Source organism: Psychrobacter sp. TB15, from assembly GCF_000511655.1.
Lineage (GTDB): Bacteria > Pseudomonadota > Gammaproteobacteria > Pseudomonadales > Moraxellaceae > Psychrobacter > Psychrobacter submarinus.
In genome coordinates this window covers 30,158-117,010 of record NZ_AYXN01000023.1, presented here as the reverse complement: position 1 = coordinate 117,010, position 86,853 = coordinate 30,158, and the positions used below count along the sequence as shown (strand labels likewise).

Genomic DNA, 86,853 nt, shown 5'->3' with positions numbered 1-86,853 from the left:
CCCCGCCGATCTTAATATTTTGTTTGATGCGCCTTTTGATGCGCGTTGGCAGCTGGCGGCTGATAAGCTTGGGGTAAACTTTGATTATCTAAGTAGTGATATCGGTCATGCGTGATCAGTTAAAAACGCTCTTATTAGGGTAGATAGTATGACAATTAATGAACATAAACCTCTGGCTGTAGAGGCTGCAAACGCTGACAGCAGCAACTCGCTGGCAGCCTTAGACGTGCAACCAAAAGAGCATCTTATTTTAAGCTTAGATTACGGCGTAAAAAAGATGGGCATGGCACTGGGTAATAGTATCACCCAAACCGCGCGCGCCTTTGATATCTTGGCCATGAATAACGGTCAGCCGGACTGGGATAATTTGATAGGCATCATTAAGACTTGGGGTGTCACTCAAGTCATCGTCGGTCTACCGCTGAATATGGATGGCAGTCGCTCGATGCTCTCTCGCCGCGCGCATAAGTTCGCTCGCCGCTTGGCACATAGACTGATGGAGCAGCACATGTCGGTCGTGGTGAGTCTGTGCGATGAGCGCTTAACGTCAGTAGAAGCACGCGCTATAGCGTGGGATAATGGCTGGATCGACCACGAGCGCGACGCTATCGATGACATCTCAGCTTGTATTTTGCTCTCGACTTATTTTGCCGATCCTAGCAGCGCAATAGCTATCGATAGTATCAAGCCCGATTAATACACGCCTTTTTACCTTAATAGATAAGCAATTGATCTTATGAGCATTGAGCCCAAGCAAGCCAACACTTATGGCATACCGCCGCTAGCTATCGCCCGTATCAAAGGCGCACAGCAAGCCAATAAAATCGCCATTTATATGATTTACGCGGCGCTGGTCGCTTTTGTGGTCTTTGGCACTATTGCTAGTATTAAAGTCTTTCATGACAATCAGTTGCTGTATCGCTTGTTTTACAATTTACCGTTTATATTGATAGCTTTGACCATTCCTATCACTTTGTATGATGCGTTTATTATCTACCGCTATCGCCTCAGTCAATCGTCAATGGTAATTATGACTATTGGGGTTTCGACGGTTATATTACTCGGTGGTTTATTATTCGCCGATACCGCTTGGTTAGGATTGGCTTCTTGGCTTGGAGTGGCGTTTTTATTCAAAGTCAGCTTTAAGCGCTTCTTTGACTTTTTACAAGCTGAAGAAGAAACCGAAACGCTTGAACAAAGCTAATTTTGACTTCAAAAATGTCGCAATACTTTTTATAAATTAGATAGCTTAAATTATCTTTAACCTTTTTATGACTAAAAAACCACTATGACGACTCCTATTACGCCTACGCCAATCAATCATCATCTCGACACTCAAGGGCTGATATGCCCTGAGCCGGTCATGATGCTGCACCGCACCATACGCAAAGCCGATAGCGGTGATGTCATCGAAATACTCGCAACCGACCCGGCAACAACGCGCGATATTCCTAACTTTTGTCGGCACTTGGGTCATGAGTTTTTGAGTCAAGAAACCTTAGCCGAAGACATAAACTTAGAAGTGGATCCTGATGAAATTACTATCGATAGCGATAAGGATGCGCCAACCAGCGCCACTCTATATCGCTACTTGGTCAAGAAAAAAAGCGCTTAGTTAAGATAAGCGGGAGTCATAAGCACTATTAAAAGCCCCATCATAAGTATTATCAAACGCGCAAAACTGAGGTCGTTTAACTAAAGCCGCCTAAAAACATCATTCATTAGTAAAAGGTACATCATGTGTTACTAACCGAAAAAAAATATGTAGAGTGGCACGAGAACGACACCTCACACCTGGCTCGTTGGCTGTCGGCTAGCGATCATCCTACACCTAGGCGAATAGTCATCGTCGATGACAGAACCACTGCCGATGAGGCTTATCGATTAGCCTGCGCTGGTACGTCTATGCTCTATCGCGGCGACTTTCATAATGCGCGGCAACTATTGCAGGCCATCACTCGGCGCATTGAGCGTACTGAAAATAATTCTGCCAAACGCAAGTCAAGAAAAGCTGCTAATAAAGCCAAAAACTCAACTGAATCAGACTCCCAAACCCTACCAAATCTCTTTCACCAGCAGCGTCAAATGACCGCCCAGCGCTCGCGTATCTTAAGTCGCTTACTATTAGAGCTAAATGCTGATTATGTCAGCTCGTTACGCCGTGCGCCTGATATGAGCCATGCTTGCTTAGCCGCTTTTGGCCCATTGGATAAAGAGAATCAGTCATGTGTGCTGTCATTTCGCGACTTGCAAGGCGCATTAGGAGCAGCTGGCTGGCGCGAAAAAGGCGTAGTGATCAAAGCGCTCGGCTTATCCATTTACCCGCACTACGGGGTCTTTGCGCCAACTCGTCATGAGTACGTGCCGCTATTGCTCGATGCGCCTTTGCCCAAAGCTTTCGATGTCGCTTATGATATAGGTACCGGCACAGGCTTGCTGGCTATTATCTTAGCAAAGCGCGGTATCAAACAGATCATAGCGACGGATGTAAACCCACGCGCGCTAACCTGTGCTCAAGATAACTTCGAGCGCCAAGGGCTAGCTCATATACAGTTGCAGCAAGCTGATCTATTCCCAACCGACGCGCCACTCGCCAATCTAATTGTCTGCAATCCGCCTTGGCTACCAGCTAAACCGACCTCACCACTAGAGTATTCGGTCTACGATGCTAACAGCGCAATGTTAAAAGGGTTTTTGCAGGGCGCAAAATCGCACTTAGCTCAGCATGGCGAGATTTGGCTCATTCTGTCTGATTTAGCGGAGCACTTACAGCTACGTAGTCGTGATGAATTATTGGGGTGGATTGCAGATGCTGGCTTAGCAGTGAAATATCGTCTCGATACTCAGCCCAAGCACGGTCGTAGTCAGGATAAGTCTGACCCTTTATACACAGCGCGTAGTAGTGAAATTACTTCGCTATGGTGTTTGCAAAGTGTTTAGTATTTTATTATCGAGTACCCTTCTATGAGCCGTGATCGCGCTGTACAACAACGTCAGCCCAAAGCCCTTGCCGTCGATGACGAGCCAGCTTACCTGACGGAGTTTCGTCAAGCGATGCTCGCACGCGGCTTAGCGACTCGTACGCGTAACGCTTATGTCCGCGACTTGCGAAGCTGTGAGCTGACGCATCACAAAGCACTGACCCAGTGGCAAAGCGATGAGGTGCTGCACTGCTTATCACAGCTCGCAGCCGAGGGTAAAACGCCGCGCACGCAAGCGCGAATGCTCTCAAGTCTGCGCCAATTCTACTTGTGGATGATCGCCAGTAACCTACGCGAAGACAACCCTTGCGAGCGAATCAAAAGTCCTAAGCTGGGACGACCGCTGCCTAAAGATTTAGCGGAAGCGGACGTCGATAACCTGCTTGCCGCGCCTGATACTAGCACCGCACTCGGTCTACGCGACAAAGCCATGCTAGAGGTGCTCTATGCGTGTGGTCTACGCGTTAGTGAACTGATTAATCTCGCGCTTGAACAAGTCAATCTCAACGCCGGCTGGCTACAAATCACCGGTAAAGGCAATAAGACCCGTCTCGTACCGCTAGGCGAATATGCAGCGGACGCGCTGGAAGATTATTTGAGTCATGGTCGCGGCGAGCTGGTCGCTCATCTAAAATCAGGTAACTGCCAAGCGGTGTTTTTGACGGCGCAAGGCGGCTATATGACTAGGCAGAATTTTTGGTACTTGCTCAAGAAGTACGCCAAAGTCGCTAGCATTGATAAAGAGCTCTCCCCGCATACGCTACGCCACGCCTTCGCTACTCATTTGCTCAATCATGGCGCGGATCTGCGTAGCGTACAATTGTTATTAGGCCATAGTGATTTATCGACGACGCAGATTTATACTCATGTGGCGACAGCAAGATTGCAGAAGTTGCATGCGGAGCACCATCCGCGCGGCTAGGGTATTGAAGAGAGGGTAAAAGCTTGGTGTAGGGTGGGTTAGACTTAACAAATTCTCGAAGAGAATGCGGTTAAGACGTAACCCACCTTTCTTATAACTGTATTCTAAACTTGGTGGGTTACGCTGTTGCCTACCCTACTCGCTAGTTTACTTTTATATAGAAAAATAATTTTAGTGTATTAGCTTAACTCACGTATTCGCTGGGCTAAAAGCCCAGCCTACAAAGACTTATCCATTATTCGAATACAACCTGCCTGAGATAAAACAAACCCATTCTTCATTATCCTAACTGGAACAAATAATGTCATACGCGCAATCCTCTACCCTGCCTGTGCTAACAAAGTCGCAAAACTCTCTACTTAAGAACCTAACTATTTTAGGTTATTTAGAAGGCACGTCTTTTTTGTTATTACTAGGCATCGCCATGCCGCTAAAATATATGCTTGGCATTCCTGAGGCAGTGAAATATATTGGCATGGCGCATGGCGTATTATTTATCGCTTATATCTTGATGCTGCTGTTTGCGGCGAGCAAAATTAAAATGCCGCTTTGGGCACTACCTGCTGGGGTGCTCGGCTCGTTTTTACCTTTTGGGCCTTTTGTGTTTGATCATGTTTTAAAGAAAAGGTTGGGATGGTCTCGAGGTAACAGGAACAGCGCTAGACACGATAGTCCGCACGCCAGTGGCAAGGCAGATACAAGCGGATAGCAGGATAAGCTCCTCATACTTATGCCATACATACCTCTCTCGTTTAACGCTTCCTAACTGAAAACAGACACCGTTATCGCTACACTCTTTATAATGAATTTAGAGATTATAATAAATTTAGAGAATGTGGTATTTAAGGACAGGGAGTGAGTTATGTTTGGCTTCGATATTGATATGGATTTGATGAAGTATCATTTCTTTCAATTAGGGATTGATTTTATCTTATCCTTACCGATTGCGCTGAATCGGGAGATGAAAGACAGCGGCGCGGGCCTGCGCACCTTTCCCTTAGTCACTGTCGCCTCTTGTGCCTTTATGCTTGTCGGCCGCGACATCTATTCAGAAGGCGATGCCGAGGCGCGTATCATGTATGGCATTATTACAGGTATGGGTTTTATCGGTGGTGGCGCTATTTTTAAGAGTAGCGGCAGTGTCAAAGGAACAGCGACGGCAGCAGGACTATGGAACACAGGCGCTATCGGTATCTCAGTTGCGTATAGTCGTTATGAGATTGCGATTATTTTGTCGGTGGTGAGCTTTTTGATATTGCAGTTCTCTGAGCCGTTCAAGTCCAGTGATCATCAAAAATAATGCACGCGCTGCGCAATCGGCGCTGAAATTTATCGCGGTTGCCGTTACAATACTCGTCATACCGTGCGTACTTTATCGTGAGTAAGATGCTGATATCGCACTACCCTTTTTATAATCCTATACGAGAATGTTATGAGTCATCAGCCCCCTGCAGAGTTATTAGAAAAAGCCAAACACTGGCGCGAAGATATACATTTTACGGATGACGTACTAGGTAAGCCTTTTGATTTTGTGACGACTTGGGGTATATTTTCGCCGCAAAAGCTCGATGATGGTAGCTTGATGCTACTCGATCACGTCGATTTTCAGGCTGATGATGACTCGATAGATCTAGGCTGTGGCTACGGCGTGCTTGGCATGACTGCGGCGCGCGAGTGCCCGAATGGTCAGCATACGCTGATTGACAAGGATTTTATGGCGGTGGAGTATGCGCGGCGTAACTGCGAAAAAAACGCTCTTAGCAATGTCGATGTGCATTTATCAAACGGCTTTAACCAAGTGGCGGCGGACAAAGACTTTAGCCTCGTCATGTCAAACTTACCGGCCAAGGTCGGTAAAGAGCAGCATTATCTGTACTTCCTCGATGCTTATGCACGGATGCGTCAGGGCGGGCGTTTTTATGTGGTGACGATCAATGGCCTACGTCAGTTTATGAAGCGCTCATTTACCGAGGTGTTCGGTAATAGCGATAAGGTCAAGCAAGGCAAGACTTATACCATTACTATGGCGGTGAAAGAATAGTTTTTACGCTTAATAGAAATAAACCGCACTCAGCAAAATCCCGCTAATACTGATTCGTTTTAGCGGGATTTTTGCTTTGAGTGGTTCATTTCGCCGGCTACATGGGCCAGCTACATTTGCCGCTTTAGTAAATAGCCTCCAAGCGCCGCACTAGCAATAACTGGCAGTAGCACCATTAAAAATGGCGAAAAGCCCGTGGCTAACGACACAAATCCAACTAAGTCTTGAATATAGCTAAACAGTAGCCCGAATAGTAAAGCAACAACAATACGTAGGCCTAAGCTATGAGTGCGCAGTGAGCCAAAGACAAAGGAGCACGCGACGATCACCAGCGATAATATCGACAGCGGAGATAGCAGTTTTTGCCAAAACGCCAGCTCGTGAGTCAATGACCGCTTACCCTGCTGCTGCATAAACTGACGATGTGCGTATAGCTGGGTCAAGGACAAATCTTCGGCATCGCGGGTCAGCAGATACACCGACTCAGGCGCAAAAGGTAGACTCAAGGTATCTGTAGTAGCGAGCTGTTGACTGCTTTGAAAGCCTTGATTGATGGTCAGCCTCGTGATGTTATTGAGCTGCCAGTCATAGCGGTACTGCTCGTCTTTGTTATCGCTTGTGCGCCCGACTAGTTGACGCCCTGTATACTGGCCGCCCTCAGCACGGATAGCAGTTTGTAGGTTGCCATTCTTATCCAAATGCCAACGCTTGACCTCACCGATATTGCCTTCGACATCAGCATAATCGATGTAGAGAATGTCACTGCCATTCGCTTGCAGTGTTGTCTCATCGTCTGCACTGTTTAAACTACTAAAACTTGGCTGCATGGTCCAGTAGCCGCGCACTGAGGTAATCAGCGCGCTGCTATCGTCATCATTAATCTCATCGGCCAGCTGATTGCTCGTAGGTAATACAAACTGGTTAATAGACAACGCTAAGATGACGAATAATAAAGCCGGCTGGAGTACCCAGCCCACGATACGATAGACGCTGACGCCTGAGGCGCGCATGACCACAAGCTCGCTCTTATTAGCCAATAGTCCAAGACCCACCACAGCGCCAAGCAGCGCGCCCGTCGGAATGAACTGCTCTAAAAAGTAAGGCGAGCGATAAAAGATATATTTGAGCGCCTCGCCCATCGTATAGCTATCGCTGAGCGAATCAAGCTCAGACAAGTAAGAAAATAACACCTGTAAGCCCCATAGCCCAAGTACCGCGGCGATAATCGCTAGCAAAGCGTTAAGCTTGACGTAACGGCCGAGCACTTTTAGTCGACTGGGTGGCTTTGACAATGACAAGCCTTTATTTTTTGCGGCAAACAGTGAGGAGCGCATTATGAGGCTCCTGTATTTGAGTCATTTATAGAACCTAAATCGTCGTGCTTATCTTCGCTCAACCGAAAGCGCAGTCGATGCTGGATACGGCTGCCCCAATTCATATAAAGTGCTAACACCATAAACCCTACTATCAACCAAGCATAAGACCAAACGCTCACATTGCCTTTAGCGACAGCGTTTTTTAAAGAGATGATACCGAGCGCACAACTCACAAAGAGTAAGATGGCCGGAAATAATCGTAGCCAGCGTCCTTGACGCGGACGTACTTGCGCGAGCGGTACCGCAAGCATAGGCGCGATAATCATCAGCCAAGGCAGTGCTAAGCGGTAGCCAAGCTCGCCTTGGGCGGCGAGCCTAGCCTCGCTAGTACTGACCGCCATACTGCCTGTTGCCGCTTGCCATAAGGGAACGATCGCCTGTGTTTCGATATTGTCTTCGCTGACGACCTCTTCTTCGGACTCTGTCAAAGTAATACGGTAGCGATCAAAGCCGATCTGATTGTATTTTAGGCTACCAGCGCCGACTTCATAACGCCGTCCCTGAAACAGATCCAATTGAGTAACGCCGCCGGCACTGCTCTCTACTTGTTCTGCGCGGCGAGCCAAGGTAATCGTGTCTTTACTCGTAGCCCGATTGGCGCTATCAATCAGCTCTTTTGGTAAATCCTCAACAGGCAAGCGCTCAACCAATTCGGACTCTTGGGCTGTCTGAGCTGACACACTTTGAGCGCCATTACTGGCAGGTTTTGCCGATTGTGTTTTGGGCTGTGTTTGAATCAGCACCACATCTTGCAGCTGGGTTTTATCGTCGCTCAGACTGCCCACATACAGATGATAATTACCGCTACTGATAAACTCTTTCGGGCGGATTAAATCAAAAGCACTAGTCAAAGCTTGCTGCTGCCAAATCGTCTCTGAGGAGCGTACTCCCCAAGGCTTACCGACTATAGACAAAGCCGCCTCACCCACAAACAACGCCAAAATCAGTGGTGTTATCAGCCGAGCTAACTTCCCGCGTGAGACGCCGCTGGCATTAATCACCGCCATTTCTTGATCCACATAAAGCCTACCAAAAACGAGCATCAAACCGATAAAAAACGCCAAAGGTAAAATAAGCTCTAAAAAGTAAGGCAGATTATAGCCAATAATGGTGAATAATAAGCTGATATCTAAGTTGCCTTCAGCGGCAATCCCAAAATAACGTATCAGACGGCCACCGAGCATCATCACCACCAAAAACCCCAATACCAAAGCGGTCGTTGAGGCAACTTGACGGGTCATGTAGCGGCGTAATATCACAATTAGGACTCTTAAATAAGGGTTGGCATTTGCAAGGATAAGTGGTTATACATCCGTATCGTGCAAGCTCATAAGCGATCTTTTGGCTTTTTTATAGTTTTTGGTAAATATGGCAAAGCGAGTATAAGCGTCAAACGTAACTGCTAATGCTAGCATGTTTTTATAAAAAATGACGGTGAAAAGTGTGTAAAAGTACGATACGCTTTCTATCTAAACAGTCACAAATAACATTATCTAACCCTTACGGAACAGTCGCGCTGTCATCAATATGTTAGACTGTCATATAAGCTGTAGTAGGTTCACGACCTTCTTTGCTCAGCATTCTTGTTTTTCATAACTCTAATAAGGACAAAACTATATGAATATTAAGCTAACCGCACAACTGCCAAAAACGCATACCCAAAAAATACTAAAAAAAGAAGCCAAAGACAAAGACTCGAGCTGTTTAGTGGTCTTAGTCGATAATAACAAAAACATCTTGGCAAGCGACTCATTGACAGAGTATCAAGAGCGTATTGAGCAGTTGATGGCAGTCTCACATTTCAGTGGCAAAGCCTGCGAAACGGTCGCTGACTATGCCTTAGCTGGTGATAAAAAAACCACTAAAGCCAATCCGCTACAATTATTAATCGTTGGCGTAGGCGCCATAGATAAGCTCAACCACAGCGCACTACAAAAAATCGCTAAGACCATTTATCAATCAACGCAAAAACGCGTCGCCTCCTTAACTATCGCGCTCGGCGATGCTCTACAAGAAAACGAGTTTAGCCAATTTGCTCTGAACCTGCTAGCAGCGACTTATCGCTTTGATAAATACAAATCAGAGCAAACCGCTCCGGTATTAACTGATATCTACTTGCTCGCTGATAATAGCTTGCAGTCCGCTTTAGACTTCGCGCAGTCAGTGTTTGTCGGTCAAAGCTTGACTCGCGATGTCGCTAATGAGCCAGGTAACATCTGCTTCCCAGCTTATATGGCAGAGCAAGCGCAGGAGCTGGGCAAAAAATACTCTGATATCCTAAAAGTCACTGTATTAGGTGAAGAAGAGATGTCAGCGCTCGGTATGGAGTGCTTCTTAGCGGTCTCTAGAGGCTCAGTCCGCGAGGGCAAGTTGGTGATTATGGAATATCAAGGTAAGTCGAAATTTACCGCTAACCATTCAGCCAGTTATCGCGATAACGCTAGCAGCGCTGCCAAAGCTGGTCTAAAAGCGATTGCAGATAAGCTGCCTTTAAAAGCCAATACGAAAAAAGGCAGCAACAGTGATGCCCCTATTGTATTAGTCGGTAAGGGCGTCACCTTTGACTCCGGCGGTATCTCTATCAAGCCAGGCGCGGCGATGGATGAGATGAAATTTGATATGGGCGGCTCAGCGTCAGTCTTGGGTACTATCCAAGCGCTATGTGAAGCGCGTCTGCCTATTAACGTCGTCGGCGCGCTCGCTTGTGCTGAAAATATGCCGTCAGGGGAAGCCACGCGTCCTGGTGATATCGTCAAAGCCATGAATGGCAAGTCAGTTGAGATCTTAAATACTGATGCTGAAGGCCGCTTGGTGCTAGCTGATACTCTATGCTATATCCAGCGCTATAATCCAAAAGCGATCATCGATGTGGCCACTTTGACTGGCGCTTGCGTCGTCGCTTTAGGTCACGTGCGCTCAGCGGTGTTTAGTAATGATGAAGACGTACTGTTCGAGCTTGAGAATGCTAGCGCTCAATCAGGCGATCTTATCTGGCACATGCCGTTAGATGATGAGTATCAGTCATTGCTTGACTCACCTATCGCCGACATGCAAAATATCGGTGGTAAAGGTGCTGGCGCCGTCACTGCTGCTTGTTTCTTATCGCGCTTCGTAGAAGAAGGCCAAGCCTGGGCACATTTGGACATTGCTGGTACCGCATGGAACTCTGGTAAAGAAAAAGCCGCTACCGGTCGCCCAGTCCCTCTATTTATGCAATATCTCAAAAACAGCGTCGATATGGCATAAACAGTGCTGTATGATCAGACACTTCATAAGGCTTAAGTACCAAACATGTCAAAACTAACCGTTAGTTTTTATGTCTTAAGCGCGAGTAAAGCCCAAGATTTCTTGGGCTTTATTTGTCAGCTCACTCAAACTGCCTTAAATAAGAGCACACAGTCGCTGGTTATTCTGTCGGATAATGAACAACTGCTGAGCGAGCTTGATGAAGCGTTATGGGCCAATGATGCGGCAAGCTTTATTCCGCATCAGCGCTTAAGCGCTAGCAATAGTGAGGCGACGGCGAGTACTGATAACAATTCTGCAGCGCCTGTGCTCTTAGCATCACAGCTGCCGTCAGACTTTAGCGGTATCGTCATCAATACCACTCCCCGCCCCATCAATGATTATATCTCGTCAACGAGCAACGCGCTGCCTAGCCGTCTGCTAGAGATTATCCTACCCGATGATGCTAGCGTCGCCCAAGGCCGTTATAAATATAAACACTACCAACAGCTTGATTATGAGCTCACTCATTTTAAAGTATAAAAGCTTTAACAGCCGCTAATCTTCACAAATAAAACCCTCTCTGTCATTAGTCGCTCTACTTCGAGCGCATCTAAAACATCTATATAGTTGATTATCATCTTAGCTATTGCGCTCTCGAGGTCGCAGAGCATTAGGTGAATATCACAAAAAATGCTACTATCTTTCGATTATTATAGGCTTTGTATTTTTTGATTATCGTTTATTAGAGGGATAAAGATGCGTTCATTGATAGCAATGTATCAACGGATAGGGTTAGTGCCGCTTATTATCGTCGGTCTGGTGCTGGGTGTGCTGATTGGCTGGCTGGCCCCTAGCGCTGGTATAGCTTTAGGAATATTAGGAACTTTATTTGTCGGCGCGCTCAAAGCCGTAGCACCTATACTCGTGTTTGTATTAGTATTAGCCGCTATCAGTAAGCAGCGCAGTGGTGATGAGGTCTACGTCAAACCTGTCCTTATTATGTATATGTTTGGCACTTTTTTGGCCGCATTGACTGCCGTTGGTGCCAGCTTCTTGTTCCCGATTGAGATGGTCCTAGTCAATGCCAATATCGAGCAAGTACCGCCTGCCAATCTAAAAGAGGTGCTAACCAACTTGCTCATGAGCCTAGTGGCCAATCCTGTCAACGCTGTAGCGAATGCCAACTATATCGGTATCTTAGCATGGGCGATTATTATCGGTTTTGCGCTGCGTCAAGCTGGTGATACTACGCGCGGTGTCGTGAGCGACTTTGCTGATGCGATATCACAAGTGGTCAAATGGGTCATTGCCCTCGCACCTTTTGGTATCTTAGGGTTGGTCGCCAATACTGTCGCTGAAACAGGCTTTGAGGCGCTAAAAGGCTATGCCAATATTTTGATGGTATTGGTTGGCTGTATGCTGTTTATCGCTCTAGTTGCTAACCCTTTAATTGTATTAGTCAAAACCGGCAAAAACCCTTATCCGCTAGTACTGACTTGCCTGCGTGAGTCTGGTATTACCGCCTTTTTTACCCGCTCATCAGCGGCTAATATTCCTGTGAATATGAACCTTGCTCACAAGCTTGGTCTGCACGAAGATACTTATTCAGTCACCATTCCGCTCGGTGCTACTATTAACATGGCCGGTGCGGCGATTACCATTAATGTGCTCACCTTAGCTGCTGCGCACACTTTGGGTATTGAGGTCAGCTTTGCCTCCGCTTTATTGCTAAGCTTAGTGGCGACAGTCAGTGCTGGCGGCGCGTCGGGCGTACCTGGCGGCTCATTACTGCTCATTCCATTGGCCGCAAGTCTATTTAGCATTCCTAACGATATTGCGATGCAAGTGGTGGCCGTTGGCTTTATTATTGGCGTCATTCAAGACTCTGCGGAGACAGCGCTTAACTCGTCAACCGATATACTATTCACCGCTGCTGCTGATCCCAAATACGCCCGTTAGCGTATTAAGCTTTAACGACGTTTTAATCAAAACTCAAGGACAAAAAAAAGGGCACTCAGGTGCCCTTTTTATACTTTGAAACTTGTATGCAAGTCAGGTTTAAGCTTTCAATAGCTTACTTTAAGTGATCTACTTCGACCTCAATCACAGGCGTCTGCATCTCCAGCTGGCGTTTAAACTGACGCAGCTGCTCCACTTCATCTAACAGCTCAAGTATCAAACCAATAGCCGGTACGCTCGCTTCAAAATCACGACTAAGACGTGAGGCACGGCGCACGGTGGTCAGCTGATAGCCAGTGAACTGCTGACTCTCAGGCACATCATACTCAATGATATTTTCTTCTATTAAGGCGATAACCCACTGCGGCTCTTGACCACAAGCAGACACTAATTCATCAAAACTCATAACTATGTCGGTTAATTCAGGCGAGTGTTTCATCATTATTATCCTCGTTTATGCTATATCTCTCATCATCTGTCTAACTTTAGCTCTCTTATGACCATTTTGCTCACTAGCGACTGATGCTAGTATGAGCAAAGGCTTGTTTTAGCTGCTCATAAGCTTGCTTAGCTTCGTCCGTGGTGACTTCTGGATTGACGATATTTAGGGTCAAGTATAAGTCTCCCGCTTGTTTTGCAGGGATACCCTTGCCCTTCAAACGCAGATTACTTCCTGATTTGCTATTACTCGGAATAGTGACGCCGAGCTTACCTGCAGGAGTCGTGACATTGATTTTTTCGCCCAACGCCGCCTCCCACGGAGTGATATTCACCGTTTGGTAAACATTAGCGCCTTCCAAGCGAATATTATCGGCAGCAGTGATGGTGACTTTAAGGAATAGATCTCCGTTTTTTCCACCTCCGATACCGGCAGCGCCTTGCCCTGCTAGGCGGATTTGCTTGCCATCAGTGATGCCTTTAGGAATTTTAATCTTCAGGGTTTTATTCTCATAACCCACACTACCATTAGGCTGACGGACAGGGACATTTAACTTAATACTATAGTCGTCGCCGCTATAGACCGAAGCGAGATCGACACTGATCTCAGCATGCTGATCTTGGCCTTTGCTATCTTGGCCAAAACCACCACCGAACTGATCAAAACCACTTGGTCCACCAGCCGACTGGCCCGCAGAGCCGCGAGCACCGCGCCCAAAAGCTGAGAAAATATCATCGAAACGAAAACCGCCACCGCCAAAGGCTTCACCGTCACCGAACTGATCTTTGATATCTTCCCAGCGAAAGCCGCCTTGCGCGCCTGCCGACTGACCGCCAAATCCGCCAAAGCCACCAGCACCAGCTTGGCCCGCAAAAGGATTGTCTAGCATAGCGTCATATTCGCTACGCTTATCTTTATCCCTAAGTGTCTCGTAAGCGTTATTAATCTCAGCGATTTTATTATCTGCATCTGGATCGTCACTGACATCAGGGTGATATTGACGGACTAGTTTGCGATACTTTTTCTTAATATCGGCGTCTGAGGCGTCTTTTTTTACCCCTAAAATGTCATAGTAGTTTTTTTCTGCCATTATTTTTCCTTATCATTTTATTGAGAAAATTTTATTAAACGCTATAAAGTTAGAATCATCTGTTTCTATAATAAGACTTTTTTCTACAATATCAATTTTACTCAATGGCTACGACCTTTTTGGGGCTTTGTAATCAACAGCCTCGACACAGATTTTCAGGGTAGATTTAAGTTTGCCAGTTACATTGTATAGAAATCTTTAAGATATTAACTTTGGTTATGAATCAATAGCTTATAAGCTAACTGCAATTTGACTTGTCTTATTTTTTACACATCTGTAAGGATATAGCAAGCTTTATCCTGTAAAATACTGCAATGTTTACACTCATAGGGAGTGAAAATAATATAGGCAAGAGAATCTGTCTATTTTATAAATTACGTATAGGTGTTAAATGTCTTATTTAATCAAGTCTTTAGTTATCATGTTGTCATTAGCGCTGAGTACCACCGTTTTTGCTGGTAATACTAGCTATTATGGTAGTAAATTCCACGGTAAGCGTACCGCTAGTGGTAGTATTTTCAATATGAATGCCATGACCGCCGCACATAAAACCTTACCGTTCGGCACTAAAGTTAAGGTAACTAACCAAAAGACGAAGCAGAGTGTGATAGTTAAAATCACGGATAGAGGTCCTTTTACACCCGGCCGTATCTTAGATTTATCTAAAGGCGCTGCTGGTAAGATAAACTGCCAACTTTGTACGACGACTATGAAAGTACTCTCTTACGGTGATGGTAAATATCGTAGACAGTAACCTGTCGCGCGAATGTTTTAAGTCTTAAGACCCAATCATATAAAAACCCCAATCGTATAAAAAAAGGAGAGCATTAGCTCTCCTTTTTTGTGTTCGCTCAAAGTTTTGAGCAGGTATTTTAATTAAACTTAGCCTCCATCTCTTCTAAACTTGTCATCGCTACTAATAAGCTCTCCTCTTTATCGTTATGTTGCTGCTGTAGCGAAGCTTGCTTGTTAAGCAGCGCTATCAAGTCGGCTTTGCGGTGCGCTTCATAAAGCTCAGTATCGGCAAGCTCAGTCTCCAAGCTTGCTAGCTGCTCATCTAGCTTCGCCAATGCCTTTTCGGTATTTTCGATTTCTCGGCGTATAGGCGCGGTCAGTTTGCGCTGCTCAGCCGCCAACTTACGCTGCTCTTCTTTACTCAAAGTACTAGCAGGGTTTTTGGACGTCTGACTCTCAGCTTTAGTTGTCGCTGTAGCCTGTACTGACTCACTATGCTTAACCTCTTTATTTTTAGCAGCATTGTGCGTTTCACGTGAAACCAAAGTCATTTGCGCCTTTTTGTCTTTAGCTTGTTTATTGCTATTTTTATCCTGCGCGTTCTCTTGTTTGCGCTTCTCCGCTAGCCACTTTCCGTAATCACTAATATCGCCTGCGAACTCGTCGATCCGGCCGTCATGGACGAGATAGAGCTCATCACAGACGTTAGCAATCAGTTCGCGATCATGCGAGACGAGCACGACCGCGCCTTGAAACCCTTGTAGCGCTAAAGTCAAAGCTTGACGCATTTGTAAGTCTAAGTGGTTAGTCGGCTCATCGAGCACGAGCACGTTAGGACGCTGCCAAACGATTAATGCCAAGGTCAGGCGTGCGCGCTCGCCCCCTGAGAACAGCTCGCTTGGGGTATCGATACGCTCGCCACGAAAATCAAAACTGCCCAAAAACGAGCGCAATGTTGCATCAGAGGTCTTGCCCGCGAGGCGACGTAGCATCTGCATCGGTGTGGCGGCGGCGTCTAAAGCGTCCATTTGATGCTGATTAAAGTAGCCAAGCTTGAGAGTATCAGAGACTTGGTATGTGCCTGAGAGTACCTTTAACTCACCAACCAACGCTTTAATCAAAGTCGACTTACCTGCGCCATTCATACCGAGTAAGCCGAGGCGCGTATCTGGGGTGACTTGTACGTTAGCATTATGTAGCAGCGGGATATCACTATAACCGATGTCAGCTTTGGTCATCTCAATCAGCGGCGTGCTCATGTGCGCCGGCTCATAGAACTTAAATGAAAAGGGGTTATCCGCCATCATCGGTGACAGCTCCGCCATGCGCTCAAGCTGCTTGATACGGCTTTGGGCTTGCTTAGCCTTGCTGGCTTTAGCACGGAAACGGCGGATAAAGTCATCTAAGTGCGCACGGGTTGCTTGCTGCTTCTCATAAGCTTGCTGCTGCTGCGCCATACGCTCGTGACGGGTGCGCACAAACTGCTGATAATTACCGGTGTAGAGAGTGATTTTTTGCTGTTCGACATGCAGAATATGATCGACAGTGGCATCCAAAAAAGTCTGATCATGCGAGATGACGATGACTAAACCTGTGAACTGATTGATCCAAGTCTCAAGCCATAAAATAGCATCTAAGTCTAAGTGGTTGGTCGGCTCATCGAGCAGCATCAGATCGGCACGGCTCATCAAGGTTTTGGCGAGGTTTAGACGCATGCGCCAGCCCCCTGAAAAGCCCTCTACCGGCTGCTCATGTTGGCTGGCTTTAAAACCAAGACCCGCCATAATTTGCGCCGCTTTGGTGGGCGTACGATAGCCATCTATCTCGTCGAACTGCTGATGCAAGATACCAATCTGCTCATCGCTAACATTGCTCAAATCACTCAACGCCTCATTGAGCTGATACCACTGCTCATCACCGCTTAGGACATAATCAATGGCCGTTTGACTACTTGCCCCCACTTCCTGCGCCATGTGTGCGACCTGCCAGCTCTCAGGAATGCTCACCTCGCCTTTATCGAGCGTCACTTCAGTATCGCCTACGCCCATTTGTGTCAACAGTAAGGCAAATAGCGTTGATTTACCGGTGCCGTTGTTACCCGTCAGCCCTATTTTGTGATTGGGGTGCAACTGGAAACTGGCGTCCGAGAAAAGCACTCGACCATCACGGCGAACACTAACGTCTTTAAATTCGATCATAAGGGGTTTTATCTCACAGGAGTTATAGCGACCACGGCACTTATTCGCTCAATTATTCGATCAATAGCTGATTAAGTCGGTCGCTAGCAGGTCAATAGTTATAAGAGGCAATGATGAAAATTTACAGAAAAACAGGCCAAAGCCAGCCATAATTGGTGGCTATTATTTCAAACGACTGGCGGATAGGCAAACGATTAAACCATTATTTATAAATAACTGTTTCATTTTTAAGTCATTTATTGAGGGGTGTCAGACTTATTTCAATATCGTCTATCTGTTTTATCAAACACGCTTATCACTCTTGATAAGTTAAGCCTAGCCCCAATTATGGTATACTGCCAAAACACTACTGACATCAAGCAGTTAAGCATTCGCTAATGAGGTGATTATGACCCAAACTACTACTCAATATGATCCAAGCGCTAGTCAGCCGGTCGATCCTACTATGCTAAGTCTAACCGATAGCGCGGCCCAAAAAGTGCGCCGTCTACGCGAAGAAGAAGGCGATAAGGAGCTTATGCTGCGCGTTTATGTGACAGGCGGCGGCTGTTCTGGTTTTTCTTACGGCTTTAGATTCGACAGTGATATGAATGAAGACGATGCCAATTTTGATAATGGTGATGTCACTTTGGTGATCGATTCGCTCAGTTATCAGTACTTACAAGGCTCTACCGTTGACTATACTGAAGGGCTAGAGGGCGCGCGCTTTATCGTAGATAACCCCAATGCAACCACGTCTTGTGGCTGCGGCTCTTCGTTTTCTATCTAACAATGCTTTTTTCACTGCCCGCTTATCAAACGTTTTTATTAAAGCATCTATTTTTTATAGGTGCTTTTTTGGCTAAGCCAACTGATTTTTTCACCGCTGAAGGTTACTGAAATTGTAATTGTGCGTGGTTTTTGCATTATCTTTGGGCTAAACTGACTTTGAACTAAACGGAGCGCTCTTTTGAACTAAACGGAGCGCTCTTTTGATATAATTGATAGCGACGACGGTTTATAGCAACGACAGTGCCAAATTGGCTGCAGTTTTGCGCCGGTTTTATTTGAGCAAACCCTATTTGAACCAATCTTAGTAAAGGGTTGCTCTACCATAATGAATAACAATAGATGACTATTATGAGTAATTTTGCAAGTAGCTTTGTGGATTTTGAAATACCAAGTTGGTTTGATAGCCAATTATTGATGGGCATGCTGCGCGGTATCGAAAAAGAAGGTCTGCGCGTTAGATCAGATGGGTTTTTGGCACAAACGCCGCACCCTTCAAAGCTTGGTTCAAAATTGACCCACCCGTTCATCACTACGGACTACTCTGAGAGTCTACTTGAGCTTATCACTGACCCAAGAGCGACGCCAAAAGATACTTTGGCTATGCTGCGTCAGCTGCATGTCTTAGTCTATCAGGCGTTGCCAGAGGGTGAGCTGATGTGGCCGTTGTCTATGCCTTGTATGCTCTCAGCAGATGATGCCGATATTCCACTGGCTGATTATGGTAGCTCCAATACCGGTAAGCTCAAAACGCTTTATCGTAGTGGACTTGGTATTCGTTATGGTCGCCGTATGCAGACGATTGCGGGGCTGCATTATAACCTATCTTTTGGCGATGGTTTATTTATACAGTGGCAAAAGCAGCTTGCAGACGCGCAGACGCAGACGCTGACCGAGTTCAAAAACGAGAAGTATTTAGGCCTCATCCGTAACTTTAAGCGCTTAACAAGCTTAGTTCTATATCTGCTAGGCGCTAGCCCTAGCGTCTGTCCTTGCTTCATCTCAGGCCGCGAGCATGACTTGGAGCTGATGAACGAGTCAACCTATTATAGACCAGCTGCCACGAGCCTACGTATGGGGAAGCTTGGCTATACCAATAGCGTTCAAGAACATTTGGATATCCGCTATAACGATCTCACTGAGTATGTCGCAGGCCTACGCCGCGCGATTCAAACGCCGCATGAGAGCTTTAAGGCACTTGGGCTAAATGATGAAGCGGGTAACCCTATCCAGATCAATGATCATATATTGCAAATAGAGAACGAATACTACAGTCCTATTCGCCCCAAACAAATTGCCGCGCGTGGTGAGACGCCGACAGAAGCGCTAGAGCGTCGCGGTATCGCTTATGTGGAATTTCGTGCCATCGACTTAGATCCTTATAGCGATGTAGGTATTCGCCTCTCAAGCGCTTGCTTCTTAGAGGTTATGGCGCTGTACTGCTTACTCAATGAGTCGCCAGATTTGTTGCCGGCAGAAGAAGAGGAGCTGGCGATTAATCTAGAGCGCGTAGTTAACGAAGGCCGCTCGGATAATCTACATATTCTAAATAATGGCGAAGAGCAGTCGCTACAAAGCTGGATGCTGGCACATTTATCAAGTATGCAACCGCTAGCCGCATTACTTGACGCCCATCATGGCGGTAATGATTACCGCGTAGCAGTAGCTTTGATGCAAGGTAAAGCGAGTAATTCAGAGTCGACCATCTCAGCACAAGTTAATGCCGATAGTATGCGCTTAGGCAGTATGTGGAAGTTAGGCTTTACCTTAGCGCAGCAGCATCGCGATGCTATCCTTCAGCATACTTTAAGCCCTAATATGCAGGCAAAATATGAAGTATTGGCTGAAAAGTCGCTGTTGCAACAAAGCGAGATCGAAGCCAATGACACCGAAGACTTTATGGACTTCATTGAGCAGTACCGTTAAGCCTAGATGGCCTTAGCGGATGAGTCATTTAACTGAAATCAGCCATAATTAGCTACTAATCATAGCTCCAGCCCCTATTTTAAGAGTACTTATTTGATGCAAAGCCTACCCTCTTATCGCAGTATGCAAGTGTTTTTGGTAATTATGAGCGCTATCGGCATGGGCTATGCCTTGTTTTTTTTGCAGCAGTCTATGGGGCTTTCTCCCTGTCCTTTATGTATCTTTCAGCGTATCGGTTTGATGGTGATGGGCGGCTTTGCGCTCGTAGCGGCTATTTTTAATCCAAAATCGAAACTTATCAGGTTTGGTCTGTGGTTAGGTAGCTTAGTCGGTATTGGCTGGGCGACGGGCGTTGCTGCTCGTCATGTCTGGCTCCAGCATCTGCCAGCTGATCAAGTGCCTGCTTGTGGCCCTGGCCTAGACTATTGGCTTGATACGCTACCGATGCAGCAAGTACTAAAACAAGTGTTCGCAGGTTCTGGAGAGTGCGCTACTATTGACTGGACATTTTTGGGTTTAAGTATCCCAGAGCAATCTTTGATATTTTTTAGCTTTCTTATTATCGTTCACTTGCTCATACTGATGAATATATTGCGTTCAAAAACTTAAAGGCTGTCAGTGCTATCAGTGCTGATAGTGCCCACTCGGGCTAATCGGCACTAACTTATGCCTAAACTAACTTATTCCTAAATAGCAACCTCGCTTAGTGTCTTCTACTTCTGCAGTTAGCAGTTAGTACTCCCGCAGTCTCGCTGCAGCATCACCGCTTAACTCTATCTTTTACGTATTAATGTCCTCTGTATCAGTAACTTTTTTATCAAAAGTCTGTCACTGAGAGGCAAATCCTAAAATACAAATCTCCTCCTTTTATAACAAAAACCACACATTTTGGTCATTCCAGTTTGTTATCTTACGATAATATTTTTCCGTTGATGGTGAATAAATAATCGTTTATCTTCAAAAGATATACAAAATGTGGCAATAAGGCTCTGCACACCAGTCCTGTGAGTACATCAGAAGCAGGTATGGTTACTTTGCCACTCTTGTCATCTTAAATGACATTAATACTAGCTTTTGTAAGTAGAGCTAACCTTAGTTGTCAGCTTGCACTTAATCCTCATCTGTTTGCTGTTGGTAAGATCATGATATATTCTTTTTCTAAATTTGCCACAACGACTGCTCATTGTGGCTCTCGCTCGACTTTGAAACTCTTATTACCTTTGTCTATTTGTGCTTTACTTGCGGGCTGTGATAGCCACTCCTCGACTCCTAGCACTGATAAAAGAATGATGATTGCAAGTAAGCAGAGCGATGCTATTGCTGCAGAGCAGGAGACCATAGACCCCAACTCAAATAGCGATGGGACTAGTAGCGAAGAGGATGAGTCGCTGATTAGTACGGCTAAATCGGATAGAAAATCCTCCGTAGATCGCTCATCTTCGGATGCTACTACAACAAACGACAGTCAAATGCAGGCTACTTTAATCGGTGATTATAAGGGAGTAATGCCCTGCTCTTTTTGTAGCAGCACAGAGGTGTTGCTAAACTTATTTGCTGATGGCTCTGTGGTAAAAACCAGTATTTATGATAATCCAAAAGAGCCGACCGACTCGTTAATTGAAAACGGTATTTATCGTCAAGATGATGACAAGATCACGATTGTTTACGATGATCAACGTATAGAGAGCTATATTATTCAAAATAACCATTTAGTATTACTAGATGATAACAACATCGCTGACGATGACTACACGTTATCGCGCCAGTAATATAAGTCTTTGTATATATTTTTTGGTTCATAATAGGGCGTGTTGAACATTCACAAATGCGCACTGCTGATAGCTAAAATAGTTCTAGTCTAAGTGAAAATTGCAGATAATGCTTATTGCATTGGCTAGATTTTCGCAACGACTAGGGCGATTTTAGCATCAGCCCTAACTACAACAACAGGGACAGGACTATTTTTTGCCGCTTTATTGATAAAAATAGACGCTTAGAACGACTAAACTTACCATTTTTATCTGCAAATCGCCTAAAAAATAGTCTCTGTCAGTGCCATGGTCGAATGTTCAACACGCCCTAATAATCGGTAAACTTTAGATAATGTTAACGCCTATAGACTAGGCGTTTTTTTAGGCGTTTTTTTACGCATTTTATTGGTTATACCGTAGGCTTTACTTTACAATAATGTCCTAAATATCACGACTTACTCTTCTCTTTTTATCATTCGGTGCGAAACGTCTATGCATATTCATATTCTTGGTATTTGTGGCACTTTTATGGGCTCACTAGCCTTATTGGCCCGCGAGCTTGGGCATGAAGTGACGGGCTCAGATGCCAATGTCTATCCGCCGATGTCCACTCAGTTACAAGAGGCTGGCGTGACGATTATGGAAGGCTATCATATCGAGCATCTACAGCCTGCGCCTGAGTTGGTCGTTGTCGGTAATGCGATGAAGCGCGGGATGGATGTGGTCGAGTATATGCTCAATCAAGGACTGCGCTATACCTCAGGGCCGCAGTTCTTATCGGAGCAAGTACTACAATCGCGCCATGTGATAGCAGTGGCGGGCACGCATGGTAAGACCACAACGACGACGATGCTCGCTTGGATATTACAATATGCTGGGATTGATAGCGGGTTTTTGATTGGCGGCGTGCCGTTAGTCGATACTGATGATAAGCGTCTACAACAAGTCTTCGCTCATAGTAGCTACTTAGGCGCTGATTTTACAAATACCTCGGATTTAGGTTACTTTGTTATTGAAGCCGACGAATATGATTCAGCGTTTTTTGATAAGCGCTCAAAGTTCGTACATTATCGCCCGCGTACCGCTATTTTGAATAATTTGGAGTTTGATCACGCTGATATTTTTGCTGATCTAGGAGCGATTCAGACGCAGTTTCATCATATGCTGCGTATGATCCCGAGCAGCGGACAAATTATTATGCCAGTCAATACGCCAAGCCTCGAAGATACCTTAGCTAAAGGCGTTTGGACGCCCGTTTGGCGCACCTCTATTGTCGATAATACTGATAAGAATCCGGCGCAAGCTCAAACCGCGGCAGCTAAGAGCGAATGGCAAGCCCGACTTATCAGTGCTGATGGTAGCCAGTTTGAAGTGAGCTTTCATGGCGATAAACGCGCTAAAAATATAGCTGGTAATGAAGCGGCTAGTATTAATACGGCCGTAGTCGATTGGGCGATGAACGGCTTGCATAATGTCAATAATGCGCTAGTCGCTATCGCAGCGGCTTATGATATTGGCGTCGATATCGCAACTGCCTGCGCCGCACTATCTGAGTTTGCCGGTATCAAACGGCGTATGGAGCTGATCGGTGAGGTGGGGGATATCTTAGTCTTTGATGATTTCGCTCATCATCCGACCGCGATTACCACCACGTTGGATGGTGCCAAAAAGAAAATGGCTAATCAAAAGGTTTGGGCCGTTATCGAACCGCGCAGCAACACGATGAAGATGGGTATTCATCAAGACAGCCTAGCGTCTTCGGCCGCGCTTGCCGATCAGACACTTTGGTACGAGCCTACAGGCCTTGAGTGGGGCCTCAAAGACGTCATAGCGCAAGCGCAGCAGCATAATAGCAACTTAAGCAATCAGCAAGTGCTTGGTAGTACCGACGCTATAATCGAGCATCTCACTACTCATGCTAGAGCGGGTGATGCTATTATCATCATGTCCAACGGCGGTTTTGAAGGTATTCACCAACGCCTATTAGCAGCATTGGCAACGACTCAGCGCTAATAACCTTACTCTTAGCTCATGCCATAGTCTATGTAGCGTCCTCAAATTGTGAGTGGCGCTTTTTTTATCGTTTTTACAAGCCCTTTACGCATTCAATTCAAATGATAGCAAATCAGGACCTTTTATCACACAGCCCCTACACTACTAACATTTCGTGCTTACTCTTCTGGCGAAGGAGTGATTACAATGTATTCATTCAATCAATTAGGAGAATAATAATGGGTTTTATATGGATGATCATTGTTGGTTTAGTCGCAGGTCTATTAGCGCGCGCTATTAAGCCAGGTAACGATGCGATGGGCTGGATTATGACTATTGTACTCGGTATTGTAGGTGCAATGCTTGGTGGCTTTATTGCCGGTCTAATCGGTATCGATGCTGATGGCGGCTTTATCGGTCTGATATTCTCAGTGATTGGCGCTATTATCTTACTCTTCTTGTATGAGATGATTGTCAATAAACGCCGCGTATAATATAAGCACTTTTATAACAAGTGTTTAGCTACACTCTCGATTTGAAAAGACCTTATTATTATAAGGTCTTTTTTTATGAAGGCTTTAGTTACTGCCCATAAATCTACTAATACGAAATCGACCTCAAGTTGTTGATAATCGTTACTTTTGCCCCCATTTACCTTATAATAACGCCAATTCTATTTGCATGACTGAGGTAAGCCACTATGGCAGTACTCCCTATTTTAAGTTACCCTGATCCGCGCTTGCGCACTATCGCCGCCCCTGTAAAAGAGGTCGATGCTGAGATAAAAACATTAATCAGTGACATGATTGAAACTATGTATGCCGCTGATGGTATCGGTCTTGCCGCCTCGCAAGTGGATCGCCATATTCAACTGATCGTGATGGACTTATCTGAAAACAGAGATACTCCCATGGTCTTTATCAATCCTAAAGTGACGCCACTAGTCGAAGAAAAGCAGCCTTATGAAGAAGGCTGTCTGTCGGTTCCTGATGTCTATGATAAAGTTGAGCGCCCAAGTAAAGTGCGTATCGAAGCTTTAGACGCTGATGGTGAGGCTATTGACGAGATAGCAGAAGGCTTACTCGCTGTTTGTATTCAGCACGAAATGGATCATCTCAATGGGGTTATCTTTGTCGATTATCTATCACGCCTAAAACAAACTCGCGCCCGCGATAAAGTCAAAAAAGTGCTTAAGATACGCGAAAAGCAAAGCCAACAAGCCGCAAAACAGCCTGAAGCTACAAATGTCTAAATAGCGAACCTTTGAGTGCATGTCAAAACCTTCATGTTGACATGCATTTTTATGCCTCCTTTCTAAAAACCCCTTTCCTCTTTTTTATCTTTACTAAAGGCTTATTGCTATGACTATGATCAAAATTGACCAATATTTTGACCCTGCTGCTTGGGGCAAATTTACCAAAGCCGCTGAGGGTCGCGACACGCCTTTTTTGATCGTTGATCTGAATCGTATCAAACTGAAATTCAATGAAATGATTGGCCTGTTTCCCGAAGCAAAAGTCCATTATGCAATGAAAGCTAGCCCTGCGGTGCAAGTGATTGAGCTATTAGCAGAGCTAGGTTCAAACTTTGACTGCGCGTCCATCTATGAGCTGGATCGGGTGCTCGACTGCGGTGTGGCGCCCTCGCGTATCTCTTATGGCAATACCATCAAAAAAGCAAAGCATGTAAAATACGCTTTTGATAAAGGTATCGATCTGTATGCAACCGACTCAGAAGCAGATCTCAAAAATATCGCTGAGCAGGCTCCTGGCTCAAAGGTGTTTGTACGTATTTTGGTAGAAGGCTCAGACACTGCTGAATGGCCATTATCGCGCAAGTTTGGTTGCCATCCTGATATGGCCGTTGATCTGCTCATCCAAGCTAAAGAGCTTGGCTTAGTGCCTTATGGAGTTTCGTTCCACGTGGGCAGTCAGCAAAAATCAGTGACCGTCTGGCACGATGCCCTAGTCATGGTCAAAGATATCTTTGATAAGCTTATGAGTGAGCAAGGCATTAAGCTACAAATGATTAACCTCGGCGGCGGCTTCCCTGCTCGGTATCTCAACCAAATCAATACCATACAAGACTACGCCGGATCGGTAAAACAATACTTAGTCGATAGCTACGGTATAGACGACATGCCAGAGATTATCCTGGAGCCCGGCCGCTCGCTGGTGGCAAGCTCTGGGGTCTTAGTCAGTGAAGTGGTGCTGATTTCTCGCAAATCGCATGAGGAGGAGACGCGCTGGGTTTATACTGATGTGGGGCTGTTCCAAGGGTTAATTGAAACGTTAGGTGAAGCGATTAAATATCCCGTTTATACTCCAAAAATGGCAACATCGACCACGTCAGGTACAGTGGTTTTAGCAGGGCCGACTTGTGACTCTGCTGATATCATGTATGAAGAGACCGACTATCAGCTACCCCAAGAGCTGGAGATTGGCGATAAAATTTATTGGCTCGCGACGGGGGCTTATACCAACTCTTATTCGTCTGTCGAGTTCAATGGCTTTCCGCCATTAGAAGTGGTTTATCTTGATTAATACTTGGTTAGTTACATAAAAAAAGCGTAATACTGAAATTTAAAGTATTGCGCTTTTTTTATGACTTATATTTGGCGTAGGGTGCGCCCCGCGTACCTGAAAGTCGTTAAAACAAGGCAATTACTCGTTAACTTACTAAGATAACTTTTGATTAGAATGTTTAATCATCATATTTAAGTTAATGGTGTGCATGGCGCATCCTACAACATCTTAGTTCTGGAGAACTCAACTACTGAACCAATAGCTGAATCGGGGCACTGGTGCTAGTCATACTACGACGATTGCCAGCAAAGCCTGAGCTTTGATTTTGAGCGCTTTGTATAACTTGTCCGATAGTGACCCATTGCCCGCGCGGTACGATAACTGTGCTATTTAGCCTTTGTGTTTCAATAGCGTTTTTTTGGTAATATCGAGAATGGCTAGTGAGTAGCTTCTCTTCTGCTTGCGACAACTGCACTTCCACTTGTCCATTGGGCAGTAGTCTTGGGGTGACGGCAATGCCTCTCGTTTTCGGCAATAACACTTGCTGCTGAATAATAATCTGAGCTGACTGACTATGATAAGACGGATAGCGATTATTTCGATAAGCCGTCGCCTGATAGTTTTGCGTTAAGGAATATAGCGTATTGGTGCTAATGCTGGCAGCGCTACCTGAGAGCGTTTGCACTTGATATAAGCTATTGCTCTGCTGCTGACTATCGCTTTGGTTCACTATACCTGTCCCTTGAATACCACGCTTGCTGATAATCACTTGGCCTTGGCGGATATTACTTTGTATATTACCACTACTGCCTACTCGTACTGCGACTAGCAGCGGCTGCGGCTGAGTGTCTATTTGCGCAAGGAGCTGTTGCACCGCCTTGTAATTCGCCGCGCTGGTTTGTAGCACAAGCTTATCTTGATAACTACTTACTGTGCCGCCGTCACGGCTACTGTTTAGCTGTTGGCGTACGGCTGGCAGTAGAGCATCACCGCCGTAAGTATCGATGACATAGGTTTGGGCGCTTTTGTGAGCAGAGGCGGCTTGCGCAGGTACAACAAAGCTAGTACCTACACTTAAAAACAAAAGCGTCATCAGTGAGCGGTTCATCTTATAGCTATCCTAATTATTTAAAACTCGCTTATCCAACTCTACTCATTCAGCCTTACTCATTTAACCCAAGTACATCTTGCATATTATACTGCCCTGCTTTTTGCTGAATGACCCAAGTGGTAGCGCGTACCGCCCCTGCTGCAAAGGTCATGCGCGCACGTGCTCTGTGAGTAATCTCGACCACTTCGCCATCAGCGATAAACATGACAGTGTGATCGCCAATGATTTCGCCGCCGCGTATCGCATGAATGCCTATGCTACCTGCTTCGCGCGCGCCTGTTTGTCCTTCACGGCCATAGACTGCAACCTCTTTTAGGTTTTGCCCTCGAGCTTCAGCGACGGCTTGGGCCATCATGTAAGCAGTGCCTGATGGCGCGTCAATCTTGTGTTTATGATGCGCTTCGATGACCTCAACGTCAGCCTCATTGCCAAAGGCTTTAGCAGCCATACCTAGTAGCTTGAGCGATAGGTTGACCCCAGTTGAATAGTTGCCCGCATAGACGATAGGAATGTGTTTGCTGGCCTCGGTGAGCACTTGCTCCTGCTGTTCATTGAAGCCTGTTGTACCGATGACCATCGCGACTTTATGCTCAGCGCAAGTCTGCATGTTTTGCTCAGTGGCATCCGGCAAGCTAAAGTCAATGAGCACATCGATATCATCGATCACTGAGACTAAATCATCGACGATTTTGATATTTAAGCGCTCGATAGCGGCGACCTCACCAGCGTCAGTGCCAATCAGACTTGAGCCTTCACGCTCGATAGCAGCGCTGAGAGACGTTTGCGGATTGTCCTGTACCGCCTCAATCAGCATACGGCCCATACGGCCGCCGGCTCCGATAACGCCAATATTTATCATCTCTTTTGCTTGTGTCTTACTCATACTTTTGTCCTAAAGCTCATGGTCTATATTTATAGGTTAGCAGTGCCTTGTTAGCACGCGTTATGTTAATTATCATAGCATGAATTGTTTTTGCTGCGACTAACAGGCAAACATAAAAAAGCCTAATAGTTTCACATGAAACTATTAGGCCTGTTGATAACGTCAAAAAGCTCAAAAGTTAACGCTTAGTCGAATAGTTCGCCAATCTTTTTAAAGAAAGATTTTTTGTGCGGCGATTGTTGATGCTTGCTATCACCGTCCAAGGTATCTTGAAACTCGCGTAACAGATCTTTTTGTTCGCGAGTGAGATTGACTGGCGTTTCGATAATGACGCGGCAAATCAGATCGCCTTTCATCGTCGTACGCACTGGCGTCACACCTTTACCGCGTACTCGCAGCAGCTTACCGCTTTGCGTGCCTTCGGCGACTTTGATTTTGACTTTGCCATCTAAAGTTGGGATCTCGACCTCTTTACCTAAAGCGGCATCGGTGATGCTCACTGGCACATCCATATACAGATCTGCGCCTTGACGAGTAAAGACCTCATGCGGTTTCACGCGTACTTCAACATATAAATCGCCGTTCTGTACACCTGCGCCGCCCGCTTCGCCTTCACCTGCTAGACGCACGCGGTCGCCATCATCGACGCCGGCTGGGATAGAAACCTCAAGCGTGCGAGATTTTTCTTGGACGCCATTACCATGACAGTCTGGGCATGGGTTCTTGATTTGCTTACCGCTACCGCCGCACTGCGGACACGCTTGCTGCACAGCAAAGAAGCCTTGCTGCATACGCACTTGGCCTTGCCCATGACAAGTCTGGCACGTGACGATATCAGAGGCGTCTTTCGCCCCTTTACCATCGCAAGTATCACAAGGCGCAGGCGCGGTGAAGCTGATCTCTTTTTGGCAACCGCGCACCGCTTCCTCAAGCGTTAGCTCGATGACATAACGAAGATCAGAGCCGCGGCGCGTACGACTACCACCGCCGCGAGCTTGACCGAAGATATCACCGAAGTTGCCAAAGATATCACCAAAGATGTCTTGGAAGTTACCGCCGCCGCCGAAGCCGCCACCGCCTCCCATGCCGCTCTCAAAGGCAGCGTGACCCATACGGTCGTAGGCTGAGCGCTTATCTTCGTCACTAAGCACCTCATAAGCCATCGACGCTTCTTTGAATTTTTCTTCGGCATCAGGGTCATCAGAGTTGCGATCGGGATGGTATTTCATTGCCAGCTTGCGGTAGGCTCTTTTTATCTCTTTGCTATCAGCCGTTTTGCTGACCCCTAACACTTCATAAAAATCGCGCTTACTCATGAGCTCTCCTATCGTCATCACAGTGATGCTTGCTAATAATCTTACGTCTACTACGCCTCAATCATCAAAAGTGTTTCATGTGAAACACAAAATCAATATCATAGCGTATCGGTAAAATCAGCAACGTACTGCGCTAACCAAATCAATTAATAAATAAAGGTATAAAGATATAAAAGTTTGGCCTGTTAATGGAGGTGCCTCAGCGATTTATCAAGCTTAATAATTGTGAAATTATTATCTGCGTAGTTTTATTCTGCAGATAATCGTACCTATAGTCAGTTTAAAGTAAAATTGTTATGAGATTAAGTGCGCTACTGGTATAAATTTTACTTGCGTGCTGCGTTCCTTCGATGCTGCATAAAATTCATCCCAGCAGCGCTATGTCATTTTTAGAGTGAAACGACTATATATCCTCTTAGCTTGATTATTATTTAGTTTTTCATAACATCAAGCGCTAAAGTCGTGCTAATATTTAGCGCCCTATAAGCAGGCGTTCATACTTGAAATTCGGTGTAAGAGAGCATTGATTATGAAAAAACTAACGGCCTTTATCTTATTGATCATCGTTATGGCAGTCGTGGTCTATGCCGGCTCGCCCTATTACAGCGCTTATCAACTAAAGAACGCTTATGATGCTAAAGATGGCGCGACTATCGCAGCAGCCATCGATTACGAGCAAGTCCGTCCTAGCGTCTATAGACAGCTGACGGATAAATTTGCGCTGACCATGAGCAAGTATCCACTAGTCGCTGAGCTTGGCGGCGCGCCCTTAGAGCAAGCGGCTGATAGTTTTATCAGTCAAGCAGTGGCAGGCGCGGTTACCCCTGACAATGTCAAAACCCTAATTAATACCCAAGGTCAAGCCAATACCGCGACCAAAGAGCTGGCTGCGGCTTGGGCCATCGCTAGTAATCAAGTCGATCTCAAAAACCTCATTCAAGATCTCATCATTCAGCGCGGTGATATCAATGCAGTAGTCAAAAACCAAATACAGCTGGTCATGCAAAAACAAGCCAGCGAGCTTGAGGAGCAAGCGGCGCAAGGAGAAGATAGCGAACCTAGTCTGAGCTATTGCGGTATCAATTGCTTTACCATTAGCGGGCAAGTCAAAGGCTATCCCATCACTGTTGAGATGCAACGTCAGGGCTTTATTGACTGGCAAATCATCGATGTGGTATTGCCTTAAATCAAGATTCTCTATGAACTTTAAAGGCATAAGTGCTATTTAAGTTCTAAAACCAATTCGCACAAAAAGCGCGCTATAAACTATCAAGTTATAGCGCGCTTTTGCTATGGGGTTTTAGATTTTAAAATAGCTGTGAATGAGCTAACTACTGAACGCCCAAAAACTCTAAGAATTCAGGACTCTCAAAGCTCGCTTGATATAAAACGCCATCCTCACGATATATCGCTGGCGTCGCTATCACTGCAAGTCCTGCCGCCCTTTCACGATTAGGTGTCACGTAATCCGTGTTACAACTGGCAGGCGCTGGCGTCATCTGGCCTTGTAGCATTGCCTTGTCTAGAGCGTTACGGCGACTGCCCTCATCCGCTTGACACCAGATCCCGCGCATCTGCGCAGGTGACGCTTCATATATAGGATAACCGATAGTCTTGACGGTGACGCCTTTGGCATTGAGATCTGCCATTTGCTTATGTAGCATTCGGCAGTACGGGCAATTCACATCAGTTGCAACATAAATAACGGCGCGCTCGGTAGTCGTTGCCGGATAAGTAATCAGCTGCGACTCATCTAGTGAGGCAAAGACAGATTTGTTTTTATTCGCTTCAAAAGTCTCATCAAGTCCTGTGAATTGACCATTCTCTATCACCGATATCTCGCCATCAGTAATGTATTGCGCATCATCTGAGAGTAAAAACGGCACGCCTTCTAATGTTGCGCCCCAAATCACGCCCGGCACTGCGGTATAAAAAAACGGCGTTTTAGCGCTCATGTTTTTCAGCGCACTCATATTCTCTAGTAACGATGATTTCACCGCCGCGCTGACATATTCGCCTGCTTGCGCACTAGTGGCTCGCGTTGGGGTTTGCTTCACTTTACGTGGGCTTGGATTTTTTTGTAGCTCGCCTTGGATGACATATTTGCCATCAGTGGTGATATGGAGTGGCGGCTGTCCTGCTAGATTGACCTGATACATATTAGGCAAATTAGAGGGTTCGATAGATAAGATTTGCGCTTTGATACCAACCTCGGTCAATACTTGGCGCAGATGGCTATCAGTGTCAGCACTGACTTTGTCCGCTGCCGCACTTTGCGTCATCTTAATATTCTCATCGGTTGAAGTCGCAGGCTGGGCGCAAGCCGTCGCCGTTAATAGCAGCGCACTAATAAAACTAATAGGTTTAAGTAGAGGTGGTTTCACAGCAGTCATCCTAGCAAGTAGCGTTTATATACCAATAGCAATCAGCATTTCGTCTTAAAACACTATCTAAAAAAGTAGAGTGAAAAGATATCAGGACTTTAGCACATTAGCTAAATTTTCGGAGGGTTTGCCAGTTACTTTTGCAAATCGCTACTTGAGCTTGAGGGAGGCGCAATAGAGGCCGATAAAACAAGTTATAAAGCTCAACTTAGACGTCAGGTGCGCGAGGCGCACCCTACCGTAAATCTAAAAATATACTTATAAATATCCCTAAAATTTCTCTACTTCCTCGGGCGTTAAAAAGCGACTATCGCCACGCTCTAACCCGTCTAAAGTAATATGGCCAATGCTAGCGCGATGCAGCTCGACGACTTTATTACCGAAGTAGCCCATCATACGTTTGACCTGATGATATTTGCCTTGCTCCAAGGTTAGACGCGCATGGGTCTCATCGATAAACTCAAGGGTAGCCGGTTTGGTCGGCTCATAGTCGCCCTCTAACAAGATACCTTCGCCCACCTTTTTGATTGCGCGGGCTTGCTCCTCCTCATTCATAGGATCAGCAAGCGTTAGCTCATAGACTTTGGCGTGCTCGTGCTTGGGACTTGTGACGCGGTGTAGCCAGCCGCCATCATCACTAAGCAGCAGTGCGCCTGTGGTATCGACATCCAAGCGACCTGCGATACGTAAACTGCCTAGCTCTGGTACGGCAATCAATTCGGTGACGATAGGATACTCTTTGGCCTTTAACGTACACTCAAAACCTTCAGGCTTATGCAGCAAGATATAACGATTACCCGTCGCCACCGAGAGCGGCTCGCCTGCCCACAGCACTTCATCATTGATAATATCGACATGTAGGCCAGGGTCTTTGACCACCTCATCATTGACGGTGACCTCAGAGGCGTGGAGGATTTTTTTGGACTCTTTGCGTGACAGCTCAGTGGCTTTACTGATAAATTTATCGAGACGCATACTTTTTACTACCTTTAGTCATATAGGGTTTTGTTATAGTGGTGTCAGTTTAACATATCCCATCTAACCCTAAGTGTACCATCGATGCAATATGAGCTATCAAACCTTAAAAAACCCCGTGACCGCACGGCTTGAGATTAAAAAATCCGAGTTTATTGCTTATGCCTATCCTGTAAATTCACGTGAGCAAGCGATGTTTCATGTGGAACAACTACGAGAAAAGTACCTTGATGCTCGGCATTGGTGCTGGGCCTATATCATTGGCGACCCTGATAATACTACCAGCGCAGGTTTCGATGATGATGGCGAACCGAGTGGTACCGCAGGGCGACCAATACTAGGCGTGCTGCAGCATAAATCTATCGGCAATATTATCATTATCGTGGTACGCTACTTTGGTGGTATTAAGCTTGGCGCAGGCGGTCTCACTCGTGCCTATGCAAGCTCTGCACAAGCAGCAGTCGATCAGATGATATTGCAACCTTACGTGCCGATGACGCAAGTGCAAATACTAGCGGACTTTGCGACTGAAGCTCAGTGTCGTTATGTGGTTGAGAGCTTAGAGGGCACTATCGAAGATGTCGCCTATAGCAAACAAGTCACCTTAACTGTCACTATTGCTGAGGTTGATATTGAGACCTTAAAAACTGAACTAGCGATGGCAGGTAAAGTGATAGAGCCCACAGATTAGTATGTTCTAAAGAAGTAAACTGAGCTTAATTAAATAATACAGTAATCATCTGTTCACTGAGCCGTTCACCGAAATCTATTGGAAGCTTGCTGCGAGCTTAGTATGATAATAAATTCGTTAAATTAACAATGTATAGACTCAGTCTTATAGAGCTGTTTTGTTTCACGTGGAACCAGCTATTTAAATCACACTCATATTTTCTATTTATACTTTTATTTTACAACTTTAGAAACCCTACTATGACGACCTTTACCTATAACGCATTTAAACCGCCTTTTTGGCTGACTAATCCGCACTTGCAAAGCATCCTGCCAAAGTTTTTTGCGCCAAAAGCACCCGAGTACAGACGAGTGGTGCGTAAAGATTCCTTGGACGAGAGTGATATTGCCTATGATTTCTATGATGCGCATCCTATAGAACATTCAGAAAACTTAGAAAATGGTGAACTTGAACAAACGCCATTAATCGTTTTGTTCCACGGTATGGAAGGCAGTAGCGATAGCCATTATGCCCGCGCTTTGGCTTATCAGATGCACGCGCAAGGGTGGCACTTTGTCGTCGCCCATTTCCGCAGCTGTGGTGGTATTCCAGCTAGTGGACGGGTGTTTTATAACGCGGGTGATACGGGCGAAGTGCACCACATGCTGCAAAACCTAAGCGAAAAATACGCCAATATGTATGCGGTCGGCGTCTCACTGGGTGGTAATGCCTTAGCCAAATACATGGGCGAATACGGCGAGAAAGCGCTCTGCAAAGGCGCGGCTGTTATCTCCGCCCCTGTCGATATGTCATCAGCGGCGCTGAGTATGCACAGCTTTTTGAGTCATCGCATTTATACGCCTTATTTGCTTAATCCAATTATTAAAAAAGCCCTTGCCAACGACATCAGCAAAGAGGAGATCGACTCTATCAAAGCGGTCAATCGTATCAGCGACTTTGACGATATCTTTACCGCGCCGCGTCATGGCTACCGCTCTAACAACGACTACTATCATAGCGCCTCAGCCCTGCCCTACTTGCGCGATGTCAAAAAACCCTTATTGTTGATTAGCGCCAAAGACGATCCGTTTTTGGGCTTTACCGCCACCGCGAACGATGTCTCCGACTGCGTCACTATTATCGATACCAAGCACGGCGGGCACGTCGGCTACATTCGCTATCGCTCGGATAGCAAGCAAGCTCAGGGCCGTGATAAAAAATCCAGATTCGATATCAATTGGCTACCCGAAACCGTCAGCGCCTACTTTCAATCCATCGGTGTGGACGCTACCGTCAAGTCAAAATAACTGCGCAACTGACCTATCCTTAAACTTTTGAGACTCTATTATGTATCCTTACTTGCGTTACACTAAGTCGATCGTTGATGCGTTTATCACTAATAAAAAAGCTCAACCGTTAGCGTTTGATCAGGTCAGCGAAGTCACTGTGCGCTGTAGTATTACCGATATCGATCCAATGTTTGAGATGAATAATGGCCGTGTATTGACCGTCTATGATATTGGCCGTACAGATTTTATCATTCGCACGGGGCTTGCCAAGCAGCTGCTAAAGAACCGTTGGGGTATGGTAGTGGCAGGCAGCACCATTCAATACCGTAAGCGTATCCGCCTGTTTGATAAAGTGACCATCAAGACGAAGCTCGTCGGTATAGATGAGCGCTGGCTCTATCTTGAGCATTCGATGTGGGTTAAAGGCAAACCTTGTTCCTCGGTGCTATTACGCACGGGCGTCACCAAAGGCGGCAAAGTCATTGAAACCGCCAAAGTGTTAAAGGCGTTAGGTGAGCCTAATTTAGTCATGTCACCTGAGCCGTGGGTGCAAGAGTGGATAGCGTCCAATAAGGATCATCGCTGGCCGCCGATGGCTAAGGACTAAAATACTCTACGATAAGTCTCTGACTACCTTATCCTCCTTTACCTTAAGCTTTGAGAGCAGACCATGTACCCCTTTATTCGTCATACCGTCTCACTTATACAAGCTGTTTCGCAAGTCAAAAAGGGTCAGAGGCTAGCCTTAAATGAGGTCAGTGAAATTGAGTTTCGCTGTCAGTTGACGGAATATCTTCTAAATCATATAGTCTAGACAAAAACGCGGTTTCATCTAATCTTCCAGCTCAATCAATACCTTCTACCTGCATAGCATCGAATATATGACGTCGAGTGATTTGAGTTATTTTGTTCATGAGATTCTAAATTCTTTCAAGTTTATAGGTTTAATTATATCGGTTTGGAACACTCAACTACAAAACCGTAGTCAAACATATTGACTACAAACTTGTAGTCAAATTCTGTAAAAGTAGTAGAGGTTGACATGGGAAGCAGTTTAGCCTGAGCACCGTTAAAAAATTGCACTGCAATTTTAGGTGAACTTGGAGAGCGGTTTAGCCCCGATTGCAGCGGATATACTTGGCTGCACACTGTGTTGCGGGGACTTGGCTTTCCAGAAAATCATAGATTTTCTCTTGCGTCAGGGTAAGTGTCTCCCAGACACTTACTGTTTCCTTCCTCATATCGAGGCAACAGGAGCACGACTGCCTATTAGTCACCGCCACAGTGGCAGCTAAGATAGTAGCGTAAAGCGGGAATAGCTACTATTTAATCCCCTCCCGAAACCCTTTATAATCCTCAGCCGTTTGCTCTACTGCCTCTATCATCGGTACGTGACCGATATCTTCCATCATAATGACTTGCGCTTGCGGGATGATGTCTTTGATCACATTGACCGTTTCAGGTTTGATGACTTGATCCTTCTCACCCCAAACCACGAGCGTTGGAATATTATAGTCCGCGATGATTTGAGCGCGCTCCTCGACACTATCGGTGACGATTTGCTCAAGGATTTTGGCGTCCAACTCCTTATTATTGATACGCTCTTGTGCGAATACCGCTTTGACTGACTTGGGCAAATAAGGCGGCTTATACATGACAAAATCGTACATCTTATAGAAGTCTTCTTTGCTATTGATCAGCAATGGGTTGTTCTCAAGGGTTGCGCCCTCAAGCGATTTTGGCACGCCTGCTGACCAAAACCCTGCGCTATCGACAAGCCACAGACTCTTGACGTCTTTTGGGTACTTTGCGGCATAAGCGACACTGATCGCGCCGCCCATCGAGTTACCGCCGATGTGAATATTGCTTGCTAATCCTTTAGCTTGCAACAGCTCATGTAAGCGCGTGGCCTGTGCCTGTGAGCGATAGTCTGCGCTCATAGGTTTGCTCGACTCGCCAAAACCCAGCAGATCAGGAATGATCAGATGATAGTCCTCTAACTCGTCAGCGATACGGGTGAAGTTGTCCTTATTACCGCCAAAACCGTGAATAAGGAGTAAGGGCTCGCCTGTTAGGTTGGCGTTTTCGGCATAAACTAACTTGTCGCCAGAAGTTAGCGTAAATGATTTGACATCCAGATCAGACTTATTGCGCTCATATTGAATGATTTTTTGGGTAGTGTTAACGGCAAGCGTATTGGGCGCTGTGGTACAGCCTACGATAGAGAGACTAAATAGTGCGGCAAGGCCTAAGCGTTTAAATAGCATGGAGGCATCCTTGTTTAGAATTAAGGTGGAAACAAAATCTGACTTTGATTTTAGCGCTAAACTTGTGCCTAGATTTTTTAATTTATAACTTTCTAGTCAAAACCTTATCTTCTATGTTCATATACAAGACTATCGTTAGCTCTTGTTTACCTTTCTAGCCCAGATAGCTTAGGCATTGTTATTTATAATAGGAGCGTTTTATAGCAGTAGTGGTTATAACTACAACCCTAAGCTCACTATCTATTCTTAATTAAACCCAACTGATACTCATCAAAGCCCAATCAAAGTGGCATAAAAGGATGCACCTTGAGCGACACGAGTACGCCCTCCAGTAAATCGCGTGACCTTACCAAAGGATCTATCGCCAAAACCATGCTGCTATTTGCCTTGCCAACGACACCATGGAGACGGTTACCGCTGCGCCGTATCATCAAAGTGCATAAAAAGGTTCATGGTAGCCATTAACCAACTTACGATAAAGGCTAAACGGTCGCAGCAGGCTTTATGCTATCTTTGCAGTATTTAGCCGACTGCCTTATCCACTAAAAACCTTACCGCAGCTCGCGCATGGATAGCGGTGGTATCAAACACAGGGATGGGGCTGTCGGCTTGCTTAATCAGCATGCCAATCTCAGTACAGCCCAAAATCACCCCCTCGCAGCCTGCATCAGCTAACTGCTCAATGACCCTTTGATAATATTCTCTTGAGCTATCCAATAACTGCCCTTGGCACAGCTCCTCATAGATAATTCGGTGCACCTCTACCCTTGCGTCTTCTTCAGGTATCACCACTTGCAAACCGCTATCTGTCAGGCGCTGCTTATAAAAACCCTGCGTCATGGTAAACTGCGTACCGAGCAAACCTATCTCGGTCAAACGGTGCGCTTGAATCGCACTAGCGGTTGTATCGGCAATATGAATAATCGGTAAGCCTGTGGCCTCCTGTACCTCATCAGCTACCTTGTGCATGGTATTAGTCGCAATAAGCAAGCCTTGCGCGCCAGCCGCTTGCAGACGTTTGCCGCTACTCGCTAATATCGCGCCCATCTGTGCCCACTCGCCTTTTGCTTGCAGCTCACCAATCGGCGCAAAGTCTAAGCTATGAATAAGCAGGTCCGCTGAATGCAGGCCACCTAACTCAGCCTTGACCCCTTCATTGATCAGTCGATAATAGCTCTCGGTACTCTCCCAACTCATGCCACCGATGATGCCTAATGTACGTTGTGGTCTAGCCTTATCGTTACTTTTCATAGTCTATTCTTATTGATTGGTCTGGTTTATTTATGCTATCGATATCGTTAACATTTAAAGAACTTGGTGTTTGATAATAACCAATTTACCTAGTTACATATAGGTTATATGATAGCTCTCTATAAAACCTTTAGGACAAAAATGCGTTATGGCACTACCGAAACTAAGAATACGTATGAGCCGCAAACTATATCGCCTAGTATTTACTGGACTAATGGCCATGATGATGTCGCTTATTATCTCAACTGCCCTATTACTGGTAAAGGTCGGCTTGGTCGATGGCTTTTTTGGCGAGCTGCTACACTCTTGGGGGTTGGCCTTTGTTTTTGCATGGCCAAGTGCGTATCTCTGCGCATATTTTATCCAAGAGCATGTACTGAGCCGTATTGAGTTTTACTGAACAATAAATGAGGATACTTGTGCGCTTATATGACGACAACAAAAAACTAAAATTGTGTTTTTTATACCATAGAACTTGACGCCTAAAACACCATAAGTAACTAAATTAATATTGCGTCAAACAGGTGGCGCTTGTTACTGTGGCTCACAACTTAACGATGAATAGTACTTTTATAAATAGTACTTTTATAAATAATACCTCCATAAATCAAGGAATATATTATGCGCAGCGCAACTTATAACGAATTTGGCAAACCAACCGAAGTATTGAGCCTAGGCGATCGCCCTATCCCAGAACCTAAGCCTACCGAGGTGCGCGTAAAAACCGTGCTCGCCTCTATCCACAACCATGATCTGTTAACCATTCGCGGTCAGTATGGCTTTAAGCCAGAGATGCCTGCTATCGCAGGTTCCGAGGCGGTCGGCGTAGTCGATGCTGTGGGTAGCGAGGTTAAAAATCTCAAAGTCGGGCAACGCGTGGCGGCGGCCAGCGTGCAAGCGACATGGGCGGAGTATTTTGTCGCTGATGAGGATATGGTGTTTGCCATCCCTGAGAGCTTGGATGATGAGATGGCCGCGCAGCTGATCGCTATGCCGCTTAGTGCCTTGATGCTGCTGGAGTTCTTAGAAGCCAAGAGCGGACAATGGATTATCCATAACGCGGCGAACGGCGCAGTCGGTAAATCGCTTGCGATGCTAGCAGCGGCGCGCGGCGTCAACACTATCAATGTGGTCCGTAGCAGCGATGCCATAAAAGAGCTAGAAGCAATCGGCGCAGAAAATAACATCAGCACTGATAATGAGGACTGGAAAGAGCAAGTCAAAGCCATCCTTGGCGAGGATAAAATCAGCGCAGCGGTCGATTCAGTCGGCGGCGACGCCAGTGGCGACTTATTATCACTGCTCGGTCATGGTGGCACTTTGGCGTCCTTTGGCATCATGTCAGGCCAGCCCATGACGCTCAATCCGACGCATCTTATCTTTAAACAAGCCATCGTAAAAGGATTTTGGGGCAGTAAAATCAGCCAAGAGATGAGCGTGGATAATAAACAGCGCTTAATCGATGAGCTAATCGAACGCGCGACCAGTGGCAAGCTCCATCTGCCTGTGGAGGCTGTGTTTGATTTGGCAGATATCACAAAGGCCGTCGATGGCAAACTACAATCAGGTAAAAATGGTAAGGTGCTGTTAAAGCCATAAGAATTTGCTACGCGTAAATTACCTGATCTAAAGTCCTTTAACAGTTCACTCAAAACAGTGCTTCTTATGATAGAAGCGCTGTTTTTTTATGCAGAATGTTAATTCTGGTGCAAAAGTAGCACTCGTTAAGAAAGCCTTATGCTTAATCTCGACTCCCTTACAATTCTAAGTCAGCCACAACGTTAAGTAACCAAAATCAAGTTGAGAACGCTTAGTCTGAGTTGTTATCGTTTATAAAAAGCAAATTGTTAAACTTAATTTCTTTGAGTACTCAATAATCTCTTTAAGTGCTAAAACTGATAAATAATAAAAAGGATACTTCTATGCGCACTGCAACTTATAACGAATTTGGCAAACCATCTGACGTGCTTGGCGTGAGTGACAGCCCGACTCCAGAGCCCAAAGACAACGAAGTCCGTATCAAAACCATCTTATCTTCCATTCATAATCACGACCTTGTTACCATCAAAGGCGAGTACGGTAATAAACCTAAACTGCCTGCGACAGGCGGTAGTGAGGCGGTAGGGACTATTGATGCTTTAGGCAGTGAGGTTACAGGCTTTGAAAAAGGTCAGCGCGTCGTAGTCTCAGGCGTACAAGGCACGTGGGCGGAGTATTTTATCGCCCCAGTTTCAAGCCTAATCCCGATACCAGACGCTATCGATGATGAGATGGCCGCTCAATTAATCGCTATGCCGATGAGCGCGCTGTTGCTCATTGAGTTTTTAAACATCAAGCCGGGGCAATGGATCATCCAAAACGCTGCCAATGGCGCGGTCGGTGAATCGATGGCGATGCTCGCTCCTACTCGTAAAATCAATACCATTAATCTAGTACGCAGCAAAAAATCTGAGCAAGAGCTGATCGATTTAGGTATCACTGACAACAACGTCGTGACTGATAATGACGACTGGAAAGAGCAAGTCAAAAAAATCGTTGGCGATGCTCAAATTAGCGGCGCAGTCGATGCCGTTGGTGGTCAGCCAGGCGGCGAGCTAGTATCAATGCTGGGTAAACATGGCGTCATGGCGTCACTCGGCGCAATGTCAGGTAAACCGCTGATGCTGAATCCTAGCAATCTGATTTTTAATTTGGCGCAAGTTAAAGGCTTTTGGGCGAGCGATATGATGCAAACCTTCAGTAAAGAAGATATGCAGCGCTTAACTGGTGAGCTAATCGAAAATGCCGCTAATGGCACTCTAAAACTACCGACTGGCGGTGTTTACGATTTAAACGATATCCAAAAAGCGGTCTCTGATGAGGTGCAATTAGACAAAAAAGGTAAGATACTCATTAAGCCTTAATGTATCGCCGTAAAGTTTATTTACCAAAAGAGGAATAATATTATGTCCAATCAAACAAACTCTGATAATAAAACCTTTAAAGCCTTAGTGGTCGAAGAAACCAGCGAAGGCACGTTCGCAAAAAACATTCAAGAACGCCACGTCAGCGACCTGCCTGACAATGATCTATTGATCGAAGTACATTACTCCTCGCTCAACTATAAAGATGCCATGTCGGCCTCAGGCAACAAGAGCATCACCAAAAACTATCCGCACACCCCTGGTATTGACGCGGCAGGCGTGGTGGTCAGCGACAAGTCAGGCACTTTTAGCGAAGGTCAAGAAGTCGTGGTATTCGGCTATGATTTAGGTATGAACACCGCAGGTGGTCTTGGGCAAATGATTGCCATCCCTGCCGACTGGGCATTGCCTTGCCCTGAAGCGCTTAGCCTAAAAGAAGCGATGATCTATGGTACAGGCGGCCTAACGGCGGCGCTAAGCATCCAAAAGCTGGAAAAAATGGGCGCAAAACCAAGCGATGGCCCCGTTGCCGTATCAGGCGCGACAGGCGGTGTGGGCACTATCAGTATCGCTATCCTCTCGCAGCTGGGCTACGAGTCTATCGCCTTCTCTGGTAAGCCTGAGCAAAGCGAACACTTGAAAGAGTTGGGCGCCACCGAAGTGCGCCATCGTGACACCATCAATGAAGTCGGCAATCGCCCTGTTGGCCGTCCGCTATGGGCCAATGCCATCGATACCGTCGGCGGTGACTATCTTGCCAACCTACTCAAGCAAACCAAACCAGGTGGCGCAGTGACGACCTGTGGCCTTGCAGCATCAGCATCATTTTCGATGACCGTGTTGCCGTTTATCACGCGTGCGGTATCGCTACTGGGTATCGACTCGGTATTTATTCCACTTGAGGACAAAAAAGCGATTTGGCAGCGCGTGGCAACGGACATGAAACTACCCAATCTGGAGCAATACGCGGAAGAAAACACCCTTGAGCAAACCCCAGAATACCTAGACCGCTTTATTGATGGTAAAGCAGTGGGACGTTATGTGGTGAATGTTCGGGGTTAGGGTTTGGTTTAGAAGATGGTTTTTAGATAATGGCAGTGCTCTTTTGGGGTGCTGCTTTTTTTGGAATTCTCAACTGTTTTCCAAAAATTACACAACTAATTACACAACTAATTACACATAGTGTGTATTATATAATAACTTTAAATAGACTTATCAGCTTACTGAGAGTTCAACATGTGTGACTATAAAAAGTTATCAAATCAACCTTTGGTCTTTGTATTAGCAGAATTTAGATTTTCTCCTATACTAGGTATAAAGGAATACATACCTAAGATTCAAGATGCTTTGAGAAATAAGCTACCAATTCTAAGAAACACTGAGACCCAAGAAATTACGGTGTCGCCTAACGGTATAAGCTTAGAGGCTCAAGCCAACTGGGAGTTTATCTCTAAAAATAGTCATACCGCAGCTTCGGTTAACCAGAATCGTTTATTGTTTATGACTAGTGAATATGAACGCTTTAATGGATTTGAAGAGAACTGTGATTTCTTATTACAAACTATTATAGATGTTATTAACCCAAGCCTATGTTTAGGTCTTGGCTTACGTTATAGTGATACCATTTTTAACATTGAAGGCAAAGGCTCAATAGAAGATTTTGTTCAGCCTAGACTATACAACAACGATGATTTAAAACTGTCAGGGAGCTTACTAAGACAGACTAATGAAACTTTATGGAGAACCACAGAAGGGGCTATTTTTATTCGTTCGATATACGGTGAGGATAAAGTTTTAGTTTGGCCTGATGCAGAGAATTTACCCATTGCAATAGAAAAATCTTCTGATAAGCCTGTCAAAAGACTACTATTGGATATCGACCATGTATGGAATGCTCAGGAAGAAGAGTCCGGTCCACTAGATTTTAATAAAGGATTAATACTTAGTAAGCTATCAAACATGCATAAAATCAGTCGAAAAGCATTTTGGAATGTAACAACAGAACAAGCCAAGGAGGCATGGAAATGAGACAAAACAGTTATGGAGCAAATAGCTGGATAAATAAGAACATTACTACCGCTTTTATAGGCGCTTCTATTCTTGCCACTACTCCAGCCTATGCTTTTAAGAAATCAACCAGTTACGATAACAGTCGTTATATAATTGACAAAATGAGCCAAGCAAGCGGATCAAGTATTAATGTTAAGTACAATACTCGCCAGTCTCAGCTTTCGACAATAAAAGAGTATTTTGATTTGAGTGATGAAGAGCTTGCTAACCTTGTTGGTGTCTCAAGAAAAACACTGTACAACTGGGAGAAGCAAGGGATTAGTAAAGAAAAAGATAGACAAAGAGTGTTTGAGTTAAGCGTTATCGCAGAAGACTGGAGTTATAATAAGCTTCCTACTGATAAAGAAAAGCTGTTTACCCCTATCCTAGGTTCTACTAGCGTGATGCAAATGTTGACAGACGAAAAGCTTGATAGAGAAAAAATAATTTTTGCAGGTCGACGTCTTGCTCATCAATCACTGACGCCTGAATTAGGTTTGATTTAGAGGTTTAAATGCAGCGTATACTCGAAGCATTAGGATGGCGACAAGGCAGCTTTGTCAAACCTGAATCAGTTGCAAAGCTAATAGGTGACATAGATAGTACGTTCACTATATCTGCTAACAACTTGTTGGTTGTTGCCTCGCAATCATGCGACGTTGCCTCCTCGCAAGAAGAATACATCGAGCTCTCTATTGTCCGGCCTTTATCAGCTGAAGCGTTTAATAAACAGTATAGCCATAATCGTCATCCTAGAATATTGCATATAGAAGCCAACTCAAACAGCTCTGATGAGAAGGTTATTTTAGAGCTAAAAGCTCACGAAAAAATTCAAATAAAAAAGTCACTTCTTGAAGAATTTAAACCTGATTCTTCAATTAACTTTTTAGAAGGGAACCTAAATCAGTATATTGATTGGCTAGCTGGTCGTTATAAAAGACCAGCATTACCTACTAAATTCGATCAGCTAATCGCGTCTTCTGATAAGAAAGGTAAAAGAAAAAAGATTGCTAAGCGAGCTAATGAATATTTAACTGGTATATATGTTGAGATTTATCCAAATCGAGAGATCAATGATGATGAAACTTATTCAGTGAACTTGTTAGGTATAGCTTCTAATGATCAGTCTATTACTTCTGCTACTGATGCACTTAATGACTATGCTGATATATTGGAAGATGCTGGAATGGACGTCTCTGTTCCTAAAGTAGTTACTGAATTTCAAGTTTCTGTAGGAACCCTACGTCAATATCAACGTATCAATTTTGAATATCTTTCGTACGAAGAAAATAACCCTTTACCACCTGACACAGAAATTTAAAACAAAAAACACTCAACTTAGTTGGGTGTTTTTTTACGTCAGCTAAGTACTGAGTAGAGATTATTCCCACTCAATCGTCGCAGGCGGCTTGCTCGATACATCATACGTCACGCGTGAGACATCAGCGATTTCATTCATGATGCGATTCGATACTGTCTCAATCAAATCATACGGCAGATGGGCAAAGCGCGCGGTCATAAAGTCCACGGTCTCAACCGCACGTAGCGCAATCACCCACGCATAGCGGCGGCCATCACCGACCACGCCAACAGACTTGATCGGTTGGAATACCGCAAAGGCCTGCGCGGTTTTGTCATACCAGCCCGAACGCTCAAGCTCCTGCATAAAGATCGCATCGGCAAGGCGCAGGATATCAGCATATTCTTTTTTCACTTCGCCAAGGATTCGCACGCCTAGACCTGGGCCTGGGAACGGATGACGGTAAATCATCTTCTCTGGTAGGCCAAGCGTGATACCCAGTTTACGCACTTCATCTTTAAATAGATCGCGTAATGGCTCAACGAGTTCAAACGCCAAGTCATCAGGTAGACCACCAACGTTATGGTGGCTCTTAATCACGTGCGCCTTACCTTGGTGCGATTTGGCGGACTCAATCACGTCAGGGTAAATCGTCCCTTGTGCTAGGAACTCAATGGTTTTGCCATCGCTTTGTGCGCTGATTTCGCGGGCACTATTGGCAAACACATCAATAAAGGTTTTACCGATGATTTTACGTTTGGCTTCAGGGTCAGACTCGCCTGCTAGAGCGTCTAGGAACAAGTCTTCAGCATCGACACGGATGACTTTGACGCCCATGTTTTCGGCAAACACTTGCATCACTTGATCACCTTCGTGCAGGCGCAAGAGGCCATTATCGACAAACACACAAGTGAGCTGATCGCCAATGGCTTTATGCAGTAGCGCGGCAACCACTGAGCTATCGACTCCGCCTGAGAGACCGAGCAGTACTTGCTTGTCACCGATTTGCTCTTTGAGCTGCGCCACGCGCATATCGATGATATTGTCCGGCGTCCACTCACCAGCACAGTCGCAGATTTGATGCACAAAGCGGCCTAGCAGCGCCTGACCTTGTAGGGTATGAGTGACTTCGGGATGGAACTGGAGACCATAGTATTGCTTGTCGTCATTGGCCATAATGGCAATCGGGCAGCTTGGTGTGCTGGCGATGATATCAAAGCCTTGTGGCGCTTCGATGACCTTGTCGCCATGGCTCATCCAGACGTTTAGCGTGGTCGATTTGTCTTCACTGACGCTATCTTCGATGCCATCAGTAAGCTTTGAATGACCATTGACGTTAATGGTCGCCGCGCCAAATTCATGGATATCACTGGCATGTACCTTACCGCCAAAACGATCTGCCATCGCCTGCATACCGTAGCAAATGCCAAGTACTGGTACACCAAGCTCAAACACAGCGTCATTGATACGTGGGCTATTGTCCGCATGCACACTCTCAGGGCCGCCCGATAGGATGACACCTTTGGCACCAAAATCTTTGATACGGTCGCTGTCGATATCATAAGGGAACATCTCACAAAACACGCCAGAATCGCGCACACGGCGAGCGATGAGCTGGCTATATTGCGAGCCAAAATCAAGAATAAGAATACGATCTTCTTTGATAGTAGGGATAGCAGCGGCAGTGGTCATAAATCGATATCCATCAATAAGTAAAATTATTAGCCTATTTTAACAAGTTTAAGCCAATCATGGGCGACTAGATAACGTGGATTAGGTAAATAAACAAAAGCGTTTCATCTGCAAATAAATCATAAGCGTACCTACCCAATTAACTACATAAAGTCAAAAAATATTCGCTACTATAGTTAATTCACTTTAAAACCGATACCGTGCTACTGGAATACTTGTTTTGAATAACAGTTGCGTAGCATCAAAAAGTGCGAAGCGCACCGCAAGCAAGGAAAATTTGTACCAGTAGCACGGTATTATTAACGTATCGATTTTATTTCATATTGACTATATAAGCTTAAGTCTGAAAAAATAACGGAGATAAACCATGACTAGCCTACCCAAGCCCAAATTCGACGATCCAAAAGACTATATCCTAACTAAGTCCGATATCGCCGCGATTCCTGAAACCAAGCACGTGCATCAGTTTAACGACAACGCCATTCGTCATACGGTATCTCTAAGCGATATTGTTGGACTAAACGCCTTTGGCTTACATTTAGTACGCGTTGAGCCGGGCGATGAAACCACCCAGCACCACTATCATGAAGAGTCAGATGAGTTTATCTACGTATTATCAGGCGAGCTATCACTGCGCTATGGCGATAAGACTTATCCTTTAAGTGCTGGCGATTTTGTTGGTTTTCCAGCGTACGGTGCAGCGCATTCGATGCGTAATGATAGCGATAGCGACGTCACCTACCTTATGGGCGGAAGCAGACCGCCGATTGATATCACCAACTATCCAGACATCAAACGTAGAATGTACAAGATCCATGGAGAAAAGGAATTTGTCGATTTAGAAGATTTGGGTAAAGTTTAAAGGGTTATCCAAACACAAAAAGGGCATGTCTAGTTATAACTTATAAACAATAGTTTTTTTGTTGCTATCATTCAAAAACATTAGTATGGTGATTAATAAACGCTATTTATGCTGAGCTATTTAACCCAACTAGCCGCTACACTCTAACCACAAGTACAGTGATTACAATCGACAGGTATGTCTCTATGCGCAAACTCAAACTCCCTACCCGTAAACACGCTAAACCCTCCTCTACTCTGCAAATCTCTGATAGCGACAACAACGATAACGCCAACCTAGACATGACTGCAAAAACCAATACCTCTCTTAACACCCCCATCGAGCAAACGCGTTGGAATGGCTGGGGCAATGTCAATATCAATAAAAAAGTCTCACCGCATGGCGCAAAACTGATCAAATCGCATATCGGCAAAACCAAAAAACTTCCTTCGGTTAGTCTACAAAAAGTACTAAAAACCGTACCCAAATCGCGCCTACCTGCCGCTATTACTGACCTTGATATCGTCTCTACTGACCGAGAGATCAGACTCAGACACGCACGTGGGCAAAGCTTCCCCGATTGGATCGCGATGCACAGCGGCGACTTTGAAGTCTTCCCTGACGGCGTGGCGCACCCAAAATCGACCGCTGATGTCGAGCAGTTATTAAAACTTGCCCAAGAGCACGATCTGATTGTTATTCCTTTTGGCGGTGGTACTTCCGTAGTCGGACATATCAATCCGCAACAGGGCGCGCGCCCGGTATTGACTATCGCCATGAGTCAGATGGATCGGCTGATGGATTTGGATACCGAGAGTCAAATTGCTACTTTTGGTGCCGGTACGCAAGGGCCAGCGGTCGAGGCACAATTGGACGAGCACGGTTATCGCTTAGGTCATTATCCGCAGTCGTGGGAGCTATCGACGCTTGGCGGCTGGATTGCGGCGCGCTCAAGTGGTCAGCAGTCCTTGGGCTATGGTCGTATCGAGCAGATGTTTGCTGGCGGCACTTTAGTGACCCCGCAAGGCGTGCTAGAGATTGCTGACATTCCTGCATCCTCAGCAGGGCCTGATTTGCGTGAGATGATGATGGGTACTGAAGGCCGCGTAGGTATCTTTACCGAAGTCAAGATGCGCGTGCAATCACAACCTGAAGAAGAGCTATTTAAAGTGGCGTTTTTGCCGAATTGGGAAGCGGGCAAAGCGGTACTCAAACAAGCGGTGCAAAACAATGTTCGCCTCTCTATGCTACGCCTAAGCAACGCGGTAGAGACTGATGCACATTTGCATCTAGGTACGACGCCAAGCCAGTTTTTAGCGATTAGCACTTATCTAAAAGCGCGCGGACTCAGCTCAGATAAAGTGATGCTCACTTATGGTTTCTCAGGCGATAAAGCACAGAATAAACTAGCAGTGACGCAGTTTAATAAATTGTTAAAGCAAAATGGTAGTGTCACGGGTAAAATCACTAATATCATGGGTAGTGTTTGGGCGCACGGGCGTTTTAAATTCCCATATCTGCGCGGTACGCTTTGGGATAAAGGCATTATGGTTGATACCTTTGAGACCGCTACCAACTGGAGCCGTATTGACGAGCAAATGGCACAGATGCAAGACGCGGTAAAAACCTCGCTCGCTGATGAGGGTGAGGAAGTGATGGCCTTTACTCATATCTCGCATGTCTATAAACAAGGCGCGAGTCTATACACCACTTACTTCTTCCGCGCCGCCAAAGATCACGCGACTACCTTACAGCGCTGGCAGAAAATCAAACATGCGGCCAGTATGAGCCTTACCCATGGTAAAGCCACCATTTCACATCAGCATGGCGTTGGCCGCGATCATGCCCCGTACCTTGCTGCCGAAAAAGGTAAGCTTGGGATTCAAGTGACTCGTGATATGCTAAAAAGTCTAGATCCTGAGCAGCGTATGAATCCAGGGGTATTGCTTGAAGATTAATTTTAATTAAGAGCTTTGTTTATAGACAGTTTAGTGGAAGAGCGCTACAGCGTGACTGATATTTGTTTTGCGCCGCCTCTGTCGGCGTAGGCACAGCACGCAAAAAAATGAATATCAGTCGCGCATCACAATATAACGTATCTACTTTATTTAGTAACGACTATAAGTTAAACCTTCTAGATAAACTACTTAGCTTAAAATTAATTAACAATTAAGATGAGTCTTCTATGACCCAATTCACACAACGCCAGCAAGCACTCGCGCCCCTAGCACGATCTGAACCTTGGGATATGCTCATTATCGGCGGCGGTATCACGGGTGCCGGCATTGCCCGCGAGGCAGCAAGGCGTGGCCTTGCCGTATTGCTTATCGAGCAAAAAGACTTTGCTTGGGGCACCTCCAGCCGCTCAAGCAAAATGGTGCATGGCGGCCTGCGCTACATTGCCTCAGGCGATTATAAAACGACACTGCTTAGCGTGCGTGAGCGTGAACGTATGCTAAGCGAAGCAGAAGGTCTAGTTAACGAGATGCATTACGTCATGCCGCATTATAAAGGCAAGTTTCCGCCGCCGTGGATCTTTAATACCTTGCTGCGCGTCTACGACAAGATAGCGGGCAAACGCTACTTTAAATACTTTAAAAAAGACGCTTTTTTACGGCTAAACCCTAATATCAAGCAAGATAAATTTTTGGGTGCCAGCCAGTTTAGCGATGCGATCACCGATGATTCGCGACTGGTCATGCGCGTACTTGACGAAGCCATTCATGACGGCGCGCACGCTATTAATTATCTCAAAGCCGAGTCGCTCATCACTAATGAGCAAGGCTTAGTCGTCGGTGCAACTTTAAAAGACACGGCGTCTAAAGACAGTGACAAGACTTTGGACGTTCACGCCAAAGTGGTGGTCAGTGCCACCGGCGCTTGGGCCGATACCTTACGTATGCAAGCCCGCGAGCAAACTGAGCAAAGCTTCAACAAGCAAATACGTCCCTCACGCGGTAGTCACTTAGTCGTCAGTCAAGAGCGCTTACCTACCTCGCAAGCCTATACCTTTTTGCATCCTGCTGATAAACGAGCGGTGTTTGTCTTCCCGTGGGAGAACCGTACGGTACTTGGCACCACCGACTTAGATCATCCGCCACTTAATGACGAAGAAGTCGGTATCACTAGCGCAGAGGTCGATTATCTACTAGCAGCAACTAACTCATTGTTTGATGATACCGATCTCAATCGAGAAGATATCATCAGCACGTGGGCAGGCGTACGACCGCTGATCTCTGATAGCGGTGATGGCAAACGCGTCAGCCCCAGTAAAGAGAAGCGCGATCATAGCGTCTGGCTCGATAATAATCTCGTGACCGTCAGCGGCGGCAAGCTCACCACCTTTCGCCTGATTGCGCTTGATGTGCTGGCAAAATGTCAAGAAGTGCTCGACCTTGATGACTCTGCTACTCAAAACTTAAAAACGAATAGCGATCAAGTCTTTAACAATCCTACGCCGACTCATGCCAAGTTTGCCACTTTACCAAAACTCTTACAGCAGCGCTTGCAAGGATTTTATGGTCTGCAGCTCGATAACTTATTAGCGCTAGCACATGACGATGATTTGGCTTATGTCACCGATAGCAACACCATTTGGGCGGAGATTCGCTTTGCAGCGCGCTTTGAACAAGTCATACATTTAGATGATTTACTACTGCGGCGGACGCGCTTGGGGTTGATCCTACCGCATGGCGCAATGACACCTTTGATTAGTGCCAGACTGAAGCAAATTTGCCAGCAGGAGCTGGGCTGGGATGAGCAAAAGTGGCAACAAGAAGTCGCTCGCTATAGCGAGTTATGGCAGCGTTATTATCATTTGCCTGCAGCTTAGTGCTTTTTATACCTACATTTAAGATACTTTAAGAGTTATGCTGTGCGGCTGGTATAAATTTTCCTTGCTTGCTGTGCGACTTCGTCACTTTTCGATGCTGCGCAACTATCTCAAAAGGAGCATCCCAGCAGCACATAGCAAATGTGTATCAGTTTTAACTAGAACTGAGTATAGTTAAGGACGACTATGACCGATAATTCTGCAAACCCGATTTATTTCTTAGCTATCGACAACGGCACTCAAAGCGTCCGCGCGCTGATATTTGATGAGTTTGGCAGCGAGATCGCCAAAGCCCGCGTACCTATCGAGCCGTATTTCTCCGAGCAGCCCAATTATGCCGAGCAGCACGCCGACTACTATTGGCAAAAGCTGACAGAGGCCTGTCAAAAGCTCTGGCAAAGCTGCAAGATTAAACCTGAGCAAATCACAGGCGTCAGTCTCGCTACCCAGCGCTATACTATGATATGTCTCGATAAAGACATGCAGCCGCTACGCCCCGCTATCGTTTGGATGGATTTGCGCCGCGCTGAGACTGGTGATATCGGCTTTCTTGGCCCGCTTACCAAACTCATCGGCATGGGCGAATTAGTCAAAGACGCCCAGCAAAAAGCCCGCTGTAATTGGCTCGCGCAAAACGAGCCTGAGATATGGGCACAGACCGCACACTACGTCAATCTCTCCGCCTACCTCACCTATCAGCTAGTAGGTGAACTTATCGACTCAAATGGTCATTCGGTCGGCTATCTGCCGTATGACTACAAAGCGCAAACATGGCTCAAACCCAACACCCTGAAATGGCGGCTGTTTAGCTGTACCCCCGAGCAAATGCCCAAAATCATCCCACCAGGCCAAACTCTCGGTGAGATAAGCGCCAAAGCTGCCAAAGTCACAGGTATCCCAGAGGGCACACCGATGATTGCCGCCGCCAGTGACAAAGCCTGCGAAGCCCTAGGCGCAGCGGGACTGTCCGCCGATACCGCATGCCTTAGCTTTGGCACCACCGCTACCATCAACACCATCTCCCCCGACTATGTCGAGATTCTCAAACACATGCCCGCCTATACCGCCGCCGCCCCGCATTACTACAATCACGAGTACATGATTTATCGCGGCTTTTGGATGGTCAGCTGGTTTAAAGAACAATTCGCCCATTACGAACAACAACTTGCCAAAACCCAAGGCATCGATACCGAAAAGCTCCTTGACGCCGCCGTCAAAGGCATTCCAGCCGGCAGCATGGGACTCATTATGCAGCCCTATTGGTCACCGGGCGTGCGTCATCCGGGGCTTGAGGGCAAAGGCGCGCTTATTGGCTTTGGCGATGTGCATACCCGCGCCCACGTCTACCGCGCTATCTTAGAAGGGCTGGCTTATGAGCTTAAACTTGGCTTTGATACGATTGAAAAGCGCACCGGCAAACCCATCAAACACCTGCGCGTCTCAGGCGGCGGTTCGCAAAGCGACGCCGCCATGCAGCTCACCGCCGACATCTTTGCCATGCCCGCCTACCGCCCGCACACTTTTGAAGCCACTGGCCTCGGCGCGGCCATCAACTGCGCGGTGGGTCTCGGCGTCTATCCCGACCACGCGACAGCAAGCGACGCCATGACCCATTTAGGCGACGAATTCGTCCCGATTGAAGCCAACGTGCAACTCTACAAGCGTCTGTATAACGAGGTCTATCTGAAGATGTACGAGCGCCTAAAGCCGTTGTATCAGAGCATTCAAGACATCACAGGCTACCCCGCCAAGTAATATGCACAAGTTCAAGGTGTCGGCTATTGGGAGTGGTTAGAAGGTGGGATGATTGTGGCTAAAAGGTTATGGGAGCCGATCGCGCCTTCTGCTTGTATCTGTACCCCTAAGCGTGGCGGGCACTAAAGCTAGAGGCGTTCCAACATTCGAGCGACCCCCCTCTAGCCAAGTGCCCGCAACCCGCTTAGTCGCACAGTATACCGCGTCAGTCACGGCTAAAACGCTCCCCGAGGCGACTATTGTTAGTTTCCTAGAACGTGCAATTGTAATCTTGTAGTAAGCACTTTTTGCCCCATTAGATTGCCTTTCGGCCTTTTAGCTTTCGGAACTTTTACTACTATCTGTGCATTATTTAAAGCGCCTAATAGATTTCGATTTTCTTCAGTGTTTGCAAATTCAACCTCTTCGCCTTTAGCTAACCTTCGATAAGGATCATCCAACAAACTCAACACCTCTACGATTGCCTGCTTATTCAAATAATTAATTTGCTTTAGAAGCAAATTCTTAAGTTCGCTTGAGTCTGCATATTTAATAAGCTGCTCATAAATAGAAGAGGGCATTTTATCACTTTTATATATTTCAATAACTTGTTCACGAACCGTTGTACTATCTTCTATTAAATCAATAGCCTCGGTTTCAGCTAGTGTTTTTTTATCTTTATTACTGACACTATTAGAACCAAGTAATACTTCAACGTCTTCCACACGGAGTTTAATATAACCTAGGTCTTCAATTATCAATTTATGATACTTGACTAAAAAGGCTTCTATGACTTTGTTTGATGTATGCTCTTTAACTTGATTCCAGTTATCAGGTGTTAAACTTAGCTTACCGAGACCAATTAGAGATAGAATTTTTTCTTGATTTAAGTATTCTAAGCTTGCGTTATTCCAGTCTCCATCCGTAATCCTAATTAGATTTTTGTATGCTTCATCACTTAACTCATTACATAAAAAAATATTTTTATCGAACTCAGCCTTAGTATCTTCCCAGTCTTCAATGCCTAAAATATCTGATTCAGTGTAATTAATCATTTGTAAATAACTTTGTCCATTCTCCAAGAATTTGACGAGCGAACCGTCTATCTCCCGATAAGCACCTTGATCATCCTGATCTTCATAAGACTCAGAAAAATACTTAAAAACGTTTGACCATGAGTATTGGACTTTTAAGCTGCCTATGAGATATTGTTGAATTCGATAGTTTTTGACTGCACCTATATCTTTGATCTTAGTAGAATTGAGGTCAATAAATTTTTCTGTTATCGAATTGCGACTATCAAGACCGTTGAGAGCTTTAATATAGATATCTTCATCTTCATGATATGAAGTATTATCATCCGCGTCTAATAAAATAACTCTTATATATTCTGATAGATTTTCAGACCAAATATCTTCAACTAAATAGTTGATTTCAGAATCACATATTGTTGTTAATGGTGCGTTTTTAAGCCTATTATCTAGTTCATCTAGTGATAGTGATAAATTACCCATCAAGGCAGCCTTGATTACATCCAACTCGACAGAAAAAAATCCTTGTTCACCAAGCCAGTTGAATAAATCAAGGTTTGTAGCATCTAGGCGAGAGAACTTAGGTTGTATGGAAAGACTGAGCTGTTTGAATTTTCCTTCATTCTTTGAAAGGGAGTTCATTACAAAATCAATATAATCGTTCCTTTGTGATAAAAATATATTAATTTTTTCAGATAGATAGCTAGACGTATCTAGAATATCAATACCATATCTGATAATTTTTGAGTAATTATTAGTTGTCTGTTCGTCTTCAATATCATCTAGTATCTCATCAAAAACAGTATCATCTTGCTTTATAAGTATAGGAATGAGTAAGCTTAGATAACTGACGTCCTTATTGAACAAAATAGCTAAAAACTCAATTGAGATATCTGATTTATCACATATTTTTTGTATGAAATTTTGCTTATGCTTTATAAAACTAGTAGTTTCCAACAAATATCCCAACATGCTAATATTTAAAACACTAGATGTACTCATCTCATCTTCTGATAAGTAACTTAATAACAGTTCGCCTTGATGAGTTAACTCTAGTTCAAACTTAGGCATTTGACGTCCATTGACAACCATCGCATAGTTCTTATCTGATCTCGATATAGAAGACTCAAAAAACAAAGAAATATAATCAGGATAGTTCTCGTTAATATAGCCATTTATAATAAAAAACATCAACTGTTCAGGAATATCTGGTATTTCTTCATCTTGAAGTAACTGCTTTATATCTATATCTTGAAGCAGTCTTTTTATCGTCTTATTTTTAATAGTGTAAAGCTTATCCTTGAGTCTGCTTAAATTATTAGATATCTGTTTTTTCTCCTCGTTGGTTTTAGCTCTTATAATAGCTAATCGCTCACTATAGATAAGCTGCGAATTAATTGAATCCTCAACATCCGAAAAAGACACACCACTAGAATCAAACCAGTAATGGCTACTATTTTCGGCGCTAAATTCAATTTTTTTATTTTTTAAACTTTCAAGCTTTAAAAATAAATCTTCGTCATATTTGTCAATATCAACCGGCTCACCATCTACCTTTATGTATTTAACCACATCATGTTTCTTGCGAATCAAACTATTTAAATAGTAGCTATAAACAGCATTAAGCTCATCAATAGACAATAGCATCTCATTTGAAAGCTCTAACTTTCTTCGTTCTAGTTCATGGATCTTTTCAGTAATTCCCGCTATCTTTTTATCTATTAAACTGTTTTTTACATTATTAAATATATCGTATATCAGACCTCTGTTTGAATTCAGTTTTGAAAAATCATTTGGATAGTAGTTTTTATATACAATTATAGCAAAAACTTGGTTCTTATCTAGCTGTAAATATTTTAAATGATTATCATAGTCTTGATACTCATTTAAAATATTTTTCACCAGTCTCATATCATCAAAATATAAACAAGTATTCCTTAAAAAACGTTTATCTATATCTTTTACCACTTCTTTATAGTTCTTTTGGATTAAGTCATACGCATTTGTTGGATTAATGATCGGAATAATAGGTATGATATATTCAAAGAATTTACTTCTTTCATTGTCAGTAAACATATCGTCTTTAATAGCATATATAAAAACCACTCTATCCTCACAATACTTGTTTATCATAGAGTTGAGTTCGCGTAGCCTTACAAAAATTTCGTTATTATTGAACCGATCTAAATCTTCGATAATGACAACATTTTTTCCAGTAGCCTCAAAAAAATATAAAATTTCATCTAAATGATCGTTAAGAATAGACTTATCTTTTTCATTCTTTATATTAAATTCTGAGTTATGAAAGCTAAGCTTAATCTCAGATAATTCAAAAGAGATATTCAACAGCTTGTAAAGTAATAGTATAGAACATACTAAAAAAAACCAAAATGCCAATTCTGGTAGCCAAGTAGGTAGGGAGTATATAGCTTCAATATAACCAACCTTATCAAAAACTATTAATCCACTTATAACTAGTATTATCACTGATAAGGCTGTAATCCTGTTGGTTAAGGCATTACCAGTAATTCTTTTAAATCTTGATAAGGGAATTTTATTTTGAGGTACAGCATAAAAGAACTGTTGTAGTATGCTTCTTTCTATAAGCTGAATCTGCTCAGGCGTTAACTCCTCTTTTATTTTTATATTATTATCGTTTTCATCAATAGTATTTAAGTCTTTGTTATCCGATAAGGTATCCTTATTAACCTGAAAAGAAGAAAGAGAAATATCTAAAAATTCCCATTGACTATTTTCTTTATATTTTTTCTTAAAGGTATTTAAGACACTACTTTTCCCTGAACCATATATTCCTGTTACAGCTATATTGAAGACACTTTCTTCATTCAGTGCAGATATTAATCTATTTTCATACCTTTCATAGCTCTCTTTTCCTTCTCCTTCATCTAAGTTATTTAAAGGAGATAGAGAATGAATTTGATGTTCATTCTCTACTTTAGAATTACTGATTTTTTCTAATTTTACTCTATGGTTGAGTATTATTTTTTCCACTAATTGAATTTCCTTTTTCAGGGGTTTGCTATAGAATTTCAAAGAAAGGTTTAATTTCACTGCGTTACAAACTTAGCCTTATAAAAACACTAAGTCTAAACCCCACCACTAAACACAGCATAAACCCGATTCAACCCCTCACGCAGCAGTGCCTCAGGACACGCCACATTGATACGCATTTTCAGATGACCCTCGCTACCGTATTTAATACCAGAATTTAGCTCAACTTTCGCCGCGCGCAGTTTGTTATAAAGCGCCTGATTGTCCTCACCGTATGCCGAGCAATCGAGCCAAATCAAATACGACGCCTCAGGACGCATGACCTTAATATCAGGTAAATGCCCTGCTAAAAAGTCTAACGTAATCTCAATATTTTTCTCAATATAAGCCAGCACCTGTTCAAGCCACTCTCCCCCTTCTTCATAAGCGCTTTGCATCACCGTATAAGCAAATAAATTCAGCTCATATTCATCATTTAGCTGCTGCTGCTGACTGATTTTTTTGATTAAAGCGTCATCTTTGGCAAAGATCATTGAGCCTTTGATACCCGCCACGTTAAAGGTTTTGGTCATGGAGGTCAGGCTGACCACCTTGTGCTCGTAACCTGCCGCTTCTGCTAGCTTTAATAAAGGCGTAAATTTATGACCAGTCAAGGTTAAATCTTGATGAATCTCATCACTGATGATGGCGACATCGTGTTTTTGACACAGCGCCAGTAGTGCTTTAAGCTCATCAATAGTCCAGACGCGCCCGCCCGGATTGTGCGGATTGCATAATAGATATAGCTTAACTTTATGCTCGATAATTTTAGCTTCGATATCTTTTAGATCTAACTGATATTTTTCATCGACTTCTTTTAACGCAGACATCACAAGCGTGCGCTTATTTTGCTTTACTTTAGTCGTAAACGGCGTATAAATGGGATCATTAACTATTACCGCATCGCCTACCTCGGTGAATATCTGCATCATCAGCGCTAGACTTGGCACCACCCCTGGCGAAAATAAGATATTATCCTGTGTCAAATCCAAGCCATAACGATTGCTATGCCAGTTGATAATCGCCTCATACAAAGCAACAGTCGGTTTGGTATAACCCAAAATACCGTGATCTACGACACGCTGCACACTATCTAAAACAGGCGGCGCGGCTCTAAAGTCCATATCGGCGACCCACAGCGGAATGGTATCGTCACTATAGTGCCATTTAAGTGATCCCGTATCGCGTCTATCGATGATTTCGTCGAAGTTATATTGCACTGGTATTGTCCTTGGTCATACGGTTAAAGAAAGCTTTACATCATGCGTTCGGTAGCGTTACGAGTCTCTACCTACCCTGAAACTCAGGCTCGCGGCGCTCAACCATCGCCATCGCACCTTCGCGAGCATCTTCTGAATGAAATAAATGCGGTAGATAACCATGAATATTAGCCAGCGCTGACTTTGCGCCATTACGGCTGGCATCTTGCGCCGAGGATAGCAGCCCTTTTACCCCAAGTGGCGCGGCGCTGCAAATCTCTTTGGCAATCGTTAGCGCGCGCTCGTACTCTTCACCATTGGGTACAACTTCACTGACTAGGTTTAGTTTATCGGCGGTTTGTGCGTCAAAGTTTTTACCTGTCAGCAAGTACGGCATGGCTTTTTGCCAGCCTGCCGCCGCGACAAAGCGTACCGTCGCCCCGCCAAACGGCATGATACCGCGCTGCACTTCCATTTGGGCAAAGTTGCAATTGTCGCTTGCGATAACCACGTCACTGTTAAGCATCAACTCAATTCCCGCGGTAAAGCAGGTGCCTTGTATCGCCACCACGACAGGTTTGGTGCGCAGCTTACCGCCGATACCCCATGGATCGATTTCCTTATCATTAAATTCAAACGCGCCTTTATTCCATTTATCTTGCAGCTCCATCAGATCAAGACCAGCGGTAAAGTGCTCGCCATGTGCGAAGATGAGCGCACAGCGTAGATTATCGTCGTTCTCATAATCTGTTAACGCCTCGGAGAGTTGTTTGATCATATGGCTGTCAAAAGCATTGCGTTTGTCGGCGCGATTAAGCCCGATGAGACAAATGTAGCCGTCAGTTTCATAAGTGATGCGATTGCTTGTATCGTTTTGGGTGGTCATGGTTATATCCTTTTTAGGTTTGTCGTTATCGTAGGGTGTGATCTCATTTTTAAAATAATGCTACTGACTTTTAATATAGACAGCCTTACCCTATAACACAAGATGAAAAGCACTAGCATCGGTAGCAGTTGACCTTAAAATTAATAGCTGCCACTATTATTAATCTTACGATACTCCTTAGTAACTACTAGAGCATTTTATGGAATTTTGGCACGGCTTTTTACTGATCACCAGCGTTCACTTACTGGCGGCTGCCTCCCCTGGCCCTGACTTTGTTTTAGTTTCACGTGAAACTTTAACCAAAGGTCGACGTACCGGCTTGATTTGTAGCTTAGGGATTACCTTAGGTTTAGCTGTCCATATTATTTACTCGGTATTAGGACTGGCGGCAGTGATAGCGCACTCGCAGCCACTATTAACTGCTATCAAATGGTTAGGCGGCGCTTATCTTATTTATCTAGGTTGGCAAGGAATTGGCGCTAAACCCAAACAACCAGTAGAAACGACCACTTTTACTAATAATGATAATAGCAACAGTAATAGCAATGTTACAGATAAAACTGAATCTAGCTTTGCTACTCTGCGCCGTGGTTTTTTTTGCAACGTTTTTAATCCCAAAGCGCCAGTCTACTTTGTCGCTATATTTACTTTAGTATTATCACCCGATATTCCACTTTGGCAACTCTCTATCTACGGCGTATGGATGATGGTATTACAGATGGCCTGGTTTAGCACGGTGGTGATGCTATTGTCGATTCCTGTCATCCTCAAACGTTTTCAGCGTTTTGAGCATTGGATAGATCGCGTACTCGGTACAGCAATGATTGTATTGGGCTTAAACCTGATCTTCCGTAGCCGATAAACCATTTAGCGTTGATGAAATCTGCTAAACTAGACGGTTATCTTCAGACTTTATAGCCTACTACTATGACTAGCAGACCAAACCCTAATAAGCCCCATACAGCGCATAGAAACCGCTCGCCTGCGACCGCCAAAAAACTTGGCAAGCTGCATCCGCGCAACCCGCATCAAGGTCGCTACGACTTTGCTGTATTGACCCGCGCGCTACCTGAACTTGCCGATTACACAATTACCAACCCGAAAGGCGAGCCAACGATTAATTTCTCCGACGCCAAGGCCGTACGCGTGCTTAATCAAGCACTACTCGCACACTATTATGGCGTCAAGTTTTGGGATATTCCTGAAGGTTATTTGTGCCCGCCGATTCCTGGACGCGCCGATTACATTCATTATATTGCCGATTTGTTGGCGCAGACTACTCATGTGAGCGAAGACAATACGCCACCTACAGGCAAAGATATTCATGCACTTGATATCGGCACTGGTGCCAGTGCTATCTACCCTATTGTTGGCAGCCAAAGCTATGGCTGGCGCTTTACCGCGAGCGACATCGATCCGGTCTCAGTGAATACGGCGACGGTAATTAGCCAAGCCAATCCCAAGCTCAAAGGCGCGATTAAGATCAAACTGCAACCTGAACCTAAGCATATCTTTAAAAATATTATCGGTCGTCAAGACTACTTTGACGTCGTCATATGTAACCCACCTTTTCATGCCTCATTAGAAGAAGCGATGCAGGCCAATAGCCGTAAACAGCATAATTTGCAGCGCCATCGCGGCAAAAACGAAAGCGCGCAAATCAGTCGTCACTCTACAAAGTCAGGCAATGCCGCGCAAAACCTTAACTTTGGCGGTCAACATAAAGAATTATGGAGTGAGGGCGGCGAGATTGCTTTTTTAAGTAATATGATAAGAGAAAGCCAGCAGTTTGCTGCACATGTAGGCTGGTTTACCAGCTTAGTGTCTAAGTCTGAAAACGTGAAACCTTTACAGCAACTACTAAAAGATCTTGATGTGGCGCAAATGCGTATTATTGAGATGAGCCAAGGTCAAAAGAGCACGCGGGTCTTAGCTTGGCGTTTTGATACTGACGAAGCGTAATTATTGCTAAAGCGTAATGCTAGCGTTTCACGTGAAACAATGAAAGCCACTATAATTCTTTATAGCGGCTTTTTATATGAGTATTAAATAATGTCTCTATTTAGCTAAAAAACATGACTCTGAGCCCAATCAAAACCAATACGATGCCGCCGACTGCTTCTGCTTTATCTTCAAGATACGTACCTGATTTTTTACCTAGATAGATGCCGATAGCGCTAAAAACAGCTGTGACAATCGCAATGATTACACACGCTAGCCACGCATTGAGCGCCAACAGGTTAAGTGTAAAACCAGCGGCCATCGCATCGATACTGGTGGCAATCGCTAGGGTAAACATGGTGCGATGACTGATGTTTTTCTTTCGGCTATCGTTTATAGAAGCCGCTTCATAATTTACTCGTAGCCCCTTATCTACGCTCTCTTCCTCATCTGCCAAAAAGACTTCATAGAGCATCTTGCTACCCAGTCCGATAAGAATAAATCCACCGATCCAAGGCGCAGCAGCAGCCAACCAACCTAACAGTGCCGCTCCCAGCAAATAGCCGATAAGTGGCATCACACCCTGCGCAATACCAAAATATAACGCCGCATAAATAGCCAAACGCAAGGTATAGCGTGGGTTTTGTTGTTGGGATTTAGCGCCCAGTCCTATCGACACCGCAAAAGCATCCATCGCTAGCGCAATAGCGAGTAACAGTACTTCGATCATCTGATGTCCATCAATTAGAATTGCCAGCTTATGACAATTTACTTATAAAAGTTTCACGTGAAACAAACTTATTATTAAAAAATACCGCCTTGGAAACCAAAGCGGTATTTTATATTTAATGTAAACGCTAAACCTTAGATATCAAGGTTAGAGACCGTTAATGCGTTTTCTTCGATAAAGACGCGGCGCGGCTCGACATGATCACCCATTAGACAGGTGAACATATGATCGGCAGCGATAGCATCTTCGATGGTGACGCGTAGCATACGGCGATTCTCTGGGTCCATCGTCGTGTCCCAAAGCTGATCAGCATTCATCTCACCTAGACCTTTGTAGCGCTGGATAGCTAGGCCGCGGCGCGCATCGAGCATCATTTGCTGCCAGAGGTAATCAAAATCGCGTATCGGAATATCTTTAGTAGTACCACCACCCGCTTCACGGCGAATAAAGGCGCTATCTTCTAACAAAGTATTCCACTCCGCTGATAAACGCAGCAGCTTGCTATACTCACCCGAGTTGATAAAGCTAGCATCGAGCAAGTAATGATGCGCCAGCTGATGCACATACACCGTGATACGCGGTAGCCACTGGGCCTTGGTCGATAAGGCATCGCTATCAGCCGCCTCACTCTCATCAGCAGTCAATGCGGGGGTCATACCCAGCAGATCAGCGGCAGCAGCGTCCATATTTTCTGGTTGCGGCTCATGGATATTGACCAGTTCAATCTCAGGGCTTAGCTCATCACCGAATTGATTCAGCTGAGTTTGTAGCTGCGCCTGCCACTCCTGCATCGCTGACTTATCATAAGTCATGTCTGTGCTCAGTTTCGGCGTATGCGTTAGCGCATCTAACAGCGTCGCTGGGAAACGAATTTGCAAACGAGCTTTAATCAGCTGCGTTTGGTTATAGTCGTTAAGCAGTGTCTCAAGCGCTTGACCAGTAATCGCTGGCGCGTCTTCAGAGACGTGCAGCTTGGTATTATCAATCGTTGAGGACAATAGATAAGCTTTTAGTGCTTCATCGTCCTTTAGATACAGCTCTTGACGACCTTTTTTCACTTTATACAATGGTGGCTGTGCGATATAAATATAACCACGCTCAATCAGCTCCGGCGTTTGACGGAAGAAAAAGGTCAGCAGTAGCGTGCGAATATGTGACCCATCGACGTCAGCATCAGTCATAATGATGATTTTGTGATAGCGAACTTTATCCGGATCATATTCATCAGGTCCGATACCACAGCCAAGTGCGGTGATTAAGTTACCGACTTCAGCTGACGATAGCATCTTGTCAAAACGTGCGCGCTCGACGTTCAAGATTTTACCTTTAAGCGGCAAGATAGCCTGAGTTTTACGGCTACGACCTTGCTTTGCCGATCCCCCCGCAGAGTCACCCTCCACGATGTAAAGCTCTGATAGTGATGGATCTTTTTCTTGGCAGTCTGCCAATTTACCAGGCAAACCTGCAATATCTAACGTAGTCTTGCGGCGCGTCATCTCACGTGCCTTGCGGGCAGCATCACGAGCTCTAGCGGCATCGATAATCTTATTGGCAATCGCTTTAGCCGCGCTTGGGTTTTCAAGCAAATAATCATTAAACTTATCATGCATCGCCGATTCGACTGCTGACTTGACTTCGCTCGATACCAGCTTGTCTTTGGTCTGGCTAGAGAATTTCGGATCAGGCACCTTCACTGAGACAATCGCACTTAACCCTTCTCGTGCATCATCACCGCTGACCGCGACTTTTTCTTTCTTGAACAGATTTTCGCGATCCATATAGCTGTTTAGACCACGCGTGAGCGCTGAGCGAAACCCTGATAAGTGCGTACCGCCATCACGCTGCGGGATGTTATTGGTGAAACAAAACACCTTTTCGTTATAGGTATCTGTCCATTGCAGCGCCACTTCGACCGCGATACCGTCGTCTTGCTCACTGGTAAAATGAAAGACCTCATTGATGCCTTCTTTGCCTGCGTTAATATAGCTGACAAACTCAGACAGGCCGCCTTTATGCTCAAACTCATGACGCTTATCGATACGCTCATCAGTCAAGACAATGCGCACCCCTGAGTTAAGAAAAGACAGCTCGCGTAAGCGTTTCGCTAAGATATCATAATCAAAAACAGTACCAGTAAACACATCACTACTGGGATAAAAGCGGATTTGGGTCCCTGTCTTATCCGTAGCTTCCATCTGCTGGATTTCACTGTCCGGCACACCATCAGTATAAGTTTGGCTGTAATGGTAGCCTTCACGCCAAATATTCATTTCAAGCTTTTTGGATAGGGCATTCACTACGGACACCCCTACCCCATGTAGACCGCCTGAGACCTTATAGCTGTTGTCATCGAACTTTCCGCCCGCGTGCAGCACCGTCATGATGACCTGCGCCGCTGACACGCCTTCTTCAGGGTGAATATCTACAGGTACGCCGCGACCGTTGTCACTGACACTGACCGACTCATCTTCATGAATGATAATATCAATCTGATCACAGTGACCGGCGAGCGCCTCATCGATAGAGTTATCGACAACCTCAAACACCATATGATGTAAGCCAGTACCATCATCGGTATCGCCAATATACATGCCAGGACGTACGCGCACCGCCTCAAGTCCGCGTAAAACACGGATGTCCTTGGAGCTATAATCAGAGGGCAAGCCTTCAGGGGTTACAGTATCAAGCGTATCAGTCTCAAGCGTACTGTCTAAACTGGTTGTATCCAACTGCTCGTTATCGATAGGTAATGAATCACTCATGTGCATTCCTTAATCAAGCCGTGATCAGCTAATAATTGTGCGTCAGCTTTATACAAATCAGAATAAAGCCAGCATCTTTACAATATGTCTTAGATTTCAAATTTTAACTGTAGGAATTGATTTCCACGGTCTTATTACCAGTAACTTAGCATCTTATTGGTAATAAAAATTATGAAATAAAAGCTATAGAATAGTCGCTGAAAATAGGGCAAATATAAAGCCTTATTTTAACATTTTTTTGGCTGTAAGTCACTGTTTACTGGTGATTTATAGCACCTTTAGCAGTGTCTTTGACAGCAGCTTTGTCTGTAATTGAGTGATTAGGATTATAATCTACAATTAGTAGTTACTAGCAGGCTGTATAGTTATAAAAACAAGACAATAAACAGATTAAATGAGTAAAGCTCAATTAGATCTGTAGTTAATGAAACCTATAAGTTATTCAAAAGGTGTTAACTCACCTTGTTTCATGTGAAACATATTGGGAGACGACCAATATTGATTGACTATCGGTAACACATCCGCCGTCAAGCTAGTCATAAACACCTGACAAGGCAGCTTAGCCAAAGTGGATAATAAAATATCTATCGCTCTATCGTCTAGTTCAGCGGTGATATCATCTAATAGTACAACTGGTGTAGTTATGGCTTGGTTATCAGTTTGCAGGTTTTGACTGGCCGATTGTTCAGCAGAGTCATCGTTGAGCAATAGTGGTAATTGCGACAGGCGTAATGCGGTAATAAGTAGCTTCTTTTCGCCGCGAGATAAGACGTTCGCAGCTTGCTCTTTTAACGTAGGTAGCTTTTGCTCTTTTGACGCGGACAGCTCAGTTGTGCTCGTCTGATACTCCGTTACTGATTTAGACTTCTCATCTTTTACACCCATCTCACTCTGGGAGCGCCAATGCACATGAATATCGGCACGGTGGCTACCGATACGAGTATAGCCAAGCTGTAGATCTTGGGCAAGACGCTCGTCTAACTGTAAATCTAGTGGTATCGCGACATCGTAGCCTGCATGGTAGCTTAGACTGATTTGCTGAGCATAAGACGGTAGCAGCTGCGCAATGCTTTTCTCAAAATAAGGCTGCCAAGCTAGAAATACTTGCTCACGATAATGATGAATAAGTGCCGCATGGTTAGCTAGAGCTTTATTCCAGGACTTAATTTCTGCTAATTGCACTTGGGTTAGACTTCTACTTTGCTTAAGTAAACTGTTACGCTGTTTTAATAAGCGCTGATAAGCTATCCACTGGGGATGAAAACTTTGTTTCATGTGAAACACTAACCAATCGAGTAGCTGACGACGACTCGCACTGCCCTGCTCGAGCATGTCCATCGATGAGGGGTCTATCAGTAATGTAGGTAGTTGTTCGGTGAGGATACTTTGGTTATAAACGGTATTTTGATTGAGGCGCAGGACGGTAGTAGCGTCAGTCTGCTTTTGAATCGCTAAACTAGCGCCGTCGGTTAAGACAGCATGGACAATGGCCGATGGCCTATGGTGCTGAACATAGCGTTTAGGCTGACTATGACGAAAGCTCTTACCGCGTGACAATAAGAATATCGCCTCTAACAGCGACGTTTTGCCACTACCGTTTTCTCCGATGATGACATTACATGCTGCTGCTTGCAGTTTGACTTGTTGAAGGTTACGTAAGTCTGTCGCTTGTAAACGTTCAATCATAATGATTACGAAAACCTTATCAAGCTTAGATACGCATCGGCATAATAACGTATTGATGGAACTCATCGCCTAGCTGGTTGACTAGCACCGAGGCGTTAGATTGGCTCATATGCATCTGTACATCGCCTTGTACCACGCCGAGCACATCTTGCAAGTAAGCGGCGTTAAAAGACAGCTCCATAGGCTCGCCTTGATACTTAGCTTGTACCATCTCCACCGCTTCGTCTTGTTCGGCATTGTTAGCTCGTATCTCAACCATACCATCGCTAGCAAAGTTAAATACTACTCCGCGTGACTTCTCATTACTCAAAATCGCCACTCGGCGCAGCACATCAGTCATCTTTTCTTTACTAAACAAAGCCAACTTATCAGTGTTACTAGGCATAACTCGGCGATAGTCAGGAAACTTACCATCAATCAGACGCGCGGTAAAAGTGACCATCAAGTCCGTGCTGACTTGTCCGGTGCTATCAACCTCACCGAACGGTAGACTAACTTGCAAAAACTCACGACCGAAACTTAAGGTAACATTATTGTCCTTATCTCCTAGCATCTTACCCAGCTCAGTAGCCAAGCGCTCAAGCTCAATCACTGCCTTACGCGGCAAAATCGCCTGCATATTCAAATCGCTATCGATATCGATCACACTACGCGCTAGCGCTAACCGGTGACCATCAGTCGCTACGGTGGTTAGCTGCTGCTGCGACACATCAAAAAGCATACCAGTCAAATAGTAGCGAACATCCTGAATCGCCATCGCAAACTGAGTCTTATGAATAAGATCTATCAGTCGGCTACGGCTAATCGTCAAGGCAGTGATATTCTCAGGATTCCCTAAGCTCGGATAGTCCTCGCTTGGTAGAGTGCCTAAAGTAAAGCGGCTTTTACCACTCGTGAGTAAGCAGCGCTCGTTTTCTTGCGTCGTCAGATTAATCTGCGCTTGTGCGGGTAACGATTTGCAGATATCTTTTAGCTTTATCGCTGGCAAAGTCGTTGTACCCGCTTCAATACAAGCACCAGCAGGCAGCTTAAGTTTGGAAGTCAGCTCAACTTCTAGATCCGAAGCGGTCAGTATCAGCTCAGACTCAGAGAGTTGCAGTTTTATATTACCCAAAATCACCATATTATGGCGCTTATCAGCGGCCTTAGCGATTAAGTTAATAGCTTTTAATAACGACTCACGATTAATCGATAATTGCATGCTAGGTACTCTTATTTTAGAAAATCTGTTTTTTAGGAGTTTAGGCTCAAAGTGATATCGCTAAGACATCTATCCTTAGAATGACCTTAAGTTTAAGTGATTAAATAGTACTCATTATAAACTATATTTAGTCGCTAAAATACCGCGCTACTGTTTTGCCTGTTCCTGCTTATTGTGTTATCTAACTCATTCACGTTATCCGGCTTGTAGCATCAGCGCTAGCGCCTTGTAGTCTTTGTCTACCGTAGGATCCTCAGCGCGTAACTGCGCTACTTTTTCGCAGCCATGCATAACCGTTGTATGATCGCGGCCACCAAAAGACTGACCTATATCTGGGTAACTATCACCTGTCAACTCCCGAGACAGGGCCATCGCTATTTGCCGTGGTCTGGCGATACTACGAGTACGTTTGCGGCCCATTAGATCTTTGACGCTGATATCGTAGTATTCAGCGACTACTTTGCGGATATTATCCATATTGACCGCTTGTACGCGCATAGCCACGATATCTTTGAGCGCATACTGTACCATCTCAAGCGTCACTGGAGCTCCAGTCAAATTAGAGTTGGCAAATACCTGATTGAGTGCGCCTTCCAACCTTCTCACATTAGAGACTACATTCTGTGCGATAAACAAAGCGCATTCTTTGGGTAGTATCATCCCAAAAGAAGCAGCTTTTCTTTGCAATATTTGTACGCGAGTATCAATCTCAGGAGGCTCGACAGCGACTGTCAGTCCCCAAGAGAACCTCGAGCGAAAGCGTTCATCAAATTCAGTCATTTGTGACGGATGACGATCCGAGGCCAGAATAAGCTGTTTATCGCCACTAGTGAAATCTGCAAATAATGTCAAAAACTCATTACTACTTTTTGTCTTTCCAGCTAATACATGAATATCATCAACAATTAATAAATCCACTTTTTTTATTTTCTTTTTAAAATCTTCTATTTTATTATTTCTTAAAGAATATACTAATTGATTAATAAACTTCTCAGAAGTGAAATAATAAAAACTTCTATTATTTTTCACATAGCGCTGAGCAACAGAATGCATTAAATGTGTTTTTCCCAGACCTGAAGGGCCATATATGAATAAAGGATTATGCCTATTTTTTGATTGACGCTTGCTCAGCTCGTAGCAAGCCTTGTAGGCGAGGTTATTCGACTTGCCGGTGACAAAGGTTTCAAAGGTGAATTCAGGGTTTAGATAGCTAAGAGACTTTGCATCAGCAGAGTCATTGGACGCTGCATATTGTTGGTTATTTCCAGCATCTACTTTAGGGTCAGAACCAAAGTTACTAGTATTATTTTTTGATGACGCTGGGGTAGGGGAGGGGAGATGAGGGTCGTTATTAAACGAAGTATCTTGAGAGTTGGCATGTTCGCTAGAGTTGATATCTGTAGCGCCTTGTGCCTGGTTCTGATCTTCGACTTGAGTGCTCTGGTTGGCATTATCGACACGGACTACCACGTCAATAATACTACCTTGACTGTGTTTAGCGACCAGTTGACGAATGTCTTCTAAGTGGTTTTTTTTGATATAAGAAACAAAATAATCGTTAGGCGCTCTAATAACAAGGGTTTGCGCTTCCTCATGCGCAGACAAAGGTCTTAACCACATCGTAAAGACGTTATCTTTGACATGATAACGTAAATCGTCCAAGCATTTATCCCAAAGTGTCGCCGTGTCTATCATAAAAAACCAACCTCATTAGCTTGTACTCAACAAGTACCTTAGCGCTTATATTTAAAATAATAGCAGTATTCACAGCCAAAAATCCTAGCTACCACTTCTTGATAAGGACTGATATCTGCAAGCTTAGTAATAACAATTTAAATAGATCTCTTGCTAGAAACCTCGGTAGCCTAAGACGGCTAATTTACCATAAACGGCCTGTGGATAACATCCCATATTTTGGGGATAACTCTGTGGACAGTTTTGGGGATAACTCACAACCTTAACTTACCCACATTTCACCCACAGCTTATCCACAGGGTTACCCATAGCCTATCGTTTTGATAAATAACATTATAGTAGAGTTATCCTCAGAAAAACCGGCTCCCAATAACAACAATACTTATATATATTAATAGTTAATTATTATAGAGAACGCTGAAATCTGTGGATAACTTTTTAAAACAGTGACAAAAGTAACTGTAATAATAACGACTAGAACGACGCAGATAACTAGCAAAGTCTCTTTTGTTAACGTCTTTAACGACACTAAAAGAGCGCTTTGAGCTCTATTGGAATCTATCAACAGTGTAACGATCAAAAGCGCTAGGAAAACAATGCATTAGTTCGTTGACCTGAATTTGTGACAATGGTATAATCCTGCATTATTTTGAATTTAGTCCATTATTTTGATAGGTGAGTTATGAAACGTACATTCCAACCCAGCGTGATCAAGCGTAAACGTACTCACGGTTTCCGTGCACGTATGGCAACGAAAAAAGGCCGTCAAGTATTGGCACGTCGCCGCGCTAAAGGACGTCATCGTCTTACTGTGTAATTGGCAGATAATCTCAGCAGATAACTATAACTGAGAGATAGCCATCTATTAAAAGCGCCTATATTGGCGCTTTTTTTGTCTCTATATTTCGTATCTAATTTATACTTAAGACCCTCATCAAACGCTGCGGTAGTTGCTCATTTCATAACTATCGTAGAGCTCTCATTTTAGGCCTTACTATGTCCAACCCTATTTTAGCTACCGAGACCTTCTGCTTTACTAAAGAGCAGCGCCTACTCACTCCAGCGGCTTTTCGTGAGGTGTTCGATGCTCCTGAGCGTAAACTCCATCAAAGTCATCTTATGGCTTTTGTACGCAGCAACACTCTTGAGCAGCCTCGGGTTGGGATGGCGATTACTAAGCGTAAAGTACCTACTGCGGTGAGTCGTAATCTAGTCAAACGTTTAATTCGAGAAAGTTTTCGTAAGCAAGCGGATAACCTAGAAAATAAAGATATCGTTTTCATCGTTAAAAAATCTATAAAAGGATTAGAAAATAAAGAGTTGATAAAAGAGATAAATAATATATTTAAAAAAATCGAAAAAAAATAAAATGATTTATTTAAAGATTTTAGTTAATAGGGTTTTTTATTTTATTTTATTCAATTTTATTAATATCTATCAAAAAATAATAAGTCCGATGATACCAGCACGCTGCCGCTATTACCCTACTTGTTCGAATTATGGCAAGCAGGCGCTCGCTTGGCATGGCGTTTGGAAAGGAGGTTGGCTGTTACTAAAACGCCTTGGCCGCTGTCAGCCTTGGGGTGGGCATGGCATTGATTTTGTTCCTATTCCCTTAGCTAGCTATCACTACATGCCTCTATATTCAGCTGTGACAGGAACAGATGAGAAAAATGAGTTAAATGACGCTAGTCGTCGACTAACTAGTAGCGTCTATCGCGATAACAGTAGCTATGTCGCACGGCTAAACTACCTTATGCGCTAAAAAAGTCTTAGATATGGATAACTTTTCATCTCAATAACTTGTTATAGTTATCCACAGCTTATCCCAGAGATACTCATATCTCGATAGTTATCCACAATTTATCCAAGTTACTCCCAGTTATGCTCAGTTATCCCCAGCCTATCCACACTCTTGGTATCATTTAGGCTCAATTTTTAGTAAAATAATGCACATTTTATGTTAATGATTGCTAACACTGCTATTGCTAGCATCACGATTCACGATTTAGTGAGTAATCGTGATGCGTGCTTTAATTTTAGTTCCCTAATATTTAATCTAGGACAGGTTTATGCAAAAGATATTACGGGTAATGATCATCATTGCGATGCTAATTACCGCTTATCTGCTGATTTTGGCATGGCGAGATGATTATGCTGATGCGCCAGCTGTAGAAACGACGCCGAACGCGGCGACTACAGTAGGAGGTGATATTCCCTCTACCACTGGCGCTGCAGGTGACATTCCGGCACAGACGATACCGGTTGACAATGGTCTTGCGACCACTACTCCGGCGCAAGACACCAATCTTATCTCTGTGACCACCGATCGTTATGATCTCAAGATCAATCCTGAAGGCGGCGACATTGTTTATGCTGCACTAAAGCAATACGATGCGACGCTCGATAGCGATGAGCCTTTTGTGTTACTAGAGAATAATAGTAATCGTGTCTATGTTGCTCAGTCAGGCTTAATCGGTCCAAACGGTATCGATACTGCTGATGGCCGAGCCAGTTATCGTTCTGCAGCTGATAGCTATACGATGAAAGAGGGGCAACAGACCTTATCAGTACCGTTAACTTATCAACAAGATGGCGTCACGGTAACGAAAACGTATACTTTCACTCATGGCAAATATCCCATCGATGTTAGCTATCAGATTCAAAACAGATCAGAGCAGCCGTGGCAAGGGCAGATGTTTGCTCAGCTCAAACGTGATGATAGCAAAGATCCCGGAATGTCTGATAAAGGCGCGCTGAGTATGGCGACTTATCTAGGCGGTGCTTGGGGTACGCCGGATGATCCGTACAATAAGCTTAAGTTCAACAAGTTTAGTAATGATGAGCTCAATGTTGCTAGTGATGAGGGCTGGGTTGGTATCGTCCAGCATTACTTTGTATCGGCTTGGACACCGGATAACTTCACCGGTCAATTCTTCAGCCGCGAGACAGGTAACGACTATTTCATCGGTTTTAATAGTCAGCCTGTCAATATTGCTGCAAATAAGCAGCTAACTTTAGACGCCACTTTATATGCCGGTCCGAAAGTACAGTCTGAGCTCAAAGAAGTTGCTGTCGGTCTGAATCAAACTGTCGATTATGGTTTATTGTGGCCGATATCGAAGATACTTTTTGCTATTCTTGATGGTATTCATAAAGTATTAGGCAACTGGGGTTGGTCTATTATTGTACTGACTATCTTAGTGAAGATATCGCTGATGTGGTTCTCTAATAAGAGCTACTATTCAATGGCGAAAATGCGCTCGTTGGCACCGCGCTTAGCGGCTCTAAAAGAAGAGCATGGCGACGATCGAATGAAGATGTCGCAAGAGATGATGAGTATTTATAAGGAAGAGAAAGTCAATCCGATGGCGGGTTGCCTGCCGATTTTGATGCAAATGCCTATCTTCTTAGCGCTATATTGGGTACTGGTTGAGAGTGTTGAGCTGCGTCACGCGCCGTGGATTCTATGGATTCAAGATTTATCTGCAATGGATCCTTGGTTCATCTTACCGTTATTAATGGGCGTCTCGATGTACATCCAGCAGCAGTTAAATCCGCAGCCTGCTGATCCAATGCAAGCTAAGGTGATGAAGTTTTTACCCATTATCTTTACCGCCTTTATGTTGTTCTTCCCAGCGGGTCTAGTACTGTACTGGACAGTGAACAACTTGTTTAGTATGACGCAGCAATATATCGTCAATAAGAAAGTGGAAGAAGAACAAAAACGTCGTACCGTTAAGGTGCTAAGTTAATTAAGTTCTGATGATGTAGTCATCTAAAACCATCGCTTAGGCGGTGGTTTTTTTATAGCTGAGTTTATTATGATTGTTTACTAAGCAAAGCGAGAGTACCGAGACGGCCTATTTCAACTTTACTTTGTCAGTATTAGATAAGGCGTCTATAATAGAGGTTTTGGTTATTGAGAGTGGTTGTAAATGCTATGCAAATGCCAGTAAAAGCTCAAGCAGGGTTGACTACGATTGCGGCTATCGCTACGCCATTAGGGCGCGGCGGTGTCGGTATTATTCGTCTATCTGGAGCAAAAGCTTATGACATCGCTTGTCAATTAACCGGTAAAAGTAGTTTTACACCGCGTCTAGCGAGTTTTTGCCGCTTTTATCAGGCTGACGGTACTATCATTGATGAAGGCTTGGTCTTATATTTTAAAGCTCCGCACTCATTTACGGGCGAAGATGTCATTGAGCTTCAAGGCCATGGCGGGGTAATACTACAGAACTTGCTATTAGCTCGAGTGTTTGAGCTAGGCGCTAAGCAGGCGACGGCAGGAGAATTCTCTTACCGCGCTTTTGATAATGATAAGCTAGATTTGGTGCAAGCTGAAGCCATCGCTGACGCTATCGATGCTACTAGTGCTGCCGCTGCAAGCAGCGCTATTCGCTCATTGAGTGGTGAGTTTTCAGATAAAATCAATCAGCTATTAGAGCAGCTTATTCACCTGCGTCTACACGTCGAGGCGGCGATAGACTTTCCTGATGAAGAGGACGTTGATTTCTTATCTGACGGGGTAATCCAAGACAAGCTTGAACAAACCCAAGCTCAAATACAGCAAGTACTAGCGACCGCTAAGCAAGGCCAAATGCTGCGAGATGGTATTCACGTAGTGTTAGCGGGCAGACCCAATGCCGGTAAATCAAGCCTGCTCAATCGCCTTGCTGGTCAAGAGCGCGCTATCGTCACCGAAGTCGCAGGCACTACGCGTGACACGCTAAGTGAGACTGTAGTACTTAATGGCTTAACCTTGCATTTGACTGATACTGCTGGTCTACGTGACACTGAAGATACGGTCGAGCGTATCGGTATTGAGCGTGCCCGTACGGCTATCATGCAAGCTGATATTTTGCTACTGGTCTATGATGTGACTCGTGATATTGAAGGCGAGAGCACTCCATTACAACTTGCAGAGCAACTGTTCGGCGAGTTACCAGAAGCTAAGCGTCTGTTGATTATTGCTAATAAAAGCGACTTATTAGCGACGTCTAGCAGCGATAGTCTATTAACAGCTGCACAAATTAAGATGCAGGATAAAGGCTATGAGCAGATCAATGTTTCATGTGAAACAGGTGCGGGTATCGAAGACTTAGTAGACGCGTTATGTGCTAAAGTGGGCTTTCATCCACCTGAGAATAGTCTTATCGCCCGTACTCGGCATCTAGACGCTTTAAGACGTACTGCTAGCTATTTATCAGAAGCTCATGAGCAACTAATAGTATTTAAGGCAGGAGAGTTAGTGGCTGAGAGCCTACGACAAGCACAAGGCAGCTTAGGTGAGATCACCGGTGAGTTTAGCGCCGATGATCTTTTGGGTAAGATATTCGGCAGCTTTTGTATTGGTAAATAAATCCGCATGGGCAGATAAGTTAACGTAACAACCATACCAGTAGCACACCATTATAATCATACTCTTTTGTGTGAAGCCGCTGTAGCTTTCAAGCAAATATAATGGCTAGAATTGGAGAGGATAAATTATGCATTGCCCTTATTGTAACGCTTCAGAGACCAAGGTGATGGACTCACGCTTAGCTGCAGAAGGGGCGCAGGTGCGTCGCCGTAGGCTCTGTAGTAGCTGTCAAGAGCGGTTTACTACCTTTGAGATGGTAGAAGTGGTGATGCCGCGTATTATCAAATCTAGTGGCAAAATAGAGCCCTATGACAATGAAAAACTACGTCGCTCTATTTTATTGCCACTGCAGAAGCGTCCGATTACCACTGATGAGCAAGAGGCGATGATTAGCCGTATCGAAAAGCGCGTCAGACAGATGGGTGAGCGTGAAATCAGTAGTAAAGTGTTGGGCGAAATTATCATGAGTGAGCTAAAAGTCTTAGACGACGTCGCTTATGTGCGTTTCGCTAGTGTCTATCGTGATTTTCAAGACATCGATGCTTTTCAGCAAGAACTGGCTAATATACGTCCTGCTGATAAAAACGATTAGTTAGCTGCTATTCTGTGACTGGCTTTACCATCAGCTTCATGTGCTTTATTCACGTGAAACACTTTTATAGGTTTAACAGCGTCATTATTTATTAACAAACTTATCAACAAGCTTGCCAATACCTTTACCTACTCCAATCACACTAAGCTTTTATTATGTCTATATCCGATCATGCGCAGCATGCCCAAGATAACTACTTTATGATGTTGGCTATTGAACAGGCTAAACAAGGACTGTACACCACTAGGCCTAACCCTGCAGTAGGCTGCGTTATAGTGCAGTCAGGGGAGATTGTTGGACAAGGCTTTCACCCAAAAGCTGGCGAGCCGCATGCCGAAGTATTCGCCTTAAGAGCAGCAGGATCGCAGGCAAAAGCAGCAACTGCTTACGTCACTTTAGAGCCTTGTAGTCATACCGGGCGTACGCCGCCTTGTGCGCTTGCGTTGATAAATGCCGGACTCAAGCGTGTCGTCATCGCCGGTCTCGATCCCAATCCTCAAGTGGCGGGACGCGGAGTATCACTGTTAGAGCAGGCAGGCATAGAGGTCACAATAGGCATATTAGAGGAGCAAGCAGAGCAGCTAAACCTTGGATTCTTAAAAGCGATGCGCACGCAACTGCCTTATGTCCGGCTAAAAATAGCGACGAGCTTAGATGGCCGTACTGCGATGGCAGATGGAGAGTCGAAATGGATAACGGGTGCTGCTGCTCGCGAAGACGTGCAAAGGCTTAGAGCGCGAAGCGGCGCCATCATTACCGGTAGTCAAACTATCATCGCCGATAACCCAAAGCTCAATGTGCGCTCATCGCAGTTAGGAGTTGATATCGGGCAAGTTCCTCAGCCTTTAGTTGTCGTGCTCGATAGGCGTCAGCGCTTAATATATGCTGCTGACTCCGCTTATGAGTTATGTCAGGAGCAACAAACGCTATATTGGCGCGAGGATGATCTACTGAGTCTGCTTAAGCATTTAGTTAGCGAATATCAGTGCTACGAAGTGTTAGTAGAAGCGGGGGCTAGTGTGGCTGGTAGTTTTCTTAATCAGCGATTGGTCGATGAGTTAGTTGTTTATCAAGCTCCTTGTGTCTTAGGGTCGCAAGCACGAGCTATGGTTGAAGTGAACCCATTGTCCTTGGCGCAGCAGCTACGCTTTCAATATACTGAGTCTAAATTAGTTGGCAGCGACTTAAAGCTGACTTTACAACCTTTATAGCAGCCCCTTAATAAGATGGGGATAAATACTACCAGCCTCACTGTTTCACATGAAACTGATGTAAAGTGTGGATAACTTATACTAGTTTGTTTCATATGAAACATTGTTTATTAAAAAATGATCATTATTTTGAAAAAAATACTAACCAAATCAATTGGTTGACTATAACTAAAAACGATTAGAAGTAAATTAGAAAACAGCACCTTTATTGTGGATAACTTCTTAAATATTCTTAGTTTCACGTGAAAATAGCTATAACCTTATTAAGTTATCCACAGCTTAGCCTTGTTATCCCCAGCATTGAAAATGATATTATTTGCTCAATTAAGGATAAATAAGTCAGTTCTATTTAATGTCATAATCTTATAGAGAAAGAGGGTCATATGTTTACAGGAATTATCGAAAGTGTTGGTCATGTCAAATCTATGCAACCTGTAGGTGGTGACATTCGCCTGACTATAGAGTCTGATGACTTAGACTTCAGTGATGTGAAATTAGGCGATTCTATAGCTTCGAACGGCATTTGTCTGACAGTAGTCGCTATGGGCAGTAATTATTATTCGGTAGATGTTTCACGTGAAACTATCGCTCGTACCGCATTAGAGTCCCTAAAACCCGGTCATATTGTCAATCTAGAAAAGGCTATGCTGCCGACAACACGGTTCGGTGGTCATATTGTCGCAGGGCACGTGGATGGTGTTGGCGTCATTAGTAAAGTAGAAAAGGACGCGCGCTCCATCTACATTGAGATCGAGATTCCAAAGGAGCTGGCGCATTATACGGCAACCAAAGGCTCAATTACGGTAGATGGTATTAGCTTAACCACTAATTTAGTCCGCGATAATATCGTCAGTTTAAACATCATTCCGCATACCGCACAAGTGACAAATATTGGCAAACATTGGCTGTTAGGGAATAAAGTAAACATCGAGGTCGATATCGTGGCACGCTATCTAGAGCGCTTAATAAACAAAGACAACCGCTCAGCGAATACTATCTCTAACCCGCAAACGAATATCACTGAGGCTTTTTTGGCAGATAATGGCTTTATGAAATAAATCGTTGCAGTACGTCTTGGAGTTTGTCTCTTTGCACCGGCTTAGTCAAAAACTCGTTCATGCCTACTTGTTGGCAGTTCACTCTATCCTCGGCGCTGTCATTAGCAGTTAAGGCGATAATAGCAATATCATCGCCTGCATCTCTGATAGCTTGCGTCGCTTCTAATCCATCCATCACCGGCATACGGCAGTCCATCAAAATAAGCGCAACCTCTTGACGATGCGTCTTTAATAAAGCGAGTGCCTGCTCACCGTTTTCTGCAACCACACTGCGATAGTTGAGCTTAGATAAAAGCTTGCAAGTGACTTTTTGATTGATTGGATTGTCTTCTACGACTAGTATCAGCGGGGTAGTAGCCTTCGTTTCAGCAAGTGTTTGTTTAACCCTTTCAGCGTTAGCTTGTTGGTCTTTAGTTGCTAGATTTTCGCTGGCGGAATTTGTTTTCTCTATTTGTAATCCTATTGGCGCTAGATCTGATATTTGCGGCGCTGCTGACTGAGACTGAGACTGAGACTGAGACAAGCGTATCAGCTCAGAGAGCATTAAGGTAATATTGATAGGTTTGTCTAAGAAGCCATCAAACTTTTCTAGCAACGCTGCAGGTATGCCGCGCTCGGGCTTCCTACTTAGCAGAATCTTTGTTGCAGTGCTATTATTAATGATTGCATCTAGGGCATTGTTAGTATCAGACGATGCTTCAGATAAGGCATCAGGCAGTGCATCATCAGGGTCAGTGTCTGAGCGATCGTCGCCAGGTATATCCTCGATTGTCTTTGAAGAGGAGCGTCGCGTAGCATTATATTCTTCATAAAACTCATAATCTAACAAGAGTATAGGCGTCAAGCTTGGCTCACTGGGCGTAAGCTCCTGCTCTAGATGAGCTAGCGTTGCTGCATTTAATTCGTTATAAACACTGATAGTCATCGACAAATAATCGCCGATACGCTGCAAGTAAGTCTCGCGTAGCGCTTGATCGACAACTGCGATTAGATGAATGCTAAGCAGGCTATGATGAAAATGATAGACCGGCTGATAGATAGGCGCGTGGCAAGGGATATACAGATCAAAAGTACTGCCGCATGCCGCTGCGCTCTCAACAGCAATGAAACCACCAAGCAGCTGCGCAAAGCTTTTTGAGATAGCCAAACCTAGCCCGGTACCACCAAACGTTTTTGTGATCTGGGGATTGGCTTGATTAAAATAGGCGAATAATTGCTGCTGCTCCGTCGCTGTCATGCCGATGCCCGTATCTTTAACCCTAAAACGAATCCACCCACAATCGCTATCCTGATTACTAACGCGACTACTAACACGAGTACTATCTTGAGTATGAGTCAAAGCGTTAGACGTAGACGTTTTAGACGCGGAGTCTGGCGCGCTGATAGCAGCGTTTGCGGTGCTGAGCTTATTCAATGGGGCTGGGTCAAGCTCAGCCACTTCTTGCATTGTTACCGCTTCTACAATGAGTGCCACATAGCCACTATCGGTAAACTTAACGGCATTGTCCATAAGGTTCAATAGTATCTGGCATAGGCGCTGGCCATCGGTCGTGATATAGCGAGGACAATGAGGCTCAAAATAGTACAACATATCGATATCTCGACGACGGCTGTTGCCTATCATCAAATCGCTAACCTGCTGTCCAAGCTTAAAGATATCAGTAGATTCGTTAAGGATATCTACTTTTCCGGCCTCTATCTTGGCCATATCGAGCATATCATTCAGCATAGTCAGCATAGAGTGACTAGACTGAGTGAGAATGGCTAAAGTCTCGCGCTGCGCGGTGGTCAAACTGTCCTTGTCTACCATGTCTAATGTACTAATAATAGCGTTTAGCGGTGTACGTAGCTCATGGCCAATGACAGATCTAAGCTCAGTAGATGATTTGGCTTGACTCTCAAGGGTGTGATTTTTTAGACGTAGATCTTCGCATTTCTTGACAAAGGAATTAACATTATTCAGCAGCGCCGTAAATCCGCGAACTTGACCATGCGCGCCGAACCAAGGAGAGAGATGCAGCTGATAAGGCTGGTTGTTCTCTAGACCATAAACCAGTAGTGTACGCGTGACGCGCTCAGCGCTAAGATCTAATAATAGTTGCTGCGTGGCTTTGTCACTACCTGTCAAAAAGTCGCTTAAACTATAACTGACTTCACTTTGAAAAACGGTAGCAAAAACCTGCTCAAAACGTGGGTTAAAAAAACTGATTTGTCCTTGCCGGGTGATCGTCAGCATAGGTAGCGGCGCGCCATCCACCAAACGCTCCAAGCGGTGTCTTAGGGTGTTGATGCGCCGATGGTCATTATGCAGCTGATACTTAATACGGCTAAGCGCATGCCCTAAGCGTAAAAATTCAGAGGTAGTCTTCTCTAATGGAAAAGGTGCTGGGGTATAGGCTTCCTTAGCATCCTCACTTAGAGTGTCAGTATAAAGTAGCAGCTGCTGCCAGTTCGCTTGACGGCGAAGCACATAAAGTAGCGCTATTATAAAAAGTACAAGAGCGGCTATCAACGGTAGCCAATAGCGGTAAGATGTCCAGTTGACATCCGGTATATGATGGCGCAAAACAAGGTAGAGCTGATACCCTCCTTTAAGGCTAATATCCGCTCTGAGCGTTTGGTTGTCTAGTTGATACAAGTTTTTTGCATTGGAGGTAGTCGCTGGAAAACTAACAGCAACAAGCGCAGTCTCATTTGGGCGCGTGTGATTATAGATATATGTCTGACCTGAGGGCAGCATAAAAATCAGCTGATAACTGATGTCTTGGAAATAAGGCTTTTTTAGTATGTTTTCGACATCGTCATTGGTTATCGCTGCATGTTCAGTCACGTCATACTGCAAATTATTAAAAATATCCAGACTACGTCTCTCGCTATGATGCCTAAGCTCCATATAAAGCGCTGCATAATACGAAGACAATAGGATCACTAAGGTCAAAGTATAAAAGAGCAGTAGGCGTTTTAGAGACTGAAAATTTTGCATAAGATTATAATCCTATGCTTGCAAAAAAAGGCAAGCGGATACAGTGATCACTAGAGTCTGAGAGTTAGAGCGGGCTACAAATTTGCAGCATGTTTTTTGCGTTAAAACCTTAGGGTTATTATTTGCTATGCTAAGACCACTATTATAATAGCAAGAAATTTGTAGATAACCTCATCTTAATCATCAGCATGACGCTCAAGGTGCTTAGTCCCTTGCTAACAGACATGGCACAAGCCCTCAAACTCACTTATAATATGACAAACTATAATATCATGTTTACCAGTAGCCGATAGTTAGGGCTTAGTACTGGCAAAAGCTATAAGAATTATAAGGAAAAGAATGACTGCTACTGACGATACATTGATGAATGACGCTGATACTGGTTTACCACTCTCTACAGCTAAAAGACGTGTGGTGTTTGCTGGCACCCCTGAATTTGCAGCGACTAGCCTACAGGCGCTTATTGCACAGCAAGAGTCGCTAGGTATAGAGATTGTTGCGGTCTATACTCAGCCCGATCGCAAAGCAGGACGCGGTCAAAAACTCAGTACTTCGGCAGTCAAGCAAGTGGCTATAGATAACGATATCGTAGTTGAGCAGCCTGCTACTTTCAAGAAGTCTAGCGCCGAGGGCATGGCCGCTCGGCAAACCCTGCGTACCTACCAGCCTGATGTAATGATTGTCGCCGCTTATGGACTTATTTTACCGATTGGTGTGTTAAAGACGCCGGCTTTAGGCTGCTTAAATATTCATGCGTCATTACTGCCACGATGGCGCGGGGCTGCGCCCATTCATCGCGCGCTACTCGCTGGGGATGAAGAGACAGGCATTACCATTATGCAGATGGACAAGGGACTTGATACCGGTGATATGCTCTATAAAGTGAGCACTGAGATTACTGAAGACGATAGCGCGGCAAGCTTACACGACAAGCTGGCAGACTTAGGCGCTCAGGCGATCATCACCGTCATGCAAGACTTAGAGAGTTATCAGGCCAAAGCCATCAAGCAAAATGATGCCGAGGCCAATTATGCCGAAAAATTAGTCAAGTCAGAAGGTGAGATTGATTGGGCGCAGTCGGCGGCGACTATTGAGCGGCAGATACGCGGGTTAAATCCTTGGCCAGGTACTTATACCTTTTTGCAGGGTCAGCGAGTCAAGATTCTAGCCAGTTTGCCTGTCAATGAGACGCAGCCTACAGATAAACCTGCTGGTACTGTCATTAGTGTTGGCCGCAAGGCTATCTTAGTCGCTTGTGGAAAACAGGATGATCAAACACAAGCAGGGACTCTAGCGATTACTCAGCTACAGTTTGCCGGTAGCAAGCCTGTCAGCGCCGAGCAAGTCTGCCATGGCAATCAATTAGACGATGGCGATCGATTCACCGCCAATCCTGATCAGTGATAACAGCTGAACAGTAATAACAGCTAGTCAATAACAAAGATCGGCAAACTCTAGCCAAACATGACGCTACTAATCAAACGTCAAGGAAATAAAACTTAATGAGACAACCGTCAACAGCGTCTAACCCCAATAGTAAAACTCCCAAACCTTCAAGTAATCTAAAAATGGTCGGTAGCGTGCGCGTACGTGTCATTCGTACTTTGCTTGCCATCCAAAACGGTCAGTCACTCTCAAGCGTACTCGACCCTCTACTGAACAGCTTGTACGAAGGCGATAAAGGCTTTGCCCATGCACTACTATTGACCACTTTGCGCCAGTGGTTTGCGCTTGAGCGTCTGCTCGATAGCCTAGCGGATAATCCTATCGATGAGATCGAGGTGCGTACGACTATCCTAGTGGGGCTGACGCAGCTGCTGTATCTAGAAGTCGCTGATCATGCCGCTATCCACGAAACGGTTGAATCGGTTAAGGAGATTGAGTTTGCGCACGCAAGCGGCCTGACCAATGCTATCTTGCGCAAAGTCGCTAAGAACCCGAGCAAGTTCCGTAAAAAGTGCGACAAAAAACACAGCCTGCCAAACTGGTTGGCCTATCAGCTTAAGCAAGATTGGTCTGAGCATTACGATGAGCTGATGCGAGGTCTACGCCAGCCTGCACCGATGTTCTTGCGAGTAAATACGGTTGATGCTTCAGTAAGTGACTACCAAAAAACGCTACAGCAAGCCGATATCAGCGCTGAATGGGTAGAGGTGAAAACAGGTCTGTCACTATCACAAGCTACTGATAATAAGGATAGAGTAAACACAGTCATTGATCATCAAGCGCTGCGCTTAGAGCAGAGCAGAGCAGTCAGCGGTTTACCTAGTTTTGCTGAAGGCGGCTTGAGTATTCAAGATCTATACGCTCAGCTAGCCGCGCCTATTATCCAACAAGCGCTTGTGCATAAAGAAGCTACTGAGGCGAGTGTAGGCGAGAACAGGGCGGTGTCTAAGCTTACGCTATTAGATGCTTGCGCCGCTCCCGGTGGTAAGCTGGCCCACTGGCTTGAGCTATTAAATAGTGAAGATGGGTCAGCATTGTTTCATGTGAAACAAGATAAGGCTGACGATGCTAATATCAAGCTAGTCGCTATTGATAATGAAGCACCGCGTATAGAGCGCATTCACGATAACTTGCAGCGCTTAAAACTTGAGCAAGCCAATAATAGTATCGATCTAGATATTGTCTGTGCGGATGCGACGCGTTGGCAATTGGCTGAAAAGGGCTTTGATAAGTTAGCAGTGTTTGACGCTATTCTTTTAGACGCGCCGTGCACTGCGACTGGGGTCATCCGTCGCCATCCTGATATCAGTATTTTGCGTAGTGAAGAAGACATCGAGCAAACCGCTGCGTTGCAGGCGGATATTTTGCATAATCTGTGGCCACAGCTCAAAGTCGGTGGTTATTTACTTTATGTGACTTGCTCGATATTGAAGCAAGAAAACACGCTACAAATGCAGGATTTTTTAAGCAAAAATAACGATGCGACAGCTATCGAGTTTACCGATGACAGCAATTGGGGCATTGAGCAGGACATCGGCCGTCAGTGCTTGCCGATAGATAGCACAGGCGGGGATGGCTTTTATTATGCGTTGTTGCAAAAAATAGCTAAGTAAACGTGCTTTAAATTACAGATGGATAATCGTGATTTGCGTCAGCCTACAAAAGCCATTGGCAAATTAGTAGTTTAATTAGGGCGTGTTGAACATTCGACCATGGCACTGACAGAGACTATTTTTTAGGCGATTTGCAGATAAAAATGGTAAGTTTAGTCGTTCTAAGCGTCTATTTTTATCAATAAAGCGGCAAAAAAGAGTCCTGTCCCTGTTGTTGTCGTGAGGGCTGATGCTAAAATCGCCCTAGTCGTTGCGACTGTTTAAATAAAATCAGCTAGCCAATGCAATAAGCATTACCTGCAATTTTAACGACGACTAGAACACAGCTTTGATAAACTAGTAGCGATCAGCAGTGCGCATTTGTGAATGTTCAACACGCCCTAATAAATTAAAGACAGGATAAGACATGAAATATATCAGTACCCGTGGTCAGACTGAGCCGATGGATTTTAGTGATGTACTCCTTATGGGGCTTGCACCTGACGGCGGTTTGATGCTGCCTGAGCATTATCCAACAGTTGCCAGTGATGTGTTAGAAGAGTGGCGTCATCTTAGCTATACCGATCTAGCACTAGCGATTATGCAGCGCTTTGCCACCGATATTCCTCATGCTGATCTCAAAGATATTATCGATCGCACTTATACTAAAGAAGTGTTTAGCGATAGTGATATCGTGCCGGTGCGTAAGCTTGAGGAGGATTTATATATTTTAGGCTTATCAAACGGTCCGACTTTGGCGTTTAAAGATGTCGCGATGCAGTTCTTGGGTAATGCCTTTGAGTACGTCCTCAAGCGTCAGGACGCGCGTATTACTATTATCGGTGCGACCAGCGGTGATACGGGTAGTGCAGCCGAATATGCGCTACGCGGCAAAGACAATATCGAAGTGTTTATGCTATCGCCACATGGCAAAATGAGCGAGTTTCAGCGCGCGCAGATGTATAGCTTAACCGACGACAATATCCACAATATCGCCATCAAAGGTATGTTTGATGATTGCCAAGATATCGTCAAAGCGCTGCAACAAGACGCTGAGTTTAAGGCAAAATATAACCTAGGAACGGTCAACTCGATCAACTGGGGACGGATACTCGCGCAGATTGTTTATTACTTTAAAGCATATTTCGCAGTGACGGATAGCAATGAGGAGACCGTTAGCTTTAGTGTGCCCTCAGGTAACTTTGGCAATATTTGCGCCGGCCACATTGCGCGTGAGATGGGGCTACCGATTGAACGTCTCATCGTTGCGACCAACGAGAATGATGTACTCAACGACTTCTTTAACCAAGGCGCGTATCAGCCGCGCACCACTGACAAGACTTATGTAACCTCAAGTCCATCGATGGATATCTCTAAAGCTTCCAACTTTGAGCGTTTTGTTTATCTATTATTAGAAAAAGATAGTGCGCGTGTTCATGAGCTGTTTGAAGGCGTGAAATCAGGGCAAGGTTTTGATTTGTCTGAGGTGATGGAACAGGTCAATAACCGTTATGGCTTCGCGGCAGGCAAGTCCACTCATGCCGATCGTCTGCACACGATCAAAGAGGTATATGAGCAATACGGAGAGCTGGTTGATCCGCATACCGCTGACGGCATTAAAGTCGCTAAAGAATTACAGCAAGAAGGGGAAGTGATTATCTGCGCCGAGACGGCATTGCCTGTGAAATTCGCTGAGACTATTATTGAAGCGGTTGGACCGATAGAGATTGCTCGTCCTAAGCATACTGAAGGTCTAGAGGACTTAGAGCAGCATGTAACGGTATTGGATAATAAAGCCGAACTAGTCGCTGAACAAATTCGCCAGCATGTTGCGTCAAATGGCTAGTTGATTAGTTTCACGTGAAACTACGTAATAAGGTTTTAGCTATAAAAGTTATGTTTTTGTAAGTTTGTGTCGCGTATTGTGCTATGGTGCATATCATTGTAAACTGAATTGTCGTAAAAGTTGGCAGTAAGCCTCTGAGATATCTTTAAGAAGGCTTGACTACAGTTGAATAAAGTTATGCCTGTGATTTAACTATACCTTGTGGATATCGCATGAATACCAGTCTAAAAACGATAACAAAGATGCTCGTTGCTACTATGTTTAGTAGCGCTTTACTGATGACTACGTCTCACGCCAATAATCCGGCGCCTGCCATCAAGGCAGATGCTCCCAACCGCTATATCGTCAAAAAAGGCGATACATTATGGGACATCTCCGGACGTTACTTGGAGAGTCCATGGCGCTGGAAAGAGATTTGGGCGACCAATAAGCAAATCAAAAACCCAAACCTTATCTATCCTGACGACATTCTTATTTTATGTATCATTCAAGGCAAGACCTTAGTCGGTATTGATACCGGTGAGGGCTGCGCTGGTATTGAAAAGCAATTGATGGGTAAGGTGGAGCAAGAAGTCGTTGTGACCTCAGTCGCCAATAGTATCCCTGCGATTCCTTTGAGCTCTATTCAGCACTGGTTAGATCGCTATACCATCGTGCGACCAGAGGATTTTAATAGTACTCCTTATATTTTAGCTTCCAAAAACCGCAATTTGATTACCGCGAGCGGCGATAAAGTCTATGCCAAAGGCGTACCGCTTATCATAGGTCAGCGCTATGGTATCTACCGTGAAGGCGAACGCTATGTCGAACCTAAAACCCAAAAGGTCATCGGTTTAGAGACCATGCAAGTAGCAAGCGGCATAGTTACTAGTGTCGCTGAAAACGGTATCAGTAGTCTGCAGTTGTCCGAATCTTATGGTAAAGAAGTGCGTGAAGGTGACAGGGTATTCGTTGAGCTAGATAACTCTATTCCGCCAGTGTTTTATCCAGCGCCCGCGCAAGTGAGCCGCGGCGGTATGATTGTACGAGTGATGGACTCTATCAGCTCAGCGGCGCGCGGCAGTGTCGTGGCTATTAACTTAGGTACGGCCCAAGGCGCTAAGCCTGGCGATGTATTGACCGTCTATCAAAAAGGCCCACTGGTACGCGATACTTTAGATAATGATAATGCTGTACGCCTGCCTAGTGAAGAGAGCGGCATGGTGATGGTGTTCAATAGCTTTGATGACATCAGTTATGCTTATGTACTGAGCTCAGAGCTGCCACTGAACGTCGGTGATCAATTACTACCACCGCCTTACTTATAAAGGCAAATTAGCTAATTTATGAGCCGAAGGTCAGTAGTTAAATTCAGTTTCTTATTTGCACAAGCACTTCTCTTGTATGAGCTAGACGACTATGACGCCACCGCCTTCATCTCATTTAGATTCTAATCAGTGTGCAATATTAGCGCTGTGGTATGAGGTGAATGCCTCCTTATCCGCCTATCATAAGCTACTTAGTGCTTTTGGCGGTGCTCAGCAAGCTTGGGAAGCTGGCTTTGAGGCTTGGCAAGCATTAGGGATACATGCCGCTCATTTAGCACGTCATAAAAATAAAGAGCAGACATCCGCTAGTATCGATAGGATTGAGCAAGCGCTTACCGCTGGACAATATCAGCTAATTTTTGCCGATCAAAGCGAGTTTCCAGCCCAGCTACTACAGATTTACGATCCGCCGCCGCTACTATTCTGCCGAGGTAATATCAACCGCTTGCAGCAAGCACAAATCGCTATAGTAGGAAGCCGAAAGCCAACCGCTCATGCCCAAAAAACCACATTTGATATTGCTCAGTATCTAGCGCAAACCGGCTATGTCGTCACTAGCGGTTTGGCTATGGGAGTAGATAAACAAGCACACTTAGGAGCGCTTGCGCAAACCGATAGCGACTATCAAGGGCGTACGGTAGGCGTGATGGGTACAGGAATTGAGGTCTTCTATCCTAATCATCACGATAAGCTATTTAGTCAAATTATCGAGCAAGGCGGTTGTATCATTAGCGAGCTATTGCCGCATACTCAGCCCCATAAGCACACTTTTCCGCGTCGCAATCGGTTAGTTGCTGGCCTAAGTCTAGCGACGATAGTGACCGAAGCTACTATCAAGAGTGGCTC

At 44.8% G+C, this 86,853-nt stretch carries 73 protein-coding genes and 1 pseudogene (1 of these 74 running past the window's edge); 52 read left to right on the top strand and 22 right to left on the bottom strand.

The window, feature by feature from the left end; translation table 11 throughout:
• From W234_RS13700 to W234_RS0105220, 9 genes and pseudogenes are all read left to right on the top strand, one after another.
• Positions 1-115 (top strand): annotated as a pseudogene (locus W234_RS13700) (YqgE/AlgH family protein); it begins 451 nt to the left of the window's first position.
• Between the two features lie 33 nt (positions 116-148).
• The gene (gene ruvX / locus W234_RS0105255; protein ID WP_025645436.1) at positions 149-697 is read left to right on the top strand and encodes a Holliday junction resolvase RuvX; all 549 of its coding nucleotides are present in this window, start codon (positions 149-151) and stop codon (positions 695-697) included.
• Positions 698-736: 39 nt separating this feature from the next.
• Entirely contained in the window at positions 737-1,204 is a 468-nt protein-coding gene (locus W234_RS0105250) for a hypothetical protein (RefSeq protein ID WP_025645434.1), read from the top strand.
• 84 nt (positions 1,205-1,288) lie between these two features.
• Positions 1,289-1,615 carry a sulfurtransferase TusA gene (gene tusA, locus W234_RS0105245; RefSeq protein WP_025645432.1) on the top strand — a complete coding sequence of 109 codons (327 nt, stop codon included), beginning with the start codon at positions 1,289-1,291 and terminating at the stop codon, positions 1,613-1,615.
• 125 nt (positions 1,616-1,740) lie between these two features.
• Entirely contained in the window at positions 1,741-2,940 is a 1,200-nt protein-coding gene (locus W234_RS0105240; protein ID WP_025645430.1) for a methyltransferase, read from the top strand.
• 24 nt (positions 2,941-2,964) lie between these two features.
• Positions 2,965-3,903: a site-specific tyrosine recombinase XerD gene (gene xerD / locus W234_RS0105235; protein WP_025645427.1), complete on the top strand. Its 939-nt coding sequence runs from the start codon at positions 2,965-2,967 to the stop codon at positions 3,901-3,903.
• 301 nt (positions 3,904-4,204) lie between these two features.
• Positions 4,205-4,612, top strand: a complete 408-nt coding sequence (locus W234_RS13695) for a DUF3817 domain-containing protein (RefSeq protein WP_025645425.1) — start codon at positions 4,205-4,207, stop codon at positions 4,610-4,612.
• A gap of 153 nt (positions 4,613-4,765) precedes the next feature.
• Positions 4,766-5,203: an MgtC/SapB family protein gene (locus W234_RS0105225; protein ID WP_025645423.1), complete on the top strand. Its 438-nt coding sequence runs from the start codon at positions 4,766-4,768 to the stop codon at positions 5,201-5,203.
• Between the two features lie 132 nt (positions 5,204-5,335).
• Entirely contained in the window at positions 5,336-5,944 is a 609-nt protein-coding gene (locus W234_RS0105220; RefSeq protein WP_025645422.1) for a class I SAM-dependent methyltransferase, read from the top strand.
• A gap of 110 nt (positions 5,945-6,054) precedes the next feature.
• Here the strand turns inward: W234_RS0105220 and lptG are convergent, their stop codons facing one another.
• Both lptG and W234_RS0105210 read right to left on the bottom strand, forming a co-directional pair.
• Positions 6,055-7,278, bottom strand: coding sequence for an LPS export ABC transporter permease LptG (lptG, locus tag W234_RS0105215; RefSeq protein ID WP_025645420.1), 1,224 nt, complete (start codon positions 7,276-7,278; stop codon positions 6,055-6,057).
• Positions 7,278-8,561: an LPS export ABC transporter permease LptF gene (locus tag W234_RS0105210; RefSeq protein WP_025645417.1), complete on the bottom strand. Its 1,284-nt coding sequence runs from the start codon at positions 8,559-8,561 to the stop codon at positions 7,278-7,280. The genes lptG and W234_RS0105210 overlap by 1 nt, the downstream gene beginning before the upstream one ends.
• Before the next feature lie 376 nt (positions 8,562-8,937).
• On the opposite strand from W234_RS0105210, the gene W234_RS0105205 reads away from it, so the two are divergent.
• From W234_RS0105205 to sstT, 3 genes are all read left to right on the top strand, one after another.
• Positions 8,938-10,566, top strand: a complete 1,629-nt coding sequence (locus W234_RS0105205) for a leucyl aminopeptidase (protein ID WP_025645415.1) — start codon at positions 8,938-8,940, stop codon at positions 10,564-10,566.
• 45 nt (positions 10,567-10,611) lie between these two features.
• Complete coding sequence (locus W234_RS0105200; RefSeq protein WP_025645411.1) at positions 10,612-11,088, top strand: DNA polymerase III subunit chi; 477 nt, start codon at positions 10,612-10,614, stop codon at positions 11,086-11,088.
• 216 nt (positions 11,089-11,304) lie between these two features.
• A complete protein-coding gene (gene sstT / locus W234_RS0105190; RefSeq protein ID WP_025645409.1) occupies positions 11,305-12,507 on the top strand; it encodes a serine/threonine transporter SstT in 1,203 nt (400 codons plus the stop codon).
• 115 nt (positions 12,508-12,622) lie between these two features.
• Here sstT and W234_RS0105185 read toward each other — a convergent pair whose 3' ends face one another.
• Complete coding sequence (locus tag W234_RS0105185; RefSeq protein WP_025645407.1) at positions 12,623-12,946, bottom strand: chaperone modulator CbpM; 324 nt, start codon at positions 12,944-12,946, stop codon at positions 12,623-12,625.
• A 73-nt stretch (positions 12,947-13,019) separates the two neighbouring features.
• A complete protein-coding gene (locus W234_RS0105180) occupies positions 13,020-14,036 on the bottom strand; it encodes a DnaJ C-terminal domain-containing protein (RefSeq protein WP_025645404.1) in 1,017 nt (338 codons plus the stop codon).
• 391 nt (positions 14,037-14,427) lie between these two features.
• Here W234_RS0105180 and W234_RS0105175 point away from each other — a divergent pair, with 391 nt between their 5' ends.
• Positions 14,428-14,790, top strand: coding sequence for a septal ring lytic transglycosylase RlpA family protein (locus tag W234_RS0105175; RefSeq protein WP_025645402.1), 363 nt, complete (start codon positions 14,428-14,430; stop codon positions 14,788-14,790).
• A gap of 118 nt (positions 14,791-14,908) precedes the next feature.
• Here the strand turns inward: W234_RS0105175 and W234_RS0105170 are convergent, their stop codons facing one another.
• Positions 14,909-16,969, bottom strand: coding sequence for an ATP-binding cassette domain-containing protein (locus W234_RS0105170; protein WP_025645400.1), 2,061 nt, complete (start codon positions 16,967-16,969; stop codon positions 14,909-14,911).
• A 445-nt stretch (positions 16,970-17,414) separates the two neighbouring features.
• Here W234_RS0105170 and erpA point away from each other — a divergent pair, with 445 nt between their 5' ends.
• The 8 genes from erpA to W234_RS0105130 all read left to right on the top strand — a co-directional run bounded on the left by erpA (position 17,415) and on the right by W234_RS0105130 (position 25,949).
• Positions 17,415-17,738, top strand: coding sequence for an iron-sulfur cluster insertion protein ErpA (erpA, locus tag W234_RS0105165; RefSeq protein ID WP_037059055.1), 324 nt, complete (start codon positions 17,415-17,417; stop codon positions 17,736-17,738).
• 350 nt (positions 17,739-18,088) lie between these two features.
• Complete coding sequence (gene gshA / locus W234_RS0105160) at positions 18,089-19,663, top strand: glutamate--cysteine ligase (RefSeq protein WP_025645396.1); 1,575 nt, start codon at positions 18,089-18,091, stop codon at positions 19,661-19,663.
• Between the two features lie 96 nt (positions 19,664-19,759).
• Positions 19,760-20,272, top strand: a complete 513-nt coding sequence (locus W234_RS0105155) for a disulfide bond formation protein B (protein ID WP_025645394.1) — start codon at positions 19,760-19,762, stop codon at positions 20,270-20,272.
• Positions 20,273-20,805: 533 nt separating this feature from the next.
• Positions 20,806-21,432 carry a copper resistance protein NlpE N-terminal domain-containing protein gene (locus W234_RS0105150; RefSeq protein WP_198013341.1) on the top strand — a complete coding sequence of 209 codons (627 nt, stop codon included), beginning with the start codon at positions 20,806-20,808 and terminating at the stop codon, positions 21,430-21,432.
• 474 nt (positions 21,433-21,906) lie between these two features.
• Positions 21,907-23,427, top strand: a complete 1,521-nt coding sequence (gene mpl / locus W234_RS0105145; protein ID WP_025645390.1) for a UDP-N-acetylmuramate:L-alanyl-gamma-D-glutamyl-meso-diaminopimelate ligase — start codon at positions 21,907-21,909, stop codon at positions 23,425-23,427.
• A 218-nt stretch (positions 23,428-23,645) separates the two neighbouring features.
• On the top strand, positions 23,646-23,900 hold the full coding sequence (locus W234_RS0105140; RefSeq protein ID WP_025645387.1) for a GlsB/YeaQ/YmgE family stress response membrane protein: 255 nt from the start codon (positions 23,646-23,648) through the stop codon (positions 23,898-23,900).
• 206 nt (positions 23,901-24,106) lie between these two features.
• Positions 24,107-24,658 carry a peptide deformylase gene (def, locus tag W234_RS0105135; protein WP_025645385.1) on the top strand — a complete coding sequence of 184 codons (552 nt, stop codon included), beginning with the start codon at positions 24,107-24,109 and terminating at the stop codon, positions 24,656-24,658.
• Positions 24,659-24,773: 115 nt separating this feature from the next.
• Complete coding sequence (locus tag W234_RS0105130) at positions 24,774-25,949, top strand: type III PLP-dependent enzyme (RefSeq protein ID WP_025645383.1); 1,176 nt, start codon at positions 24,774-24,776, stop codon at positions 25,947-25,949.
• Between the two features lie 229 nt (positions 25,950-26,178).
• Here the strand turns inward: W234_RS0105130 and W234_RS0105125 are convergent, their stop codons facing one another.
• From W234_RS0105125 to dnaJ, 3 genes are all read right to left on the bottom strand, one after another.
• The gene (locus W234_RS0105125) at positions 26,179-27,039 is read right to left on the bottom strand and encodes a hypothetical protein (RefSeq protein WP_025645381.1); all 861 of its coding nucleotides are present in this window, start codon (positions 27,037-27,039) and stop codon (positions 26,179-26,181) included.
• A 55-nt stretch (positions 27,040-27,094) separates the two neighbouring features.
• Positions 27,095-27,925 (bottom strand): 4-hydroxy-tetrahydrodipicolinate reductase, encoded by an 831-nt coding sequence (gene dapB, locus W234_RS0105120; RefSeq protein WP_025645379.1) that lies wholly within the window; start codon positions 27,923-27,925, stop codon positions 27,095-27,097.
• Positions 27,926-28,110: 185 nt separating this feature from the next.
• Positions 28,111-29,241 carry a molecular chaperone DnaJ gene (gene dnaJ, locus W234_RS0105115; RefSeq protein ID WP_025645377.1) on the bottom strand — a complete coding sequence of 377 codons (1,131 nt, stop codon included), beginning with the start codon at positions 29,239-29,241 and terminating at the stop codon, positions 28,111-28,113.
• Between the two features lie 529 nt (positions 29,242-29,770).
• Between dnaJ and W234_RS0105110 the strand changes: the two genes are divergently transcribed.
• Entirely contained in the window at positions 29,771-30,427 is a 657-nt protein-coding gene (locus W234_RS0105110; RefSeq protein ID WP_025645376.1) for a DUF2939 domain-containing protein, read from the top strand.
• Between the two features lie 145 nt (positions 30,428-30,572).
• Here W234_RS0105110 and W234_RS0105105 read toward each other — a convergent pair whose 3' ends face one another.
• Together W234_RS0105105 and W234_RS0105100 are read right to left on the bottom strand one after the other, a co-directional pair.
• Positions 30,573-31,634 carry a disulfide isomerase DsbC N-terminal domain-containing protein gene (locus W234_RS0105105; RefSeq protein ID WP_227501920.1) on the bottom strand — a complete coding sequence of 354 codons (1,062 nt, stop codon included), beginning with the start codon at positions 31,632-31,634 and terminating at the stop codon, positions 30,573-30,575.
• 261 nt (positions 31,635-31,895) lie between these two features.
• Positions 31,896-32,600, bottom strand: coding sequence for a pseudouridine synthase (locus W234_RS0105100; protein WP_025645373.1), 705 nt, complete (start codon positions 32,598-32,600; stop codon positions 31,896-31,898).
• Positions 32,601-32,691: 91 nt separating this feature from the next.
• Here W234_RS0105100 and W234_RS0105095 point away from each other — a divergent pair, with 91 nt between their 5' ends.
• The 3 genes from W234_RS0105095 (at position 32,692) to W234_RS0105085 (ending at position 35,166) form a co-directional block, all read left to right on the top strand.
• Entirely contained in the window at positions 32,692-33,291 is a 600-nt protein-coding gene (locus tag W234_RS0105095; protein WP_025645371.1) for a YigZ family protein, read from the top strand.
• Between the two features lie 239 nt (positions 33,292-33,530).
• Positions 33,531-34,577, top strand: coding sequence for a YheT family hydrolase (locus tag W234_RS0105090; protein WP_025645369.1), 1,047 nt, complete (start codon positions 33,531-33,533; stop codon positions 34,575-34,577).
• A 40-nt stretch (positions 34,578-34,617) separates the two neighbouring features.
• Positions 34,618-35,166 carry an acyl-CoA thioesterase gene (locus W234_RS0105085; protein ID WP_025645368.1) on the top strand — a complete coding sequence of 183 codons (549 nt, stop codon included), beginning with the start codon at positions 34,618-34,620 and terminating at the stop codon, positions 35,164-35,166.
• A gap of 715 nt (positions 35,167-35,881) precedes the next feature.
• On the opposite strand, the gene W234_RS0105080 is transcribed toward W234_RS0105085, so the two are convergent.
• On the bottom strand, positions 35,882-36,826 hold the full coding sequence (locus W234_RS0105080; RefSeq protein WP_025645366.1) for an alpha/beta hydrolase: 945 nt from the start codon (positions 36,824-36,826) through the stop codon (positions 35,882-35,884).
• A 306-nt stretch (positions 36,827-37,132) separates the two neighbouring features.
• Here W234_RS0105080 and W234_RS14485 point away from each other — a divergent pair, with 306 nt between their 5' ends.
• A complete protein-coding gene (locus W234_RS14485) occupies positions 37,133-37,291 on the top strand; it encodes a hypothetical protein (protein ID WP_156923954.1) in 159 nt (52 codons plus the stop codon).
• 57 nt (positions 37,292-37,348) lie between these two features.
• On the opposite strand, the gene W234_RS0105070 is transcribed toward W234_RS14485, so the two are convergent.
• Positions 37,349-38,077, bottom strand: coding sequence for an aspartate/glutamate racemase family protein (locus W234_RS0105070; protein WP_025645364.1), 729 nt, complete (start codon positions 38,075-38,077; stop codon positions 37,349-37,351).
• 175 nt (positions 38,078-38,252) lie between these two features.
• Here W234_RS0105070 and W234_RS0105065 point away from each other — a divergent pair, with 175 nt between their 5' ends.
• The 7 genes from W234_RS0105065 to W234_RS0105035 all read left to right on the top strand — a co-directional run bounded on the left by W234_RS0105065 (position 38,253) and on the right by W234_RS0105035 (position 44,350).
• Entirely contained in the window at positions 38,253-38,477 is a 225-nt protein-coding gene (locus tag W234_RS0105065; protein WP_025645363.1) for a DUF2798 domain-containing protein, read from the top strand.
• A gap of 221 nt (positions 38,478-38,698) precedes the next feature.
• Complete coding sequence (locus W234_RS0105060) at positions 38,699-39,676, top strand: zinc-binding dehydrogenase (protein ID WP_025645361.1); 978 nt, start codon at positions 38,699-38,701, stop codon at positions 39,674-39,676.
• A gap of 323 nt (positions 39,677-39,999) precedes the next feature.
• Positions 40,000-40,980, top strand: a complete 981-nt coding sequence (locus W234_RS0105055; protein WP_025645358.1) for a zinc-binding dehydrogenase — start codon at positions 40,000-40,002, stop codon at positions 40,978-40,980.
• Positions 40,981-41,022: 42 nt separating this feature from the next.
• Positions 41,023-42,042 carry an oxidoreductase gene (locus tag W234_RS0105050; RefSeq protein ID WP_025645356.1) on the top strand — a complete coding sequence of 340 codons (1,020 nt, stop codon included), beginning with the start codon at positions 41,023-41,025 and terminating at the stop codon, positions 42,040-42,042.
• A 174-nt stretch (positions 42,043-42,216) separates the two neighbouring features.
• The gene (locus W234_RS0105045; RefSeq protein WP_025645354.1) at positions 42,217-43,008 is read left to right on the top strand and encodes a TIGR04255 family protein; all 792 of its coding nucleotides are present in this window, start codon (positions 42,217-42,219) and stop codon (positions 43,006-43,008) included.
• A complete protein-coding gene (locus W234_RS0105040; protein ID WP_025645352.1) occupies positions 43,005-43,535 on the top strand; it encodes a hypothetical protein in 531 nt (176 codons plus the stop codon). The genes W234_RS0105045 and W234_RS0105040 overlap by 4 nt, the downstream gene beginning before the upstream one ends.
• A gap of 8 nt (positions 43,536-43,543) precedes the next feature.
• The gene (locus tag W234_RS0105035) at positions 43,544-44,350 is read left to right on the top strand and encodes a hypothetical protein (protein ID WP_025645350.1); all 807 of its coding nucleotides are present in this window, start codon (positions 43,544-43,546) and stop codon (positions 44,348-44,350) included.
• 60 nt (positions 44,351-44,410) lie between these two features.
• Here W234_RS0105035 and guaA read toward each other — a convergent pair whose 3' ends face one another.
• Positions 44,411-46,021 carry a glutamine-hydrolyzing GMP synthase gene (gene guaA / locus W234_RS0105030; RefSeq protein ID WP_025645348.1) on the bottom strand — a complete coding sequence of 537 codons (1,611 nt, stop codon included), beginning with the start codon at positions 46,019-46,021 and terminating at the stop codon, positions 44,411-44,413.
• A gap of 367 nt (positions 46,022-46,388) precedes the next feature.
• Here guaA and W234_RS0105025 point away from each other — a divergent pair, with 367 nt between their 5' ends.
• The 4 genes from W234_RS0105025 to W234_RS0105010 all read left to right on the top strand — a co-directional run bounded on the left by W234_RS0105025 (position 46,389) and on the right by W234_RS0105010 (position 52,449).
• Complete coding sequence (locus tag W234_RS0105025) at positions 46,389-46,883, top strand: cupin domain-containing protein (protein ID WP_025645346.1); 495 nt, start codon at positions 46,389-46,391, stop codon at positions 46,881-46,883.
• A gap of 185 nt (positions 46,884-47,068) precedes the next feature.
• A complete protein-coding gene (locus W234_RS0105020) occupies positions 47,069-48,820 on the top strand; it encodes an FAD-binding oxidoreductase (protein WP_025645345.1) in 1,752 nt (583 codons plus the stop codon).
• 227 nt (positions 48,821-49,047) lie between these two features.
• Positions 49,048-50,694, top strand: a complete 1,647-nt coding sequence (locus tag W234_RS0105015; RefSeq protein WP_025645343.1) for a glycerol-3-phosphate dehydrogenase/oxidase — start codon at positions 49,048-49,050, stop codon at positions 50,692-50,694.
• Between the two features lie 186 nt (positions 50,695-50,880).
• A complete protein-coding gene (locus tag W234_RS0105010) occupies positions 50,881-52,449 on the top strand; it encodes an FGGY-family carbohydrate kinase (RefSeq protein WP_025645341.1) in 1,569 nt (522 codons plus the stop codon).
• 242 nt (positions 52,450-52,691) lie between these two features.
• On the opposite strand, the gene W234_RS0105005 is transcribed toward W234_RS0105010, so the two are convergent.
• The 3 genes from W234_RS0105005 to W234_RS0104995 all read right to left on the bottom strand — a co-directional run bounded on the left by W234_RS0105005 (position 52,692) and on the right by W234_RS0104995 (position 58,595).
• Positions 52,692-56,471, bottom strand: a complete 3,780-nt coding sequence (locus W234_RS0105005; RefSeq protein ID WP_198013340.1) for a P-loop NTPase fold protein — start codon at positions 56,469-56,471, stop codon at positions 52,692-52,694.
• A gap of 95 nt (positions 56,472-56,566) precedes the next feature.
• On the bottom strand, positions 56,567-57,730 hold the full coding sequence (locus W234_RS0105000; protein WP_025645337.1) for a MalY/PatB family protein: 1,164 nt from the start codon (positions 57,728-57,730) through the stop codon (positions 56,567-56,569).
• 67 nt (positions 57,731-57,797) lie between these two features.
• The gene (locus tag W234_RS0104995; protein WP_025645335.1) at positions 57,798-58,595 is read right to left on the bottom strand and encodes a crotonase/enoyl-CoA hydratase family protein; all 798 of its coding nucleotides are present in this window, start codon (positions 58,593-58,595) and stop codon (positions 57,798-57,800) included.
• Between the two features lie 199 nt (positions 58,596-58,794).
• Here W234_RS0104995 and W234_RS0104990 point away from each other — a divergent pair, with 199 nt between their 5' ends.
• Together W234_RS0104990 and rlmF are read left to right on the top strand one after the other, a co-directional pair.
• Positions 58,795-59,457, top strand: a complete 663-nt coding sequence (locus tag W234_RS0104990) for a LysE family translocator (RefSeq protein WP_025645333.1) — start codon at positions 58,795-58,797, stop codon at positions 59,455-59,457.
• Positions 59,458-59,522: 65 nt separating this feature from the next.
• Positions 59,523-60,557, top strand: a complete 1,035-nt coding sequence (gene rlmF, locus W234_RS0104985) for a 23S rRNA (adenine(1618)-N(6))-methyltransferase RlmF (RefSeq protein ID WP_025645331.1) — start codon at positions 59,523-59,525, stop codon at positions 60,555-60,557.
• Between the two features lie 100 nt (positions 60,558-60,657).
• Here the strand turns inward: rlmF and W234_RS0104980 are convergent, their stop codons facing one another.
• The 5 genes from W234_RS0104980 to dnaA form a co-directional block, all read right to left on the bottom strand.
• Positions 60,658-61,266: a manganese efflux pump MntP family protein gene (locus W234_RS0104980; RefSeq protein ID WP_025645329.1), complete on the bottom strand. Its 609-nt coding sequence runs from the start codon at positions 61,264-61,266 to the stop codon at positions 60,658-60,660.
• Between the two features lie 134 nt (positions 61,267-61,400).
• Positions 61,401-64,028: a DNA topoisomerase (ATP-hydrolyzing) subunit B gene (gene gyrB, locus W234_RS0104975; protein ID WP_025645327.1), complete on the bottom strand. Its 2,628-nt coding sequence runs from the start codon at positions 64,026-64,028 to the stop codon at positions 61,401-61,403.
• Positions 64,029-64,466: 438 nt separating this feature from the next.
• The gene (gene recF / locus W234_RS0104970; RefSeq protein ID WP_025645325.1) at positions 64,467-65,714 is read right to left on the bottom strand and encodes a DNA replication/repair protein RecF; all 1,248 of its coding nucleotides are present in this window, start codon (positions 65,712-65,714) and stop codon (positions 64,467-64,469) included.
• Between the two features lie 25 nt (positions 65,715-65,739).
• Entirely contained in the window at positions 65,740-66,915 is a 1,176-nt protein-coding gene (dnaN, locus tag W234_RS0104965; RefSeq protein WP_025645323.1) for a DNA polymerase III subunit beta, read from the bottom strand.
• Positions 66,916-67,110: 195 nt separating this feature from the next.
• Entirely contained in the window at positions 67,111-68,610 is a 1,500-nt protein-coding gene (gene dnaA, locus W234_RS0104960) for a chromosomal replication initiator protein DnaA (protein WP_025645322.1), read from the bottom strand.
• A gap of 682 nt (positions 68,611-69,292) precedes the next feature.
• On the opposite strand from dnaA, the gene rpmH reads away from it, so the two are divergent.
• The 8 genes from rpmH (at position 69,293) to W234_RS0104925 (ending at position 76,833) form a co-directional block, all read left to right on the top strand.
• Positions 69,293-69,427, top strand: coding sequence for a 50S ribosomal protein L34 (gene rpmH / locus W234_RS14295; RefSeq protein ID WP_007394757.1), 135 nt, complete (start codon positions 69,293-69,295; stop codon positions 69,425-69,427).
• A 179-nt stretch (positions 69,428-69,606) separates the two neighbouring features.
• Positions 69,607-69,978 (top strand): ribonuclease P protein component, encoded by a 372-nt coding sequence (gene rnpA, locus W234_RS0104955; RefSeq protein WP_025645320.1) that lies wholly within the window; start codon positions 69,607-69,609, stop codon positions 69,976-69,978.
• A gap of 1 nt (position 69,979) precedes the next feature.
• A complete protein-coding gene (yidD, locus tag W234_RS14160) occupies positions 69,980-70,375 on the top strand; it encodes a membrane protein insertion efficiency factor YidD (protein WP_025645318.1) in 396 nt (131 codons plus the stop codon).
• A 307-nt stretch (positions 70,376-70,682) separates the two neighbouring features.
• Positions 70,683-72,365, top strand: coding sequence for a membrane protein insertase YidC (gene yidC, locus W234_RS0104945; protein WP_025645316.1), 1,683 nt, complete (start codon positions 70,683-70,685; stop codon positions 72,363-72,365).
• Between the two features lie 194 nt (positions 72,366-72,559).
• Positions 72,560-73,972 (top strand): tRNA uridine-5-carboxymethylaminomethyl(34) synthesis GTPase MnmE, encoded by a 1,413-nt coding sequence (gene mnmE / locus W234_RS0104940; protein WP_025645314.1) that lies wholly within the window; start codon positions 72,560-72,562, stop codon positions 73,970-73,972.
• 127 nt (positions 73,973-74,099) lie between these two features.
• On the top strand, positions 74,100-74,564 hold the full coding sequence (gene nrdR / locus W234_RS0104935) for a transcriptional regulator NrdR (RefSeq protein ID WP_025645312.1): 465 nt from the start codon (positions 74,100-74,102) through the stop codon (positions 74,562-74,564).
• A gap of 161 nt (positions 74,565-74,725) precedes the next feature.
• Positions 74,726-75,775, top strand: coding sequence for a bifunctional diaminohydroxyphosphoribosylaminopyrimidine deaminase/5-amino-6-(5-phosphoribosylamino)uracil reductase RibD (gene ribD, locus W234_RS0104930; protein ID WP_025645310.1), 1,050 nt, complete (start codon positions 74,726-74,728; stop codon positions 75,773-75,775).
• Positions 75,776-76,158: 383 nt separating this feature from the next.
• Positions 76,159-76,833: a riboflavin synthase gene (locus W234_RS0104925; RefSeq protein WP_025645308.1), complete on the top strand. Its 675-nt coding sequence runs from the start codon at positions 76,159-76,161 to the stop codon at positions 76,831-76,833.
• Here W234_RS0104925 and W234_RS0104920 read toward each other — a convergent pair.
• On the bottom strand, positions 76,823-79,816 hold the full coding sequence (locus W234_RS0104920) for a response regulator (RefSeq protein ID WP_025645306.1): 2,994 nt from the start codon (positions 79,814-79,816) through the stop codon (positions 76,823-76,825). The two genes, W234_RS0104925 and W234_RS0104920, sit on opposite strands and share 11 nt — an antisense overlap.
• A 363-nt stretch (positions 79,817-80,179) precedes the next feature.
• On the opposite strand from W234_RS0104920, the gene fmt reads away from it, so the two are divergent.
• From fmt to W234_RS14775, 5 genes are all read left to right on the top strand, one after another.
• Positions 80,180-81,220 (top strand): methionyl-tRNA formyltransferase, encoded by a 1,041-nt coding sequence (gene fmt, locus W234_RS0104915; protein ID WP_037059049.1) that lies wholly within the window; start codon positions 80,180-80,182, stop codon positions 81,218-81,220.
• A 98-nt stretch (positions 81,221-81,318) separates the two neighbouring features.
• On the top strand, positions 81,319-82,875 hold the full coding sequence (locus W234_RS0104910; RefSeq protein WP_025645302.1) for a transcription antitermination factor NusB: 1,557 nt from the start codon (positions 81,319-81,321) through the stop codon (positions 82,873-82,875).
• 406 nt (positions 82,876-83,281) lie between these two features.
• Positions 83,282-84,700 carry a threonine synthase gene (gene thrC / locus W234_RS0104905; RefSeq protein ID WP_025645300.1) on the top strand — a complete coding sequence of 473 codons (1,419 nt, stop codon included), beginning with the start codon at positions 83,282-83,284 and terminating at the stop codon, positions 84,698-84,700.
• A gap of 212 nt (positions 84,701-84,912) precedes the next feature.
• Positions 84,913-86,007 carry a LysM peptidoglycan-binding domain-containing protein gene (locus W234_RS0104900; RefSeq protein WP_025645299.1) on the top strand — a complete coding sequence of 365 codons (1,095 nt, stop codon included), beginning with the start codon at positions 84,913-84,915 and terminating at the stop codon, positions 86,005-86,007.
• Between the two features lie 91 nt (positions 86,008-86,098).
• Positions 86,099-86,853 (top strand): DNA-processing protein DprA (locus tag W234_RS14775; protein ID WP_037059027.1); only part of this gene is annotated, 755 nt, incomplete at its 3' end.

What these genes read in the sequence shown, in the direction of transcription:
- ruvX (WP_025645436.1), top strand. Translation starts at nt 149, where the DNA reads ATGACAATTAATGAACATAAACCTCTGGCTGTAGAGGCTGCAAACGCT.
- W234_RS0105250 (WP_025645434.1), top strand. Translation starts at nt 737, where the DNA reads ATGAGCATTGAGCCCAAGCAAGCCAACACTTATGGCATACCGCCGCTA.
- tusA (WP_025645432.1), top strand. Translation starts at nt 1,289, where the DNA reads ATGACGACTCCTATTACGCCTACGCCAATCAATCATCATCTCGACACT.
- xerD (WP_025645427.1), top strand. Translation starts at nt 2,965, where the DNA reads ATGAGCCGTGATCGCGCTGTACAACAACGTCAGCCCAAAGCCCTTGCC.
- W234_RS13695 (WP_025645425.1), top strand. Translation starts at nt 4,205, where the DNA reads ATGTCATACGCGCAATCCTCTACCCTGCCTGTGCTAACAAAGTCGCAA.
- W234_RS0105225 (WP_025645423.1), top strand. Translation starts at nt 4,766, where the DNA reads ATGTTTGGCTTCGATATTGATATGGATTTGATGAAGTATCATTTCTTT.
- W234_RS0105220 (WP_025645422.1), top strand. Translation starts at nt 5,336, where the DNA reads ATGAGTCATCAGCCCCCTGCAGAGTTATTAGAAAAAGCCAAACACTGG.
- lptG (WP_025645420.1), bottom strand. Translation starts at nt 7,278, where the DNA reads ATGCGCTCCTCACTGTTTGCCGCAAAAAATAAAGGCTTGTCATTGTCA.
- W234_RS0105210 (WP_025645417.1), bottom strand. Translation starts at nt 8,561, where the DNA reads ATGACCCGTCAAGTTGCCTCAACGACCGCTTTGGTATTGGGGTTTTTG.
- W234_RS0105205 (WP_025645415.1), top strand. Translation starts at nt 8,938, where the DNA reads ATGAATATTAAGCTAACCGCACAACTGCCAAAAACGCATACCCAAAAA.
- W234_RS0105200 (WP_025645411.1), top strand. Translation starts at nt 10,612, where the DNA reads ATGTCAAAACTAACCGTTAGTTTTTATGTCTTAAGCGCGAGTAAAGCC.
- sstT (WP_025645409.1), top strand. Translation starts at nt 11,305, where the DNA reads ATGCGTTCATTGATAGCAATGTATCAACGGATAGGGTTAGTGCCGCTT.
- W234_RS0105185 (WP_025645407.1), bottom strand. Translation starts at nt 12,946, where the DNA reads ATGAAACACTCGCCTGAATTAACCGACATAGTTATGAGTTTTGATGAA.
- W234_RS0105180 (WP_025645404.1), bottom strand. Translation starts at nt 14,036, where the DNA reads ATGGCAGAAAAAAACTACTATGACATTTTAGGGGTAAAAAAAGACGCC.
- W234_RS0105175 (WP_025645402.1), top strand. Translation starts at nt 14,428, where the DNA reads ATGTCTTATTTAATCAAGTCTTTAGTTATCATGTTGTCATTAGCGCTG.
- W234_RS0105170 (WP_025645400.1), bottom strand. Translation starts at nt 16,969, where the DNA reads ATGATCGAATTTAAAGACGTTAGTGTTCGCCGTGATGGTCGAGTGCTT.
- erpA (WP_037059055.1), top strand. Translation starts at nt 17,415, where the DNA reads ATGCTAAGTCTAACCGATAGCGCGGCCCAAAAAGTGCGCCGTCTACGC.
- gshA (WP_025645396.1), top strand. Translation starts at nt 18,089, where the DNA reads ATGAGTAATTTTGCAAGTAGCTTTGTGGATTTTGAAATACCAAGTTGG.
- W234_RS0105155 (WP_025645394.1), top strand. Translation starts at nt 19,760, where the DNA reads ATGCAAAGCCTACCCTCTTATCGCAGTATGCAAGTGTTTTTGGTAATT.
- W234_RS0105150 (WP_198013341.1), top strand. Translation starts at nt 20,806, where the DNA reads ATGATATATTCTTTTTCTAAATTTGCCACAACGACTGCTCATTGTGGC.
- mpl (WP_025645390.1), top strand. Translation starts at nt 21,907, where the DNA reads ATGCATATTCATATTCTTGGTATTTGTGGCACTTTTATGGGCTCACTA.
- W234_RS0105140 (WP_025645387.1), top strand. Translation starts at nt 23,646, where the DNA reads ATGGGTTTTATATGGATGATCATTGTTGGTTTAGTCGCAGGTCTATTA.
- def (WP_025645385.1), top strand. Translation starts at nt 24,107, where the DNA reads ATGGCAGTACTCCCTATTTTAAGTTACCCTGATCCGCGCTTGCGCACT.
- W234_RS0105130 (WP_025645383.1), top strand. Translation starts at nt 24,774, where the DNA reads ATGATCAAAATTGACCAATATTTTGACCCTGCTGCTTGGGGCAAATTT.
- W234_RS0105125 (WP_025645381.1), bottom strand. Translation starts at nt 27,039, where the DNA reads ATGAACCGCTCACTGATGACGCTTTTGTTTTTAAGTGTAGGTACTAGC.
- dapB (WP_025645379.1), bottom strand. Translation starts at nt 27,925, where the DNA reads ATGAGTAAGACACAAGCAAAAGAGATGATAAATATTGGCGTTATCGGA.
- dnaJ (WP_025645377.1), bottom strand. Translation starts at nt 29,241, where the DNA reads ATGAGTAAGCGCGATTTTTATGAAGTGTTAGGGGTCAGCAAAACGGCT.
- W234_RS0105110 (WP_025645376.1), top strand. Translation starts at nt 29,771, where the DNA reads ATGAAAAAACTAACGGCCTTTATCTTATTGATCATCGTTATGGCAGTC.
- W234_RS0105105 (WP_227501920.1), bottom strand. Translation starts at nt 31,634, where the DNA reads ATGACTGCTGTGAAACCACCTCTACTTAAACCTATTAGTTTTATTAGT.
- W234_RS0105100 (WP_025645373.1), bottom strand. Translation starts at nt 32,600, where the DNA reads ATGCGTCTCGATAAATTTATCAGTAAAGCCACTGAGCTGTCACGCAAA.
- W234_RS0105095 (WP_025645371.1), top strand. Translation starts at nt 32,692, where the DNA reads ATGAGCTATCAAACCTTAAAAAACCCCGTGACCGCACGGCTTGAGATT.
- W234_RS0105090 (WP_025645369.1), top strand. Translation starts at nt 33,531, where the DNA reads ATGACGACCTTTACCTATAACGCATTTAAACCGCCTTTTTGGCTGACT.
- W234_RS0105085 (WP_025645368.1), top strand. Translation starts at nt 34,618, where the DNA reads ATGTATCCTTACTTGCGTTACACTAAGTCGATCGTTGATGCGTTTATC.
- W234_RS0105080 (WP_025645366.1), bottom strand. Translation starts at nt 36,826, where the DNA reads ATGCTATTTAAACGCTTAGGCCTTGCCGCACTATTTAGTCTCTCTATC.
- W234_RS0105070 (WP_025645364.1), bottom strand. Translation starts at nt 38,077, where the DNA reads ATGAAAAGTAACGATAAGGCTAGACCACAACGTACATTAGGCATCATC.
- W234_RS0105065 (WP_025645363.1), top strand. Translation starts at nt 38,253, where the DNA reads ATGAGCCGCAAACTATATCGCCTAGTATTTACTGGACTAATGGCCATG.
- W234_RS0105060 (WP_025645361.1), top strand. Translation starts at nt 38,699, where the DNA reads ATGCGCAGCGCAACTTATAACGAATTTGGCAAACCAACCGAAGTATTG.
- W234_RS0105055 (WP_025645358.1), top strand. Translation starts at nt 40,000, where the DNA reads ATGCGCACTGCAACTTATAACGAATTTGGCAAACCATCTGACGTGCTT.
- W234_RS0105050 (WP_025645356.1), top strand. Translation starts at nt 41,023, where the DNA reads ATGTCCAATCAAACAAACTCTGATAATAAAACCTTTAAAGCCTTAGTG.
- W234_RS0105045 (WP_025645354.1), top strand. Translation starts at nt 42,217, where the DNA reads ATGTGTGACTATAAAAAGTTATCAAATCAACCTTTGGTCTTTGTATTA.
- W234_RS0105040 (WP_025645352.1), top strand. Translation starts at nt 43,005, where the DNA reads ATGAGACAAAACAGTTATGGAGCAAATAGCTGGATAAATAAGAACATT.
- W234_RS0105035 (WP_025645350.1), top strand. Translation starts at nt 43,544, where the DNA reads ATGCAGCGTATACTCGAAGCATTAGGATGGCGACAAGGCAGCTTTGTC.
- guaA (WP_025645348.1), bottom strand. Translation starts at nt 46,021, where the DNA reads ATGACCACTGCCGCTGCTATCCCTACTATCAAAGAAGATCGTATTCTT.
- W234_RS0105025 (WP_025645346.1), top strand. Translation starts at nt 46,389, where the DNA reads ATGACTAGCCTACCCAAGCCCAAATTCGACGATCCAAAAGACTATATC.
- W234_RS0105020 (WP_025645345.1), top strand. Translation starts at nt 47,069, where the DNA reads ATGCGCAAACTCAAACTCCCTACCCGTAAACACGCTAAACCCTCCTCT.
- W234_RS0105015 (WP_025645343.1), top strand. Translation starts at nt 49,048, where the DNA reads ATGACCCAATTCACACAACGCCAGCAAGCACTCGCGCCCCTAGCACGA.
- W234_RS0105010 (WP_025645341.1), top strand. Translation starts at nt 50,881, where the DNA reads ATGACCGATAATTCTGCAAACCCGATTTATTTCTTAGCTATCGACAAC.
- W234_RS0104995 (WP_025645335.1), bottom strand. Translation starts at nt 58,595, where the DNA reads ATGACCACCCAAAACGATACAAGCAATCGCATCACTTATGAAACTGAC.
- W234_RS0104990 (WP_025645333.1), top strand. Translation starts at nt 58,795, where the DNA reads ATGGAATTTTGGCACGGCTTTTTACTGATCACCAGCGTTCACTTACTG.
- rlmF (WP_025645331.1), top strand. Translation starts at nt 59,523, where the DNA reads ATGACTAGCAGACCAAACCCTAATAAGCCCCATACAGCGCATAGAAAC.
- W234_RS0104980 (WP_025645329.1), bottom strand. Translation starts at nt 61,266, where the DNA reads ATGATCGAAGTACTGTTACTCGCTATTGCGCTAGCGATGGATGCTTTT.
- gyrB (WP_025645327.1), bottom strand. Translation starts at nt 64,028, where the DNA reads ATGAGTGATTCATTACCTATCGATAACGAGCAGTTGGATACAACCAGT.
- recF (WP_025645325.1), bottom strand. Translation starts at nt 65,714, where the DNA reads ATGATTGAACGTTTACAAGCGACAGACTTACGTAACCTTCAACAAGTC.
- dnaN (WP_025645323.1), bottom strand. Translation starts at nt 66,915, where the DNA reads ATGCAATTATCGATTAATCGTGAGTCGTTATTAAAAGCTATTAACTTA.
- dnaA (WP_025645322.1), bottom strand. Translation starts at nt 68,610, where the DNA reads ATGATAGACACGGCGACACTTTGGGATAAATGCTTGGACGATTTACGT.
- rpmH (WP_007394757.1), top strand. Translation starts at nt 69,293, where the DNA reads ATGAAACGTACATTCCAACCCAGCGTGATCAAGCGTAAACGTACTCAC.
- rnpA (WP_025645320.1), top strand. Translation starts at nt 69,607, where the DNA reads ATGTCCAACCCTATTTTAGCTACCGAGACCTTCTGCTTTACTAAAGAG.
- yidD (WP_025645318.1), top strand. Translation starts at nt 69,980, where the DNA reads ATGATTTATTTAAAGATTTTAGTTAATAGGGTTTTTTATTTTATTTTA.
- yidC (WP_025645316.1), top strand. Translation starts at nt 70,683, where the DNA reads ATGCAAAAGATATTACGGGTAATGATCATCATTGCGATGCTAATTACC.
- mnmE (WP_025645314.1), top strand. Translation starts at nt 72,560, where the DNA reads ATGCCAGTAAAAGCTCAAGCAGGGTTGACTACGATTGCGGCTATCGCT.
- nrdR (WP_025645312.1), top strand. Translation starts at nt 74,100, where the DNA reads ATGCATTGCCCTTATTGTAACGCTTCAGAGACCAAGGTGATGGACTCA.
- W234_RS0104925 (WP_025645308.1), top strand. Translation starts at nt 76,159, where the DNA reads ATGTTTACAGGAATTATCGAAAGTGTTGGTCATGTCAAATCTATGCAA.
- W234_RS0104920 (WP_025645306.1), bottom strand. Translation starts at nt 79,816, where the DNA reads ATGCAAAATTTTCAGTCTCTAAAACGCCTACTGCTCTTTTATACTTTG.
- fmt (WP_037059049.1), top strand. Translation starts at nt 80,180, where the DNA reads ATGAATGACGCTGATACTGGTTTACCACTCTCTACAGCTAAAAGACGT.
- W234_RS0104910 (WP_025645302.1), top strand. Translation starts at nt 81,319, where the DNA reads ATGAGACAACCGTCAACAGCGTCTAACCCCAATAGTAAAACTCCCAAA.
- thrC (WP_025645300.1), top strand. Translation starts at nt 83,282, where the DNA reads ATGAAATATATCAGTACCCGTGGTCAGACTGAGCCGATGGATTTTAGT.
- W234_RS0104900 (WP_025645299.1), top strand. Translation starts at nt 84,913, where the DNA reads ATGAATACCAGTCTAAAAACGATAACAAAGATGCTCGTTGCTACTATG.